The organism is Streptomyces sp. cmx-4-9 (assembly GCF_046548835.1).
Lineage (GTDB): Bacteria > Actinomycetota > Actinomycetes > Streptomycetales > Streptomycetaceae > Streptomyces.
Genome location: NZ_JAEBEE010000001.1, coordinates 727,479 through 840,810 on the forward strand (window position 1 = coordinate 727,479; position 113,332 = coordinate 840,810).

101 protein-coding genes, 1 tRNA gene and 1 pseudogene (2 of these 103 only partly in view) are annotated in these 113,332 nt (G+C 72.2%); 39 read left to right on the forward strand and 64 right to left on the reverse strand.

The window, feature by feature from the left end; all coding sequences use genetic code 11:
• Window positions 1-322, reverse strand: the start of a protein-coding gene (locus ACLJTM_RS03445; RefSeq protein WP_411101814.1) for a hypothetical protein. 353 nt of this gene lie to the left of the window's left edge; only the first 322 of its 675 coding nucleotides appear in the window; it begins with the start codon at window positions 320-322; the stop codon falls past the left edge of the window.
• Between the two features lie 159 nt (window positions 323-481).
• Window positions 482-1,978, reverse strand: coding sequence for an MFS transporter (locus ACLJTM_RS03450; RefSeq protein ID WP_411101815.1), 1,497 nt, complete (start codon window positions 1,976-1,978; stop codon window positions 482-484).
• A 167-nt stretch (window positions 1,979-2,145) separates the two neighbouring features.
• Here ACLJTM_RS03450 and ACLJTM_RS03455 point away from each other — a divergent pair, with 167 nt between their 5' ends.
• A complete protein-coding gene (locus ACLJTM_RS03455) occupies window positions 2,146-3,156 on the forward strand; it encodes an Lrp/AsnC family transcriptional regulator (protein ID WP_411101816.1) in 1,011 nt (336 codons plus the stop codon).
• A gap of 10 nt (window positions 3,157-3,166) precedes the next feature.
• On the opposite strand, the gene glgP is transcribed toward ACLJTM_RS03455, so the two are convergent.
• Window positions 3,167-5,809, reverse strand: coding sequence for an alpha-glucan family phosphorylase (gene glgP, locus ACLJTM_RS03460; RefSeq protein ID WP_411101817.1), 2,643 nt, complete (start codon window positions 5,807-5,809; stop codon window positions 3,167-3,169).
• A 706-nt stretch (window positions 5,810-6,515) separates the two neighbouring features.
• Here glgP and ACLJTM_RS03465 point away from each other — a divergent pair.
• From ACLJTM_RS03465 to glgB, 4 genes are all read left to right on the forward strand, one after another.
• Complete coding sequence (locus ACLJTM_RS03465; RefSeq protein WP_411101818.1) at window positions 6,516-8,510, forward strand: maltotransferase domain-containing protein; 1,995 nt, start codon at window positions 6,516-6,518, stop codon at window positions 8,508-8,510.
• On the forward strand, window positions 8,507-10,225 hold the full coding sequence (treS, locus tag ACLJTM_RS03470; RefSeq protein ID WP_411101819.1) for a maltose alpha-D-glucosyltransferase: 1,719 nt from the start codon (window positions 8,507-8,509) through the stop codon (window positions 10,223-10,225). The genes ACLJTM_RS03465 and treS overlap by 4 nt, the downstream gene beginning before the upstream one ends.
• A gap of 151 nt (window positions 10,226-10,376) precedes the next feature.
• Window positions 10,377-11,885 carry a maltokinase N-terminal cap-like domain-containing protein gene (locus tag ACLJTM_RS03475; protein ID WP_411101820.1) on the forward strand — a complete coding sequence of 503 codons (1,509 nt, stop codon included), beginning with the start codon at window positions 10,377-10,379 and terminating at the stop codon, window positions 11,883-11,885.
• Window positions 11,882-14,158, forward strand: a complete 2,277-nt coding sequence (gene glgB, locus ACLJTM_RS03480; RefSeq protein ID WP_411101821.1) for a 1,4-alpha-glucan branching enzyme — start codon at window positions 11,882-11,884, stop codon at window positions 14,156-14,158. The genes ACLJTM_RS03475 and glgB overlap by 4 nt, the downstream gene beginning before the upstream one ends.
• On the opposite strand, the gene ACLJTM_RS03485 is transcribed toward glgB, so the two are convergent.
• Both ACLJTM_RS03485 and ACLJTM_RS03490 read right to left on the reverse strand, forming a co-directional pair.
• Window positions 14,148-14,501, reverse strand: coding sequence for a thioredoxin family protein (locus tag ACLJTM_RS03485; protein ID WP_411101822.1), 354 nt, complete (start codon window positions 14,499-14,501; stop codon window positions 14,148-14,150). The two genes, glgB and ACLJTM_RS03485, sit on opposite strands and share 11 nt — an antisense overlap.
• Before the next feature lie 57 nt (window positions 14,502-14,558).
• Entirely contained in the window at window positions 14,559-14,987 is a 429-nt protein-coding gene (locus ACLJTM_RS03490; protein WP_411101823.1) for a MerR family transcriptional regulator, read from the reverse strand.
• A gap of 386 nt (window positions 14,988-15,373) precedes the next feature.
• On the opposite strand from ACLJTM_RS03490, the gene ACLJTM_RS03495 reads away from it, so the two are divergent.
• Window positions 15,374-15,997, forward strand: coding sequence for a helix-turn-helix domain-containing protein (locus ACLJTM_RS03495; protein WP_411102267.1), 624 nt, complete (start codon window positions 15,374-15,376; stop codon window positions 15,995-15,997).
• Window positions 15,998-16,166: 169 nt separating this feature from the next.
• Here the strand turns inward: ACLJTM_RS03495 and ACLJTM_RS03500 are convergent, their stop codons facing one another.
• Window positions 16,167-17,192, reverse strand: a complete 1,026-nt coding sequence (locus tag ACLJTM_RS03500) for an ATP-dependent 6-phosphofructokinase (RefSeq protein ID WP_411101824.1) — start codon at window positions 17,190-17,192, stop codon at window positions 16,167-16,169.
• 224 nt (window positions 17,193-17,416) lie between these two features.
• On the opposite strand from ACLJTM_RS03500, the gene pta reads away from it, so the two are divergent.
• From pta to pyk, 3 genes are all read left to right on the forward strand, one after another.
• Entirely contained in the window at window positions 17,417-19,510 is a 2,094-nt protein-coding gene (gene pta, locus ACLJTM_RS03505) for a phosphate acetyltransferase (RefSeq protein WP_411101825.1), read from the forward strand.
• Between the two features lie 46 nt (window positions 19,511-19,556).
• Window positions 19,557-20,780: an acetate kinase gene (locus ACLJTM_RS03510; protein ID WP_411101826.1), complete on the forward strand. Its 1,224-nt coding sequence runs from the start codon at window positions 19,557-19,559 to the stop codon at window positions 20,778-20,780.
• A 62-nt stretch (window positions 20,781-20,842) separates the two neighbouring features.
• Window positions 20,843-22,273 (forward strand): pyruvate kinase, encoded by a 1,431-nt coding sequence (gene pyk / locus ACLJTM_RS03515; RefSeq protein WP_411101827.1) that lies wholly within the window; start codon window positions 20,843-20,845, stop codon window positions 22,271-22,273.
• Between the two features lie 96 nt (window positions 22,274-22,369).
• On the opposite strand, the gene ACLJTM_RS03520 is transcribed toward pyk, so the two are convergent.
• From ACLJTM_RS03520 to ACLJTM_RS03535, 4 genes are all read right to left on the reverse strand, one after another.
• On the reverse strand, window positions 22,370-23,722 hold the full coding sequence (locus tag ACLJTM_RS03520; RefSeq protein WP_411101828.1) for a hypothetical protein: 1,353 nt from the start codon (window positions 23,720-23,722) through the stop codon (window positions 22,370-22,372).
• Complete coding sequence (locus ACLJTM_RS03525; RefSeq protein WP_411101829.1) at window positions 23,712-24,323, reverse strand: DUF6114 domain-containing protein; 612 nt, start codon at window positions 24,321-24,323, stop codon at window positions 23,712-23,714. Before ACLJTM_RS03525 ends, ACLJTM_RS03520 begins: the two co-directional genes overlap by 11 nt.
• A 107-nt stretch (window positions 24,324-24,430) precedes the next feature.
• Complete coding sequence (locus tag ACLJTM_RS03530; protein WP_411101830.1) at window positions 24,431-25,069, reverse strand: DUF6230 family protein; 639 nt, start codon at window positions 25,067-25,069, stop codon at window positions 24,431-24,433.
• A gap of 596 nt (window positions 25,070-25,665) precedes the next feature.
• Complete coding sequence (locus tag ACLJTM_RS03535) at window positions 25,666-26,661, reverse strand: tetratricopeptide repeat protein (protein ID WP_411101831.1); 996 nt, start codon at window positions 26,659-26,661, stop codon at window positions 25,666-25,668.
• 291 nt (window positions 26,662-26,952) lie between these two features.
• Here ACLJTM_RS03535 and ACLJTM_RS03540 point away from each other — a divergent pair, with 291 nt between their 5' ends.
• Window positions 26,953-27,603: a TetR/AcrR family transcriptional regulator gene (locus ACLJTM_RS03540; protein WP_411101832.1), complete on the forward strand. Its 651-nt coding sequence runs from the start codon at window positions 26,953-26,955 to the stop codon at window positions 27,601-27,603.
• A 131-nt stretch (window positions 27,604-27,734) separates the two neighbouring features.
• Here ACLJTM_RS03540 and ACLJTM_RS03545 read toward each other — a convergent pair whose 3' ends face one another.
• From ACLJTM_RS03545 to ACLJTM_RS03560, 4 genes are all read right to left on the reverse strand, one after another.
• On the reverse strand, window positions 27,735-29,435 hold the full coding sequence (locus ACLJTM_RS03545) for a methylmalonyl-CoA mutase (protein WP_411101833.1): 1,701 nt from the start codon (window positions 29,433-29,435) through the stop codon (window positions 27,735-27,737).
• Window positions 29,436-29,508: 73 nt separating this feature from the next.
• On the reverse strand, window positions 29,509-29,838 hold the full coding sequence (locus ACLJTM_RS03550) for a DUF3817 domain-containing protein (protein WP_411101834.1): 330 nt from the start codon (window positions 29,836-29,838) through the stop codon (window positions 29,509-29,511).
• Window positions 29,839-30,008: 170 nt separating this feature from the next.
• Window positions 30,009-30,518 carry a MarR family winged helix-turn-helix transcriptional regulator gene (locus ACLJTM_RS03555; protein ID WP_411101835.1) on the reverse strand — a complete coding sequence of 170 codons (510 nt, stop codon included), beginning with the start codon at window positions 30,516-30,518 and terminating at the stop codon, window positions 30,009-30,011.
• A gap of 21 nt (window positions 30,519-30,539) precedes the next feature.
• Window positions 30,540-31,796, reverse strand: a complete 1,257-nt coding sequence (locus ACLJTM_RS03560; protein WP_411101836.1) for an MFS transporter — start codon at window positions 31,794-31,796, stop codon at window positions 30,540-30,542.
• Window positions 31,797-31,923: 127 nt separating this feature from the next.
• Here ACLJTM_RS03560 and ACLJTM_RS03565 point away from each other — a divergent pair, with 127 nt between their 5' ends.
• Together ACLJTM_RS03565 and ACLJTM_RS03570 are read left to right on the forward strand one after the other, a co-directional pair.
• A complete protein-coding gene (locus tag ACLJTM_RS03565) occupies window positions 31,924-32,913 on the forward strand; it encodes a DUF5937 family protein (protein ID WP_411101837.1) in 990 nt (329 codons plus the stop codon).
• 185 nt (window positions 32,914-33,098) lie between these two features.
• On the forward strand, window positions 33,099-34,148 hold the full coding sequence (locus tag ACLJTM_RS03570; protein WP_411101838.1) for a glycoside hydrolase family 6 protein: 1,050 nt from the start codon (window positions 33,099-33,101) through the stop codon (window positions 34,146-34,148).
• Window positions 34,149-34,197: 49 nt separating this feature from the next.
• Here the strand turns inward: ACLJTM_RS03570 and ACLJTM_RS03575 are convergent, their stop codons facing one another.
• Window positions 34,198-34,494: an MTH1187 family thiamine-binding protein gene (locus ACLJTM_RS03575; RefSeq protein ID WP_411101839.1), complete on the reverse strand. Its 297-nt coding sequence runs from the start codon at window positions 34,492-34,494 to the stop codon at window positions 34,198-34,200.
• Entirely contained in the window at window positions 34,491-34,835 is a 345-nt protein-coding gene (locus ACLJTM_RS03580) for a DUF3817 domain-containing protein (RefSeq protein ID WP_411101840.1), read from the reverse strand. Before ACLJTM_RS03580 ends, ACLJTM_RS03575 begins: the two co-directional genes overlap by 4 nt.
• A gap of 152 nt (window positions 34,836-34,987) precedes the next feature.
• Between ACLJTM_RS03580 and ACLJTM_RS03585 the strand changes: the two genes are divergently transcribed.
• The 5 genes from ACLJTM_RS03585 to ACLJTM_RS03605 all read left to right on the forward strand — a co-directional run bounded on the left by ACLJTM_RS03585 (window position 34,988) and on the right by ACLJTM_RS03605 (window position 38,422).
• Entirely contained in the window at window positions 34,988-35,626 is a 639-nt protein-coding gene (locus ACLJTM_RS03585; protein ID WP_411101841.1) for an AIM24 family protein, read from the forward strand.
• A complete protein-coding gene (locus tag ACLJTM_RS03590) occupies window positions 35,626-36,276 on the forward strand; it encodes an AIM24 family protein (RefSeq protein ID WP_411101842.1) in 651 nt (216 codons plus the stop codon). Before ACLJTM_RS03585 ends, ACLJTM_RS03590 begins: the two co-directional genes overlap by 1 nt.
• Window positions 36,273-37,091: an AIM24 family protein gene (locus ACLJTM_RS03595; RefSeq protein ID WP_411101843.1), complete on the forward strand. Its 819-nt coding sequence runs from the start codon at window positions 36,273-36,275 to the stop codon at window positions 37,089-37,091. Before ACLJTM_RS03590 ends, ACLJTM_RS03595 begins: the two co-directional genes overlap by 4 nt.
• A gap of 69 nt (window positions 37,092-37,160) precedes the next feature.
• The gene (locus ACLJTM_RS03600) at window positions 37,161-37,664 is read left to right on the forward strand and encodes a MarR family winged helix-turn-helix transcriptional regulator (protein ID WP_411102268.1); all 504 of its coding nucleotides are present in this window, start codon (window positions 37,161-37,163) and stop codon (window positions 37,662-37,664) included.
• Between the two features lie 167 nt (window positions 37,665-37,831).
• Window positions 37,832-38,422 (forward strand): PepSY domain-containing protein, encoded by a 591-nt coding sequence (locus ACLJTM_RS03605; RefSeq protein WP_411101844.1) that lies wholly within the window; start codon window positions 37,832-37,834, stop codon window positions 38,420-38,422.
• Between the two features lie 43 nt (window positions 38,423-38,465).
• Here ACLJTM_RS03605 and meaB read toward each other — a convergent pair whose 3' ends face one another.
• Together meaB and ACLJTM_RS03615 are read right to left on the reverse strand one after the other, a co-directional pair.
• Window positions 38,466-39,425 carry a methylmalonyl Co-A mutase-associated GTPase MeaB gene (meaB, locus tag ACLJTM_RS03610; protein ID WP_411101845.1) on the reverse strand — a complete coding sequence of 320 codons (960 nt, stop codon included), beginning with the start codon at window positions 39,423-39,425 and terminating at the stop codon, window positions 38,466-38,468.
• A gap of 94 nt (window positions 39,426-39,519) precedes the next feature.
• On the reverse strand, window positions 39,520-40,719 hold the full coding sequence (locus ACLJTM_RS03615; protein WP_411101846.1) for an acetyl-CoA C-acetyltransferase: 1,200 nt from the start codon (window positions 40,717-40,719) through the stop codon (window positions 39,520-39,522).
• 137 nt (window positions 40,720-40,856) lie between these two features.
• On the opposite strand from ACLJTM_RS03615, the gene mce reads away from it, so the two are divergent.
• The 7 genes from mce (at window position 40,857) to ACLJTM_RS03650 (ending at window position 51,095) form a co-directional block, all read left to right on the forward strand.
• On the forward strand, window positions 40,857-41,285 hold the full coding sequence (mce, locus tag ACLJTM_RS03620; protein ID WP_411101847.1) for a methylmalonyl-CoA epimerase: 429 nt from the start codon (window positions 40,857-40,859) through the stop codon (window positions 41,283-41,285).
• Window positions 41,286-41,465: 180 nt separating this feature from the next.
• Window positions 41,466-45,935: a polarized growth protein Scy gene (gene scy, locus ACLJTM_RS03625; RefSeq protein ID WP_411101848.1), complete on the forward strand. Its 4,470-nt coding sequence runs from the start codon at window positions 41,466-41,468 to the stop codon at window positions 45,933-45,935.
• 194 nt (window positions 45,936-46,129) lie between these two features.
• Window positions 46,130-47,068: a cellulose-binding protein gene (locus ACLJTM_RS03630; protein ID WP_411101849.1), complete on the forward strand. Its 939-nt coding sequence runs from the start codon at window positions 46,130-46,132 to the stop codon at window positions 47,066-47,068.
• A gap of 137 nt (window positions 47,069-47,205) precedes the next feature.
• Window positions 47,206-48,207 (forward strand): ABC transporter ATP-binding protein, encoded by a 1,002-nt coding sequence (locus ACLJTM_RS03635; protein WP_411101850.1) that lies wholly within the window; start codon window positions 47,206-47,208, stop codon window positions 48,205-48,207.
• Window positions 48,208-48,209: 2 nt separating this feature from the next.
• Window positions 48,210-48,968, forward strand: a complete 759-nt coding sequence (locus ACLJTM_RS03640) for an ABC transporter permease (protein ID WP_411101851.1) — start codon at window positions 48,210-48,212, stop codon at window positions 48,966-48,968.
• A gap of 184 nt (window positions 48,969-49,152) precedes the next feature.
• On the forward strand, window positions 49,153-50,274 hold the full coding sequence (locus ACLJTM_RS03645; RefSeq protein WP_411101852.1) for an ABC transporter ATP-binding protein: 1,122 nt from the start codon (window positions 49,153-49,155) through the stop codon (window positions 50,272-50,274).
• Window positions 50,271-51,095 carry an ABC transporter permease gene (locus ACLJTM_RS03650; RefSeq protein WP_411101853.1) on the forward strand — a complete coding sequence of 275 codons (825 nt, stop codon included), beginning with the start codon at window positions 50,271-50,273 and terminating at the stop codon, window positions 51,093-51,095. The genes ACLJTM_RS03645 and ACLJTM_RS03650 overlap by 4 nt, the downstream gene beginning before the upstream one ends.
• A gap of 24 nt (window positions 51,096-51,119) precedes the next feature.
• On the opposite strand, the gene ACLJTM_RS03655 is transcribed toward ACLJTM_RS03650, so the two are convergent.
• On the reverse strand, window positions 51,120-51,470 hold the full coding sequence (locus tag ACLJTM_RS03655) for an ATP/GTP-binding protein (RefSeq protein ID WP_411101854.1): 351 nt from the start codon (window positions 51,468-51,470) through the stop codon (window positions 51,120-51,122).
• A 249-nt stretch (window positions 51,471-51,719) separates the two neighbouring features.
• Here ACLJTM_RS03655 and ACLJTM_RS03660 point away from each other — a divergent pair, with 249 nt between their 5' ends.
• The gene (locus ACLJTM_RS03660; RefSeq protein WP_411101855.1) at window positions 51,720-52,751 is read left to right on the forward strand and encodes an LLM class flavin-dependent oxidoreductase; all 1,032 of its coding nucleotides are present in this window, start codon (window positions 51,720-51,722) and stop codon (window positions 52,749-52,751) included.
• Between the two features lie 37 nt (window positions 52,752-52,788).
• Here the strand turns inward: ACLJTM_RS03660 and ACLJTM_RS03665 are convergent, their stop codons facing one another.
• Complete coding sequence (locus ACLJTM_RS03665; RefSeq protein WP_411101856.1) at window positions 52,789-53,181, reverse strand: SCO5389 family protein; 393 nt, start codon at window positions 53,179-53,181, stop codon at window positions 52,789-52,791.
• A 220-nt stretch (window positions 53,182-53,401) separates the two neighbouring features.
• Here ACLJTM_RS03665 and nucS point away from each other — a divergent pair, with 220 nt between their 5' ends.
• Window positions 53,402-54,073 carry an endonuclease NucS gene (gene nucS, locus ACLJTM_RS03670; protein ID WP_411101857.1) on the forward strand — a complete coding sequence of 224 codons (672 nt, stop codon included), beginning with the start codon at window positions 53,402-53,404 and terminating at the stop codon, window positions 54,071-54,073.
• 17 nt (window positions 54,074-54,090) lie between these two features.
• Here the strand turns inward: nucS and ACLJTM_RS03675 are convergent, their stop codons facing one another.
• From ACLJTM_RS03675 to ACLJTM_RS03685, 3 genes are all read right to left on the reverse strand, one after another.
• A complete protein-coding gene (locus ACLJTM_RS03675) occupies window positions 54,091-56,646 on the reverse strand; it encodes an ATP-binding protein (protein WP_411101858.1) in 2,556 nt (851 codons plus the stop codon).
• Window positions 56,647-56,827: 181 nt separating this feature from the next.
• Window positions 56,828-57,151, reverse strand: a complete 324-nt coding sequence (locus ACLJTM_RS03680; RefSeq protein ID WP_267717808.1) for an STAS domain-containing protein — start codon at window positions 57,149-57,151, stop codon at window positions 56,828-56,830.
• Between the two features lie 170 nt (window positions 57,152-57,321).
• The gene (locus ACLJTM_RS03685; RefSeq protein ID WP_411101859.1) at window positions 57,322-58,170 is read right to left on the reverse strand and encodes a 3-hydroxyacyl-CoA dehydrogenase family protein; all 849 of its coding nucleotides are present in this window, start codon (window positions 58,168-58,170) and stop codon (window positions 57,322-57,324) included.
• Window positions 58,171-58,381: 211 nt separating this feature from the next.
• On the opposite strand from ACLJTM_RS03685, the gene ACLJTM_RS03690 reads away from it, so the two are divergent.
• The gene (locus tag ACLJTM_RS03690; RefSeq protein ID WP_411101860.1) at window positions 58,382-58,954 is read left to right on the forward strand and encodes a cob(I)yrinic acid a,c-diamide adenosyltransferase; all 573 of its coding nucleotides are present in this window, start codon (window positions 58,382-58,384) and stop codon (window positions 58,952-58,954) included.
• Here the strand turns inward: ACLJTM_RS03690 and ACLJTM_RS03695 are convergent.
• Window positions 58,951-59,559 (reverse strand): hypothetical protein, encoded by a 609-nt coding sequence (locus ACLJTM_RS03695; RefSeq protein ID WP_411101861.1) that lies wholly within the window; start codon window positions 59,557-59,559, stop codon window positions 58,951-58,953. The genes ACLJTM_RS03690 and ACLJTM_RS03695 overlap by 4 nt on opposite strands.
• 166 nt (window positions 59,560-59,725) lie before the next feature.
• Between ACLJTM_RS03695 and ACLJTM_RS03700 the strand changes: the two genes are divergently transcribed.
• The 3 genes from ACLJTM_RS03700 (at window position 59,726) to ACLJTM_RS03710 (ending at window position 63,601) form a co-directional block, all read left to right on the forward strand.
• Entirely contained in the window at window positions 59,726-60,910 is a 1,185-nt protein-coding gene (locus ACLJTM_RS03700) for a sensor histidine kinase (RefSeq protein ID WP_411101862.1), read from the forward strand.
• Window positions 60,907-61,560, forward strand: a complete 654-nt coding sequence (locus ACLJTM_RS03705; RefSeq protein ID WP_411101863.1) for a response regulator — start codon at window positions 60,907-60,909, stop codon at window positions 61,558-61,560. The genes ACLJTM_RS03700 and ACLJTM_RS03705 overlap by 4 nt, the downstream gene beginning before the upstream one ends.
• 184 nt (window positions 61,561-61,744) lie before the next feature.
• A complete protein-coding gene (locus ACLJTM_RS03710) occupies window positions 61,745-63,601 on the forward strand; it encodes a glycosyl hydrolase family 18 protein (protein ID WP_411101864.1) in 1,857 nt (618 codons plus the stop codon).
• Between the two features lie 105 nt (window positions 63,602-63,706).
• Here ACLJTM_RS03710 and ACLJTM_RS03715 read toward each other — a convergent pair whose 3' ends face one another.
• The 25 genes from ACLJTM_RS03715 to ACLJTM_RS03835 form a co-directional block, all read right to left on the reverse strand.
• Window positions 63,707-64,153, reverse strand: coding sequence for a DUF2550 domain-containing protein (locus ACLJTM_RS03715; RefSeq protein WP_411101865.1), 447 nt, complete (start codon window positions 64,151-64,153; stop codon window positions 63,707-63,709).
• 161 nt (window positions 64,154-64,314) lie between these two features.
• Window positions 64,315-64,686: a F0F1 ATP synthase subunit epsilon gene (locus tag ACLJTM_RS03720; protein ID WP_030386948.1), complete on the reverse strand. Its 372-nt coding sequence runs from the start codon at window positions 64,684-64,686 to the stop codon at window positions 64,315-64,317.
• Between the two features lie 165 nt (window positions 64,687-64,851).
• Complete coding sequence (gene atpD / locus ACLJTM_RS03725) at window positions 64,852-66,294, reverse strand: F0F1 ATP synthase subunit beta (RefSeq protein ID WP_411101866.1); 1,443 nt, start codon at window positions 66,292-66,294, stop codon at window positions 64,852-64,854.
• Window positions 66,294-67,211 carry a F0F1 ATP synthase subunit gamma gene (locus tag ACLJTM_RS03730; protein ID WP_411101867.1) on the reverse strand — a complete coding sequence of 306 codons (918 nt, stop codon included), beginning with the start codon at window positions 67,209-67,211 and terminating at the stop codon, window positions 66,294-66,296. The genes atpD and ACLJTM_RS03730 overlap by 1 nt, the downstream gene beginning before the upstream one ends.
• 20 nt (window positions 67,212-67,231) lie before the next feature.
• Window positions 67,232-68,827, reverse strand: coding sequence for a F0F1 ATP synthase subunit alpha (gene atpA / locus ACLJTM_RS03735; RefSeq protein ID WP_411101868.1), 1,596 nt, complete (start codon window positions 68,825-68,827; stop codon window positions 67,232-67,234).
• A 131-nt stretch (window positions 68,828-68,958) separates the two neighbouring features.
• On the reverse strand, window positions 68,959-69,774 hold the full coding sequence (locus tag ACLJTM_RS03740; RefSeq protein ID WP_411101869.1) for a F0F1 ATP synthase subunit delta: 816 nt from the start codon (window positions 69,772-69,774) through the stop codon (window positions 68,959-68,961).
• Entirely contained in the window at window positions 69,771-70,313 is a 543-nt protein-coding gene (locus tag ACLJTM_RS03745) for a F0F1 ATP synthase subunit B (RefSeq protein WP_411101870.1), read from the reverse strand. Before ACLJTM_RS03745 ends, ACLJTM_RS03740 begins: the two co-directional genes overlap by 4 nt.
• A 42-nt stretch (window positions 70,314-70,355) precedes the next feature.
• Window positions 70,356-70,580, reverse strand: coding sequence for an ATP synthase F0 subunit C (gene atpE, locus ACLJTM_RS03750; protein ID WP_030545783.1), 225 nt, complete (start codon window positions 70,578-70,580; stop codon window positions 70,356-70,358).
• A gap of 77 nt (window positions 70,581-70,657) precedes the next feature.
• Window positions 70,658-71,467, reverse strand: coding sequence for a F0F1 ATP synthase subunit A (gene atpB / locus ACLJTM_RS03755; protein WP_411102269.1), 810 nt, complete (start codon window positions 71,465-71,467; stop codon window positions 70,658-70,660).
• Window positions 71,468-71,708: 241 nt separating this feature from the next.
• A complete protein-coding gene (locus ACLJTM_RS03760; protein WP_411101871.1) occupies window positions 71,709-72,146 on the reverse strand; it encodes a hypothetical protein in 438 nt (145 codons plus the stop codon).
• Window positions 72,147-72,420: 274 nt separating this feature from the next.
• On the reverse strand, window positions 72,421-73,767 hold the full coding sequence (locus tag ACLJTM_RS03765; RefSeq protein ID WP_411102270.1) for an MraY family glycosyltransferase: 1,347 nt from the start codon (window positions 73,765-73,767) through the stop codon (window positions 72,421-72,423).
• Between the two features lie 104 nt (window positions 73,768-73,871).
• Window positions 73,872-75,104: a serine hydroxymethyltransferase gene (glyA, locus tag ACLJTM_RS03770; RefSeq protein ID WP_411101872.1), complete on the reverse strand. Its 1,233-nt coding sequence runs from the start codon at window positions 75,102-75,104 to the stop codon at window positions 73,872-73,874.
• Window positions 75,105-75,239: 135 nt separating this feature from the next.
• Window positions 75,240-75,896, reverse strand: coding sequence for a protein-tyrosine-phosphatase (locus tag ACLJTM_RS03775; RefSeq protein ID WP_411101873.1), 657 nt, complete (start codon window positions 75,894-75,896; stop codon window positions 75,240-75,242).
• Complete coding sequence (locus ACLJTM_RS03780) at window positions 75,893-76,540, reverse strand: L-threonylcarbamoyladenylate synthase (protein ID WP_411101874.1); 648 nt, start codon at window positions 76,538-76,540, stop codon at window positions 75,893-75,895. The genes ACLJTM_RS03775 and ACLJTM_RS03780 overlap by 4 nt, the downstream gene beginning before the upstream one ends.
• Window positions 76,541-76,589: 49 nt before the next feature.
• The gene (gene prmC / locus ACLJTM_RS03785) at window positions 76,590-77,435 is read right to left on the reverse strand and encodes a peptide chain release factor N(5)-glutamine methyltransferase (protein ID WP_411101875.1); all 846 of its coding nucleotides are present in this window, start codon (window positions 77,433-77,435) and stop codon (window positions 76,590-76,592) included.
• 119 nt (window positions 77,436-77,554) lie between these two features.
• Window positions 77,555-78,634 carry a peptide chain release factor 1 gene (prfA, locus tag ACLJTM_RS03790; protein ID WP_411101876.1) on the reverse strand — a complete coding sequence of 360 codons (1,080 nt, stop codon included), beginning with the start codon at window positions 78,632-78,634 and terminating at the stop codon, window positions 77,555-77,557.
• 127 nt (window positions 78,635-78,761) lie between these two features.
• On the reverse strand, window positions 78,762-78,980 hold the full coding sequence (gene rpmE / locus ACLJTM_RS03795; protein WP_069921957.1) for a 50S ribosomal protein L31: 219 nt from the start codon (window positions 78,978-78,980) through the stop codon (window positions 78,762-78,764).
• 185 nt (window positions 78,981-79,165) lie between these two features.
• Window positions 79,166-80,263: an LCP family protein gene (locus tag ACLJTM_RS03800; protein ID WP_411101877.1), complete on the reverse strand. Its 1,098-nt coding sequence runs from the start codon at window positions 80,261-80,263 to the stop codon at window positions 79,166-79,168.
• A 360-nt stretch (window positions 80,264-80,623) separates the two neighbouring features.
• A complete protein-coding gene (rho, locus tag ACLJTM_RS03805; RefSeq protein WP_411101878.1) occupies window positions 80,624-82,762 on the reverse strand; it encodes a transcription termination factor Rho in 2,139 nt (712 codons plus the stop codon).
• 441 nt (window positions 82,763-83,203) lie between these two features.
• Window positions 83,204-84,130 carry a homoserine kinase gene (thrB, locus tag ACLJTM_RS03810; protein WP_411101879.1) on the reverse strand — a complete coding sequence of 309 codons (927 nt, stop codon included), beginning with the start codon at window positions 84,128-84,130 and terminating at the stop codon, window positions 83,204-83,206.
• Between the two features lie 282 nt (window positions 84,131-84,412).
• Window positions 84,413-85,483 (reverse strand): threonine synthase, encoded by a 1,071-nt coding sequence (gene thrC, locus ACLJTM_RS03815; RefSeq protein ID WP_411101880.1) that lies wholly within the window; start codon window positions 85,481-85,483, stop codon window positions 84,413-84,415.
• 6 nt (window positions 85,484-85,489) lie between these two features.
• Window positions 85,490-86,791 carry a homoserine dehydrogenase gene (locus ACLJTM_RS03820; protein ID WP_411102271.1) on the reverse strand — a complete coding sequence of 434 codons (1,302 nt, stop codon included), beginning with the start codon at window positions 86,789-86,791 and terminating at the stop codon, window positions 85,490-85,492.
• A 127-nt stretch (window positions 86,792-86,918) separates the two neighbouring features.
• A complete protein-coding gene (lysA, locus tag ACLJTM_RS03825) occupies window positions 86,919-88,310 on the reverse strand; it encodes a diaminopimelate decarboxylase (protein ID WP_411101881.1) in 1,392 nt (463 codons plus the stop codon).
• 25 nt (window positions 88,311-88,335) lie between these two features.
• Window positions 88,336-89,355 (reverse strand): ArgS-related anticodon-binding protein NrtL, encoded by a 1,020-nt coding sequence (gene nrtL, locus ACLJTM_RS03830; protein WP_411101882.1) that lies wholly within the window; start codon window positions 89,353-89,355, stop codon window positions 88,336-88,338.
• Between the two features lie 155 nt (window positions 89,356-89,510).
• Window positions 89,511-89,981: a response regulator gene (locus ACLJTM_RS03835; protein ID WP_411102272.1), complete on the reverse strand. Its 471-nt coding sequence runs from the start codon at window positions 89,979-89,981 to the stop codon at window positions 89,511-89,513.
• A 106-nt stretch (window positions 89,982-90,087) separates the two neighbouring features.
• Here ACLJTM_RS03835 and ACLJTM_RS03840 point away from each other — a divergent pair.
• Both ACLJTM_RS03840 and ACLJTM_RS03845 read left to right on the forward strand, forming a co-directional pair.
• A tRNA-Arg gene (locus ACLJTM_RS03840) sits at window positions 90,088-90,159 on the forward strand.
• Window positions 90,160-91,052: 893 nt separating this feature from the next.
• Window positions 91,053-91,613, forward strand: coding sequence for a calcium-binding protein (locus ACLJTM_RS03845; RefSeq protein WP_411101883.1), 561 nt, complete (start codon window positions 91,053-91,055; stop codon window positions 91,611-91,613).
• A 186-nt stretch (window positions 91,614-91,799) separates the two neighbouring features.
• On the opposite strand, the gene ACLJTM_RS03850 is transcribed toward ACLJTM_RS03845, so the two are convergent.
• The 6 genes and pseudogenes from ACLJTM_RS03850 to ACLJTM_RS03875 all read right to left on the reverse strand — a co-directional run bounded on the left by ACLJTM_RS03850 (window position 91,800) and on the right by ACLJTM_RS03875 (window position 96,757).
• On the reverse strand, window positions 91,800-92,015 hold the full coding sequence (locus ACLJTM_RS03850; protein ID WP_411101884.1) for a hypothetical protein: 216 nt from the start codon (window positions 92,013-92,015) through the stop codon (window positions 91,800-91,802).
• Window positions 92,016-92,056: 41 nt separating this feature from the next.
• Complete coding sequence (locus ACLJTM_RS03855; RefSeq protein ID WP_411101885.1) at window positions 92,057-92,251, reverse strand: hypothetical protein; 195 nt, start codon at window positions 92,249-92,251, stop codon at window positions 92,057-92,059.
• Window positions 92,252-92,676: 425 nt separating this feature from the next.
• A complete protein-coding gene (locus ACLJTM_RS03860) occupies window positions 92,677-92,964 on the reverse strand; it encodes a hypothetical protein (protein ID WP_411102298.1) in 288 nt (95 codons plus the stop codon).
• 12 nt (window positions 92,965-92,976) lie between these two features.
• A pseudogene (locus ACLJTM_RS03865) lies at window positions 92,977-93,633 on the reverse strand (helicase-associated domain-containing protein); the annotation flags it as partial.
• A gap of 1,543 nt (window positions 93,634-95,176) precedes the next feature.
• Complete coding sequence (locus ACLJTM_RS03870; RefSeq protein ID WP_411101886.1) at window positions 95,177-95,662, reverse strand: hypothetical protein; 486 nt, start codon at window positions 95,660-95,662, stop codon at window positions 95,177-95,179.
• Between the two features lie 399 nt (window positions 95,663-96,061).
• On the reverse strand, window positions 96,062-96,757 hold the full coding sequence (locus tag ACLJTM_RS03875) for a pentapeptide repeat-containing protein (RefSeq protein WP_411101887.1): 696 nt from the start codon (window positions 96,755-96,757) through the stop codon (window positions 96,062-96,064).
• A gap of 261 nt (window positions 96,758-97,018) precedes the next feature.
• Here ACLJTM_RS03875 and ACLJTM_RS03880 point away from each other — a divergent pair, with 261 nt between their 5' ends.
• Window positions 97,019-98,002, forward strand: coding sequence for an XdhC family protein (locus ACLJTM_RS03880; protein WP_411101888.1), 984 nt, complete (start codon window positions 97,019-97,021; stop codon window positions 98,000-98,002).
• 179 nt (window positions 98,003-98,181) lie between these two features.
• On the opposite strand, the gene ACLJTM_RS03885 is transcribed toward ACLJTM_RS03880, so the two are convergent.
• Window positions 98,182-98,505, reverse strand: coding sequence for a plasmid stabilization protein (locus ACLJTM_RS03885; RefSeq protein ID WP_411101889.1), 324 nt, complete (start codon window positions 98,503-98,505; stop codon window positions 98,182-98,184).
• 119 nt (window positions 98,506-98,624) lie between these two features.
• Between ACLJTM_RS03885 and ACLJTM_RS03890 the strand changes: the two genes are divergently transcribed.
• A complete protein-coding gene (locus ACLJTM_RS03890; protein WP_411101890.1) occupies window positions 98,625-99,017 on the forward strand; it encodes a DUF6479 family protein in 393 nt (130 codons plus the stop codon).
• Window positions 99,018-99,201: 184 nt separating this feature from the next.
• Here the strand turns inward: ACLJTM_RS03890 and ACLJTM_RS03895 are convergent, their stop codons facing one another.
• Together ACLJTM_RS03895 and ligD are read right to left on the reverse strand one after the other, a co-directional pair.
• Window positions 99,202-100,086: an ATP-dependent DNA ligase gene (locus ACLJTM_RS03895; RefSeq protein ID WP_411102273.1), complete on the reverse strand. Its 885-nt coding sequence runs from the start codon at window positions 100,084-100,086 to the stop codon at window positions 99,202-99,204.
• Window positions 100,086-100,982, reverse strand: coding sequence for a non-homologous end-joining DNA ligase (gene ligD / locus ACLJTM_RS03900; protein ID WP_411101891.1), 897 nt, complete (start codon window positions 100,980-100,982; stop codon window positions 100,086-100,088). Before ligD ends, ACLJTM_RS03895 begins: the two co-directional genes overlap by 1 nt.
• Window positions 100,983-101,013: 31 nt before the next feature.
• Between ligD and ACLJTM_RS03905 the strand changes: the two genes are divergently transcribed.
• A complete protein-coding gene (locus ACLJTM_RS03905) occupies window positions 101,014-102,183 on the forward strand; it encodes a Ku protein (RefSeq protein WP_411101892.1) in 1,170 nt (389 codons plus the stop codon).
• A 926-nt stretch (window positions 102,184-103,109) separates the two neighbouring features.
• On the opposite strand, the gene ACLJTM_RS03910 is transcribed toward ACLJTM_RS03905, so the two are convergent.
• Window positions 103,110-103,910 carry a nuclease-related domain-containing protein gene (locus tag ACLJTM_RS03910; protein WP_411101893.1) on the reverse strand — a complete coding sequence of 267 codons (801 nt, stop codon included), beginning with the start codon at window positions 103,908-103,910 and terminating at the stop codon, window positions 103,110-103,112.
• A gap of 188 nt (window positions 103,911-104,098) precedes the next feature.
• On the opposite strand from ACLJTM_RS03910, the gene ACLJTM_RS03915 reads away from it, so the two are divergent.
• The 3 genes from ACLJTM_RS03915 (at window position 104,099) to ACLJTM_RS03925 (ending at window position 107,090) form a co-directional block, all read left to right on the forward strand.
• Window positions 104,099-104,866, forward strand: coding sequence for a hypothetical protein (locus ACLJTM_RS03915; RefSeq protein ID WP_411101894.1), 768 nt, complete (start codon window positions 104,099-104,101; stop codon window positions 104,864-104,866).
• Between the two features lie 116 nt (window positions 104,867-104,982).
• Window positions 104,983-105,801, forward strand: coding sequence for a hypothetical protein (locus ACLJTM_RS03920; RefSeq protein WP_411101895.1), 819 nt, complete (start codon window positions 104,983-104,985; stop codon window positions 105,799-105,801).
• Window positions 105,798-107,090 carry an ATP-binding protein gene (locus ACLJTM_RS03925; RefSeq protein ID WP_411101896.1) on the forward strand — a complete coding sequence of 431 codons (1,293 nt, stop codon included), beginning with the start codon at window positions 105,798-105,800 and terminating at the stop codon, window positions 107,088-107,090. The genes ACLJTM_RS03920 and ACLJTM_RS03925 overlap by 4 nt, the downstream gene beginning before the upstream one ends.
• A gap of 170 nt (window positions 107,091-107,260) precedes the next feature.
• Here ACLJTM_RS03925 and ACLJTM_RS03930 read toward each other — a convergent pair whose 3' ends face one another.
• From ACLJTM_RS03930 to ACLJTM_RS03940, 3 genes are all read right to left on the reverse strand, one after another.
• Entirely contained in the window at window positions 107,261-107,530 is a 270-nt protein-coding gene (locus tag ACLJTM_RS03930) for a hypothetical protein (protein ID WP_411101897.1), read from the reverse strand.
• Window positions 107,531-107,540: 10 nt separating this feature from the next.
• On the reverse strand, window positions 107,541-108,254 hold the full coding sequence (locus ACLJTM_RS03935) for a TetR/AcrR family transcriptional regulator (RefSeq protein WP_411101898.1): 714 nt from the start codon (window positions 108,252-108,254) through the stop codon (window positions 107,541-107,543).
• A gap of 61 nt (window positions 108,255-108,315) precedes the next feature.
• Entirely contained in the window at window positions 108,316-109,245 is a 930-nt protein-coding gene (locus ACLJTM_RS03940) for an AurF N-oxygenase family protein (RefSeq protein ID WP_411101899.1), read from the reverse strand.
• A 176-nt stretch (window positions 109,246-109,421) separates the two neighbouring features.
• Here ACLJTM_RS03940 and ACLJTM_RS03945 point away from each other — a divergent pair, with 176 nt between their 5' ends.
• Complete coding sequence (locus ACLJTM_RS03945; RefSeq protein WP_411101900.1) at window positions 109,422-110,567, forward strand: ferritin-like domain-containing protein; 1,146 nt, start codon at window positions 109,422-109,424, stop codon at window positions 110,565-110,567.
• A gap of 136 nt (window positions 110,568-110,703) precedes the next feature.
• Here the strand turns inward: ACLJTM_RS03945 and ACLJTM_RS03950 are convergent, their stop codons facing one another.
• Together ACLJTM_RS03950 and ACLJTM_RS03955 are read right to left on the reverse strand one after the other, a co-directional pair.
• Entirely contained in the window at window positions 110,704-112,164 is a 1,461-nt protein-coding gene (locus ACLJTM_RS03950) for a penicillin-binding transpeptidase domain-containing protein (RefSeq protein ID WP_411101901.1), read from the reverse strand.
• A protein-coding gene (locus ACLJTM_RS03955) for an FtsW/RodA/SpoVE family cell cycle protein (RefSeq protein WP_411101902.1) crosses the window boundary here: on the reverse strand, window positions 112,161-113,332 show its 3' portion. The gene runs 193 nt beyond the window's last position; 1,172 of the gene's 1,365 nt are visible here — the last part of the coding sequence; its start codon lies beyond the right edge, outside the window; the stop codon is at window positions 112,161-112,163. Before ACLJTM_RS03955 ends, ACLJTM_RS03950 begins: the two co-directional genes overlap by 4 nt.

Below are 113,332 nucleotides of genomic sequence, written 5' to 3' on the forward strand. Positions count from 1 at the left end.
TCCGCGCCCGTTCACCCGGGCCCAGCACCCGCTGCGGCCGGCCGCTGCAGCCCGTGTTGCCGAAGAGGACGGCCACCGCCCGGGTCCCGTTGACCACCTCGACCGCGGGCTCGTGCCGGGAGGTGTGCGTGAGCAGGTAGCAGGTGTCGAGGCCCGCGGGCCGGATCTGCGCACGGCGCTCGTCCCCGTCGTCCTCGACGAACCGGTAGTGCAGGGTGCCGAGGCCGCGGCCGTCGTGGTCGTCGGCCAGTGACGGGGCGGCGGTCGGCAGGACGAGCGCGGCGGCGCCGACGAGCACGGCGGCGGTGGTGCGAAGACGCATGGGGAGTCCGTTCCTCGGGTTCCGCGGATGCCGGACCGGTGGCATCCGCGGGCAGCGTAGGAGCGGACGGCTGAGCAGAATCGATTCGGCGTGCTCGGTGCCTTCGCAGGTTCACCCCCCGGACGGTGCGCCTGGGCCCATCCGGCAGCGGGCACCGGGTCAGGCCGAGGCACCCTCGGGCGCCGCCGCGGCCGCCGCGCCCCGGCCTCCGGGACGGATCAGCACCACCAGCACCAGCGCGCCCAGGAGCCCCATCACCCCCGCGACCACGAACACCTCCCGCAGTCCGCTCGCAAAGGCCGCCTCCACCCAGCCCCGCGCGTCCGGGGACGCCGCCAGCAGCTCCCCGGCCCGGCCGGAGGCCAGCGCGCCGGCCGTGCCCGGGGGCCGGCCGGATCCGTCGAGCCCGTCCGCCAGCCCGGACTGGAAGACCGCGCCGAGCACCGCGATCCCCAGGGCCATCCCGAGCTGCCGCGCGGTATTGAGCGCGCCGCCCGCCATGCCCGCCCGGTCCGGGGCCACGGCCGCCATCGCGGCCGCCGCCAGCGGCGGGATGCAGACGCCCACGCCCACGCCGGTCACCACGAGCCCCGGGATCAGGGCCGGCCAGCCGTCGCCGGCGTCCAGCATCCACGCCTGGAGCAGGGCGCCCACCCCGATCAGCAGCAGTCCCCCGCCGATGGTCACGCGGGCCGGGGCCTCGTGCAGCAGCCGGCCCGCCAGGGCCGAGGCCACGAAGGAGGCCAGGCTCAGCGGGACCATCACCAGGCCCGCGTCCACCGGGCCCATCCCCTCGGCGGACTGCAGCCACAGGGACACGTACATGAGGTACGAGAACGCCGCCCCGGACAGCAGCAGGGCGCTGGCCATCACCGCCACGAAGGTCGGGCTGCGGAAGAGCGAGAGGTCCAGCATCGGGCGCGGGCTGCGCAGTTCGACGAGGACGAAGGCCGCGAAGGCGGCCGCGCCGAGGCCGAGCACGGCGAGGGCGACGGGCGAGGTCCAACCGTCCTCCCCGGCGCGGATCAGCCCGTAGGTGACGGCGGCGGCGCCCGCGGTGAAGGTGGCCGTGCCCGGCAGGTCCAGGCCGCGGGCCTGCGGGTCGCGGGACTCGCCGACGGCCCGGAGGGTGACGTACACGGCGAGGGCGCAGACGGGCAGGTTGATGAAGAAGATCCAGCGCCAGCCGAAGTGCTCCGTGAGCAGCCCGCCGATGATCGGCCCGGCCGCGGCGGCGGCGCCGTTGACGGCGCCCCAGACGCCGAAGGCGACCCCTCGGTCGCGGCCCTTGTAGGCGCTGCTGAGCAGGGCCATGGTGGTGGCGAACATGGCGGCGCCGCCGATCCCCTGGACCGCGCGGAAGGCGATCAGCGCGCCGGGGCCGCCCGCCAGCCCGCAGGCGAGCGAGGCGAGGGCGAAGAGGCCCAGCCCGGCGAGGTAGAGCCGCCGGCGGCCGATGCGGTCGGCGAGCGCGCCGGCTCCGAGCAGCAGGGCGGCGAGGGCGAGGGCGTACACGTCCATCACCCACTGGAGGCCGGCGAATCCGGTGTGCATGTCCGCGGCCATGTCGGGCAGGGCGACGGTCACGATCGTGACGTCGACCAGGAGCATGAAGGCCCCGAGGCACACCGCCGTCAGCGGTAGCCATTTGCGCATGGTTCTCTCCTCGGGGTCCGCGGGACGGGCGGGTATCGCGTGCCGTCCCGGAGGTACGAGCCGGGTTCCCGGCCGCCCCAAGGTCTCAGGGACGGGCCTCGATCCCGCACCCGGCGCCGGTGTTCCGGCCGATTCCCGCCATCGCGGCGCCTGGGATGATGGAAACCATGCACGCAGTGAAGCTCGACGCGCTCGACCAGGCCTTGATCCAGGCTTTGATGATCGACGGCCGGGCCTCCTTCAGCCGCCTCGCCGAGGTGCTGGGCGTCTCCGACCAGACGGTGGTGCGCCGCTACCGCCGGATGCGCACCTCCGGCCTGGTCCGGGTGATCGGGCTCCCCCAGGGCCGCCGCACCGGCCTGTTCGAGTCCTGGCTGCGGCTCCAGTGCGCACCCGACGCGGCGCTCACGGTCGCCGGGGCGCTGGCCCGCCGGCCGGACATCGCCTGGGTCACCCTCGGTTCCGGGGGGACCGACGTCCACTGCATGACCAAGGCCCGGACCCGCGGGGACCGCGACGCCCTGCTGCTCGACAAGCTCCCGCGCACCCGCCGGGTCACCGGGGTCAGCGCGCACACCATCCTGCGGATGTTCATGGGCGGTCCCGAGCCGTGGTTCGGACTCGGCGTGCTGCGCCCGGACCAGATCGCGGCCCTGACCCCCGCGCGGGCGTCGGCGGCGCCCGCCCCGGCGGGGCGCTACGAGCTGGACGGGGCGGAGCTCGCGCTGCTGTCCGTCCTGGGCCGGGACGGCCGGGCGGGCTTTCCGGAGCTGGCCCGCGCCTCGGGTCTGTCGGAGTCCACCGCCCGCCGCCGGCTGGAGCGGCTGCGGGAGCTCGGGGCCATGTACGTCGACGTGGAGACCGTGCCCTGGACCCTGGGGTACGAGGCCGAGGCCACGCTGCTGCTGACGGTGCAGCCGGCCCGGCTGGCCGAGGCGGGCGCAGCTCTCGGCAGCCACCCGGAGGTGCCGTTCGCGGCGGCGGTGACCGGGTCGGTGAACCTGCTGGCGGTGGTGGTGTGCCGGGACGCCGACGCCCTCTACACGTACGTGACGGAGCGGATCGGCGCGCTGCCCGGCATCCGGCAGATGGAGGTGGTGCCGACCCTGCGGCACGTGAAGCGGGCGGGGATGCTGGTGGAGGACGGGCGGCTGGTGGACCCGCCGCCCGTCCTGTGAGGCGTCCGGCTCAGCGCAGGACCACCCCGTCGTCGGGGCCCGCCCCGGTGGTCGCCGGGGCCACGACCAGCCCCAGTTCGGCCGGGCTCGCCAGCAGCGGGTGCGCGGGCAGGATGCGGACGGTGTAGCCGAACGGGCCCGTGCGGTCGAGGGCGAGCGGGCCCTCGTACACCCAGCGCCCCTCCAGGTCGGGCCCCGCGGCCGGCTTCAGCGGGAAGGCCCGAGCGTCCCGGATGACGTCCTGCGGGTCCACCCGGCCCGCGACGGCCTGCACCTCCACGTCCTCGGGCGCGAGCGCGTCCAGGGCGACCCGGACCCGCAGCGTGAGGGTGGCCCCCAGTTCGGCGGTGCCGTTGACGGGGGCGGCGGCCAGGGCCTCGACGTGTTCGACGCCGACCCGCGGCCAGGCCGCCCGGACCCGCCCCTTCCACCAAGCCAGGTCCCGGGCGGCCCCGGCGCTCAGCGCGCGGTGGGCGAGCGCGGCCGGCGCGTACAGCCGCTCCACGTACTCCCGCACCATGCGGCCCGCCAGGACCTTGGGCCCCAAGGAGGCCAGGGTGCGCCGGACCATCTCGATCCACCGCACCGGCAGCCCGGTGCCCCCGGTGCGGTCGTAGAACCGGGGGGCGACCCGGCTCTCGATCAGCTCGTAGAGGGCGTTCGCCTCCAGGTGGTCCCGGCGGTCCTCGTCGGCCCCGAGGCCGTCGGCGGTCGGGATGGCCCAGCCGAAGTCGGGCTCGAACCACTCGTCCCACCAGCCGTCCAGCACGGACAGGTTCAGGCAGCCGTTGAGGGCGGCCTTCATCCCGCTCGTCCCGCAGGCCTCCAGCGGCCGCAGCGGGTTGTTCAGCCACACGTCGCAGCCCGGGTAGAGCTTCTGCGCCATGGCCATGCCGTAGTCGGGCAGGAAGACGATCCGGTGGCGCACCCGCGGGTCGTCCGCGAACCGCACCAGCTCCTGGACCAGCCGCTTCCCGCCGTCGTCCGCGGGATGGGCCTTGCCCGCGACCACGATCTGCACCGGCCGTTCCGGGTCCAGCAGCAGCCTGCGCAGCCGTTCCGGGTCGCGCAGCATCAGCGTCAGCCGCTTGTACGAGGGCACGCGCCGGGCGAAGCCGATGGTCAGCACGTCGGGGTCCAGGACGGAGTCCACCCAGCCCAGTTCCGCCTCAGCGGCCCCGCGCTGGCGCCAGGAGGCCCGCAGCCGGTCCCGTACCTCCTGTACCAGCTGCTCGCGCAGGACCCGCCGCAGGTCCCAGACGTCCTGGTCGGGGATGTCGGCGACGGCGTCCCAGCGCTGGGAGCCGCCGACCGAGAGGGCGTCCTCGGTACGGCCGGCGCCGATCTGCCGGGCGCCCAGCCGGACGACCTCGGGCGCCACCCAGGTGGGGGCGTGCACCCCGTTGGTCACGGAGGTGATGGGCACGTCGGCGGCGTCGAACCCGGGCCAGAGCCCGGCGAACATCTCCCGGCTGACCGCGCCGTGCAGGGTCGACACCCCGTTGGCCCGCTGCGCCAGGCGCAGCCCCATGACCGCCATGTTGAACACCCCGGGGTCGCCGCCGGGGTAGGACTCGGCGCCGAGCTCCAGGATCCGGTCGACGGGTACGCCGGCCAGTTCCCCGCCGTCGCCGAAGTGGCGGGCGACCAGGGACCGCTCGAAACGGTCGATGCCGGCCGGGACGGGGGTGTGCGTGGTGAAGACGGTCCCGGCGCGGACCGCTTCGACGGCGGCGTCGAAGCCGAGGCCCTGCTCCCGTTCCAGTTCCCTTATGCGTTCGAGTCCGAGGAAGCCGGCGTGCCCCTCGTTGGTGTGGAAGACCTCGGGGTCGGGATGGCCGGTCAGGGCGCAGTAGAGGCGGACGGCGCGGACGCCGCCGATGCCGAGGAGCATCTCCTGGAGCAGCCGGTGGTCGCTGCCGCCGCCGTAGAGGCGGTCGGTCACCTCGCGGGCCGCGGTGTCGTTGTCCTCGACGTCGGAGTCCAGCAGCAGCAGGGGCACCCGGCCGACGCGTGCCTGCCAGACGTGCGCGTGCAGGGCCCGCCCGCCGGGCAGGGTCAGCGTGACCCGGGCGGGGCTGCCGTCCTCCTGGCGCACCAGGTCCAGGGGCAGCTCGTCGGGGTCGAGTACGGGGTAGTGCTCCTGCTGCCAGCCGTCGCGGGAGAGCGACTGGCGGAAGTAGCCGTGCCGGTACAGCAGTCCCACGCCGATCAGCGGGACGCCGAGGTCGCTGGCGGCCTTCAGGTGGTCCCCGGCGAGGATGCCGAGGCCGCCGGAGTACTGGGGCAGGGCGGCGGTGATGCCGAACTCGGGGGAGAAGTAGGCGATCCCGGCGGGAAGGCCGCTCCCGGCCCGGTGGCCCTGGTACCACCTCCCGCCGGTCACGTAGTCATCGAGGTCGGCGGCCGCGACGGCGAGCCGGCGCAGGAACCGGCGGTCGGCGGAGAGTTCGGCCAGCCGGGCGGCGGACACGGCACCGAGGAGCCGGACGGGGTCGCCGCCGGCGGCCTGCCAGCCCTCGGGGTCGACGGATTGGAAGAGGTCGCGGGTCTCCGCATGCCAGGACCAGCGCAGATTGCGCGCGAGGTCGTTGAGCGGCAGCAGGGTCTCCGGGAGGACGGGGCGCACGGTGAATCGACGGATAGCCTTCACACGTTCCACCTTCGCAGGGGATTGCGGATCGGAGCGGCCGCACCACGCTGTGCACCCGCGCATCACCCCCGGAAGGCTAGCGAGGTCGGCCCGCGCCGACCATGGCGCACCGCGCCGGGCGGGGGGCCGGGGCTCTCGCGGATGCGCCGCAGGTGCGCCCCGGATGCGCCGCGGATACCGCGCGGTGGCCGGATCCAGGGGGATTCCTGTCGAAATCCCGCCGGAACGCCGACGGAAATCCGTGCGGATCCTGCCGCGCAAACCCTGCCGAACCGCCCGGCGCGCGCCGCGCACAACCGGCCCGTGCTCCGGCGCACGGCGGGGCGGGTGCGTCCCATGGGGTTCCTGTGAGGGGTGGGCCGCTTTTCGTACCTCGGGTAGTCCCGGCCGACTTGACGGAGCCTCGGCCGATGTCGACCCGGGGCTTGGTATCCGCCGTCCCCCTACGTACGAGTAGTTAACCGAGGGCCCGGATTGGGCCGGGGAAGAGTGGGAAGGGCTCACCGAGTACGCGGTACACGCACGGCGCACCCGCCCACCCCCTTTCCCCGCCACCCGAGTGAACGCGGACAGGAGCGGCCATGCCCGCAGCCCAGCCGTCTTCCGAGCGGCTAGAAACAGAGCGAACAGAGCGTGCACGACCAGCCGGTTCCCCGGCTGCGCTGTTGTCACCGAGCCCTGCGAACTGCCCCCAGGTGATCCCATCATGATCGGTCGCATTCCCGTGCTGGACGTCCGCCCCGCCGTCGACTGCGGCGCCAGACCCGCCAAGGCGGTGGTCGACGAGGTCTTCGAGATCTCCGCCACCGTGTTCCGCGAGGGACACGACGCCGTGGCCGCCCACGTGGTCCTCCGAGATCCGAGCGGGCGGCTGAGGCCGCCCGTGCCCCTGCGCGAGCTCGCCCCCGGCACCGACCGGTGGGGGGCCCGGGTCTCCGCCGAGACCGAGGGGAGGTGGACGTACACCGTCGAGGCCTGGAGCGACCCGGTGGCCACCTGGCGGGCCCATGCGGCAATCAAGATCCCGGCCGGGATCGACACCGGGCTCGTGCTGCTGGAGGGCGCCGAGCTCTATGCGCGGGCCGCCGCCCGGATTCCCAAGCGCGACGGCCGCGAGGCCGTGCTGGCCGCCGCCGAGGCGATGCGGGACGAGGACGGCGAGGTCGCCGAGCGGTACGCGGCGGCGCTGGCCCCGGCCGTGGACGCGGCCCTCGCCAGGCGCCCGTACCGGGAGCTGGTCACCTCCGCCAAGCCGCTGCCGCTGCTGGTCGAGCGCAAGCGGGCCCTCTTCGGCTCCTGGTACGAGATGTTCCCGCGCTCGGAGGGCGCGCTGGTCGAGCCGGGCGAGGTGCCCGTCAGCGGGACCTTCCGGACGGCCGCCGAGCGGCTGCCCGCGGTGGCCGCGATGGGTTTCGACGTGGTGTACCTGCCGCCCGTCCACCCCATCGGCAGCACCTACCGCAAGGGCCCGAACAACACGCTCTCTGCCGGGAGTTGGGACCCGGGCGTGCCGTGGGCCATCGGTTCCACGGAGGGCGGGCACGACGCCGTCCACCCCGACCTGGGCACCATCGAGGACTTCGACGCCTTCGTCGGCCGCGCCCGCGAGCTGGGCATGGAGATCGCGCTCGACTTCGCCCTGCAGTGCTCCCCGGACCACCCCTGGGTGGAGAAGCACCCGGAGTGGTTCCGCCACCGCGCCGACGGGACGATCGCGTACGCCGAGAACCCGCCGAAGAAGTACCAGGACATCTACCCGATCCACTTCGACACCGACATGGCCGGCCTCGTCACGGAGACGGTGCGGATCCTGCGGTACTGGATGGAGCACGGCGTCCGGATCTTCCGGGTCGACAACCCGCACACCAAGCCGGTGGTCTTCTGGCAGAAGGTGATCGCGGAGATCAACAAGTCCGACCCCGACGTGATCTTCCTGGCGGAGGCCTTCACCCGCCCGGCGATGATGCGCGCCCTCGCGGCGGTCGGCTTCCAGCAGTCGTACACGTACTTCACCTGGCGCAACACCAAGGCCGAGCTCACCGAGTACCTCACCGAGCTGGCCGGGACACGGTCGGCCTCCGTGATGCGGCCGAACTTCTTCGTGAACACCCCGGACATCCTCCACGAGTACCTCCAGCACGGCGGGCGGCCCGCCTTCGAGGTGCGCGCCGTGCTCGCCGCCACCCTGTCCCCCTCCTGGGGGGTCTACGCGGGCTACGAGCTCTGCGAGAACACCCCGGTGCGCGAGGGCAGCGAGGAGTACCTGAACTCGGAGAAGTACGAGTTCCGGCCGCGGGACTGGTCCGCCGCAGACCGGGAGGGCCGCACCATCGCCCCGCTGATCACCTCCCTCAACCGGATGCGCCGGCGCAACCCGGCACTCCAGCAGCTGCGGGACATCCACTTCCATCCGACCGACAACGAACAGGTGATCGCCTATTCGAAGCACGCGGGAGCCAATTCCGTACTGGTGGTCGTCAACCTCGATCCGCACCACACCCAGGAGGCGACGGTCTCGTTGGACATGCCGGTACTCGGCCTCGACTGGCACGGGTCCCTCGCGGTGCGCGACGAGCTCACCGGCGAGACCTATCACTGGGGCAGGGCGAACTACGTGCGCCTAGAGCCGGGCCGCACGCCCGCGCACGTGCTGGCCGCTCTGCGACCGTCCCCGCCCACCGGAGGGTCACCCACCACATGATGATCAACGATCCCGTCCACGACACCTTCGAGGACACCCCCGCCAAGGACCGAGATCCCGACTGGTTCAAGCGGGCGGTCTTCTACGAGGTCCTCGTCCGCTCCTTCCACGACAGCAACGGCGACGGCGTCGGGGACCTGAAGGGGCTCACCGCCAAGCTGGACTACCTCCAGTGGCTCGGCGTCGACTGCCTCTGGCTGCCGCCCTTCTTCGCCTCACCCCTGCGCGACGGGGGATACGACGTCGCCGACTACACCTCCGTGCTCCCCGAGTTCGGCGACCTCGCCGACTTCGTGGAGTTCGTGGACGCCGCGCACCAGCGCGGCATGCGGGTCATCATCGACTTCGTCATGAACCACACGAGCGACCAGCACGAGTGGTTCCAGCAGTCGCGGAAAGACCCCGACGGCCCGTACGGCGACTACTACATGTGGGCCGACAACGACAAGCAGTACCAGGACGCCCGCATCATCTTCGTCGACACCGAGACCTCGAACTGGACGTACGACCCCGTCCGCAAGCAGTACTACTGGCACCGCTTCTTCTCGCACCAGCCGGACCTGAACTACGAGAACCCGGCCGTGGTCGAGGAGATCGTCTCCGCCCTGCGGTTCTGGCTGGACCTCGGCATCGACGGCTTCCGCCTCGACGCCGTGCCCTACCTGTACGCCGAGGAGGGCACCAACTGCGAGAACCTCCCCCGCACCCACCAGCTCCTCAAGCGGGTCCGGGCCGAGATCGACGCGCACTACCCGGACACGGTGCTGCTCGCCGAGGCCAACCAGTGGCCCGAGGACGTCGTCGACTACTTCGGCGACTTCACGAAGGGCGGGGACGAATGCCACATGGCCTTCCACTTCCCCGTCATGCCGCGCATCTTCATGGCCGTGCGAAGAGAGTCGCGCTACCCGGTCTCCGAGATCCTGGCCAAGACACCGGCGATCCCGGACCGCTGCCAGTGGGGCATCTTCCTGCGCAACCACGACGAGCTCACCCTCGAAATGGTCACGGACGAAGAGCGCGACTACATGTACGCCGAGTACGCCAAGGACCCGCGGATGCGGGCCAACATCGGCATCCGGCGGCGCCTGGCCCCGCTCCTGGACAACGACCGCAACCAGATGGAGCTCTTCACCGCCCTGCTGCTGTCGCTGCCCGGTTCGCCGGTGCTCTACTACGGCGACGAGATCGGCATGGGCGACAACATCTGGCTCGGCGACCGCGACGGTGTGCGCACGCCCATGCAGTGGACCCCGGACCGCAACGCCGGTTTCTCCTCCTGCGATCCGGGCAGGCTGAACCTGCCGGTCATCATGGACCCGGTCCACGGGTACCAGGTCACCAATGTCGAGGCAGCGATGGCATCGCCCTCCTCGTTGCTGCACTGGACCCGGCGACTGATCGAGATCCGCAAGGCCAACCCGGCCTTCGGACTCGGTTCGTACACCGAACTGCCCTCGTCCAACCCGGCGGTACTCGCCTTCCTTCGCGAGTTCGGGGACGACCTGGTGCTGTGCGTGCACAACTTCTCGCGCTTCGCGCAGCCCACCGAGCTGGATCTGAGGTCGTTCAACGGGCGGGTCCCGGTGGAACTCACGGGTGACGTGCGGTTCCCGCCGATCGGCGAATGGCCCTACCTGCTGACCCTGGCAGGTCACGGCTTCTACTGGTTCCGGCTGCGGACCGAAGTGCGGTCCGAGCTGCGCGCCGAGTAGGGCCGGGCAAGGGGCGGGCCACGCGAATGGGTCAATCGCCCGCCCCTGTACGGACCATCCTGACCCGACACACGCACACGCCGGAGAAGCAACCGACGCACATCCGGGACACTGCGCATTCTGTGACGGCCCGGGGAAAGGACGCGACGCCATGTCGGAGGCAGCATCCGCCCGGAGCCGGCTGGCGGCCGACCCGGCCGCCGGGATCGGCCCACTGGAACCCATGCTGCGGGCCTGGCTGCCCGCACAGCGCTGGTTCGCGGGCAAGGGCCGCAGCATCACCAGGCTCACGGCGGTCTCGGCCGCCGAACTGCTGCCACCGGGGTCCAGCCCCGGACTGCTCCACCTGCTCCTCGACGTCGACGGGGACTGCTACCAACTGCTGCTGGGCATCCGCCCGTCCCTGCCACCCGCCCTCGCACCGGCCCTGATCGGCCACGCCGAGGACGGCCCCCATGCGGGCCGGGCGGTGTACGAGGCCCTGGGCGACCCCCGGCTGGCCGCGATGCTGCTGGAGCGGCTGCGCTCCCCCGGCGCCCTCGGCCCGCTCCGCTTCGACCGGGACCCGCAGGCACCGGTGCCGGCCGGACTGGCCCCCCGGCCGCTGTCCGGGGAGCAGACGAACTCCTCGCTCATCTACGGAGATTCGTTCATCCTCAAGGTGTTCCGGCGGGTCGGCCCCGGGGTCAACCCGGACCTGGAGCTGCCCCGGGCCCTGGCCGCCGCCGGCTGCGCCCGCGTCCCGGCGCCGGTCGCCTGGTACGAGGCGGTGCTGCCCGGCAGCGAGCCGCTGACCCTCGGCGTGCTCCAGCCGTACCTGCGCGGTTCCGATGACGGCTGGCAGCTGGCCCTGCGCCGGCTGGGGGCCGGGGAGGCCTTCACCGCCGAGGCGCACGCGCTGGGCCGGGCCACCGCCGAGGTGCACAGCGCACTGGCCGGGGCGCTGCCCACGGTCGCCCTCGGCCCCGAGCAGACCGCCCGGCTGGCCGCCGGGATGACGGCGCGCATGGCCGCCACCGCACGCGAGGTGCCCGCACTGCGCCCCTACGAGGCGGGGCTGCGGGGCGCCTTCGACGCACTCGCCGCCTCCCGCGGGACCGGGGTGGCCGCCCAGCGGATCCACGGGGACCTCCATCTGGGGCAGACCCTGCGCACCCTCGACGGCTCCTGGTCGTTGATCGACTTCGAGGGCGAGCCGGCCCGGCCGCTGGCCGACCGGCGCCGTCCCGAACCGGCCGTCCGCGACATCGCCGGGATACTGCGCTCCTTCGACTACGCCGCCCGCTCGCACCGGCCGTTCGCCCCCGCCTGGGCGGACGACTGCCGGGCCGCCTTCTGCGAGGGCTACGCCCGCACCACCGGGCGGGACCCGCGGGAGGACCCCGTGCTGCTGCGCGCGTACGAGACGGACAAGGCGGTGTACGAGGCCCGGTACGAGTTCCGGCACCGCCCCGACTGGCTGCACGTGCCGATGGCCGCGATCCGGCGGCTCGCCGCCGGCGCGGACAGGGGCTTCGGCCGGGCCGCCCCCGGCCCGGGTCCCGTGGCCCGGCCCGCCGCCCCGGGCGCAGGGCCGGGACCGGTTTCCGGAGCCGGCGAAGGCTTCTCCACCCTGTCCCCCCACTCCCGCCCGCAGCCGCCTAGGAGGCCGCACACGTGAGCCCCGCCCGTCAGTCACCGTCCACCACCCCGCCGGCCGCGGCGGCCGGCCGGCCCAAGACGCCCGCACCGCGCGCCCGGAAGGCGCCCGCCCGTGGAGTCCGGCCCGCACCCGCCCTCGGCGGTGACGAACGGGCCCGGCTGCTGGAGGGCCGCCACCACGATCCGCACGCCGTCCTGGGCGCCCGCGCCCAGCGGGGCGGGGTGGCCTTCCGGGTGCTGCGGCCCTACGCGAAGACGGTCACCGTCGTCGCCAAGGGGCTGCGCGCCGAGCTCTTCGACGACGGGGACGGGTTGTTCTCCGGGCTGCTGCCGCTGACCGGGGTGCCGGACTACCGGTTGCTGGTCGCCTACGACGGCGACGAGATCGAGGTCCAGGACCCCTACCGCTTCCTGCCGGCCATCGGCGAACTGGACCTGCACCTGATCGGCGAAGGCCGCCACGAGCAGCTGTGGAAGGCGCTCGGAGCCGAGCCCATGGAGCACCAGGGGGTGGCCGGCACCCGGTTCACGGTGTGGGCGCCGAACGCCCAGGGGGTGCGGATCGCCGGGGACTTCTCGTACTGGGACTCCGTGGCCTACCCGATGCGCTCCCTGGGGGCGAGCGGGGTGTGGGAGCTGTTCCTGCCGGGGGTGGGCGCGGGCGCCCTGTACAAGTACGACATCACCCGGCCCGACGGCAGCCACACGCTGCGCGCCGACCCGATGGCCCGCTCTGCGGAGGTGCCGCCGGCGAACGCCTCGGTGGTCGCCGCCTCGCAGTACGTCTGGCAGGACGACGCGTGGATGGCGCAGCGCGGCGCCCGCCCGGCGCACCAGGCTCCGATGTCGGTGTACGAGCTGCACCTGGCCTCCTGGCGGCCCGGGCTCTCCTACCGCCAGCTGGCGGAGCAGCTCCCGGCCTACGTGAAGGAGCTGGGCTTCACGCACGTCGAGCTGATGCCGGTCGCGGAGCACCCCTTCGGCGGTTCGTGGGGCTACCAGGTCACCGGCTTCTACGCGCCGACCTCGCGGATGGGCACCCCGGACGAGTTCCGCGGCCTGGTGGACGCGCTGCACCGGGCGGGGATCGGCGTGATCGTCGACTGGGTGCCGGCGCACTTCCCGCGCGACGACTGGGCCCTGGCCGAGTTCGACGGGCGGCCGCTGTACGAGCACCAGGACCCGCAGCGGGCCGCGCACCCGGACTGGGGGACGCTGGAGTTCGACTACGGCCGCAAGGAGGTCCGCAACTTCCTCGTCGCCAACGCCGTGTACTGGTGCGAGGAGTTCCACGTGGACGGGCTGCGCGTGGACGCGGTGGCCTCGATGCTCTACCTGGACTACTCGCGCAAGGACGGCGAGTGGACGCCCAACGAGCACGGCGGCCGGGAGAACCTGGACGCGGTGGCCCTGCTCCAGGAGATGAACGCCACCGTGTACCGCCGCTGCCCGGGGGTGGTGACGATCGCGGAGGAGTCCACCGCCTGGAACGGGGTGACCCGGCCGACGGACGGCGGCGGGCTGGGCTTCGGACTGAAGTGGAACATGGGGTGGATGCACGACACCCTGCGCTACATGTCCAAGGAGTCGGTGCACCGCAAGTACCACCACCACGACATGACCTTCGGGATGGTCTACGCCTTCAGCGAGAACTACGTGCTGCCCATCTCCCACGACGAGGTGGTGCACGGCAAGGGCTCCCTGGTGTCGAGGATGCCCGGTGAGGACTGGTGGCAGCGGCGGGCCGCGCACCGGGCGTACCTCGGCTTCATGTGGGCCCACCCCGGCAAGCAACTGCTGTTCATGGGACAGGAGTTCGCGCAGGGCTCGGAGTGGTCGGAGGTGTACGGGCCGGACTGGTGGCTGCTGGACTCCTCCTATTCCGCGGCCGCCGACCACCGGGGCGTGCGCGACCTGGTGCGCGACCTGAACCGCGCGTACACGGCCGCGCCCGCCCTGTGGGAACGGGACAGCGTGCCCGAGGGCTTCGCCTGGGTGGAGGCGGACGCGGCGGAGGACAACGTCTTCGCCTTCCTGCGGTACGCGCAGGACGGGTCGCAGCTGCTGGCGGTGTCGAACTTCTCGCCGGTGGTCCGGCACGGCTACCGCATCGGGGTGCCCGAGGAGGTCCCGCAGTGGCGGGAGGTGCTCAACACCGACCTGGAGGCCTACGGCGGCAGCGGCATCCACCACACCCGGCCGCTGCGCCCGGAGCCGGTGCCCGCGCAGGGCCGGGCGGCGAGCCTGCGGCTGACCCTGCCGCCGCTGGCCACGGTCTGGTTCAGGCCGTAGCGGCCGCCGCCAGCTCCTCCGCCAGCTCCTGGAGGAGCCGGCGCTTGGCGCGGGCCCCGACCAGCTGCTTCACCGGTTCGCCGTCGCGGAAGACGAGCAGCGTCGGCATGGACAGCACCCCGTACCGCGTGACGGCGGCGGGGTTGCGGTCCGCGTCGATCTGCACGACCTTGAGCCGGCCGGCCTCCTCGGCGGCGACCGCGGACAGTACGGGGGCCAGCTGGCGGCAGGGGCCGCACCAGTCCGCGGTGAACTCCACGAGGACCGGCCGTCCCCGCTCCCCCAGCACCTCGGCCTCGAAGTCCGCGTCGGTCACCTGCGCCACGCCCTGTGCGTGCACCATGTCGTTTCCTCTCCTCGTGTGTCGCCCGCCGCGCGGGCACGGGAACGTACGGGCTGTTCAGCCCGTCATCTCGCAGCGCGGCGCCGTGGTGGTCCCGGCCGCCGTCGCGGCGGCCTCCGCTGCGGTCTCCGCTGCGGCCGCCTCCGCTCCGGCCAGCTGGTGCGCGACCTGCTCGCGCACGCCGGTCAGCTGGCCGATCAGGCCGTCCAACTCGGCGAGCTTGCGCCGGTACACGGCGAGCGAGGCCGGGCAGGAGTCCCCCGCCGGATGCCCGGCACGCAGGCAGTCCACGAACGGCCGGGTCTCCTCCAGGTCGAAGCCGAAGTCCTGGAGCATGCGGATCTGGCGCAGCAGGCGCAGGTCGTCCTCGTCGTAGGTCCGGTAGCCGTTGGCCGCCCGCCGCGCGGGCAGCAGGCCGCGCGATTCGTAGTAGCGGAGCGTCCGGGTACTGGTTCCGGCCCGCTCGGCCAGTTCGCCGATGCGCATGGCCCGACCGTAGTCCTTGACGCGGACGTCAAGGCAAGAGGTGGTGGCGGGGCCCCTCGCCACCCCCGTATGCGAGGGGCCCCGACATGGATCACGTACGGGGGTGGTGGTCGGTTCACGTGGTGTGAGGGGTGTCACGGTTCTTGCGCCGGGCGGCTGTGGCTGGAACCGTGTCCTGGGAATGGATCTTCCCTCCTTCCCGATTACCGGACAGTCGCCAAGAAAACCGACTAATGCCCCTAACTCCATAGGATGTTCCTACGAGTTATGGGCTTGTTTGTTCGGTCTGTAGGCGCCGCAGCCCAGCCACTTCTACGGTGTGGCGTGTGCACTCCAGCCCACCTTTCAATGCCCCCGCCGCGCGTCGTCTGCGCGCGGCCCTGGGCATGGCGCCCGGTCATGTCGCCTATGGCCTCCGCGCCCAGTACGGACTGCTCGTCACCCCGGAGACCGTGATGGCGTGGGAGCGCGGCGAGATCTCGCCCACGTCCGCCGAACTCACCGCTCTCGCGGGCGTCCTGTGGTGCTCACCCGGAGAACTGCTCGCCGAGCCGGTCACCCTGCGCGAGCACCGGATCTCCAAGGGGCTGGCCGCCGAGGAGCTGGCCCGGCGGGTCGGCCTGGAGGCGAACTCCTACCAGAAGATGGAGGACACCGGCCGCTGGAGGGGCAACGAACGGCAGTCCGCGGCGCTGGCGGCGCTGCTGGGACTGACGCTGGCCCAGTTCGTGACGGCGACCGGGAAGCAGGAGGAGCTGGCCGAGCTGCTGCGCAGTGCGGTCACCACGCGCTGGCAGGCGTACGTGAAGCCGGTGGGGAAACTGCTGCCCATCCCCAAGGGGCACCTGGAGCGGGTGCTGGAGCAGCTGCACGGCGAGTACCAGTCGCGGATGGTGGCGACCTTGAGCTGGGGCGGCGGCGAGGGCGAGGCCGGGCGGGGGGACTCCGGGCGGGACTTCCTCGCGCAGATCGTGGACCGCTTCTGGCGGCTGGCCGGCGGTGCGGCGTAGGGCACGTCCGGGCGGTCCTGCGTCGGCGCGGGCGGCCCCGGGCCCTCCTCGCCGGGGACGGAACCGGGGCCGTCCGGCCGCCGTATCGGGGCCGGAGGTCCCGCCGCCGCGGGCCCCACGTCCTGCGGTGCGGCCCGCCGAGGGCCCGGGCGGGCGGCGGCAGACCCGGTCAGAAGACCGATTCCGCCTCGTACATCCGGTCCTCGGGGACGGTCTTCAGCTCGGTGACCGCATGGGCCAGCGGGGCCATCACGATCTCCGTGCCGCGCAGGGCGGTCATGTTGCCGAATTCCCCGCGGTGCACCGCTTCCACGGCGTGCCAGCCGAAGCGGGTGGCCAGCACCCGGTCGTAGGCGGTGGGGGTGCCGCCGCGCTGGACGTGGCCGAGGATGACCGGGCGGGCCTCCTTGCCCAGGCGCCGCTCCAGTTCGACGGCGAGGCGGTTGCCGATGCCGGCGAAGCGCTCGTGGCCGTACTGGTCGATGGCGCCCTTCTCGTACGGCATGGAGCCCTCGGCCGGGTGCGCGCCCTCGGCGACGCAGACGACGGCGAACTTCTTGCCCCGGGCGAAGCGCTCCTCCACCATCTTGACCAGGGCGTCCACCTCGAAGGGCCGCTCCGGCAGGCAGATCCCGTGGGCGCCGCCGCCCATGCCCGACTCCAGGGCGATCCAGCCCGCGTGGCGTCCCATGACCTCCACGACCATGACGCGCTGGTGGGACTCGGCGGTGGTCTTGAGCCGGTCGATGGCCTCGGTGGCGACCATGACGGCCGTGTCGAAGCCGAAGGTGCGGTCGGTGGAGGAGATGTCGTTGTCGATGGTCTTCGGCACGCCGACCACCGGCATCCCCGCGTCCGACAGCATCCGGGCGGCGGTCAGGGTGCCCTCGCCGCCGATCGGGATGAGGGCGTCGATGCCGTAGCGCGTGGCCAGTTCCTGAGCATTCTCGGCGGCCTCGTGGAGGCGGGCGCGCTCCATGCGGGCCGACCCCAGGATGGTGCCGCCCCGGGCCAGGATGCCGCTGACCGCATTGATGTCCAGGGGCCGGTAGTGGCCGTCCAGCAGGCCCTTGAAGCCGTCCTCGAAGCCGATGACCTCGTCGCCGTGGCCGACCAGGGCGCGGTGTACGACCGAGCGGATGACAGCGTTCAGGCCCGGGCAGTCGCCGCCTGCGGTGAGAACTCCGATACGCATCGTGCTGTGTCTCCTGCCGTACAAAGGTGGGGCGTCATGAGGAAGCCTGTCCGATTGTTCCACGGGCCGAGGGGGGCCCGCGTCTTCTGGTACTCCTCCCGCCGGGCCCTTCGACCCTTCCTGCCAGGGCTTTTTCCTGGCGGGCGTCCTATCCATTGGCGAGGGTATTGTCAAGAGGTCAGGCCGCATAAATCGGATATTCGCAGCATGGACGGAGAGCACGCGTGACGCGCAGCGTGTACGTGACCGGTATCGAGCGGGGAGACGGGCGCCAGGTCGTCGAGCTGGGGATCATGGAGCTCCTCACCCGGCAGACGGGCCGGGTCGGCGTCTACCGCCCGTTGCTCCACGACGGACCCGACCGCCTCTTCGACCTCCTGAAGGCCCGGTACCGCATCGAGCAGGACGCCGGGACGGCCTACGGCATGGAGTACCACGAGGCCTCGGTCCTGCTGGCGGAGAAGGGCACCGACGAGCTGGTCTCCCGGCTGGTGGACCGCTACCACCGGGTGGCCCGCGACTACGAGGTCATGCTGGTCCTCGGCACCGACTACGCCGACACCAACCTGCCGGACGAGCTGGCGCTCAACGCCCGCCTCGCCAACGAGCTGGGCGCCGTCGTCGTCCCCGTCGTGGGCGGCACCAAGCACCCGGCCGACGCGGTGCGCGCCGAGACCCGCAACGCCTACCGGGCCTACGAGAGCCTGGGCTGCCACGTCGTGGCGATGGTGGTCAACCGGGTGGCCGCCGAGGACCGGGACTCCATCGCCGAGCGGCTGGCCGCCCGGCTGCCCGTCCCCTGCTACGTGCTGCCGGACGACAAGTCGCTGTCCGCGCCGACCGTCGCGCAGATCACCGCCGCCCTCGGCGGCGAGGTGCTCCTCGGCGACGAGGCCGGGCTGGCCCGTGACGCCCTGGACTTCGTCTTCGGCGGCGCGATGCTGCCGAACTTCCTGAACGCCCTCACCCCCGGCTGCCTGGTCGTGACCCCCGGCGACCGCTCCGACCTGGTCATCGGGGCCCTGGCCGCGCACACCTCCGGCACCCCGCCGATCGCCGGCGTGCTGCTGACCCTGAACGAGCGCCCGACCGGGGACATCCTGACGCTGGCCTCGAAGCTGGCGCCGGGCACCCCGGTGGTGTCGGTGGCGGGCAACAGCTTCCCGACCGCGGCCGAACTCTTCTCCCTGCAGAGCCGGTTGAACTCCGCGACACCCCGCAAGCTGGAGACCGCACTCGGCCTCTTCGAGCGGCACGTGGACACCGGCGAGCTGCGCGACCTGCTGTCGGTGGCCCGCTCGGAGCGGGTCACGCCGATGATGTTCGAGCACGAGCTGCTGGAGCGGGCCCGCTCCCAGCGGCGGCGCGTGGTCCTCCCCGAGGGCACCGAGGAGCGCGTGCTGCGCGCCGCGGACGTGGTGCTGCGCCGCGGCGTCTGCGACCTGACCCTCCTCGGCGAGGAGCAGGCCATCCTGAAGAAGGCCGCCGACCTGGGCATCGACATCTCGGGCGCGCAGCTCATCGACCCGGCGCTCTCCCCGCTCCGTACGCGGTTCGCCGAGTTCTACGCGCAGGCCCGCGCGCACAAGGGCATGACGGTGGAGCTGGCCGCCGACGTGGTCACCGACGTCAACTACTTCGGGACGCTGATGGTCCAGGAGGGCCTCGCCGACGGCATGGTGTCCGGCTCGGTGCACTCCACCGCCGCGACCATCCGCCCCGCCTTCGAGATCATCAAGACCAAGCCGGAGGCGTCGATCGTCTCCTCGGTGTTCTTCATGTGCCTGGCCGACAAGGTCCTCGTCTACGGGGACTGCGCGGTCAACCCGGACCCGGGCGCGGAGCAGCTCGCCGACATCGCCGTGCAGTCGGCGGCGACCGCTGCCGCCTTCGGCGTCGAGCCGCGGATCGCCATGCTCTCGTACTCCACCGGCACCTCGGGGTCGGGAGCGGACGTGGACAAGGTCCGCAAGGCCACCGAGCTGGTCCGCGAGCAGCGCCCCGACCTGCTGATCGAGGGCCCCATCCAGTACGACGCGGCCGTGGAGCCCTCGGTCGCCGCGACGAAGCTGCCCGATTCGGAGGTGGCCGGACGGGCCTCCGTACTGATCTTCCCGGACCTGAACACGGGCAACAACACGTACAAGGCCGTGCAGCGCTCGGCGGGCGCTGTCGCCGTCGGGCCGGTGCTCCAGGGGCTGCGCAAGCCGGTCAACGACCTGTCCCGGGGCGCCCTCGTCCAGGACATCGTCACCACCGTGGCGATCACCGCGATCCAGGCGCAGACCCCGGCCGAGGACCCCGCCCCCTCCGCATGACCGCCCGCACCCCCCTCCCTCCCCCACACGAGAAGGCACCGCATCCGTGACCGCTTCCCGCGTACTCGTCCTCAACTCCGGCTCCTCGTCGGTCAAGTACCAGCTCCTCGACATGGCCGACCGCTCGCGCCTGGCCGCGGGTCTGGTGGAGCGCATCGGGGAGGAGAACTCCCGGCTCGTGCACGAGCGGCTGGCGGACGGCGCGGACGCGGGCGCCCCCGACGCCCGCCGCGAGCGGCTCGGCCCGATCGCCGGGCACGAGGCCGCGCTGGCGGCCGTGGCGCAGGAGCTCGCCGCCGACGGGATGGGGCTGGACTCCCCCGAACTGGCCGCCGTGGGTCACCGGGTGGTGCACGGCGGGACCCGCTTCACCCGGCCGACCGTGGTGGACGACGAGGTGCTGGCGGAGATCCGCAGCCTGGTCCCGCTGGCCCCGCTGCACAATCCGGCGAACGTGACGGGCATCGAGGTGGCCCGCGGGCTGCGCGGGGACATCCCGCAGGTCGCCGTCTTCGACACCGCCTTCCACTCGACGATGCCGGAGTACGCGGCCCGGTACGCGATCGATGCCGCGACGGCCGACAAGTACGCCATCCGGCGGTACGGCTTCCACGGCACCTCCCACGCCTACGTCTCGCGGGCGACGGCGGCGCTGCTCGGCCGGCCGGTGGAGGACGTGAACGTGATTGTGCTGCACCTGGGCAACGGGGCCTCCGCCTCGGCAGTCCGGGGCGGCGTGTGCGTGGAGACCTCGATGGGCCTGACCCCGCTGGAGGGACTGGTCATGGGCACCCGGTCCGGGGACCTCGACCCGGCGGTCGTCTTCCACCTGGCGCGGGTCGGCGGTCTCTCGGTGGATGAGATCGATTCGCTCCTGAACAAGAAGAGCGGTCTGCTGGGCATGTGCGGGGACAACGACATGCGCGAGGTGCTGCGGCGGGCGGGCGAGGGCGACGAGGCCGCCGGTGTCGCGTTCGCCGCGTACGTACACCGTCTGAAGAAGTACATCGGGGCCTACTCGGCCGTGCTCGGGCGGGTGGACGCGGTGGCGTTCACGGCCGGGGTGGGCGAGAACGCGCACCAGGTCCGGGAAGCTGCCGTGGACGGGCTCGCCGAGCTGGGCCTGGCCCTGGACCTCCAGGCGAATGCCGAGCGCTCCCGCGAGCCGCGGCTGGTGTCGGCGGAGTACGCCCGGGTGGCGGTGGCGGTGGTCCCCACGGACGAGGAACTGGAGATCGCCACCCAGACTTACGCGCTCGTTACCCGGTAGTCACTTGGACTTTCCACCAGACGGAATATTCCGCTGCGAAACAAACCGATAGGATCCGCTCCATGCGCCGTTCCAAAATCGTCTGCACGCTGGGCCCCGCCGTCGACTCGTATGAGCAGCTGAAAGCGCTCATCGAGGCAGGCATGAACGTGGCCCGATTCAACTTCAGCCACGGATCCCAGGCAGAACACCAGGAGCGGTACGACCGCGTCCGGCAGGTCTCCCAGGACACCGGGCGCGCCGTCGGCGTCCTCGCCGACCTCCAAGGCCCGAAGATCCGTCTGGAGACCTTCGCCGAGGGTCCCGTCGAGCTGGTGCGCGGTGACGAGTTCACCATCACCACCGAGGACGTCCCCGGCGACAAGTCCATCTGCGGCACCACCTACAAGGGTCTGCCCGGCGACGTCTCCAAGGGCGACCAGGTCCTCATCAACGACGGCAACGTCGAGCTGCGGGTGACCGGGGTCGAGGGCCCGCGGGTCAAGACCATCGTCATCGAGGGCGGTGTCATCTCGGACCACAAGGGCATCAACCTGCCGGGTGCCGCCGTCAACGTCCCCGCCCTGTCGGAGAAGGACGTCGACGACCTCCGCTTCGCCCTGCGGATGGGCTGCGACATGGTCGCCCTGTCCTTCGTCCGCGACGCCAACGACGTCAAGGACGTCCACAAGGTCATGGACGAGGAGGGCCGCCGGGTCCCCGTCATCGCCAAGGTCGAGAAGCCGCAGGCGGTCGCCAACATGGAGGCCGTCGTCGACGCCTTCGACGCGGTCATGGTGGCCCGTGGCGACCTGGCCGTCGAGTACCCGCTCGAAAAGGTCCCGATGGTCCAGAAGCGGCTCATCGAGATGTGCCGCCGCAACGCCAAGCCCGTGATCGTCGCGACCCAGATGATGGAGTCGATGATCACCAACTCCCGTCCGACGCGCGCGGAGGCCTCCGACGTGGCCAACGCCATCCTGGACGGCGCGGACGCGGTCATGCTGTCCGCCGAGTCCTCGGTGGGCGCCTACCCGATCGAGACCGTCAAGACGATGTCGAAGATCGTCACGGCGGCCGAGGAAGAGCTCCTCTCCAAGGGCCTGCAGCCGCTGGTCCCCGGCAAGAAGCCGCGCACCCAGGGCGGTTCCGTGGCCCGCGCCGCCTGCGAGATCGCGGACTTCCTGGGCGGCAAGGCGCTGATCGCCTTCACCCAGTCCGGTGACACGGCCCGCCGGCTCTCGCGCTACCGCGCGACGCAGCCGATCCTGGCCTTCACCACCGACGTCAACACCCGCAACCAGCTCACGCTGAGCTGGGGCGTCGAGTCCTACATCGTCCCGCACGTGGACACCACCGACGCGATGGTCGACCTCGTCGACGGCGAGCTGCTGAAGCTCCAGCGCTACAACGACGGCGACACCATGGTCATCACCGCCGGCTCGCCCCCCGGCGTCCCGGGCACCACCAACATGGTCCGGGTCCACCACGTCGGCGGCGTCACCCGCGACTGAGCCCGCACCGCAGGACTCTGCCGCACAGAGGCCGAGGGCGGCACCCCGCAGTGATGCGGGGTGCCGCCCTCGGCGCTTGCGGCGGGCCGTACGGGACTACTCCGGCGGGCCGATGTAGTTCTTCAGGCCCGGGACGGTCAGGGTGCCGCCGAACTGGCCCGCCTGGACGACCTTGACGTCCGTGAAGAACGCGAAGGGGACGTTCAGGGGCGGCGGGCTGTTGGGGGTGAACTCGATGGGGATCAGTCCGAAGAGGTTGCCCTTGAGGCTCTCGGTGTACATCGTCACCGTGCCGCCGCGGATCTTGGACGTGGAGCCCGGACGGGACTTCAGGTGGGCGACGTTCCCCTCCTTGCCGACCGTCTGGTACAGGTCCTTGATGTCGAGCGAGTCCGCCGTGAACTTCAGGACCTTCTTGATCTTGCCGCTGCCCGTCTTCACCTCGACGATGCCGTGGTAGTCGAGGCCGTAGAGGGTCAGCAGGGAGCTGTCGAGGTACCAGGGCTCGTCCGGCAGGAGCGGGATGCCCTGCTCCAGTTCGGCGTCGGCCAGGGCCTTGGCGTCGTAGGTCGGGCACGGGAACGGCTGCTTGCCGTCCGGGTCCGCGGACTCCTCCGGCTTCGCCTCGTCCTCGGCGTCGGGGTCCTCCCCGTCCTTCGCCTTCGGGTCGTCCTCGGACTTCTGCTTGCCGTCCCCGGCCGCGCCGGGCTTCCCGCCCGTCTCGTCCTTGGGGGTCCGGGCGGTGTCCTTGACGTCCTTCGGCAGCTCCTCGACCTCGGCGCCGGCCTTCTTGGCCGCGTCGCGGATCGCGTCGGCGGCCGGGTCCGGGGTCTGCGCACCGCTCGCGGTGGGCGCAGGAGCCGGGCCCGCCGCCTCCTGGCCGCCGGTGAGCGTCTTGCCGATGCCGTCCACCAGCCCCTTGAGGGCGTCGCCGACACCCAGCGGGTCCAGCGGGTTCGGGGTCGTGGACGCGGCGGGCGTGGCGGTCGGCTCCGCCTTCTTGTCCTCCGGGGTCCCGGTCTTCGCCGCGCCGGTCCCGGACTCGGTCCCGGGCTTGGCCTCGGGCTTGGCCTCGGGCTTGGCCGCCGGCGGGGTCACGCCGGGCTTCGGCGTCCCGGACGCGGAGGGCGAGGGCGTCGCGCCGGGCGACGTGCTCGGCGCGGGCGTCTTCGAGGGCGTCGGCGAGGCCGACTCGGCCGGCTCGTCGGACCGCGTCACGCACGGCCCGGGCGCGAAGGGGATCTCCTTGTCGTCGGCCACGGCCAGCTTCGGCGCCATGCCCATCCCGACGAAAACCGCCGTCGGCATCGCAGCCAGCGCCATCGTCTTGCCGACGGGTATCTGGAGCTTGTTCAGCAGCGACTTCCTGGGAGCCGCATGCCGCGGCCCCTTGCTCTCACGGGACTCTGCGCCTGGGGGCGCCCCCCGCTGCGTCTCGTCACCCCGCACTGTTCCTCCCGCCATCGGCGTGGGCAGTCGTCTCGCTCGTGTATGCCGTTTCCGTGCCGCGGGGCCCGGGGATTCCCTGGGGGCCCGCCATCGCGTCGGCCTTGCCCAGGCTCACCGGCGGGTGGTCCGCGGGATCGGCCGGGGCGGGGTGGGCCGCCGCGGCAGCGTCCTGCAGGGGTGCTTCTTCGTCCGGCTGGCCGGGAGCCCACGAGAGGGCGAGGGCTCCGCCGACCATGGAGAAGAGGAAGCCCATGAAGAAGCCGCCGAGGTTGGACACCGGCAGCGACACCAGGGCCAGCAGGATGGCGGCCACGCCGGCGAAGACGCGGATGGCCTGCTGGAACCACAGGGCCAGGCCCAGCGTGATCAGCAGGACACCGATGATCAGTGCTCCCGCGCCGCCCGTGGTGGCCATGGCGAGAGTGACGTTGCCCAGCCGGAGGTCCGCGTAAGGGAAGTAGGCGATGGGGAAGCCGCCGAGGAGCGTGAACAGCCCGGCCCAGAAGGGACGGCGGCCGCGCCAGGCGCGAAAGCGGTAGTACACCACGGTGAGCCAGGCGTCGTCTTCGGCGCGCACGTGAACCGGGGCCTGGGGGTTCATGGACAACAGCTCCCTGAAAACGGTGGTACTGGAGAACTCGGTGGAGCCGGACGGGCGGGCGGCGGCTCACGCCGCCGGCCGCCCCTCCGGTCACCCGCCGGGACGGATTACTTCTCGTCCTGGTAGCACGGCTGGTCGCCGCCGAGCAGACGCAGCTTCAGGTCGGGCAGCTTGAAGGTGCCCGCCGTGGTGGCCCACGCCTTCTGGCGCACGTTCGACAGAACGGCCTTGTCGGCCCGCTGCGAGAACGCGTACGGGCTCGAGACCGTACCGGCCTGCGGCTTCGTCTTGTGGCCCGCGTCGCCGACCGCGACACCGATGTCCAGGTTCTTGAACTCGGCGTCGGTGTCGAGCTCGGCCACATCCAGGTAGATGTTGTCGGCTACGGCCGGCTTGCCCTTGTGACCCGTACGCAGCTGGAGCGTGATGTTGCCCAGCGGCGTCGGGGTGACCAGGGACTGGCACATGTTGGTGATTTCGGCGTGGCTGAACCCGGAGATGGTGACCGGGTGGTGCGCCGCGTTGCCCTTGAGGTCGTGCCCCTCGGCGATACCGCCGTACTGAATGAGGTTGTCACCGTCGAGCTTGTCGGCCGAGACCTTGAAGTCCTGGCCGGAGACGCTGAAGGACGCCGCGAGGGCACCCTGCGCCAGACCCACACCGACCGCGGCCGTGGCCGCGATGCTCGGCACCATGACGAGCGCGAAGCGCTTCCATCTGGTCCCGCCACGAACCTGAGAACTCATTTTGTTCCTCCTTCTCGGACGTACATCTCCGGTCCGGGCCGTGCCCGTCCTGGGATGGGAGAAGTGCTACGTCCTCGGGAAGGAGCGCAGGCGGCCGGGCCGCGGCTGGGCCACGTCCGATACACCGGCGATCACCCCCGAGCGACAACCACTGGGCCACGCGTTCGCGCAACCTGGGGGGACAGGCCCTGCCGGTGCGGCAAGGACCCCCCTGTCCCACGCCCCGTGCCACTGCCACGGGCCGACTCGGTGGGGACCCTCCACCGCGGCTCCGGATGAGCGGCTCTGCGGGAAGGACCGAGCGTCGCCGATCGTGGTCCATTCCCGGCCGGGGCACAAGGGGGTTCGTTACTGGCGGGTAACGGCCAGATAACCGGGGGTCTGCACGCCGCCACCGGGGTGCAACACAGGGTGTCACCGAAGGGCACGACAGAACGGGATATGAGCGAACACTCCGGACAGAACACGGGGTTCGGCTTACTACGAGTAACAGCGGCCGCTATTGCCAAGTTTTGGCAAAGTGCGGCCGCTGTTCGGCTACCTGTCAACAAATCCCCGGTGGACCACCGGTGACCGTCCGTCTTCTGCGGGGCTGCCTAGAACAGCACCCGGGCCAGCGCGGTACGCGCCGCCGTGACCCGCGGGTCGTCCGCGCCGATGACCTCGAACAGCTCCAGCAGCCGCAGCCGCACGGCGTCCCGGTCCTCACCGAACGTCACCCGTACGGTGTCCACCAGGCGCCCGAAAGCGTCCTCCACGTGGCCGCCGACCAGGTCCAGGTCGGCCGCGGCGATCTGCGCCGCCGGATCCCGCGGGTTCTCCGCGGCTGCGGTGCGCACCGCCTGCGGGTCCATGTCCTGCACGCGGGTGAGCAGCTCGGCCTGGGCCAGGCCCAGCTTGGCCTCGGTGTTGCCCGGGTCGTCGGCCAGCACGTTCTTGTACGCCTGGACCGCACCGCCCAGGTCGCCGGCGTCCAGCGCGACGACGGCCGCCTCCAGCAGCGCGTCGTGCGGACCGGCCGGGGCTTCGGCGGGGGCGGCCGGGGCGGCCCCCTCGGCGTGCGGGTCCACCTCGATGCCGATGATCCCGAAGCGCTCCTCGGCGACCTGCACCAGCTGGGCCAGGGTCTCGCGGATCTGCTGCTCGGGCACGGCGCCCTGGAACAGGGGCAGCACCTGTCCCGCGACCACGGCGAAGACCGCCGGGATGCCCTGGATGCCGAACTGCTGCATCAGCATCTGGTTGGCGTCGACGTCGACCTTGGCCAGGACCAGGCGGCCGTTCGCCTCGACGGTCAGCCGCTCCAGGAGCGGGCTGAGCTGCTTGCAGGGCTCGCACCACTCGGCCCAGAAGTCGAGGACCACCGGCACTTCGGCGGAGAGCTGGATGACATCGCGTTCGAACCCGGCTTCGTCGACGTCGAGGACGAGCGCGGAGGGCGCCACGCCGCCGGCGGACGCACCGTCGCCGGCCTGGTCGGCCTGGCGCGCCGATGCGGCGCGCGCCTGCTCGGCCTTGGCCTTGGCCTCACCGGCCGCCTTCACCGCGGCGAGGTCGACGACGCCGCTCATGGACATGTTTCTGGGCTGCATGCGTACATCCTCCCCCGTGTGCGCGCGTCGGCGAAAAAGATCGCGTGAATTGAGCGGAGCACCGCGCCGATCCCGCCGTTGTTGCGGGTCGGCGCGGGTACCGCGGTCATCGGACTGCTTCCCCACCTGGTCGGCGCCGGGTCCCCACCTGGCGCCTGTAGCTCTTCGCGTGGTTGTCGCTCTTACGCTACGAGCCGTAGCGTAACTCCTCGCGCCCCCCGGCGCCCCGTGATCTGAACCACAGCACCGAGTGCCCCGGCGGTTCCCCTACCGACCGGTATGGTCTCGGCCATGCGCAACCCCAGCCCCGGCACGAGTACCGGCACCGGCTCCGCGAGCGGCCGCACCGGACGGCCCCGCAGCGCCGCCGCGGACGCCGCCATCCTCGCCGCGACCCGGGACGCGCTGGTCGAGCTGGGCTGGTCGAAGCTGACGATGAGCGACGTCTCGGTGCGGGCGGGGGTCGCCAAGACCACCCTCTACCGCCGCTGGGCAGGCAAGAACGAGCTGGTCGTGGACGCGGTGGCGGAGCTCTTCGACGCCCTGGAGCTCCCGGACCGGGGCTCCCTCGAAGCCGACATCGAGTACGTGGTCCTGCAGTTCGCCGCGCTGCTGCGGCGCCCGGAGGCCCGTACGGCCCTGATGGCCGTGGTCGCCGAGTCCACCCGCGACGAGGCCCTGCGCGACCGTATCCGGTCGGCGATCGTGGACCGGCAGAAACGTCTCGTCGTCCTGGGCCGCGAACGGGCCCAGGCCCGCGGCGAGCTCCCGTACGAGGCGGACGAGGCCCTCGCCGGCCACACCACCGATCTGATCTTCGACGTGATCGCGGGGACCGTGGTGCACCGGGCCCTGGTGAGCTCCGAACCGGTGGACGAGCTGTGGGTCGCCGCCTTCACGGCCCTGCTGATGCACGGCCTCCGGGGCCCGGGCGCACCCTGACCGCGCAGGGGCCCGGCCGCCCGGCCAGGCGCCGGCGCCCCGCACGCAAGCGGGAGAGGCCGGTCGCGGCGCGCCGCGGGGGCGCCGCGACCGGCCTCGGGCCGGGGCGGGGGCTCGCAGGGAGCCGGGGCTCAGAAGCCCGGCGGCTCCGTGTAGGTGCCCCACTCCTCGCGCAGGACGTTGCAGATCTCGCCGAGCGTGGCCTCGGCCCGGACCGCGTCCAACATGGCCGGAATCATGTTGGAGCCGTCGCGCGCCGCCGCCAGCATGTCCGCCAGGGCGGCATCGACCTGCGCGTCGTCCCGGCGGTCCTTGCGGGCGGCGAGCTCGCGCACCTGGACCTTCTCCACCTCGTGGCTCACCCGGAGGATCTCCAGGTCCCCGGTGACCGAGCCGTGGTGGACGTTGACGCCGACGACCCGCTTGTCGCCCTTCTCCAGCGACCTCTGGTACTGGAAGGCCGACTCGGCGATCTCGCCGGTGAACCAGCCGTCCTCGATCCCGCGCAGGATGCCGGAGGTGATCGGCCCGATCGGGTGCTGCCCGTCCGGGTGGGCGCGCAGTCCGCGCTCCTTGATCTGGTCGAAGATCTTCTCCGCGTCCGCCTCGATGCGGTCGGTGAGCTGCTCCACGTACCAGGAGCCGCCCAGCGGGTCCGCCACGTTGGCGATGCCGGTCTCCTCCATGAGCACCTGCTGGGTGCGCAGGGCGATCTCGGCGGCCTGCTCGCTCGGCAGCGCGAGGGTCTCGTCCAGGGCGTTGGTGTGCAGCGAGTTCGTGCCGCCGAGGACGGCCGAGAGGGCCTCCACCGCGGTGCGCACGACGTTGTTGTATGGCTGCTGCGCGGTCAGCGAGACCCCGGCGGTCTGGGTGTGGAAGCGCAGCCACATCGACTTCTCGCTCTGAGCCCCGTACACCTCCTTCATCCAGCGCGCCCAGATCCGGCGGGCGGCGCGGAACTTGGCGATCTCCTCGAAGAAGTCGAGGTGGGCGTCGAAGAAGAAGGAGAGGCCGGGGGCGAAGACGTCCACGTCCATGCCGCGGGAGAGCCCGAGCTCCACGTACCCGAAGCCGTCGGCGAGGGTGTAGGCGAGCTCCTGCGCGGCCGTCGCCCCGGCCTCGCGGATGTGGTAGCCGGAGACGGACAGCGGCTTGTACGCCGGGATGCCCCGGGCGCAGTACTCCATGAGGTCGCCGATGAGGCGCAGGTGCGGCTCGGGCTCGAAGAGCCACTCCTTCTGGGCGATGTACTCCTTGAAGATGTCGGTCTGGAGGGTGCCGTTCAGGAGGGCGGGGTCCACGCCCTGCCGCTCGGCGGCCACCAGGTACATGCAGAAGGCCGGCACGGCCGGCCCGGAGATCGTCATGGAGGTCGTGACGTCGCCCAGCGGGATGTCCTTGAAGAGGACCTCCATGTCGGCGGCGGAGTCGATGGCGACCCCGCAGTGCCCGACCTCGCCGAGGGCGCGGGGGTCGTCGGAGTCCCGGCCCATGAGGGTCGGCATGTCGAAGGCGACCGAGAGCCCGCCGCCGCCGGCGGCGAGGATCATCTTGTAGCGCTCGTTGGTCTGCTCGGCGTTGCCGAAGCCGGCGAACTGCCGGATGGTCCAGGTCCGCCCCCGATAGCCGGTGGCGTGCAGACCGCGGGTGTACGGGTACTCCCCCGGCCACCCGATCCGCTCGAACCCCTCGTACGTGTCGCCGGGCCGCGGCCCGTACACCGGATCGACCGCATCGCCGGAGAGCGTGGTGAAGTCTGCCTCGCGCTTGCGGGCCTTGTCATAGCGGGCCTGCCAGCGACGGCGGCCTTCCTCGATGGCGTGAGCGTCCATGACTCGAATTTACTAGGACGTCCTAGTAAATGTCGATGGGCAACCCCGGGGAGTCGCCCCGGGGTGTGGGAGATCAGGCCTTCGCGGCGGCGAGGCCGCCGCTGACCAGCGGCTCGACCTCGGCGCGGACCTTGCGCTCGACGAAGAAGGCGGCGAGCGGGATCGTGCCGGAGAGCATGACCCAGAGCATCTTGCCGAAGGACCACTTCGCCTTGGAGCTGAGGTCGAAGGCGAACACCAGGTAGATCATGAAGAGCACGCCGTGGGCCTGGGAGACCACGAAGGTCAGGTCGGCGCCCTTGTCGAAGCCGTACTTGAAAACCATGCAGGTGCAGAGCACCAGCAGCATGACGGCAGTGGCAAAGGCCATCACCCGGTAGCGGGTCAGCACGCTCTTCTTCATGCCGACGAGCCTAACCGTCCGGTGTGCGCGATCCCGACGGGGGTGCTCCCGAACCGGCGTGACGGTGCTTACTCCCGCGGCCCTGCCGTCCCGGGGTCCCGGGGTCCTGCCTGCGGTCCTGCCGCCCCCGCGTCCCGCCCGTCCGCCCGTCCGCCCGTCCGCCCGTCCGCTCACTTCTCGTCGAAGTCGGCGGCCGCCACCCGCAGCGGGCGCAGCAGCGCGAAGATCTCGGCGCACTCCTCGGCGTCGTACGCCCCGAGCCCGAAGTCGACCTCCATCAGGTCCCGGGTGGCGGCCTCGACGACCTCGCGGCCCTTGTCGGTGATGGACGCCAGAGTGCCGCGGCCGTCGTTCGGGTTCGGCCGCTTGTCGACGAGCCCGGAGCGCACCAGCCGGTCCACCGTGTTCGTCACCGAGGTCGGGTGCACCATCAACCGCTCCCCGATCTTCGACATGGGCAGCTCGCCGGCCTTGGAGAAGGTGAGCAGCACCAGCGCCTCGTACCGGGCGAAGGTCAGACCGTACGGCTTGACCACCGCGTCGACCTCGCCGAGCAGGATCTGGTGCGCCCGCATGATCGAGGTGATGGCGGCCATCGAGGGCACCGGCCCCCAGCGCTGCTGCCACAGTTCGTCGGCGCGGGCGATGGGATCGAAGGGAAGGCTGAGCGGCTTGGGCACGCACCAGACCCTACCGGGCGGTCATTTGGCGGCCACCCCTGTCTCACCCCTCGGCCCGCCCGCCTCCCGCGCGGCGGCCCGGAGTTCGGCGAGGAGCAGCAGGACCACCGCGGTGCCGAGCAGTCCGGAGCCGGTGACGACCACGTGGACCGGCAGGAATTCGGCGGCCAGGCCGCCCAGGGCCATGCCCACGCCCTGGAGGGTCATCAGGCCCGTGCTGAGCAGGGTCATCGCGCGGCCCCGCAGGTCGGCGGGGACCGCATCCACCCACCACTGGTCGAGGCCCAGGGTGTGGGCCTGGGCCAGCCCGGCGAGCACGAGGGCCGCGAGCACCCCGGGCACCCCGGGGCGGACCGCGAACAGGACGAGCGGCAGCAGGGCCGCGGCGGCGAGGGGGGCCGTGATGCGCGAACGCGTTCGGGCGGTGAGTGCCGAGCCGGCCCACACCTCGCCGGCGATGGTGGCGGCGGGCAGCGCGCACATCAGCAGCCCGAGGGCGGCGGTGCCGGCGCCGAGTGCGTCGGCGTAGGGGGCGAGGAGCACCTCGGGCACGACGACGAAGACCGGGGGCAGCCAGAACAGCAGGGTCAGGGCGCGCAGCCGGCGGCCCGCGAGCACGGCGCGCAGCCCGGAGAGGGGGGAGGTGCGGGTGCCCGCGGCGCGGGCGGGGCGGGCCCGGGTGCCCAGGCGCAGCAGCAGTGCGGACCCCAGGAATCCGGCGGCGGTCAGCGCGACGGCTCCGCGGGGCGCGAGCACGGTGAGCAGCAGTCCGCCGAGCCCGAAGCCGACGAGCTGGGCGCTCTGGGCCACCATCCGCAGCAGGGAGCGGCCGAGGACGAAGGCCTCGCCGGTTCCGAGCACGTCGGCCAGGGAGGCGTTGCGCGTGCCCTGGAAGAGGGGGGCGACGAAGGCCACCGCGCAGCGCAGGACCAGCAGCAGCGCCACGGGGGTGCCCGGCCAGGCCATGGCGGCGGCGCAGGCCGCGCAGAGGAGGTCGCAGCCGACGAGCACCCGGCGGGCGGGGTACCGGTCGGCGATCCCGGCGAGCAGCGTGCCGCCGAGGGCGTAGGGGAGGAAGCCGAGGGCGAAGGTGAGCGCGCTCAGCAGCGGCGAGCCGGTGGCCCGGTAGACGAGGACGGTGAGGGCGATCTCGGCGACGACGACGCCGAGGACGGAGATCAGGTGCGCGGCGAAGACGGCCCGGAACTCCTTGATCCGGAAGACCGGGCGGTACCCGGCGGAGCGGGCGGGGGCTTCGGCCCCGGTGGCGTGCGGCATGGCTGCCACCTTGGCGGGGGGCCGGCCGGCGGCCCAGAGATTCGTCCCTGTACGAAACTTGGAGGGAGCGCATGCCGTGGAGCGCCGGGCACCCCGGGGCGCGGCGTGCGCGGCACGGAGGGCCGTGATGGGGTTCCACTTCCGCTTCGGGGCCGGCGACCTGCTGCGCTGCCGGTTCTCGCTCTCCCCGCGCTGGGAGACGCAGGAGGCGGTGCGGGCGCTGCTGCGCCCCTACCGCCAGGCGTACCACCTGCCCTGGCTCAGCCGGGTCCGGGAGGCGGCCGAGGGGCTGGACCTGCGGCCGCTGTGGCTGCTCATGCCGCTCGTCGGACACCATCCGGACTTCCTCAGCCCGCCGCCCGTGGGTCCGTCCGTCACCCTGGAGGAGGAGCTGGCCCGGGTGCGCGCCGCCGACCCCGAAGCGGCCCGCGAGGACCTGCGGCAGTCCCTGGTGTGCACCCCCGGCGCCCTGGAGAGCGACATCGGGCAGCGGATGCTGGCGGATCCGGCCCGGGCGGTGCGGGAGCTCGCGGACCTCACCGAGCAGGCCTGGCACGCCCTGGTCGCACCGCACTGGCCGCGGCTGCGGGGGCTGTTGGAGGCGGACATCCTCTTCCACTCGCGGCGGTTGGCGGCGGGCGGCCTGGAGGCCCTGTTCGACGGGCTCCACCCGGACCTGCACTGGGACGCGCCGGCGGCCACCCTGACCATCGAACGGCCGGGCCACCACGACCGCGACCTGGGCGGGCAGGGGCTGCTGCTGATGCCGAGCGCCTTCGTCTGGCCGGAGGTGGTGGGCGGTTACGACCCGCCCTGGCAGCCGACCCTGATCTATCCGGCCCGCGGTGTCGGAGCCCTGTGGACGGCTTCGGCGGGCCCCACCCCGCAGGCGCTGGCGCGGCTGCTGGGGCGGGTCCGGGCCGATGTGCTGTGCGCCCTGCACGAACCGGCCTCGACCACGGCCTTGGCGCACCGCCTGGGGCTGGCTCCGTCCACGGTCTCCGCGCACCTGGGGGTGCTGCGGGCGGCGGGCCTGCTCCTCTCGCGGCGGCACGGCCACCAGATCCTCTACGAACGGACCCCGCTGGCCCTCGCCCTCACCTCGGGCGGGCCCTGAGGCGGAGCGGGCGACCGCGGAGCCGGCGCGAGCGGGGAGGCGGCGCGGGCGGGGAGGGGGCGGCGGGCGGGAAGGAGACGGCGGGCGGGGAAGGGGCGGCGGGCGGTGTCGCGGAACGGGGCCGCATGTCCGTCATGTCACGATGTCCCGGTTCGCCGCCCGATCCTTCGTCCCGAGGAAGCCGGATGCCAGGACGCCGCCGCCCCGCCGCCCCCTCCCGCAGACCCCTCGCCGCCCTCACCCTCGTCCTGCTGCTCGCCCTCCTCGCCGGATGCGGCGGGGCGGGCGACGCCCTGCCGGAGTCCGCCTCCGCGCCCGCCCCGGCCGAGGGGCCGGCCGCTGCCGCGGTCGGGGCCGCCGGCTCCCCGTTCTGGGTCGACCCGCGCAGCGAGGCCGCCCGGCAGGTCGCCGCCTGGGAGGCGCAGGGACGCTACGACGACGCCCAGGTGCTTCGCCGGATCGCGGACCGGCCGCTGGCCCTGTGGGTGCCCGGCGACCCGGGCCCCGGGGTCCGCCGGGCCGCGGCCGCGGCCCGGGCGGCGGGAAAGGTCCTGGTGCTGGCCGCGCACAACCTCCCGCGCCGCGCCTGCGGGCGGCAGCCGGCCGGCGGCGCCCGGGACGCCCGGGCCTACCGCAGCTGGACCGCAGCCCTCGCCGCCGCCGTCGGCGACGCCCGGGCGCTGGTGGTCCTGGAACCCGGGGCGCTGGCCCAGGCCGTCGACGGCTGCACCGGCCCGGAGGGGCCCACCGGGCGGTACCGGCTGCTCGCCGAGGCCGTCGACCGGCTCAAGGAGAACCGCAACACCCGGGTCTACCTCGACGCGGGCGGCCCGGACCGGGTCGCGGACCCGCGCCGGCTCGCCGAACCCCTGCGCACGTCCGGCCTCGCCCGCGCCGACGGGTTCGCGCTCAACGTCTCCGGCTTCCGGCCGGATGCGGCGGTACGGGCGTACGGAGCCGCGCTCTCCGCGGCGGCCGACGGCGCGCACTTCGTCCTGGACACCGGCCGCAACGGCGAGGGTCCCCCGCCCGCCGGCGGTCCGCAGGCCTCCTGCAATCCGCCGGGCCGCGCCCTGGGCGCACCGCCGACCACCGACACGGGGGACCCGCTCGTGGACGCCTTCCTCTGGGTCGCGCGGCCCGGCCTCTCCGACGGCCCCTGCCGGGGCGGTCCGCAGGCCGGCCACTGGTGGCCCGAGTACGCCCTGGGCCTGGCCCGCCGCTCGCGGGAGTAGCCCCGGACGGTCGGCGGGCGGCCGGCGGGGCGGCGCCGGCCGGGGGCGGTCAGCCCTGGGCGAGGTGGCGTTCCACCGTCTCGACCTTCGAGGTGATCCCGTCGCTGACGCCCGGCCGGATGTCGGCCTTGAGGATGAAGGAGACCCGCGGCGCGCGCTCCTCCACGGCGGCCACCGCGCGCCGCACCACGTCCATGACCTGGTCCCAGTCGCCCTCGATGGTGGTGAACATGGCGTCGGTGCGGTGGGGCAGACCGGACGCGCGCACCACGCGGACCGCGTCGGCGACGTACTCGCCGACCTCTTCGCCGACCCCCAGCGGGGTCACCGAGAACGCGACGATCATGCCTCGGCCGCCTGCCGGGCACGGGCGGCGATGACGCTGTCGGCCTCGTCGCGCTTGAGGAGCTTGTCGCCATAGAGGCCGCCGAAGGGCACCAGCGCCAGCAGGAAGAACAGGGCGACCCTCTTGACCGGCCACTTCGCCCGGTTCCACACGTCCAGCAGGAAGAGGGAGTAGAGAACGAACAGAATCCCGTGCAGGACGCCGAGCGGCATCATCAGGTAGTCGATGTCCGTCGTCCGCTTCAGCAGCGAACCGAAGATCAGCAGGGCCGGGAAGGACAGCGCCTCCGGGACGGAGATGAGGCGCAGCCGGTGCAGGGCGGAGGCGGTCTTGATGTCCACGGAGAACCTTCGGGGATGGCGGTCGGGGTCCGTCCCAGTGTCTCAGCCGCTTTGCGGGATCTTGACCCGGCCCCGGCCCGCGGGGCGCAAGTGTGGCGCATATCGGCCACAAGCCTCTGTTCGGGCCCGTCCGCTGCCGATAACGTCATCCCGTGGCTCAGTTCCGACTCCAAGGCAGCAAGGTGCTCGCCGTCGACCTGACCGGGGACGCCGTCAAAGCAAAAAACGGCTCCATGGTCGCGTACGACGGCCAGGTGGCCTTCAAGAAGATGTCCGGCGGCGGTGAAGGCCTCCGGGGGATGGTGACCCGGCGGCTGACCGGTGAGCAAATGACCGTGATGGAGGTGCAGGGACACGGCACCTGCTTCTTCGCCGACCGCGCGAGCGAGATCAATCTGGTCAGCCTGCGCGGCGAGAAGCTGTACGTCGAATCCAGCAACCTGCTGTGCACGGACGCGGGTCTGCGCACCGGCACCACCTTCACCGGCCTGCGCGGCGGTGCGACGGGCAACGGCCTGTTCACCACGACCGTGGAGGGCTCCGGGCAGGCGGCGATCATGTCGGACGGCCCGGCGGTGGTGCTGCGCGTGAGCGCCCAGTACCCGCTCTCCGTCGACCCGGGGGCGTACATCGCGCACACCGGGAACCTCCAGCAGTCGTTCCAGTCGGGCGTGAACTTCCGCACGCTGATCGGCGAGGGGTCCGGCGAGGCCTTCCAGATCCGCTTCGAAGGCGAGGGCCTGGTGTACGTCCAGCCCAGCGAGCGCAACACGGTCGGGGGTGACATCTGATGCCGTTCCGCGAGGTCAACTCCAAGATGGTCGAGGCCCAGGTGGTCCCCGGCCAGAAGATGTACAGCCAGCGCGGCGCCATGCTCGCCTACCGCGGCGAGGTCTCCTTCACCCCGAGCCTGACCGGCGGTCAGGGCGGGGTGATGGGCATGATCGGGCGCCGGGTGGCGAACGAGCAGACCCCGCTGATGTCGGTCGAGGGCAGCGGCACGGTGATGTTCGGCCACGGCGGGCACCACATCCAGGTGATCAACCTCACGGGCGAGACCCTCTACGTGGAGGCCGACCGGCTGCTCGCCTTCGACGGCACCCTCCAGCAGGGCACGATGTTCATGGGCTCCCAGGGCGGGGTCATGGGCATGGTGCGCGGACAGGTGTCCGGGCAGGGCCTGTTCACCACCACCCTCAAGGGGCACGGCTCGGTGGCCGTGATGGCCCACGGCGGGGTCATCGAACTCCCCATCACCCCCCAGCGCCCGGTCCACGTGGACCCGCAGGCGTACGTCGCCCACCACGGCGACGTCCGCAACAAGCTCTCCACCGCGCTGGGCTGGCGCGACATGGTCGGGCGCGGTTCGGGTGAGGCGTTCCAGCTGGAGCTGTCCGGCCAGGGCGCGGTGTACGTACAGGCCTCGGAGGAGAAGCTGTGAACTTTGGCCCCGTACCGGGCGGACCCGGCGGCCCGACGGTCTTCGACCCGTACACCCTGCCCTCCGACGACAACGTGAACGCGTACACCTTCTGCGTGGAGCTCAAGGGGAGCCAGTGGTTCCTGCAGAAGGGCAAGATGATCTCGTACTACGGGAGCATCGAGTTCAACGGCATCGGCAACGGGCGCTTCGACCGCCTGCTGCGCACCAGCTTCCACTCGCCGCTGCACGCCGCGGACTGGGTGGTGGCCGAGGGGCAGGGCAAGATGCTGCTCGCCGACCGGGCCTTCGACGTGAACTCGTTCGACCTGGACCAGGGGAATCTGACGATCCGGTCGGGCAACCTGCTCGCCTACCAGCCGACCCTGGCCCTCAAGCAGTCGATCGTGCCGGGTTTCCTGACGCTGATCGGAACCGGGAAGTTCGTGGCGGCGTCCAACGGTCCGGTGGTGTTCATGGAGCCGCCGCTGCGGGTGGACCCGCAGGCGCTGGTGGGCTGGGCGGACTGCCCCTCGCCGTGCCACCACTACGACCACGGCTACATGTCCGGCGTGATGGGGGGCCTGCGCTCGCTCACCGGGCTGGGCGGCGCCTCGGGCGAGGAGCACCAGTTCGAGTTCGTCGGGGCGGGGACCGTGCTGCTGCAGTCCTCGGAGATGCTGATGGCGGAGCAGGCGGTCGGCGCGGTGGGCGCCGGCGCGGCCACCGGCAACGCGCAGGGCGTCCCGGGGGCCGCCCAGGGCCCGCTGGGACAGCTGGGCGTGCCGCGGATGCCGGGGCAGCTGGGGGACCTCCAGCGCCGCTTCGGGCTGTGAGCCCGCACACCGCACCGCGGTTTTTTGTACGTAATTCAACTTCTTAGGTAGAGTTCACTCATGGAGACCGTGGAGACCGAGACCGCCCCCCGGCCCGGGGACCCGTCCGAAGGGACGCCCTGGCTGACCGATGCCGAGCAGTGCGCCTGGCGCACCCACCTGGACGTCAGCCGGCTGTTGATGCACCAGCTGGAAAAGGACCTCCAGCCCTTCGGGCTCACCAACAACGACTACGAGATCCTGGTGAACCTCTCCGAGTCGGCCGAGCACCGGATGCGGATGAGCGATCTCGCGACCGCGACCCTGCAGTCCAAGAGCCGGCTGTCCCACCAGATCACGCGCATGGAGGCCGCGGGCCTGGTCCGCCGCGTGAACTGCGAGTCCGACCGGCGCGGCCTGTACGCCGTGCTGACCGACGAGGGCATGGAGACGATGCGCAAGGTGGCCCCGCACCACGTGGCGTCCGTCCGCAGCCACTTCATCGACCTGCTGCCCCCGGCGGCCCTGGCCGCCCTGCGCGAATCCCTCGGGCCCGTGGCCGAGCACCTGCGGGAGAACCGCGGCAAGGTCTGAGGCCGCCGGGCCGGCCCTTCCGGTTCGGCTCCGGTACGGCTCCGGGGGCGGGAGGCAGCAGCTCGGCGCGCCCCGCGCGGCGGTCGGCCGCAGAATGGGCAGGGTCCGCCCGCTGCCGGCCCCCGCCGTGCACTCCGTACGCGCGCCGGCCGGCCTGAGGAGGCCCCGTGAAGCGCACCCCGCTGATCTGTACGACCGCAGCCGCCGCCCTGGTCCTGGCAGGCCCGGCGGCGGCCGCTCCCGCCGCAGTCGCCGACACGGCGAGAACCGCCCCCGTGTCCGCCGCCGCCCGTGCGGACGTCGACGCCGACGCAGCGGCCTCCGCAGCCCTCAAGCACGTCCCGGGCACCGTGGAGTCCCTCGACAAGGACGGCGCCGTCTGGCACGTCAACGTGGTCGGCAAGGACGGCGTGACCAACTCCGAGCTGGAGGTCTCCACCACCGGCGCCGTCAGGCAGGCCCACCGGAACCGGGACGCCGACAGCGCCGGGAACGCCCCGCTGGTCGGCGCGAAGACCACTGCCGCCGCCGCGATGAGGGCCGCCCTCGCCGCCCACCCGGGCACGGTCGTGTCGGTCGACTGGGACGACGACGACAACGGGGCCGCCCCCCACTGGAACGTCGAGGTCAAGGCCAAGGACGGCAAGACCTCGCACTACGACGTGACCTCGACGGACGGCAAGGTCAGCGTCTCCTCGGACGACGGCGGCAACGACAACGACAGCGACGACGACGGCGACGGCGACGACGGGAACTGAGCCCGCCGGCTCCCTCCCGCCGCGGCGGGAGGGGGCCGGCCGCTCAGCCCTCCGTGAGGCTCTCCAGCAGCGCGTCGGCCGCCGCGTAGGGGTCCAGCTCGCCCACCGCGACCCGGGCGGCCAGCGCCTCCAGCCGGGCGTCACCGTGCAGGTCCGCCATCCGGGCCCGCAGCGCCGTCACCGCGATGGTCTCCACCTCGCGCGCCGCCCGGGCCGCCCGCCGCTGCGCCAGCACCCCGCGCTCCTCCATCCACGCACGGTGCTTCTCCAGCGCCTCCACCAGCTCGTCGATGCCCTGCGCCCGCGCGGCGACGGTCTTGACGATGGGCGGCCGCCAGTCGCCGGCGCCCCGGGACTCCCCCAGGCCCAGCATGTGGTTCAGCTCCCGGGCGGTGGCGTCCGCGCCGTCCCGGTCGGCCTTGTTCACCACGTACACGTCGCCGATCTCCAGGATGCCCGCCTTGGCAGCCTGGATCCCGTCGCCCATTCCGGGGGCCAGCAGCACCACCGAGGTGTCCGCCTGCGAGGCGATCTCCACCTCCGACTGCCCGACCCCGACCGTCTCGACCAGGATCACCTCGCAGCCGGCCGCGTCCAGCACCCGGATCGCCTGCGGGGCGGCCCAGGCCAATCCGCCCAGGTGCCCCCGGGTGGCCATGGAGCGGATGTACACGCCCGGGTCGGAGGCGTGGTCCGACATCCGCACCCGGTCCCCGAGGAGCGCACCGCCCGAGAAGGGCGAGGAGGGGTCGACCGCGAGCACGCCGACCCGCCGGCCCGCCGTGCGGTACGCCGACACCAGCGCCGAGGTCGACGTGGACTTGCCGACGCCCGGGGAGCCGGTGAGGCCCACCACGTACGCCCCGCCGGTCAGCGGGGCGAGCGCCGCCATGACCTCGCGCAGCTGCGGGGACGCCCCCTCGACCAGCGAGATCAGCCGGGCCACGGCCCGCGGCCGGCCTTCGCGGGCCTGCTCCACCAGCGTGGGGACGTCCACCGTCATACGTGCTGCGCTCCTCGGTTCCGGTTCTCGCTACGGGTACGGGTACGGGTACGGCGGCGGCCACGGGCGGCGGGCCCGCCGCCCGTGCCCGGTGCTAGTTGCGGACGTGCAGGATCAGCGCGTCGCCCTGACCGCCGCCGCCGCACAGCGCGGCCGCACCGGTGCCGCCGCCCCGGCGCTTCAGCTCCAGCGCCAGGTGCAGCACCACGCGGGCGCCGGACATGCCGATCGGGTGCCCCAGGGCAATGGCCCCGCCGTTGACGTTCACCTTTTCCGGGGTCACGCCGAGGTCCTTCATTGACTGCACGGCGACCGCGGCGAAGGCCTCGTTGATCTCGATGAGGTCCAGGTCGGAGACCTGGAGCCCCTCCTTCTTCAGGGCGTGCAGGATCGCGTTGGACGGCTGCGACTGCAGGGAGTTGTCCGGGCCCGCCACATTGCCGTGGGCGCCGATCTCGGCGATCCACTCCAGGCCCAGCTCCTCGGCCTTCGCCTTGCTCATCACGACCACGGCGGCCGCGCCGTCGCTGATCTGCGAGGACGTGCCGGCGGTGATGGTGCCGTCCTTCGCGAAGGCCGGACGCAGCCGTCCCAGGGACTCCGCCGTGGTCTCCGGGCGGATGCCCTCGTCCTGGGAGAAGACCACCGGGTCGCCCTTGCGCTGCGGGATCTCGACCGGGGTGATCTCGGCCACGAAGACGCCGTTCTTCTGCGCGGCCGCGGCCCGCTGGTGCGAGGCCGCGGCGAACTCGTCCTGCGGGGCGCGCTCGATGCCGAGGCGGGTGTTGTGCTTCTCCGTGGACTCGCCCATGGCGATGTTCTCGAAGGCGTCCGTGAGGCCGTCGTAGGCCATCGCGTCGAGCATCTCGACGGCGCCGTACTTGTAGCCCTCGCGTGACTTCGGCAGCAGGTGCGGGGCGTTGGTCATGGACTCCTGGCCGCCGGCGACGACGACGTCGAACTCCCCGGCGCGGATCAGCTGGTCGGCCAGCGCGATCGCGTCCAGGCCCGAGAGGCAGACCTTGTTGATGGTCAGCGCGGGCACGTTCATCGGGATCCCGGCCTTGACCGCGGCCTGGCGGGCGGGGATCTGGCCCGCACCGGCCTGGAGCACCTGGCCCATGATCACGTACTGCACCTGGTCGCCGGTGATCCCGGCCCGGTCCAGCGCGGACTTGATGGCGAAGCCGCCGAGGTCGGCACCCGAGAAGGACTTCAGCGAGCCGAGCAGCCGCCCCATGGGCGTGCGGGCCCCGGCGACGATCACTGACGTGGTGTTGTTCGATCCGGACATGAGGCACAGCCCCTTGAGGATGAGGAGTGAACGAGGGTTTACCTGAATGTACTGAGCAGTACCCGCGGCGTCATCGGGCTGTGGGTGTGATCGCTGGCACGTTGCGTGACCACCCTCCTCAGCGGTGCACTGGTCCCATGCTGACAAGAATCGACCACATCGGGATCGCCTGCTTCGACCTGGACAAGACCGTCGAGTTCTACCGTGCCACGTACGGCTTCGAGGTGTTCCACACCGAGGTCAACGAGGAGCAGGGCGTTCGCGAGGCCATGCTCAAGATCAACGAGACCTCCGACGGCGGGGCCTCCTACCTCCAGCTCCTGGAACCCACCCGCGAGGACTCCGCCGTGGGCAAGTGGCTGGCCAAGAACGGCGAAGGGGTGCACCACATCGCCTTCGGCACCGCGGACGTCCTCGGCGACTCCGAGGCCATCCGCGGCAAGGGGGTCCGCGTGCTCTACGACGAGCCCCGCACCGGCTCGATGGGCTCCTCCATCACCTTCCTCCACCCCAAGGACTGCCACGGGGTCCTCACCGAACTGGTCACCTCCAACCCCGAGCACTGATGTCCCGATTCCCCGGCCGGTAGAGTGGCCATGGCTCGGCCGGGGTTCGGTGCGGAGACGGGGTCGGGGCCTGTGACCCCTGCCCCGGTATCTGACACCATTCCCCGGGGGCGTCGTTCAGCGGGCGAGCGATGCTCATTGGGATTGAGCTTGCGACCAGGGGACGGATGGGACCGCGCTGTGCGGGGCTACGAAAGCCAGGAGAGCCATCAGGCCGAGGCCGACCATCTCTCGCGGTTCGAGGCCGAGATGGAGCGGCTGACGAAGGAGCGCGGGAAGGCCGTCCAGCACGCTGAGGACCTGGGGTACCAGGTCGAGGTGCTGCGCGCCAAGCTCCACGAGGTGCGCCGCTCCCTGGCGTCCCGGCCCGCCTACGACGGCGCGGACATGGGCTACCAGGCGGAGCAGCTGCTCCGCAACGCCCAGATCCAAGCCGACCAGATGCGTTCGGACGCCGAACGCGAGCTGCGCGACGCCCGGGCGCAGACCCAGCGCATCCTCCAGGAGCACGCCGAGCACCAGTCCCGGCTGCAGGCCGAGCTGCACACCGAGGCCGTCAACCGGCGCCAGCGCCTGGACCAGGAGCTCAACGAGCGCCGCCAGACCGTCGAGGCGCACGTCAACGAGAACGTGGCCTGGGCCGAGCAGCTGCGCGCCCGTACGGAGTCCCAGGCGCGCCGGCTCCTGGAGGAGTCCCGCGCCGAGGCCGAGCAGGCCCTGAACGCCGCCCGCACGGAAGCCGCCCGCCTGGCCGAGGAGGCCCGCCGCCGGCTGACCTCCGAGGCGGAGGCCTCCCGCGCCGAGGCGGAGTCCACCCTGCTGCGGGCCCGCAAGGAGGCCGAGCGGCTGCTGACCGCCGCCTCCGCGCAGGCCCAGGAGGCCGCCGAGCACGCGGAGCGGCTGCGCTCCAGCACCTCGGCCGAGGCCGAGCAGACCCGCCAGCAGACCCTCGACCTCGGCCGTGTGGCCGAGTCGCGGATCCAGGAGGCCGACTCCGCGCTGCGCGAGGCCCGCGCGGAGGCCGAGAAGCTGCTCGCGGACGCCAAGGAGAGCGCCTCCCGGCAGCTCGCCTCGGCGGAGTCCGTCAACGAGCAGCGCACCCGCACCGCCAAGGAGCAGGTGGCCCGGCTGGTCGGCGAGGCCACCAAGGAGTCCGAGGTCCTCAAGGCCGAGGCCGAGGCGCTGCTCGCGGACGCCCGGGGCGAGGTGGAGCGGCTGCGCGCCGAGGCCGCCGAGCAGGCCCGCGCCGCCGCCGCCGAGGACACCGCGGCGCAGCTGGCGAAGGCCGCCCGCACGGCCGAGGAGGTACTGGACAAGGCCTCCGAGGACGCCCGGGCCACCACCCGGGCGGCGTCCGAGGAGGCCGAGCGGATCCGCCGCGAGGCGGAGGCCGAGGCCGACCGGCTGCGCCTGCAGGCGGCGACGACCGCGGACGAGCTCAAGGGCGCCGCGAAGGACGACACCGAGGAGTACCGGGCCCGGACCGTCGAACTCCAGGAGGAGGCCCGGCGGCTGCGCGGCGAGGCCGAGCAGCTGCGCGCGGAGGCCGTCGCCGAGGGCGAGCGGATCCGCGGCGAGGCCCGCCGCGAGGCGGTCCAGCAGATCGAGGAGGCGGCCCGGACCGCCGAGGAGCTCCTCGGCAAGGCCAAGGCGGACGCGGACGAGCTGCGCGGCGGAGCGAGCGCCGAGAGCGAGCGGGTCCGCGCCGAGGCCGTGGAGCGGGCGACGACCCTGCGCCGGCAGGCCGAGGAGACCCTGGAGCGGACCCGCGCCGAGGCCGAGCGGCTGCGCGACGAGGCCGCCGAGCAGGCGGAGGCCGTACGGTCCGAGGCGGACGCGGAGGCCCGGCGGCGGCGCGAGGAGACCGAGCAGGCGCTGGCCGCCAAGCGGGCCGAGGCCGAAGAGGAACTCGTACGGCTGCACACGGACGCCGAGACCCGGCTGGGCACGGCCGAGCAGACCCTGCGCGACGCGCGGGCGGCGGCGGAGGGCATCCGCAAGGAGACCACCGAGGAGAACGACCGGCTGCGCGCCGAGGCCGCGGAGCGCATCCGCACCCTCCAGGCCCAGGCGGAGGCCGAGGCCGAGCAGCTGCGCACGGACGCGGCCGGGGACGCCGGCCGGACCCGCGCAGAGGCCGAGCAGGCGGCCGTACGGCTGCGCGGCGAGGCGGAGGCCGAGGCCGAGCGGCTGCGCACCGAGGCGCAGGAGACCGCGGACCGGCTGCGCGCCGAGGCGAAGACGGCGGCCGAGCGGGTCGCCGCGGAGGCCGCCGAAGCGCTGGCCGCCGCGCAGGAGGAGGCCGCCCGGCGCCGCCGGGAGGCCGAGGAGACCCTCGCGTCGGCGCGTACCGACGCGGACAGCGAGCGCGCCCAGGCCCGCGAGCAGAGCGAGGAACTGCTGGCGCAGGCCCGCAAGCGCTCCGAGGACGCCCAGGCCGAGGCGGTCTGGCTGACGGAGGAGGCCGAGCGCCGTGCCTCCGAGCTGGTGGCGGCGGCGGAGGCCACCGCCCAGCAGGTGCGGGACGCCGTGGCCGGGCTGCACGAGCAGGCCGAGGAAGAGGTCACCGGGCTGCGCAGCGCCGCCGAGCACGCGGCGCAGCGCACCCGCGCCGAGGCCGAGGAGGAGGCCGAGCGGGTCCGTGCCGACGCCCGTGCGGAGCGGGAGCGGGCCGCCGAGGACGCCCATCGGGTCCGGACCGAGGCGCGTGCGGAGACGGACGCGGCGAAGGCCCTGGCCGAGCGGACCGTCGGCGATGCCATCGCCGAGGCGGAGCAACTGCGCGGGGACACCGCCGAGTACGCCCAGCGCGTGCGTACCGAGGCCACGGACGCGCTGGCGGCCGCCGAGCGGGACGCGGCCCGTACCCGGGCGGATGCCCGGGACGACGCGAACCGGATCCGCGGCGAGGCGGCGGAGAGCCTGGAGGCCTCCCGCGCCGAGGGGCTGCAGCTCGTCGCCGAGGCGACGGCGGAGGCCGGGCGGCTCACCGAGGAGACCCTGGCGGCGAACGCGGCCACGGTCGGCGCGGCGACCGCGGAGGCCGAGCGGATCACCGCCGAGGCCGCTGCGGCGGCGGACGCGGCCCGCGCCGAGGCGGCGGGCACGCTGGACGAGGCCCGCGGCGAGGCGGGCCGGCTGCGCACGGAGGCGGCCGAGCAGGCCGACCGCCTGATCACCGGGGCGGCCGCGGAGGCCGAGAAGCTCACCGCGCAGGCGGCGGCGACGGCTGCGGCGGCCGAGCGGGACGCGGCGCGGATCCTGGTGGAGTCCCGTGCCGAGGGCGACCGGCTGGTCGAGGAGACCCGCGCGGCCAACGAGCTCACGGTCGGCGAGGCGGCGGCGGAGGCCGAACGGCTGCGGGCCGAGGCCGCGCAGGTCCTGGACGAAGCCCGCGCGGAAGGCGGCCGGATCATCGGCGAGGCCACCGCGGAGGCGGACCGCGTCACGGTCGCGGCGAACGAGACCCTGGCGGGCGCCGAACGGGAGTCCGCGCAGACCCTGGACGAGGCGCGCGCCGAGGCGGGCCGGCTGCGGAGCGAGGCCGCCGAGCAGGCGGACCGGCTCGTCGCCGGGGCCGCGGCCGAGGCGGAGAAGCTCACCGCGCAGACCCGCAAGGAGAACGAGCGCACGGTCGGCGAGGCTGCGAACGAGGCCGAGCGGCTGCGCAGGGAGGCGGCCGAGGCGCTGTCCTCGGCGCAGGAGCACGCCGCCCGGACCCGGTCGGAGGCCGAGCGGGTCAAGGCCGAGGCGGCCACCGAGGCGGAGCGGGTCCGTACCGAGGCGCGCGCCGAGGCGGAGCGGCTGCTGGACGAGGCCCGCGAGCAGGCCGACAAGCGCCGCAGCGAGGCCGCACAGCAGGTCGACCGGCTCATCACGGAGGCCTCGGCGGAAGCCGACAAGCTCACCGCCGACGCGCTGCAGCAGGCCCTGGCCGCCACCACGGCGGCCGAGGAGCAGGCCGACGCGATGGTGGACGCCGCCCGCAAGGAGGCTGCGCGGATCACCTCGGAGGCGACGGTCGAGGGCAACTCCACGGTGGAGAAGGCCCGTACGGACGCGGACGAGTTGCTCGTCGGTGCGCGCACGGACGCCGCTGCCATAAGGGAGCGGGCGGAGGAGTTGCGCAGCCGCGTCGAGGCGGAGGTCGAGGAGCTGCACGAGCGGGCCCGCCGGGAGTCGGCCGAGCAGATGAAGTCGGCCGGGGAGCGCGTGGACAAGCTGGTGCGCGCGGCGACCGAGCAGAGCGTCGAGGCCGAGGCGAAGGCCAAGGAGCTGGTGTCGGACGCGAGCAGCGAGGCGAGCAAGGTGCGCATCGCCGCGGTGCGCAAGGCGGAGGCGCTGCTCAAGGAGGCCGAGCAGAAGAAGGCCGAGCTGGCGCGGGAGGCCGAGTCGGCGCTCTCCGAGGCCCGTTCGGAGGCTGCGCGCATCGTCGAGGAGGGCCGCCGCGAACTGGAGGTCCTGGTCCGTCGCCGCGAGGACATTCAGGCCGAGATCTCCCGTGTCCAGGACGTTCTTGAGGCGTTGGAATCATTCGAGGCGCCCACGGGCGGGGCGAAGCCCGCGATCGGCGGCCAGGGCGCGGGGGGCGTGAAGGCCGGCGCGACAGCGGGTTCCACTCGATCGGGTGGCAAGACGTCAGAGGGCTAGTAGGCGCACCTGGATGTGTGCTCCTGATGGAGGTTCAGGCGAACGAGTGCCCTGCATTCTGTCGCCTTGCCACTCAAAAGAGGTGTCATTGTCCAGATCAAACGCGGAATGACTCGATGACACGCCGCCCGGGCGCCTAGGATTCCCTCAACACCTCACGTAGCACCTCATCGGTCTCATTCGACAGGAACCCCATGAGCGACACTTCCTCCCCCTTCGGCTTCGAGCTCGTGCGGCGTGGTTACGACCGTGGTCAGGTGGACGACCGCATTACCAAGCTGGTCTCCGACCGCGACAGCGCCCTTGGACGTATCAACTCTCTGGAAAAGCGGATCGAGGAGTTGCACCTCGAGACGCAGAACGCCCAGGCCCAGGTGAACGACGCCGAGCCGTCGTACGCCGGCCTCGGTGCCCGGGTCGAGAAGATCCTGCGCCTGGCCGAGGAGGAGGCGAAGGACCTGCGCGAGGAGGCCCGTCGCGCGGCCGAACAGCACCGTGAGCTCGCCGAGTCGGCGGCCCAGCAGGTGCGCAACGACGCCGAGTCGTTCGCGTCCGACCGCAAGTCGAAGGCGGAGGACGAGGGCGTCCGGATCGTCGAGAAGGCCAAGGGCGACGCGTCCACGCTGCGCGCCGAGGCGCAGAAGGACGCGGCCTCCAAGCGCGAGGAGGCCGACGCCCTCTTCGAGGAGACCCGCGCCAAGGCCGCCCAGGCCGCCGCGGACTTCGAGACCAACCTGGCCAAGCGCCGCGAGCAGTCCGAGCGCGACCTGGCCTCGCGTCAGGCCAAGGCGGAGAAGCGCCTCGCGGAGATCGAGCACCGGGCGGAGCAGCTGCGCCTGGAGGCCGAGAAGCTGCGCACGGACGCGGAGCGCCGGGCGCGCCAGACGGTGGAGACCGCGCAGCGCCAGGCCGAGGACATCGTGGCCGACGCCAACGCCAAGGCCGACCGCATCCGCAGCGAGTCGGAGCGCGAGCTGGCGGCGCTCACCAACCGCCGCGACTCCATCAACGCGCAGCTGACCAACGTCCGCGAGATGCTGGCGACGCTCACGGGCGCGGCCGTCGCCGCCGCCAACCCGATCGTCGACGACGAGCCGGTCACCCGCGGTGTCCCGGCCCAGCAGAGCCGCTAGTACCGCCGCCGGCGCAGCCGGACGGAGCCTGCGCCCGCGGGACGGCGGGACGCGGCAACCGCGGCGATGACCGCCCGAGGGCCGTACGTCACCTGTTTGAGGTGGCGTACGGCCCTTCGGCGCTCTAGCGTGTCCGCATGATCGAGCTTGAGGGCCTTACCAAACGATTCGGCGCGAAGACCGCCGTGGACAACCTCAGCTTCCAGGTCAAACCGGGGGTGGTCACCGGCTTCCTCGGTCCCAACGGGGCCGGCAAGTCGACGACCATGCGCATGATGCTCGACCTCGACAATCCGACCAGCGGTACGGTCCGGATCGACGGCAAGCACTACCGGGACCTGCCGGAGCCTTTGAAGTACATCGGCGCGCTGCTGGACGCCAAAGCCATGCACGGCGGGCGCAGCGCCTACAACAACCTTCTCTGCCTTGCCCAGTCGAACCGCATCCCGGAGAGCCGGGTCGCGGAGGTGCTGGACCTCGTCGGCCTGACGGCCGTGGCGAAGAAGAAGTCGAAAGGATTTTCGCTCGGCATGGGGCAGCGGCTGGGAATCGCCTCTGCGCTGCTCGGCGACCCGGAGATCCTGATGTTCGACGAACCGGTCAATGGTCTGGATCCCGAAGGGATTCTCTGGATCAGGAATCTTATGAAGGGGCTGGCGTCCGAAGGTCGGACGATCTTCGTTTCCTCCCACTTGATGAGCGAAATGGCCCTGACCGCAGACCATTTGGTGGTGATCGGCCAAGGTCGCCTGCTGGCCGACCTGTCCATGGCTGATTTCATCCACCAGAACTCGCGCAGTTACGTGCGACTGCGCTCCCCGCAGCAGGAACGGCTCAAGGACGTCCTGCACGCGGAGGGAATCGGCGCCATCAGCGTCCCGGCCACCGGCGCGCTGGAGATCGACGGCGTGACCTCCGAGAAGCTCGGCGAACTGGCCGCCCAGCACCAGATCGTCCTGCACGAACTCAGCCCGCAACGGGCGTCACTGGAAGAAGCGTTCATGCGCATGACGGCGGACTCCGTCGAGTACCACGCCCACGCACCGGGCGCCCCGGCGGGCCCGGCGGCTCCCGGCGGACCGGCCGCCGCCCCCGCGTGGGGCGCCGGGTACGAGGCGACGCGCAAGGGCGGGGAGTGACCATGTCCTACCCCGCCGTCCTCAAGTCCGAGTGGACCAAGATCCGTACGGTCGCCTCCACGAGCTGGACGCTCGCCATCGTCTTCCTCGTCACCGTCGGATTCGCCGCGCTGATCTCCTCCACCTACGACACGCAGAGCACGGAGGAGGTCTTCGACGCGGCCGCGCTCAGCTTCAGCGGGATGCAGTTCGGGCAGCTGGCCATGATCGTCTTCGGTGTGATGGTCGTCAGCTCCGAGTACAGCACCAGCATGATCCGCACCTCGCTGGCCGCGGTGCCGCACCGCACCCGCTTCCTGCTCGGCAAGATGACCGTGGCCACCGGGCTGGCCCTGGGCGTCGGACTGCTGACCAGCTTCGCGTCCTTCTTCCTCACCCAGGCCCTGCTGGGTGACGCCGGCGTCGGCCTCGGCGGGACGAACGTCCTGCGGGCCGTCGTGGGCGCCGGCGTGTACATGGCGCTCATCGCCCTGTTCTGCATGGGCGTGGCGGCCATGCTGCGCAGCTCCGTCGCCTCGATCAGCCTGCTGATCCCGTTCTTCCTGCTGGTCTCGAACCTCCTCGCGGGCTTCGAGGCGACCCGCACGGTCGGGCAGTACCTGCCGAGCAACGCCGGTTCGCAGATCATGCTGGTCGTGCCCACCGCCTTCGGGAACCACGAGACGCCCTACGGCCCCTGGGGCGGTCTCGGCATCATGGTGCTGTGGGTCGCCGCCGCGGTGATCGGCGGCCTGCTGGTCCTGAGGAAGGGCGACGCCTGACGACGGCTCCCTTCCGGTCCGTCCCAGGACGGACCGGAAGGGACGTCCTGCGTACTACGGGTGATCCCCGGGTCGGTCTCAGGGGCAGCTCAGGGATCGGCCCGGGAGGGAACCGGACAGGACTCGATATCCTCTTAACCCTTACGCGGGCGAGAGTCGTCCCGGCCTGGCAAGGGGCAGCAAGATGATCGAGGCAGTCGGACTGACCAAGCGCTTCGGCGCGAAGACCGCCGTCGACCAGTTGTCCTTCCAGGTCAGGCCGGGTCACGTCACCGGATTCCTGGGGCCCAACGGCTCGGGGAAGTCCACCACCATGCGCATGATCGTCGGCCTGGACCGGCCCACCGCAGGCCGCGTCACGATCAACGGCGTCCCCTTCCGGGAGCTGCCGAACGCCCAGCGCCACGTCGGGGCCCTGCTGGACGCCAAGGCCGTCCACGGGGGCCGCCGGGCCCGTACCCACCTGCTGTCCGTCGCCCAGCTCTCCGGGATCCCCGAGCGCCGGGTGGACGAGGTCCTGGCCGTCGTCGGCCTCCAGGACGTCGCCCGCAGCCGCGCCAAGGGCTTCTCGCTCGGCATGGGCCAGCGGCTCGGCATCGCGACCGCACTGCTCGGCGATCCGCGGGTGCTCCTGTTCGACGAGCCGGTCAACGGGCTCGATCCCGAGGGCATCCTCTGGGTCCGCAACCTCATGCGGCAGCTGGCCGCCGAGGGCCGGACCGTCTTCGTCTCCTCGCACCTCATGAGCGAGATGGCACTGACCGCCGACCATCTGATCGTGATCGGCCGGGGGCGGCTGCTGGCCGACATGGGCACCCAGGAGTTCATCACCCACAACTCGGCCGGATTCGCACGGGTGCGCGCGGCCGACACCGGCCCCGTTGGCCGGGACGCACTGGGTACCGCGCTGACCGCGGCGGGCGGCCGGGTCCTCCAGGAGCCCGACGGTGCACTGCGCGTGACCGGACTGGAGCTGCCCCGCATCAGCGACCTGGCCCACGAGGCGGGCGTACGGCTGTGGGAGCTGTCTCCGCACCGGGCCTCGCTGGAGGAGGCGTACATGCGGCTGACGCAGTCCTCCGTCGAGTACACCTCCACCGAGGACCCGCGGGCCGAGCTGTGGGAACCCGAGCCGCCGACCGTCCCGGCCTGGGAGGACGAGGAGGCGGCCGCGGCCCCCGCGGTCCCGCACAGCGGCTTCTACGCTCCCCCGCCGCCCGGGGCCGGCGGCCGGCCCTTCCTGATGCCCGGCGATCCCGGCGCGCTCGCCGCAGCCCGCCGGCCCGACCCCGAGGACACCCGATGACCGTCCGCACGACGCCCGCGCCCGCGCCGACGCCGATGCCCATGGCGCGCCCCCACCTGGGGCACGCGCTCGCCTCGGAGTGGACGAAGATGACCTCCGTGCGCTCCACGGTGTGGACGCTCGGCTCCCTCGTGGTGGTCGTGGTCGGCATCGGCCTGGTCGTCATCAGCCAGACCGCCGACGGGTCCTTCCGGGCGATCGCGTACCCGGCGCCCGCCCTCTTCGGCCTGCTCGTGGGGCAGCTCGCCGTGATCGTGCTCGGAGTCCTGACGATCACCTCCGAGCACGCCACCGGCCTGGTGCGGACCACGTTCACCGCCGCCCCGGAGCGCCACCGGGTGCTCACCGCGAAGTACCTCGTCTTCAGCGTCACGGCGTTCCTCGTGACCGCGGGCTCCGTCGGCCTCGTCGGCGCGGTCGCCGCGATCGTGCACGGCGGTCCGGACGCGGGATCGCACACGGCGGCCGAGTGGCTGGGCGCGCTGGGCGGCTGCCTCTACGTCACCCTGCTGGGGGTGCTGGCCCTGGCCCTCGGCGCGCTGGTGCGGCACTCGGCCGGGGCGATCGCCCTGATGCTGGGCCTGGTGACGCTCCCGCCGGTGATCGGCGCGATGCTGCTGTCCTGGCGGGCGAGCACGGACCTCGGCAACCTGATCGTCTCGTACAACGCCCCCGTGGCGATGATGCAGCTCTTCGGCCTGCAGGGCGGCGCCGAGGTCGGGGTGCCGCCCTCGGACTTCTCCCACCTGGTCATGATCGTGGTGGTCACGGGGATCGCGGTGGCCGCCTCGTACGCGGTGGTGGCCCGCCGGGACGTCTGACCCGTCCTGCCGTACGCCGGCGGCTCAGTACCTGGGCGCGTTCCGGGACCGCTGCACCCGCGAGGTGCGGCGGTCCTTCGCGTTCCAGCAGGCCTTGTGCCAGTGCCGCCGGTCGTCCACGCCGCCGTACTCGGGCCAGGCCACCAGGTGCGGGGTCCCCGAGGGGATCTCCTGGTCGCAACCGGGGCAGCGGTAGCGCTTGCCCGCGGCGTGGGCGCCCGCGACGTGCCGCACCGTCCACTCCTCGCCCTGGTACTCCTCGGTGCGCTCCAGCCCGTACCGGTCCATGCCGCCTCCCGGTCCCGCACCCGCGCCGGGGTCGGAACGGTCGGCTGGATTCCCGCCGCCCCTGGGGCGGTTGTGGCGCGGTGGCACGTATACCTCACGGATGGGCGGACGGCAGTGACTTTCTCCCAGACTACGCGCAGCGAGCCCGGGTAGCCGCAGGGTGTCCGTCAGGAGCGGGCGGAGCCGTGGGACTGGCCCGACAATCCCAATAACTTTCGTGTCAGGCCGTGCCTTTGGCACGTGTCAGACGTTGTTGCCAGTAAGACGTTAGTCGTAATGGATCACCAGCCGGTCCACCTGGGGGAGGCCGCGCCAGCCGCAAGGAGGCTCAAGGCGATGCGCGTAGGAGCGTTTGTTCTGGCGGCCCAGTTCCCGGGCCAGGGACAGGGAGAAGCACTGCACCGGGCGGTCCGCACCGCCGAGGTGGCCGAGGAGGCCGGGCTCGATGCGGTCTGGCTCGCCGAGCACCACTTCGTCCCGTACGGGGTCTGCCCCTCGGCGGTGACCCTGGCGGCCCTGCTGCTGGGCCGGACCCGGCGGCTGCGGGTGGGCACGGCGGTGAGCGTGCTGCCGAACGTCCATCCGGTGGCCCTCGGGGAGCAGGCGGCCCTGCTGCACCTGACCTCGGGGGGCCGGTTCAGCCTGGGGGTGGGGCGCGGCGGGCCCTGGGTCGACCTGGAGGTGTTCGGCGGCGGGGCGCAGGCGTACGAGAACGGCTTCCCCGAGGCCCTCGACCTGCTGCGGCGCTGGTTGACCGAGGCCCGGGTGGGGGCCGGCGGCGAGCGGTACGGGTTCCGCGAGGTGGCCGTCGTACCGCGGCCCTCGGAGGCGCTCGACGGGGACGGGACGGGCCCGGAGGTGATCGTGGCCTGCACCTCGCCGGGCTCGGTGCGGCTGGCGGCGGAGCGGGGGCTGCCGATGCTGCTGGGCATGCACTGCGGCGACGAGGACAAGGCGGCGATGGTCGGGCTGTGGCGGCGTACGGCGCGGGAGGCCGGCCACCCGCCGGAGCTGGTACGCGGCGCGGGACACGTCTCCGCCGGGGTGTGCCAGATCGCGGACCGCAGCGCGGACGCCCGCGAGGTGCTGCTCAAGTCGATGCCGGGCTGGCTGAAGCAGGGCCTGGACGCGCACGTGACGGTGGACGGCCGCGCGCGGGCGATGCGCGATCCGGTCGCCTACACGGAGCTGCTGTGCGACCTGCATCCGGTGGGCACACCGAAGCGGGCGGCGGACCGGCTGGCGGCCACCTCCGAACGCACCGGCATCACCCGGTTCGCCCTCCTGTCGGAGGGGTCCGGCGATCTCGCCGCGACGGAGGAGAACGTCCGGCGCCTCGGCGCCGAAGTCCTGCCCCGCCTCGGCTGAGAAGGGCTGCCGCCCCCCGTCGCGGAGCGGCAGCGCACTAGCAGTCGCGCAGTTCGGGCGACTGGTTGAGCAGCTGTCCGCGGATCGACGTGAACTTGGCCAGCCGGTCGTCCACCGAGGAATCCAGCGGGAAGACCGCTATCCGGTGGCAGTTCTGGAAGGCCAGGCGTACTCCGAAGTGCCGCTGGAGCGCTCCTCGTATCGCGTCACTGGCGAGCGCGCGCAGCAGCTGCCCGCGCGCCTGCTCGTCCGGCGGCGGCGTCTGGTTGTCGGCGAACTCTCCGCCGTCCACCTTCAGCTGGGCCACCAGCGAGCTGACCATCTCCCAGGCGTAGGGCAGGGAGGTCCGGACGCAGTCGACGAAGGCGGCTTCGTCGACCTCGCCTCGCTCGGCCTGTTCGAGTAGGGCCGGTGAGACGTCGAGCGACATGGGTTCTCCTCTCGCGACCCCGGCCGATCGGGTGGCCGGAGTCTTACGGGCAGGGAAGGAGGCCGCGACGCAGCGTGCACGTTCGGCAACCTCCCGCTCACCACGGTAGGCGCCCCTCGGGTGACGCACCAGGAGAATGCGCATACAACGCGCCATCCTCGAACGGGGCTTTCAGGGGCGAATCGCGGAGAGCCCCGTCGGTCGAGTAGCGTTGCCGACCATGCGTCTCGTCATTGCCCGCTGCTCCGTCGACTACGCGGGCCGGCTCACCGCCCATCTGCCCTCGGCACCCCGTCTGATCCTCGTGAAGGCCGACGGCAGTGTCTCGATCCACGCGGACGACCGGGCGTACAAACCGCTCAACTGGATGTCGCCTCCGTGCACCCTCAAGGAGGGGACCGGGGACGAGGCCGGGGTGTGGACGGTCGTCAACAAGGCGGGCGAGAAGCTCATCATCACCATGGAGGAAGTCCTCCACGACTCCTCCCACGAGCTGGGCATCGACCCGGGGCTCATCAAGGACGGCGTCGAGGCGCACCTGCAGGAGCTCTTGGCGGACCGGATCGACACCCTGGGCGAGGGGTACACGCTGATCCGGCGCGAATACATGACGGCCATCGGGCCGGTGGACATCCTGTGCCGGGACGCCTCCGGGGCCACGGTGGCGGTGGAGATCAAGCGGCGCGGCGAGATCGACGGTGTGGAGCAGCTGACCCGCTACCTGGAGCTGCTCAACCGCGATCCGCACCTGGCCCCGGTCCGCGGCGTCTTCGCGGCGCAGGAGATCAAACCGCAGGCGAAGGTGCTGGCCACCGACCGCGGGATGGACTGCGTGGTGCTCGACTACAACGCGATGCGCGGCATCGAGGACGACAAACTGCGCCTGTTCTGACCGGGCCCCGTTCTGCACTAGGTGGCGGAGGCCGAGACCGGGTTCGTGTTGGTGGCGGGCACGGTGGGCGTGACCTCGGGGGTCTCGCTGGGCACGGGCGGCGGCTCGGACTGGCTCGGGGCCGGCGAGGTCTCCGTGGGCTTCGGTGAACTCGTCTGCGGTGTCGGGGACTTCGACGGCGTCGAGGGCGGGCGCTGCGACGGGGTGCGTCCCGGTGTCCGGCCGGGGGTCGGGGCGGCCGTGGGCTCCGGCGGGCCGGCTTGCGTCGGGGTCTCCGGGGCGGCGGGCGGCTCCGGTGCAGGATCGTTCCCGCTGGGGCTCGGCCCCTTCTGCGGGATCAGCGGGTTGGAGGTGGTGGACCGGGAGGGGGCCGGTGCGGGCGCCTCCGGGGAGTCCGCGGAGCCTCCCATCGCCAGGCTGACCGCCGTGCCCAGCGCCACCACGGTCAGCACTCCGGCCACGGCGAGCAGCGCGGGGCGGCGCCGGTCGGACCGCCTGGCCGGGGCGGCGGCGGGGGCGGGCGCGGGCGTCTGCTTCGGCGCCGCCGGGAAGGCGTCCGCGAAGGCCTGCGACAGGGTTGTCGGCGTCTGCGGCCGACGCACCCCGGGCGACGCGGGCTCCACCGGTGTGACGGGAACCGCCGAGGCCGTGGGAGCCACGGGAGCGACGGGCGTCACGGGAGCCACCCGGGTCACCGCCGCCGCTGCGGCGGCGGCCTGCGGTCCGGTGGAGCCGGCCGGGGGCAGCTTCGCCGTCGTGTCGGCGGGTCCGGCCGCCGCCGCGGGCTCCCCCGCGGCGAGGGGCGTCGGCCCGGTCGCGGCGGCCGGGGCCGCGGGCAGCGCGGGCAGCGCGGGCAGGACGGACGACGCGAGCGGCGCGGGGGACACGGGCGGCGCGGGGGACGTGGGCGGCGCCTCCAGGCGCAGGGGCGGGGACGCGGCGCCTGCCGCGGCGCTCTCCTGGTCCGTGACCAGGGCCAGCGCCCTGCGGCCGGCGACCGTGCCGCGTTTGTCGGCGAGGGCCCCGCGCAGCCCGATGGAGGCCTCCAGCTCGGCCCGGGCCCGGTCCAGCCGGCCCTCGCACAGGGCGAGCACGCCGAGTTCGTGGTGGAAGTAGGCCTGTTCCGCGACCTCGCCCGCCTTGCGGGCGGCCTCGGAGCCGGCCCGGAGCACCCGCTCCCAGGCGTCCCAGCGCAGCGAGGCCGCGAACGCCGGGGCGGCCGTGCGGGCCAGCAGGACCGCCGCCACCACGTCAGCGCCGGCCAGCGCGGCGAGCACCGCGTCCGTCTCCGCCGCGACCCGTTCCGGGGTCACCGAGGTGTGCCCGGTCCACCAGGCGTAGTGCCGGGCGGCCGTACGGGCCTCCTCCGGCGCGCTGTCCCCGTACCCGGCCTCCTCCAGCTGACGGGCGACCCCGGCGGCCAGCCGGTAGCGGGACCCGACCGGGGTCAGCAGTCCGCAGCCCAGCAGTTCGGCCACGGCCGTGTCGGCGTGGGTGTCCCCCACCAGGGCGGGCAGGTGGGCGTGGTGCGGCATCTCGCCGCCCAGCGCGCACGCGATCCGCAGGGCTGCGCGGGCGGACTCGCTGACCCGCGAGGCCAGCAGTGCGGCGGGGGCCGCGCCTTCGGCGAGGGTCGGCAGCGGCACCTCGGCCGCCTCGCGCGGCCGCTCCTCGAAGACCCCGGGCTCGTCCTCGTCGTCGTCCTCGGCGGCGGCGTTGATCTCGTCGCGCCGGCGCAGCAGCGCGGCGGCCTGGACGAAGCGCAGCGGCAGCCCCTCGGAGGCGAACCGCAGGTCGGCCGCCCAGGCGGTCTCCGCATCGGTCAGCGGCCGGCCGAGGCCCGACTCCAGCAGTTCCACGCAGTCGGCCTTGCCGAGCCCGCCGAGGAAGACCTCCTCCAGGTGGGCGTCGTCCGAGGGGCCGCGGGTGTCGGGGGCGGCGGCCAGCAGGTAGGCGCACTCGGGGGTGGCGCGCAGCAGTTCGTCGAGGGCGGTGCCGCCGAACTCCAGGTCGTCCAGGAGGACCACGGCGCCTATGTCGCGGACCCGGGCGAGCAGCCCGATCCGGTCCGGCCGCACCTCCGCGGACTCGTACACGGTCGCGTACAGGGCGTACAGCAGCTCCTGCGGGTGCTGGCAGCCACGCCCGGAGAGCCGGACGACGCCGTCGGGCGCGAGGCCCTCGCAGTGGGCGGCGACGGTGTCGAGCAGGGCGGTGCGGCCCGATCCGGAGGGGCCGGTGAGCCGGACCGAGCGGCCGCGGCCGAGCAGCCGGACGAGCCGGTCCCGCTCCTCGGTGCGCTCCAGCAGGGGCGTGGCGGGCACGGGCGGGCCCGGCAGGACGGGCGGCCGGGCGGCCTCGTCCCGGGCGCGGCGGGCGGCGGCGCCGCGCTTGGCGGGGCGGCCGGTGTCCGTGCCGGGGCGGCGCGGTTCGATCTCGCTGCCGTCGACCGGGTTGACGGTGAGGACGAACTCCCCGGCGGTCAGGGTGACGATCCGCGCGGGCGCTGCGGCCGTGCCGGACGGGCCGGCGGGCTGCTCCTGCGGATCGGCCTGCTTCTCTGTTCGGTCCATGACCAAGTCCCCCGATCGCGGGCCGTGCGCCTCGCCGTCGTACCGCCCGGCCTTCGCACGCCGCTCTCGTACTGGTCCGGTTTTCCGCCCGAACCCTAGACCGTGGCCGCGTCCGCCGGTACCGCAGGGGTGCCATCACCACCGGACCGTTACGTTTCCGCAGGAAAACGGAGCGCGGTCTTCACACCCGGGGCAGGGACTCCGCCTCCAGGCCGCCCTCGATCGCGAGGATGCGGTGCAGGCGGGTGGCGACGAGCAGCCGCTGCATCTGCGGCGGTACTCCGCGCAGGACCAGGCGCCGCCCGGTCCGGCCCGCCCGGCGGTGCGCGCCCATGATCACGCCGAGTCCGGTCGCGTCCCAGGAGTCGAGCCCGGTGAGGTCGAGCACGAGGTCGCCGTGACCGTCGTCGAGGGCGGAGTGCAGGACCGTACGGGCGTCCGCCGCGCTGCGCACGTCGAGGCGGCCCCCGACTGCGAGTTCGGCGTGGTCGCCCCTGATGTGCATGTGTACTCCCGGCGGTACTGCGTACGTATGGTCCGACTGGTCCCTGGTCGGCAACTCTCACTGCAACTGACTGCCGCGAGGGCGGCGAAGTTGCCGACCGTGAGCGAACCGATACCTAAATCACCCGGAGGGGTGAAGGCATTCGAACAAGGGTGCTCGGCGTCCCGGTCTCAGTGCGTGTAGAAGCCCTGGCCGCTCTTGCGGCCGATGTCCCCGGCGTCCACCATCCGCCGCATCAGCTCCGGCGGTGCGAACTTCTCGTCCTGCGACTCGGTGTAGATGTTGCTGGTGGCGTGCAGCAGGATGTCCACGCCGGTGAGGTCAGCGGTGGCCAGCGGGCCCATGGCGTGCCCGAAGCCCAGTTTGCACGCGATGTCGATGTCCTCGGCGGAGGCGACGCCCGACTCGTAGAGCTTGGCGGCCTCGACGACCAGGGCGGAGATCAGACGGGTCGTCACGAAGCCCGCCACGTCGCGGTTGACGACGATGCAGGTCTTGCCCACGGACTCGGCGAAGGCGCGGGTGGTGGCGAGGGTCTCGTCGCTCGTCTTGTAGCCGCGCACGAGTTCGCACAGCTGCATCATCGGGACGGGCGAGAAGAAGTGGGCGCCCACGACCCGCTCCGGGCGCTCCGTCACGGCCGCGATCTTGGTGATCGGGATGGCGGAGGTGTTGGAGGCGAGGACGGCGTCGTCCCGGACGAGCTTGTCGAGCGCCCGGAAGATCTCGTGCTTGACCTCCAGCTTCTCGAAGACGGCCTCGACCACGATGTCGGCATCGGCGACGGCGTCCAGGTCGGTGCTGGTGGCGATGCGGGCCAGTGCGGCCTCGGCGTCCTCGGCCGTCAGCCTGCCCTTGGAGACGAACCGGTCGTAGGAGGCCTTGATCCCGTCCGTGCCGCGGGTCAGCGCAGCGTCGGTGACATCGCGCAGGACAACGTCCCAACCTGCCTGGGCGGAGACCTGAGCGATCCCTGAACCCATCAGTCCGGCACCGATGACGGCGAGCTTCCCAGCCACTGCACACCCCTCGTTCTCAAAAGAAAGACCCCGGCCTCGCGGCCTCTCCGGCGGAGACTAGCGCCCGGGCGGTGCGGTGTGACCCCGAAGTAACACGCGTCACGTCTCAGATGACGGACATCACACCGGGACGGCCCAGCAGCCCTGCGGGGCGCCCCAGTTCACCGGAGCGGCCCGGGTTTTCCGGCGGTCGCCCGTCTACGCTGGCCGCATGGTGAACCTCACGCGCATCTACACCCGTACCGGCGACCAGGGCACGACCGCCCTCGGGGACATGAGCCGTACGGCCAAGACCGACCTGCGGATCTCCGCGTACGCGGACGCCAACGAGGCCAATGCGGCCATCGGGACGGCGATCGCGCTCGGGGGTCTGCCGCAAGAGGTCGTGAAGGTGCTGGTCCGCGTGCAGAACGACCTGTTCGACGTGGGCGCGGACCTGTGCACCCCGGTGGTCGAGGAGCCGCAGTACCCGCCGCTGCGCGTGGAGCAGTTCTACATCGACAAGCTGGAGGCCGACTGCGACCTCTTCCTGGAGCAGGTGGAGAAGCTGCGCAGCTTCATCCTGCCCGGGGGCGCCCCCGGCGCCGCCCTGCTGCACCAGGCCTGCACGGTGGTCCGGCGCGCCGAGCGCTCGACGTGGGCGGCGCTGGAGGTGCACGGCGAGGTGATGAACCCGCTGACCGCCACCTACCTCAACCGCCTCTCCGACCTCCTGTTCATCCTGGCCCGGGTCGCCAACAAGGAGGTCGGGGACGTGCTGTGGGTGCCGGGCGGCGAACGCTAGGAAGCCCCCGCCCCGGTTCCGGTTCCGGACCCGGACCGGGCCTTGGCCGCCGCGTCCGTACCGGGCCCGGTGCCGGGCGGCGCCGTGCGCGGCCACAGCGTGTACGACGCCGCGATGAGCGCATGGATCCCGAGCACCCGCAGGGCGCCGGCCTGCCACGCCCGGAGCGAGGCGGTGTCGGCGGCGCCGCCGACGTACAGGATCGCGCCCTGCAGCAGCAGGGCCGCGACGGCGACGGCCACCAGGGTGCGCAGCCACAGCTTCCACTCGTGGACCGCGCGGGCCCGCCCGTGCCCGGCGCCGGGCGGCTTCGGACCCCCGGCGAAGCGGTGGGCGGCGTGCGCGTCGAGCCATGCCACGGTGTAGTGGCCGTAGCCCGCGGTGTAGCCGATGTAGAGAGCGGCCAGGCCGTGCTTCCAGCTCGGCTCGCCGCCGTTCTTCAGGTCCAGGGTGGTGGCCGCCAGCAGGACCAGCTCCAGCAGCGGCTCGCACAAGAGGACCGCGGCTCCCAGCCTCGGCATCCTCGCGAGGTAGCGCAGGGCCAGCCCGCCGGCCAGCAGCACCCAGAAGCCGGCTTCACAGGCGATGATCAAGGCGACGAGCACGGCGCTCTCCGTTCCGTCCGGGGCGAAGGGGGACGTTCCCAGCCTCCCGTCCGGTGCGCTGTGCCGCGTCGTCGCCGCTGAGGAAAGACGGCTGCACCCTTCGGTGTAGTCGGCCTCGGCCCCGGGGGCGAGGCCCGTCACCGCGAGACCCTGTTTGGATGGATCCGTGACTGCCGAGAACCTGCGCCCCCACCGCGACGACGTCCTCCTCGCCGTCGGGAGCGTCCTCGCGGGCCTGCTGCTGTGGTCGCTCGGCGTGCACAGCAACAACAGCCGGCACCTGCTGCCCGCGTGGGCCGCGCTCGTGCCCCTCGTGGTGCTGGGGGCGATGGAGCTGCTGCGGCGTACCGCGCCCCGGACCACCCTGGCCGTCGGCACGCTCGGGCTGATCGCCGACCAGTTCACCGTCGGCAACCTCGGCACCGTGCTGATCTTCACGGACCTGATGTACGCGGCCGTGGTCTACGGGCCGCCGCCGATGGCCAGGCGGTTGCCGGTCTCCACCGGCCTGGTCACCGTGGCCGTCACCATCGCCTCCCTGGCCTGGCTGCGCACCCCGCAGGCCCTGCTGATCGGCGTGCTCACCGGCATCGTCAGCTTCGCCCCGGCACTGACCGGCGCCACCTTGCGCAACCACCGCGAGGCGGCGGTGGCGGCCCGGCTGCGCGCCGAGCAGACCGCGCTGCTGGCCGAGATGGACCGCAGCCAGGCCGTCGCGGCCGAACGGGCCCGGATGGCCCGGGAACTGCACGACATGGTGGCCAACCACCTGTCCGCCATCGCCATCCACTCCACGGCGGCGCTCTCCATCGACCGCGCCGACACCAGCCGCGACGCCCTCGGGGTCATCCGCGAGAACAGCGTGCAGGGGCTGGCCGAGATGCGCCGGCTGATCGGGCTGCTGCGCGATGCCGGAGCCGGGCAGGACGCTGTGGCCGTGCCCTCGCTGGACGGCCTGGACGCCCTGCTGGAACAGGCCCGCACCAACGGGTCGGGGAGCGGGCTGGACTTCGTCCTGCACGACGGGCGGCCACCCGGGGAGCGGGTGCCGGCTCCGGTGGAGCTGGCGGCGTACCGGATCGTCCAGGAATCCCTGACCAACGCGCTCAAGCACGCGGGTCCCGGCACGGTGCGGGTCCGGGTGGGTCGCGCCGACGGCGCCGTGACGGTGGCGGTGGACTCCCCGTACGGGGACCGGCCGGGCCCGCGGGCGCCGGGTTCGGGGGCCGGGCTGATCGGGATGCGGGAGCGTACGGAACTGCTGGGCGGGGCGTTTACGGCGGGCCACTGCGGCGGGGTGTGGCAGGTGCGGGCGACGCTGCCCGCCGACGAGAGGGCGGTGGAGGCATGACCATCCGGGTGGTGGTGGCGGAGGACCAGGGAGCGGTGCGCGCGGGCCTGGTGCTGATCCTGCGCAGTGCGGGCGACATCGAGGTGGTGGGCGAGGCCGCGGACGGGGAGGAGGCAGTGCGCCTGGCCCGGGAGCTGCGGCCGGACCTGGTCCTGATGGACGTGCAGATGCCGCGGCTGGACGGGGTCTCGGCGACCCGGCAGGTGGTCGCGGAGGGGCTGGCCGACGTCCTGGTGCTGACCACCTTCGACCTCGACGAGTACGTCTTCGGGGCCCTGCGGGCCCGGGCGGCCGGCTTCCTGCTGAAGGACGCGGAGGCGGCGGAGCTGATCGGGGCGGTGCGGACGGTGGCGCGCGGGGAGGGGCTGATCGCTCCCGCGGTGACCCGGCGGCTGATCGCCGAGTTCGCCGCGCCGCGGGTGCGGCGGCCGCAGGCCCAGCCCGGGGCGGCGGCCGCGGTGGAGTCGCTGACGCGGCGGGAGCGGGAGGTCTTCGGGTGTCTGGGCGAGGGGTTGTCGAATGCGGAGATCGCCGTGCGTCTGGAGATGGCGGAGGCGACGGTGAAGACGCACGTGAGCAGGCTGCTGGGGAAGCTCGACCTGCGCAGCCGGGTCCAAGCGGCCGTGCTGGCGCAGGAGTTGGGGATCTAGAGGTCCACTCGCGGCATCCCCCGTATATGGTCTGGACCTCTTGACGCTTGGTCCAGACCTTTCTACGCTCACCGCAACACTGTGGTGAGCGTGCCATGACAAAGCGTGCTCACGGGCGGCGCAGGTCCCACCCCCATGTCGAACGTCGTCCCCACGACCTCGACGGACCTACGGAGGAGCACCCTTGAGCACAGCATCCCCACCCCGTACCAGGCGTACCCGGTTCTTCACGCGGGTCGCGGCCGTGCTGGCCGCCCTCGCCGTGCCCGTCACCGGACTCGTCGCGCTGGCCGGTCCCGCGCAGGCGGCGACCTCCGCGACCGCGACGTACACCAAGGTCTCCGACTGGGGCTCCGGCTTCGAGGGCAAGTGGGTGGTGAAGAACACCGGCACCACCGCCCTCACCAACTGGACCGTCGAGTGGGACTACCCGGCGGGCACCGCCGTCACCTCGGCCTGGGACGCCACCGTCACCGGCTCCGGAACCCACTGGACGGCCAAGAGCCTCGGCTGGAACGGCTCCCTCTCCCCCGGCGCCACCGCCAGCTTCGGCTTCAACGGCTCCGGATCCGGCGCCCCGGCCGGCTGCAAGGTCAACGGCGGCCCCTGCGACGGCACCACCCAGCCGGGCGACAACCCGCCCTCCGCGCCCGGCACCCCCACCGCGGCCAACGTGACCGAGACCTCGCTGACCCTGACCTGGGCCGCGGCCACCGACGACAAGGGCGTCAAGAACTACGACGTCCACCGCGGCGGCGCCAAGATCGCCACCGTCACGGGCACCAGCTACGCGGACAGCGGCCTGACCAAGGGCACCGCGTACACCTACACGGTCACCGCCCGCGACACCGCCGACCAGAGCGGCCCCGCCTCCGGCTCCCTCTCGGTGACCACCCCGGGCGGCGGGGGCGGCAACCCCGACCCGGGCGCCAAGGTCAAGCTCGGCTACTTCACCAACTGGGGCGTCTACGGACGCAACTACCACGTGAAGAACCTGGTCACCTCCGGCTCCGCCGCGAAGATCACCCACATCAACTACGCCTTCGGCAACGTCCAGGGCGGCAAGTGCACCATCGGTGACGCCTACGCCGACTACGACAAGGCCTACACCGCCGACCAGAGCGTCGACGGCAAGGCCGACACCTGGGACCAGCCGCTGCGCGGCAACTTCAACCAGCTGCGCAAGCTCAAGGCCCAGTACCCGAACATCAAGATCCTGTGGTCCTTCGGCGGCTGGACCTGGTCCGGCGGCTTCGGCCAGGCCGCGGCCAACCCGGCGGCCTTCGCCCAGTCCTGCCTCGACCTGGTCGAGGACCCCCGCTGGGCCGACGTCTTCGACGGCATCGACCTCGACTGGGAGTACCCGAACGCCTGCGGCCTGACCTGCGACACCAGCGGGTCCGCCTCCCTGAAGAACCTGATGCAGGCCGTGCGCACCAAGTTCGGTGCGAACAACCTGGTCACCGCGGCGATCTCCGCCGACGGCTCCAACGGCGGCAAGCTCGACGCGGCCGACTACGCCGGAGCGGCCCAGTACGTCGACTTCTACAACGTGATGACCTACGACTTCTTCGGCGCCTGGGCGGCGCAGGGCCCCACGGCCCCGCACTCCCCGCTCACCTCGTACAGCGGCCTCCCGACGCAGGGCTTCACCTCCGAGGCGGCGATCACCAAGCTCAAGGGCAAGGGCATCGCCGGCGCCAAGCTGAACCTCGGCATCGGCTTCTACGGCCGCGGCTGGACCGGCGTCACCCAGGCCGCCCCCGGCGGCACCGCCACCGGCCCCGCGCCGGGCACCTACGAGCAGGGCATCGAGGACTACAAGGTGCTCAAGACCAGCTGCCCGGTCACCGGCACCATCGCCGGCACGGCCTACGCCAAGTGCGGCAGCAACTGGTGGAGCTACGACACCCCGGCCACCATCGCCGGGAAGATGACCTGGGCCAAGCAGCAGGGCCTCAAGGGAGCCTTCTTCTGGGAGTTCAGCGGGGACACCGGCAACGGTGAACTCGCGAACGCGATCCACACCGGGCTGCAGTGACCCCCACTGACCGCACCCACCGCACCCGGTGACAGACGAAGCCGGGGAGACGGGTCCGCCCCCGTCTCCCCGGCTTCTCCACGTGCCCGATCCTGCGCAGGGCGGTCAGGCCACGTTCACCCGCTGGCCGGGAGGCGCCGCCTCCAGCCAGGCCAGGAAACCGGTCAGGGCGTCCTCGCTCATCGCCAGCTCCAGGCGGGTGCCCTGGTGCAGGCAGCCGAGCACGATGGCGTCGGAGAGCAGGGCCAGCTCCTCCTCGCCCTCCGGGGCGCGGCGCGAGACCACCTCGATGGAGGACCGCTCCAGCAGCCGGCGGGGACGCGGGGCATAGCTGAAGACGCGGAACCATTCGACCCGGTCACCGCTGTAGCGGGCCACCCCGTACACCCAGCCCTTGCCCGAGACGTCGGGCTTCTCCGACACGCCCCAGCGCAGGCTGCAGTCGAAGGTGCCACCGGACCGCTGGATGAGCCTGCGGCGCAGTCCGAACACAAACAGCCCGATCACCACCAGGGCTACGACCAGGCCGCTCACAAGCAGAGCGAGGAGCATCTTCACCGACCTCCTCGCTCATCGAATGCCTCACGAAAAACGGACCTGCATCGCCTCAGCCGCGACCCGGTCTGGAAGCCTCCAGAACGGACCGCGGCTGAGGTCCACTGTGCCCCGGAGGTCGCCCTCCGGGGCCCAGCAGGTGAAACTCCGACGGGCGGTCAGCCCGTTACGGCGCGCAGTCGGACATCCGCGCGACGCTCGGCGGCCGCATCGGCCTCCGACTTCGCGCGCTCCAGTGCCCGCTCCGCCCGCTGGACATCGATCTCGTCCGCGAGCTCGGCGATCTCGGCCAGCAGGGACAGCTTGTTGTCCGCGAACGAGATGAAACCGCCGTGCACCGCGGCGACGACCGTGTTGCCCTCGCTGGTGCGGATGGTCACAGGGCCCGATTCCAGCACACCGAGAAGCGGCTGGTGACCGGGCATGACGCCGATGTCGCCGGACGTGGTGCGGGCGACAACAAGGGTGGCCTCGCCGGACCAGACATTGCGGTCCGCCGCGACCAGCTCGACGTGCAGCTCAGCAGCCAAGGTGGCTCCTCGGGTCACCACCCGGCGGGTCAGCCGGGTGTTGGGTCAAATTCTAATGGGCGTGGGGAGAGGGGCGGGACGCACCCGCCCCTCTCCGTCTGCAGACATGCTCAGCACGCGCTGGTGGCCTGCGAACCGGATGCGCTCCTCGCGGAGCGCGCCGGATCAGGAGACGCCCAGCTCCTTGGCGTTCGCCTTCAGGTCCTCGATGCCACCGCACAGGAAGAACGCCTGCTCGGGGAAGTGGTCGTAGTCACCGTCGCAGATGGCGTTGAACGCGGTGATCGACTCTTCCAGCGGGACGTCCGAACCGTCGACGCCGGTGAACTGCTTGGCGACGTGCGTGTTCTGCGACAGGAAGCGCTCGACGCGACGGGCACGGTGGACAACGAGCTTGTCCTCCTCGCCCAGCTCGTCGATGCCGAGGATCGCGATGATGTCCTGGAGGTCCTTGTACTTCTGGAGGATCCCCTTGACGCGCATCGCCGTGGCGTAGTGGTCCGCCGCGATGTACCGCGGGTCGAGGATGCGGGACGTCGAGTCCAGCGGGTCCACGGCCGGGTAGATGCCCTTCTCGGAGATCGGACGGGAGAGCACCGTCGTCGCGTCGAGGTGGGCGAAGGTGGTCGCCGGCGCCGGGTCGGTCAGGTCGTCCGCGGGGACGTAGATCGCCTGCATCGAGGTGATCGAGTGACCACGGGTCGAGGTGATGCGCTCCTGGAGGAGACCCATCTCGTCGGCCAGGTTCGGCTGGTAGCCCACCGCGGAGGGCATGCGGCCGAGCAGGGTCGACACCTCGGAACCCGCCTGGGTGTACCGGAAGATGTTGTCGATGAAGAAGAGCACGTCCTGCTTCTGCACATCGCGGAAGTACTCCGCCATGGTCAGACCGGCGAGCGCGACGCGCAGACGGGTGCCCGGGGGCTCGTCCATCTGGCCGAAGACGAGGGCCGTCTTGTCGATGACGCCCGAGTCGGCCATCTCCTCGATGAGGTCGTTGCCCTCACGGGTACGCTCACCGACACCCGCGAACACCGACACACCGTCGTGGTTGTTGGCGACGCGGTAGATCATTTCCTGGATCAGAACGGTCTTGCCGACACCGGCACCACCGAACAGACCGATCTTTCCACCCTTGACGTACGGGGTGAGGAGGTCGATGACCTTGACGCCGGTCTCGAACATCTCGGTCTTCGACTCGAGCTCGTCGAAGCGGGGCGCCTTGCGGTGGATCGGCCAGCGCTCGGTGACCTCGGCGTTCGCCTCGGGGTAGTTGAGCACCTCGCCCAGGGTGTTGAACACCTTGCCCTTGGTGAAGTCACCGACGGGGACGGTGATGCCCTCGCCCGTGTCGGTCACCGCGGCCCGGCGGACCAGGCCGTCGGTGGGCTGCATCGAGATGGTGCGGACGAGGCCGTCACCCAGGTGCTGCGCGACCTCGAGGGTCAGCGTCTTCAGCTTGCCGTCCTCGGCCGGGTCGGCGACCTGGACCTTGAGGGCGTTGTAGATCTCGGGCATGGCGTCGACGGGGAACTCCACGTCGACGACCGGGCCGATGACCCGGGCGACGCGGCCCGTGGCGGCGGCCGTCTCAACAGTGGTCGTCATTACTTGTCACTCCCCGCGGTCGCGTCAGCCATGGCGCTGGCGCCACCGACGATCTCGCTGATTTCCTGGGTGATTTCGGCCTGGCGGGCCGCGTTGGCAAGCCGGGAGAGGCTCTTGATGAGGTCTCCGGCGTTGTCGGTGGCCGACTTCATCGCACGGCGGCGGGCGGCGTGCTCGGAAGCGGCCGACTGCAGCAGTGCGTTGTAGATGCGGCTCTCGACGTAGCGCGGCAGGAGGGCGTCGAGGACGTCCTCCGCCGACGGCTCGAAGTCGAACAGCGGAAGGATCTCGCCCTTCGTACCGCTCTCCTCCACAGCCTTGTCGAGGCTCAGAGGCAGCATCCGGCCGTCCACCGCGTTCTGCGTCATCATCGACACGAATTCCGTGTAGACGATGTGCAGCTCGTCGACGCCGCCCTCGGCCGTCTCCGTCTGGATGGCCTCGATCAGCGGTCCGGCGACACGCTTGGCGTCCGCGTAGGCGGGGCTGTCGGTGAAGCCGGTCCACGAGTCCGCGACCTTGCGCTCGCGGAACCCGTAGTAGGCCAGACCCTTGCGGCCGACGATGTACGTGTCGACCTCCTTGCCCTCGCCGCGCAGCCGCTCGGTGAGCCGCTCCGCCTGCTTGATGGCGTTCGAGGAGTAGCCGCCGGCCAGACCGCGGTCGCTCGTGATGAGCAGGACCGCGGCACGCACCGGCGCCTCGACCTCGGTGGTCAGGGCGTGCTTGGTGTTCGAGCCGGTCGCCACCGCGGTCACCGCACGGGTGAGCTCGGTCGCGTACGGCATCGATGCCGCCACCTTGCGCTGCGCCTTGACGATGCGCGAGGCGGCGATCATCTCCATCGCCTTGGTGATCTTCTTGGTCGCCGTGACGGCACGGATGCGACGCTTGTAGACCCGGAGCTGCGCTCCCATGAGTCAGGTCCCTTCCGTCGTCACTTGGAGACGTTGACGGCCGGCGCGTCCTCGCCCAGGAGCTTGCCGTCCGAGGTCTCGAACTGCTGCTTGAATCCGGCGATGGCGTCCGCGATGGAGGACAGGGTGTCGTCCGACATCTTGCCGCCGTCCGCGATGGAGGTGAGGAGGTCCTTGCGCTCGCGGCGCAGGTGCTCCAGCAGCTCCGACTCGAAGCGGCGGATGTCGTTGACCGGGACGTCGTCCATCTTGCCGGTGGTGCCGGCCCAGACGGAGACGACCTGCTCCTCGACGGGCATCGGCTGGTACTGGCCCTGCTTGAGCAGCTCGACCAGACGCTTGCCGCGCTCCAGCGAGGCCTTCGAGGCAGCGTCCAGGTCGGAACCGAAGGCGGCGAACGCCTCCAGCTCGCGGTACTGGGCGAGGTCCAGGCGCAGACGGCCGGACACCTGCTTCATGGCCTTGTGCTGGGCCGAGCCACCGACGCGGGAGACCGAGATGCCGACGTTCAGCGCCGGGCGCTGGCCCGCGTTGAACAGGTCGGACTCCAGGAAGCACTGGCCGTCGGTGATGGAGATGACGTTGGTCGGGATGAACGCCGACACGTCGTTCGCCTTGGTCTCGACGATCGGCAGACCGGTCATCGAACCGGCACCCATGTCGTCGGACAGCTTCGCGCAGCGCTCCAGCAGACGGGAGTGCAGGTAGAAGACGTCGCCCGGGTAGGCCTCGCGGCCCGGCGGACGGCGCAGCAGCAGCGACACGGCGCGGTAGGCGTCGGCCTGCTTCGACAGGTCGTCGAAGATGATCAGGACGTGCTTGCCGGCGTACATCCAGTGCTGGCCGATGGCCGAACCGGTGTACGGGGCGAGGTACTTGAAGCCGGCCGGGTCGGACGCCGGGGCGGCGACGATCGTCGTGTACTCGAGCGCACCGGCGTCTTCCAGGGCGCCGCGAACGGACGCGATGGTCGAGCCCTTCTGGCCGATGGCGACGTAGATGCAGCGGACCTGCTTGTTCACGTCGCCCGAGCGCCAGTTGTCGCGCTGGTTGATGATCGTGTCAACGGCCAGCGCGGTCTTGCCGGTCTGGCGGTCGCCGATGATCAGCTGACGCTGACCGCGGCCGACGGGCACCATGGCGTCGATGGCCTTGTAGCCGGTCTGCATGGGCTCGTGAACCGACTTGCGGATCATGACGCCCGGGGCCTGCAGCTCGAGGGCGCGACGGCCTTCGGTCGCGATCTCGCCGAGACCGTCGATCGGGTTGCCGAGCGGGTCGACGACGCGGCCGAGGTAGCCCTCGCCGACGCCGACGGAGAGCACCTCACCGGTGCGCTGCACCGGCTGGCCCTCCTCGATGCCGTTGAACTCGCCGAGGACGACCGCGCCGATCTCGCGCTCGTCGAGGTTCAGGGCGAGACCGAGGGTCCCGTCCTCGAACTTCAGCAGCTCGTTCGCCATGGCGGAGGGCAGGCCCTCCACCTTCGCGATGCCGTCGCCGGCAACGCTGACCGTTCCGACCTCCTCGCGCGAGGCCGCGTCCGGCTGGTACGACTGGACAAAGTTCTCCAGTGCGTCCCGGATCTCCTCCGGCCGGATCGTGAGCTCCGCCATCTGGGTTCCCTGCTCTCCTTGTTGGGCCTGAAGCTTCTTAGGGGTCTGGGGGCGACCCCCAGGAATCTTCTGCAAGTTCTGCACGGCCCAACCGGGCCGCTAGGAATGCGTTGTTCTATTGGTGGGGCTGGTCAGCCGGCCATGCGGCGGGACGCCTCGGCGAGGCGGTCCGCGATGGTGCCGTCGATGACCTCGTCGCCGACCCGCACCGAGATCCCGCCGAGGACCTCGGGGTCCACGTCCAGGTTCAGGTGCATCTGGCGGCCGTACAGCGTGGCCAGCACCGCGCCGAGACGCTGCTTCTGCAGGTCGCTGAGCGGAATCGCACTGGTCACGGTGGCGACCATGCGGTCACGGCGCTCGGCGGCGAGCTTGGAAAGGGACTCCAGTCCCGCTTCCAGGCTACGTCCACGCGGCAGTGTGACAAGACGGATCACCAGACGCTCGGTGACCGGGTTCACCTTGCCGCCGAGCAGGCTGCGCAGCAGCTCGCTCTTGGCGGCGGTGGTGGCCGCACGGTCGGTGAGCGCGGCGCGCAGCTCGGTGTTCGAGGAGACGATCCGGCCGAAGCGGAAGATCTCGTCCTCGACGTCGTCGAGACCGCCGGCCTGCTGGGCCGCCGTGAGGTCGGCGGTGGCCGCCAGCTCCTCCAGCGAGTCCACCAGGTCACGGGACTGCGACCAGCGGGACCGGACCATGCCGGACACCAGGTCGGAGGTCTCCCCGCCGACCTGGCCGCCGAGCAGCCGTCCGGCCAGCTCGGCCTTGGCCTCGCCGGACTGCGCCGGGTCCGTGATGACCCGACGCAGCGAGACCTCACGGTCGAGCAGCGCGGTGACGGCAGCCAGCTCACCGGCGAGCTTCGCCGCGTCGACGGACGTGTTGTCCGTCAGCGCGTCGAGACGCTCACGCGCGGAGGCCAGTGCCTCGCGGCTCGCTCCGTTCATCGGGCCGCCTCGGCCTTCTCCTCGAGCTCGCTGAGGAAACGGTCGATCGTGCGGCTCTGTCGGGCGGCGTCCTCAAGGGACTCGCCGACGAGCTTTCCGGCCAGGTCGGTGGCGAGCTTGCCCACGTCCTGACGCAGCGCCTGAGAGGCGGCCTTGCGGTCGGCCTCGATCTGGGCGTGGCCGGCAGCGATGATCTCCTCACGCTGCCGCTGGCCCTCTGCGCGGAGTTCTTCCTTCAGCGCAGTGCCCTGCTCCAGCGCTTCCTGGCGCAGGCGCGCGGCCTCGTGCCGGGCTTCGGCGAGCTGGGCCTTGTACTGCTCCAGGACGCTCTGGGCCTCGGTCTGAGCAGCTTCTGCCTTTTCGATACCGCCCTCGATCGCCGCGTGGCGCTCGTCCAGAACCTTGTTGATGTTCGGGAGGAGCTTCTTCGCGAGGAAACCGAAGACGATGACGAAGGCGATCAGACCGATGACGAGCTCGGGGATCGGCGGGACGAGGGGGTTACCCGGCTCCTCGGCCGCGAGAACCAGGAGGTTCACATCAGTGCCTTTCGTCGATTCGGACTAGTCGTGGAGTTCGTCTTAGTAGACGAACGGCATGACCAGGCCGATGAGGGCGAGCGCCTCACAGAAGGCGAAGCCGAGGATCTGGTTGGCGCGGATCAGACCGGCAGCCTCGGGCTGACGGGCAAGAGCCTGGGTGCCGTTACCGAAGATGATGCCGACGCCGACGCCCGGGCCGATCGCCGCGAGACCGTAACCGACGGAGCTGAGGGAACCTTCGACGGCAGCAAGGGTCTGGGACATGCCAGTTCTTCCTTCTCTTTCATGGACCGGTGGGGGTTGGCCACCGGACGATTCGGGGGGTTGCGGAGCGGACTCGCTCAGTGGTGCTCGGCGAGCGCGCCCTGCAGGAAGCTGCAGGCCAGGAGTACGAAGACGTACGCCTGAACAGCCTGGATGAACAGCTCGAACGCGGTCATCACGATCACCATGACGAACGAGACGCCCGCGTACGCGATGCCGATCCCGTTCAGGAGGTACCAGCTGGCGATGGTGAACAGCAGCAGCAGGGTGTGACCCGCGAACATGTTCGCGAACAGTCGGACCGCGTGGGTGAAGGGGCGGACGATGACGTTCGAGAAGAACTCGATGACCATGACCATCGGCAGGATCGCACCGAGGGACTTGTCGTAGCCCGTGAGGTTCTTGAAGCCGCCCACGAGTCCGTGGCGCTTGAAGGTCACCGACATCCACATGACGTAGATGATCGCGGCGAGGCCGGCCGGGTACGCGATGACGGCGGTCACCGGGAACTGGGCGAGCGGCACGATCGACCACAGGTTCATGATCCAGACGAAGAAGAACGTCGCGACCATGAAGGGGACGTACTTCTCGCCTTCCTTCTTGCCGAGCGTCTCGTAGACGATGCCGCGGCGTACGAAGTCGTAGCCCGCCTCCGCGACCATCTGCAGCTTGCCCGGGACGACCTTCGGCTTCCGGAACGCAGCCCAGAAGAAGCCGACGATGACGACCGAGCCCAACAGGGCCAGCAGCATCGTCTTGTTGAAGTACAGGCTGCTGTCCGCGTCACCGAAGATCGGCTTGAACAGGAACGAGTACAGGGTCGGGCCCGGGAAGCCGCAGCCAGTGCCGTCTTCGAAATGACAGTTGATATCGAAGGCGAGCGTCATGTCAGCAGCACTCACCGCAGGGCTCCTTCAGCGTGGCGCATAGGTACGGCAACCTCGTTGTGTCGGCGCGGCGTGCAGCCGCGGTTCGGCACTGGACTGGTGTAACGGATGGTGGGGCGGCAGTCAGGCATCGAGCCTCGCGATGGGACAGGCGTCAGCTCAGATGCCCGCGCCCGCAGTGCCGCAGTTGGCACCGGACGATAGCAGGATCTCGAACGCCCACTTATCCCGGCCCTACCCTTCACGACTTCGGCCCCGGATTGTCGGGCTTGTCGCCCTTCACCGAGTCCGGTTCGACGTACAGGATCTTGGCCTTCATATGAGCACGCGTCTGTGCGCCGATCCACACCAGGGTGGTGGCGACGAGCGTGATCGCGAAGGCCTTGGGGTGGAACAGGGTGGTGTTCTTGAACGCGGCGAGAAAGACGAAGAGCAGCAGGATCTGGGCCGCGTAGAGCATGAGCCCCATGGCCTGGAAGAGATGCGGAAGTGATTTCGCCGTGCGCTGGAGAACCACGAATCCGATGCCCATGAACACCATCACGACCAGCGTCGCGACGACGGCTCCGACAGCACCCTTGCCTCCGACGACCAACGCGCTGATCACTGCGGCGAGAGCGCCGGCGACAGCCGTGGGTACGGCGGCTTGCAGGAGGAATCGGACGTCATCTGACCGCATGGCGGTTTGCTCCGCGTGGTGGTGGGGGCAAGGGACTCGTACGGGACGAGCGTAAGCCCGGTCCGAGTTCGAACCTCGGGCCAATGGACCGTCGCACTACGGTCCTTCGGCTCTGTCGCCGGGTTTAGTGAACGGTATCACAAACTATTTGATGAGAGCTTTACCTGGATGGTGTGCTGACTGTCACACATGAGAGGGACCCTGCGCGTGTGTGCGCGACAGTTCACCGATTTGTCTGGTAAAGGGATTCCGTGTCCGACATGCCCCTCGCGTGTCAGCGAGCGGATCCGGCCTTACGCCGGTCGGGGAAGCGCGAACGGGGGCCCACGGCGGTCGCCCCGTTGACGCCGGAGACTCCGGCCACGATCGGCCGGGCGGGCGCCGGCTCGGTGCCCGGTGCCTCCAGGACGGCCGCCTCGGCCGCCGCCTCCGCGGCCCGCCCCGCGTGCCGGTAGCGCGGCGGCACCAGCCCTTCCGCCCAGCGCGGGGCGCGGGGGGTGAAGCGCGGCAGGAGCAGCAGGACCAGCCCCAGCGCGCTGAGCGCGGCGATCGCGAGCACGATCCACATCGAGGCGGAGTGCACCGAGTACGCCACGGCGCCGAAGGCGATCAGTCCCGACCAGAAGTACATGATCAGGACGGCCCGGCTGTGCGAGTGCCCGAGCTCCAGGAGCCGGTGGTGTAGGTGTCCGCGGTCGGCAGCGAAGGGCGACTGGCCCTTCCAGGTACGCCGCACGATGGCCAGGACCAGGTCGGCCATGGGGATGGCGATGATCGTCAGCGGCAGCAGCAGCGGGATGAAGACCGGCAGCATCGCGTGGGTGGCGTTGCGCTCACCGCCCGCGAACAGCGCCATCGCGTCCGGGTCCACCTGCCCCGTGATGGAGATGGCGGAGGCGGCCAGCACGAGCCCGATCAGCATGGAGCCGGAGTCGCCCATGAAGATGCGCGCCGGATGCATGTTGTGCGGCAGGAAGCCCAGGCACATGCCCATGAGGATCGCGGCGAAGAGCGTCGCGGGGGCGGCCTGCTCGATGCCGTAGCCGAACCAGAGGCGGTACCCGTAGAGGAAGAACGCCGCGGCGGCGATGCACACCATGCCGGCGGCCAGGCCGTCGAGCCCGTCCACGAAGTTCACCGCGTTGATGGTGATCACGACCAGGGCCACGGTGAGCAGGTTGCCCTGCCACTGGGTGAGGGCCACCGTGCCGATGCCCGGGACCGGGATCCACAGGATGGTCAGGCCCTGGATCACCATCACGCCGGCGGCGATCATCTGGGCCCCGAGCTTGATCAGGGCGTCGATCTCGAACTTGTCGTCCAGGACGCCGATCAGCCAGATCAGGGCGGCGCCGGAGAGCAGCGCCCGCGGTTCGTTCGACAGCTCGAAGACGCCGTTGAGGTTCTTCAGGTGGTCGGCGACGAGCAGGCCCGCGCACAGACCGCCGAACATCGCGATGCCGCCGAGGCGGGGGGTGGGTTCGCGGTGCACGTCGCGGGCACGGATCTCCGGCATCGCCCCGGCCGCGATTGCGAACTTCCGCACGGGCCCGGTGAGCAGGTAGGTCACCGCGACCGTGACGCAAAGCGTCAGCAGATATTCACGCACGGGCTGCCCCAGATGTATCGCCGGCCATCTCAGCCCCACACATTAGCTGCGATGTCCCCTCCACCGAGGACGCCGGGTGGCCGGATCCCGGTTGCACTACGACCTACTTGTCCCGATTACACCTCGTACGGGGGAAATTCGCTGACCAGCCCGTTGACCTCGGCCCGGGTTTTCGCCGCTTCACCCTGCAGCGCCGCGGCGAACAGGGCGCCGAGGGTCCGCATCTGCGCCTCCCCCATGCCCTGCGTGGTCACGGCCGCGGTGCCGAGCCGTACCCCGCGCTGCTCCCCGTACGGCAGGGCGCAGGTGTCGAGGACGATGCCTGCGGCGGCCAGCCGGCCGCGCGCGGTCGGGCCGTCCAGGCCCAGCGGCGCCGGATCGGCGGTGATCAGATGGGTGTCGGTGCCCCCGGTGGTGACCACCAGCCCGTGCTCCTCCAGCGCCCGCGCCAGGACGCGGGCGTTGGCGACGACGCGGTGGGCGTAGGTGGTGAAGGCCGGGGCGGCGGCCTCGCCGAAGGCCACGGCCTTCGCGGCGATGGTGTGCATCTGCGCGCCGCCCTGGGTGAAGGGGAACACCGCCCGGTCGATCCGCTCGGCGTACTCCGCCCCGCACAGCACCATCCCGCCGCGCGGCCCGCGCAGCACCTTGTGCGTGGTCGCGCAGACGACGTCGGCGTACGGGACGGGGCTGGGCGCCGCTCCGCCGGCGACGAGGCCGATGGGGTGGGCGGCGTCGGCGATCAGGTAGGCCCCGACCTCGTCGGCGATCTCCCGGAACGCCGAGTACTCGGGGTGGCGGGGGGAGGAGATGGAACCGCAGACGATCGCCTTGGGGCGGTGGGCGTGCGCGAGCTCCTGCACCTGCCCGTAGTCGATCAGCCCGGTCTCCGCGTCCACCCCGTAGCCGATGAAGTCGAACCACCGGCCGGAGAAGTTCGCGGGCGAGCCGTGGGTGAGGTGGCCGCCGTGCGCCAGCCCCATCGCGAGCACCGTGTCCCCGGGGCGCAGCAGCGCGGCGTAGGCGGCCAGGACGGCGGAGGACCCCGAGTGCGCCTGCACATTGGCGTGCTCGGCCCCGAACAGGGCCATGGCCCGTTCCACCGCGAGCTGCTCGGCCAGGTCGGCGTACTCGCAGCCGCCGTGGTGGCGGGCGCCCGGGTACCCCTCGGCGTACTTGTTGGCGAGCGGCGAGGCGAGGGCGGCGAGCACGGCGGGCGAGGTGAAGTTCTCGGCGGCGCTCAGTTGGAGGGTGCCGGCCTGCCGCTGCCGCTCCCCTTCGAGGATGTCGGCCAGCTGCGGGTCCTGGCGCCGCAGGAGGTCCGCCGGCTGCTCGGTGGTGACGGTCATGGCACGACTCCCCGCGCGGTGGGTGTACCGGGTAGCCCCACCATATTCCCGCGCTCCGGCTCGCGCCGCCCGGGCTGCGGCATCCGCGCGGCCTGTGCACCGGGCCGCCCGCTCGGGCCCTCGCCGCGCCCGCCTTCAGCGCGCGGCGGTGACGCCCGTCAGGGCCGTGACCACGGGGTCCAGCGCCTGGTTGATCTCGTCGCCGATGGAACGGAAGAAGGTGATCGGCGCCCCGTACGGGTCGTACACCTCGTCGGCGTCCGGCGAGGGCGCCAGCAGCCAGCCGCGGAGCGCGGCGGCGGCCCGCACCAGGGCGCGGGCCCGCTGCGCCATCCCGTCGTCGAGCGGGGGCAGCGTCGCGGGGTCTATGGCGCGCACCAGCCGGGTGAACTCCTTCAGGGTGAAGGTCCGCAGCCCCGCCGAGTGGCCCATCGAGATGACCTGCGCCCGGTGGTCGCGGGTCGCGGTCAGCACCAGGTCGGCCCGGATGACGTGCTCGTCCAGCAGCTCGCGGCCGGTGAAGCCGCTCGCGTCGGCCCCGAAGTCCGCCAGCACCGCAGCCGCGTTCGCCTCCATCGGGGCGCCCTCGTGGCCCCAGGTGCCGGCGCTCTCCACGATGAGGTCGCCGGTGGCGAGGCCGCCGAGGCGGTGCGAGAGGGCGTGCCGCGTCAGCCGCTCGGTGATGGGCGAGCGGCACACGTTGCCGGTGCTGACGTGGAGTATGCGGAAGGGGTCTCCCCCGGACGCCGCCGGGAGGTGGTCCCTTGCTATGCCACGCCCCTCAGGGCTCACGGGGCGACCTCGAGGTCGGGTACGACCTCCCGCAGCTGGTCCGCCGTGAGGGCGCCCTCGCGCAGCAGGACCGGCACCTTCCCGGTGACGTCCACGATCGACGAGGGCTGAATGCCGGGGGTCGGCCCGCCGTCCAGGTACACGGACACGGAGTCGCCGAGCATCTCGCGCGCCGCGTCGCAGTCCTCGGGCGCCGGGTGGCCGGTCAGGTTGGCCGAGGACACGGCCATCGGGCCGACCTCGGTGAGCAGCTCGATCGCGACGGGGTGCAGGGGCATGCGCACGGCCACGGTGCCGTGGGTGTCCCCGAGGTCCCACGCCAGCGACGGCTGGTGCCGGGCGACCAGTGTCAGCGCGCCCGGCCAGAAGGCGTCCACGAGCTCCCAGGCCTGCTCGGAGAAGTCCGTGACGAGGCCGTGCAGGGTGTTCGGGGAGCCGATGAGCACCGGGGTGGGCATACCGCGGCCGCGCCCCTTGGCGGCCAGCAGGTCGCTCACCGCCTCCGGGCTGAAGGCGTCCGCGCCGATCCCGTAGAGGGTGTCGGTGGGCAGCACGACGAGCTCGCCGCGGCGCACGGCGGATGCGGCTTCACGCAGGCCCGTCTTGCGGTCCGTCGCGTCGTTGCAGTCGTATCGCCGGGCCATCAGCGGGCCTCCTCAAGCAGCAGGGGGGTGACGGGAAGGGGCGCGCCGGTCACGGCAGTGCCTTGCGGGCGGTCGCGAAACGCGGCCGGTTGTTGAGGTCCGGGTGGTCGGCGGCGTCGGCCCAGCCCCGCTCCTCGGCGAAGATCCACGGCACCTGGCCGCCCTGGGTGTCGGCGTGTTCGATGACGACGATCCCGCCGGGCCGCAGCAGGCGGTGCGCGGTGCGTTCGATGCCCCGGATGGTGTCGAGGCCGTCCTCGCCGGAGAAGAGCGCCATCTCCGGGTCGTGGTCGCGGGCCTCGGGGGCTACGTACTCCCACTCGGTCAGCGGGATGTACGGCGGGTTCGAGATCACCAGGTCGACCTGGCCGTCGAGCTCCGGCAGCGCGCTCAGCGCGTCGCCCTGGTGGACGCCGACCCGGGAGCCCTCGGCGTTCTTGCGGGTCCACCGCAGGGCGTCCTCGGACAGCTCCACCGCGTGCACGCGCGAGCGCGGCACCTCCTGCGCCATGGCCAGCGCGATGGCGCCGGAGCCGGTGCACAGGTCCACGATGAGCGGTTCGACCACGTCCATCGCCCGGACGGCCTGTATGGCCCAGTCCACGACCGACTCGGTCTCGGGCCGGGGCACGAACACCCCGGGGCCGACCTGGAGCTCCAGGTACCGGAAGAAGGCGCGGCCGGTGATGTGCTGGAGCGGCTCGCGGGCCTCGCGGCGGGCGATCGCCTCCCAGTAGCGGGCGTCGAAGTCCGCGTCCTTGACGTGGTGCAGTTCCCCGCGCTTGACGCCGTGCACGTAGGCGGCGAGCTCCTCCGCGTCGAAGCGCGGTGAGGGCACGCCGGCGGCGGCCAGCCGCTGGGTGGCCTGGGCCACCTCGGCAAGCAGCAAGTTCACGCTGGTCCTCCGGGCTGCTGTCGTACGGGGGGTGGTGCGGGTGCGGTGCGGGTGTACGGGTGTGACCGGTGCCTCGCGGCCGTGCTGCAGGGCCCCGGTGCGGGGCCCTGCGGGCCGGTCTACTGCGCGGCGGCGAGCTTGGCCGCGGAGTCGGCGTCGACGCAGGCCTGGATCACCGAGTCGAGGTCGCCGTCGAGCACCTGGTCCAAGTTGTACGCCTTGAAGCCGGTGCGGTGGTCCGAGATCCGGTTTTCCGGGAAGTTGTACGTGCGGATCTTCTCGGAGCGGTCCACGGAGCGCACCTGGCTGCGGCGCACGTCGGAGGCTTCCTGCTCGGCGGCCTCCTGGGCCGCGGCCAGCAGCCGCGAGCGCAGGATGCGCATGGCCTGCTCCTTGTTCTGGAGCTGGCTCTTCTCGTTCTGGCAGGAGGCGACCACACCGGTCGGCAGGTGCGTGATGCGCACGGCCGAGTCGGTGGTGTTGACGGACTGGCCGCCGGGGCCCGAGGAGCGGTACACGTCGATGCGGAGGTCGTTCATGTTGATCTCGACCTCGACCTCCTCGGCCTCCGGGGTGACGAGCACGCCGGCGGCGGAGGTGTGGATGCGGCCCTGGGACTCGGTGGCCGGAACCCGCTGGACGCGGTGCACGCCGCCCTCGTACTTCAGGCGGGCCCACACGCCCTGGCCGGGCTCGGTGGCGCCGTTGCCGCCCTTGGTGCGGACGGAGACCTGGACGTCCTTGTAGCCGCCGAGCTCGGACTCGGTGGCGTCGATGATCTCGGTCTTCCAGCCCACGCGCTCGGCGTAGCGCAGGTACATGCGCAGCAGGTCGCCGGCGAACAGCGCCGACTCGTCGCCGCCCGCTCCGGCCTTGACCTCCAGGAGCACGTCCTTGTCGTCGCTGGGGTCGCGCGGGACGAGCAGCAGGCGGAGCTTCTCGGTGAGCCCCTCGCGGTGCAGCGTCAGCTCCTTGGCCTCGGCTGCGAAGTCCGGGTCGTCGGCCGCGAACTCCTTGGCCGTCTCGATGTCCTCGGCAGCCTGCTTCCAGGCGCGGAAGGTGGCCACGATCGGGGTCAGCTCTGCGTAGCGCTTGTTCAGCTTGCGCGCATTGGCCTGATCCGAGTGGACCGAAGGGTCGGCGAGCCTCTTCTCAAGATCGGCGTGCTCGCCGATCAGTTCCTCGACCGCCTCGAACATCGGGGGCTCCTGTAATAAAAAAGTACGGAAGGACTGCACGGGTGCCGTGCCGGGACGACGACAAAGGCGCCGGTCCGGCCGCCCCCGAGTGGACAGGGGGCGGCCGGAGACCGGCGCCTGGGTCGCGCTACTTCTTGGCCGCACCCTTGCCGAAGCGAGCCTCGAAGCGGGCCACGCGGCCACCGGTGTCGAGGATCTTCTGCTTGCCCGTGTAGAACGGGTGGCACTCGGAGCAGACCTCGGCACGGATGGCACCGTTGGTCAGCGTGGAGCGGGTGGTGAACGACGCGCCACAGGTGCAGCTGACCTGGGTCTCGACGTACTCGGGGTGGATCTCGCTCTTCAAGGTGTCTCCTAGATTCGGGAGGGCGCCGGGTCGCAGGAGCCGAATTGCGCACTGCGTGAACCGGGGCCGACAGACCAGTCTGCCAGGACCGGGCTGCCTGTCAAAATTCTGAGGACGCCTCCCTCAACGGGAGGGGGCCGGCATCTATTCCGGCCCCCCTGCGATCCGGTGCGGACCGCCGGGCGCTACTGGACGATGCCGCCGGCCGTGCCCTTGTCGCCCATGGAGTTCTCGGTGGCCTCGGGCGGGATCGGCCGGTCCGCCAGCAGGGCGTCCCAGACCAGTGCGGACTCCTTGGTGAGGGGCGCCACACGGTCGGTGTCGCGCGGGTCCGGGCTCACCGGCAGCGTGATCATCTGCATGTCCTGGGCGTCGATGCCCTGCAGGCCCTGGGCGAAGCCCATCAGCGACTTCACGTCGCCCAGGGTCTTGTCGGTGGTGAGCGCTTTGGTCGCGGAGTCGGCGAGGTCCAGCAGTCGCTTGGGGTTGTCGAACAGGCCGATGCTCTTTACCTGCTTGATCAGCGCCTTGATGAAGGCCTGCTGGAGCTGTATTCGGCCCAGGTCGCTGCCGTCGCCCACGCTCTTGCGGGTCCGGACGAGGCCGAGGGCCTGCTCCCCGTTGAGCTTGTTGGGGCCGGCCGCGAGTTCGAGGTGGCTGGCGCCGTCCTTGATCGGCTTGTTCACGGTCACCTCGACGCCGCCGAGGTTGTCGATGATCTTCTTGAAGCCCGTGAAGTCGACCTCGATGTAGTGGTCCATGCGGATCCCCGACATCTTCTCGACGGTCTTGACCGCGCAGGCGGCCCCGCCGACCGTGTAGGCCTCGTTGAACTGCTTGCGCGTCCCGCCGGGGTCGGTCTTCCCGTTGCCCGTGGTGCAGGAGGGACGGGCGGTCATGGTGTCGCGGGGTATCGATATGACGCTGGCCTTCTGGTGGCCCTCGTACAGGTGGACGATCATCGCGGTGTCGGAGCGGGCGGAGCCGCCGTCGTCGCGGCCGTACTCGCCGTTGGCGCCGCCGCGGGAGTCCGAGCCGAGGACCAGGATGTCCATCGACCCGTTGTCCACGTTCTCCGGCCGGTCGGTGCCCAGGGCCGCATCGATGTCGACGGTCTTCAGGTTGCCGTTGAGTGTGAAGTAGAAGTAGCCGAGGCCCGCACCGCCCAGCAGGACCACGCCGGCAGCGCTCCATGCGGCGATGACGAGGGCTCTGCGGCGCTTGGCCGGCTTCCGTCGCCGGCCTGCGGCCCGGCGGCCGCCGCCCGTCCTGTCCTGGCTCATGCTCTCCTCAGTCCTGGGGGGTCCGGCCCGCGGTCGCCGCGGGCCGTCTGCTGCGCACCCTGTGGTCCTCTGACACAGACGGCCGAACGCCCCCCAGGGTTCCACGGCAGCCCTTGTGCCCCGTCCGGCGCGTTCGCACCGGCCCGCGTCGGCGCTCCCGGACGGCCCGGCGCCCACCTGCGGCTTTGCCGGGGGCGTACCGGCGCGGGGGCGCAGGTCCCGCGGGGTGTGTGTGGCGAAGCTCCCGCCGGGCCGGGCCGGGCCGCGGTCCGGTCCCGCGGGCACGCGCCGCGGCCGGTACGAGCACAGCCGCCCCCGCCGCGGGTGCGGCGGGGGCGGCTGTGTGCAGGCTGCGGGAGGTCAGTCGTCGTTCTTGCCCGACGGCGTCGTCTTCGCGATCTGCATCAGGAACTCGGCGTTCGACTTCGTCTGCTTCATCTTGTCGAGCAGCAGCTCGATCGCCTGCTGCGAGTCGAGCGCGTGCAGCACCCGGCGCAGCTTCCAGACGATGGCGAGCTCCTCCGCGTTGAGGAGGATCTCCTCCTTGCGGGTGCCCGACGGGTCGACGTCGACGGCGGGGAAGATCCGCTTGTCGGCGAGCTTCCGGTCGAGCTTGAGCTCCATGTTGCCGGTGCCCTTGAACTCCTCGAAGATCACCTCGTCCATCCGCGAGCCGGTGTCGACCAGCGCGGTGGCCAGGATGGTCAGCGAGCCGCCGTCCTCGATGTTGCGCGCGGCACCGAAGAAGCGCTTCGGCGGGTACAGCGCGGTCGAGTCGACACCACCGGACAGGATGCGGCCGGAGGCGGGGGCCGCGAGGTTGTACGCACGGCCCAGGCGGGTGATGGAGTCCAGCAGGACGACCACGTCGTGACCCAGCTCGACGAGGCGCTTGGCGCGCTCGATGGCCAGCTCGGCGACGGTGGTGTGGTCCTCGGCCGGGCGGTCGAAGGTCGAGGAGATGACCTCGCCCTTCACCGACCGCTGCATGTCGGTGACCTCTTCCGGACGCTCGTCGACCAGGACGACCATCAGGTGGCACTCGGGGTTGTTCGTGGTGATCGCATTGGCGATCGCCTGCATGACCATGGTCTTGCCGGTCTTCGGCGGGGCCACGATCAGGCCGCGCTGGCCCTTGCCGATCGGCGACACGAGGTCGATGATGCGGGTGGTCAGCACGCCCGGGTCGGTCTCCAGACGGAGCCTGTCCTGCGGGTAGAGCGGGGTCAGCTTCTGGAACTCCGGCCGCCCGCGGCCCGATTCGGGCGCCATCCCGTTCACCGAGTCCAGCCGCACGAGGGCGTTGAACTTCTCGCGGCGCTCGCCGTCCTTGGGCTGGCGCACGGCACCGGTGGTGTGGTCGCCCTTGCGCAGGCCCGCCTTGCGGACCTGGGCGAGGGAGACGTACACGTCGTTGGGGCCGGGCAGGTAGCCCGAGGTCCGGATGAACGCGTAGTTGTCGAGGATGTCGAGGATGCCCGCGACGGGGATCAGCACGTCGTCGTCGGCGACCTGCGGCTCGTTCGGAGCGAACTCGTCACGGCCGCGGCGGCCCCGGCGGTCGCGGTAGCGGCCGCGGCGGCCACGGCGGCCGCCCTCGTCGTCGAAGTCGTCCTGGGGGCCGTTGTCCTGACGGTCCTGACGCCCCTGCTGGCCCTGCTGCTGACGGTCCTGGCGGCCGCCCTGCTGCTGGCGGTCCTGGCGGTCGGCGCGGTCCTGGCGGCTGCCGCCCTGACCACCCTGCGCGCCCTGGCCCTGCTGGGCCTGCCCGCCCTGACCCTGGCCGCCCTGGCCCTGGTCGTCGGCCTTGGCACCGCGGTCGCGGCGGTCGCGCTGGCGCTCGCCGCGCTCGGCACGGTCACCGCGGTCACGGCGGTCGCGACGGCCGCGGCCCTCGCCGTCCTGGCCCTGCGCCTGTCCGGAGACGGCGGCCTTGTCGGCGGACGCCGGGGCGGCTGCCTCGGCCTCGGCCTTGACCGTCTCGGTCTTCTGCTCCACCTGGACGGCGGCGGGGGCCGAGGCCTCCGGGCTGCCGGAGGGAGCGGTGGCACGGCGGCGGCGGCGCTCGCCCGCCGGGGCCTCCTCGGCCTCGCCGGTGCGGGCGGGGTTCCCCGCCGGCTGGCCCGGGATCTCGATCTGGGCCTGGGTGGCCTGCTCGGCGGGCGCCGGGGCGGCGGCCTCACCCGTACGGGCCTTGCTGGTGGCGCGGCGCTTCGGCTTGGCCTCGGCGGCGTCGGCGGCCGGGGCCGCGGCGGCGGCCTTGGCGGCGCTGCCGCCCTGCGCCTCCTTGATGACCTCGATCAGCTGGCTCTTGCGCATCCGCGCGGTGCCCCTGATACCGAGGCCCGACGCGACCTGCTGCAGCTCGGCGAGGACCATGCCGTCCAGGCCGGTGCCGGAGCGGCGTCGCCGTCCCGGGGCAGCCGCGGCGCCCGCGGCAGGAGCACTGGCGTCGACGTTGGTGTCGGCAGCGCCCATCAGATCGGTGGTGTCGCTCACGAAGGGTCCTTCCCTGGAGCGGACGTCGGCCTGTCTGGCTCGGCGACCGGTTGTGCTGTCCGACGGCGATCCGTGACCTGGTGAGTCGTGGACCGCAGCCGGGGCGGTGGTCCGCCGATAGAGATACGGCGGAGAGAAACGTGCATGAGTGGTTCCGGCGAGAAGCCCCCGAGCTGGAAGCGTGGGAATGTCACGCCGAATCCGGAGCGTGCTCGAAACTGCTGGAAGTGATCAAAGCAGTCGGGGAGGCTCCCGGAAGAAAGGTGGTCCCGAAGGGGGACACTGAGCACCGAGCCATGGCGGCTTCGGATGCGCACTTGAGATTAACACTACCGGATCCAACAGACATTCCCCCTCTCAATCACCGGCTGTCGCGCCCTGCCCGCGCGGGCGGCCTGCCCTGGCCGCCCGCCCGGGACCGGCCGGGCCCCGTCCGACGGCTCAGCCGCCCTGGGTGCCCAGCGGGAGTACGCTCGCGCCCGCGGCGTCGAGGGCCAGCCGGGTTGCGGCCCACCCCTCCCCCGCGAGCTGCGCGACCTTGTCGGCCGCGCCGTTGTCGACCAGCGCAAGGACCGTCGGGCCCGCGCCGGAGATGACCGCGGGGATGCCGTCCGCCCGCAGCCGGCCCACCAGTGCCACGCTCTCGGGCATCGCCGGGGTCCGGTAGTCCTGGTGGAGCCGGTCCTCGGTGGCCGCCAGGAGGTACTCGGGGCGCCTGGTCAGGGCTTCCACGAGCAGGGCGGCCCGGCCCGCGTTGACCGCCGCGTCCACGTGCGGGACCGTACGCGGCAGCAGGCCGCGCGCGGTCTCCGTCAGGACGGGCTTGGAGGGGACGAAGACCACCGGAACGACGGAGTCGGCGGGCTCCATCCGGATCGCCTTCGCACTGCCCCCGTCCATCCAGGCCAGGGTGAAGCCGCCGAGCAGACAGGCGGCGACGTTGTCGGGGTGACCCTCGATCTCGGTGGCGAGTTCGAGCAGCGCCGCGTCGTCGAGCCTGGCCTCGCCGCCTATGGTCACGGCGCGGGCGGCCACGATGCCCGCGCAGATGGCGGCGGAGGAGGAGCCGAGGCCGCGGCCGTGCGGGATGCGGTTCGCACAGACGACCTCAAGGCCCCGGGGCTGCCCGCCCAGCAGGTCGAAGGCGGTGCGCATCGACCGTACGAGGAGGTGGCTCTCGTCCCGCGGGAGGCTGTCGGCGCCTTCACCCGCGAGGTCGATGTCCAGGCCGGAATCGGCCACGCGGACCACGACGTCGTCGTAGAGCCCCAGGGCGAGTCCGAGGGTGTCGAAACCCGGGCCGAGGTTGGCACTACTGGCGGGGACGCGCACCCGTACGGCGGCGGCGCGGAACGCTGGACCGGCCATCGTCCGATGACACTCCTTGTGACTGTGCGAGGACTTCGCTCTTCGCTGGCTCGCTGTGAATGTACTGGAGAACGCACGACACCCGAAGGCCCCCGGGGCAGCACCGCGGCATATGCGCGGTGGCGGATGTCAGGACAGCGTATCGAAGGAAGGTTCCCCCGCGACATAGGGCGCACACGAGGCGCACGATGCGTGTCGCGGGCATCCGCCGCACTTTTGTCGTCGTACGGGGTGAGTTGCCGGGTTCCGGACCGCTCCGGAACCCGGCTCTCGGGCGGTGCGTCAGACCAGGCCGAGGCGGACCGCGGCGGCCTCGGCGTCCACCGGCACGGTGACCGGCTGCGGAGCACCGGCGACCGCCCAGTCGGGGTCCTTCAGACCGTTGCCGGTGACGGTGCACACGATCGTCTGGCCGGGGTCGACCAGACCGAGCTCGGCGGCCTTGAGCAGGCCCGCCACCGAGGCGGCCGAGGCCGGCTCGACGAAGACGCCCTCCTGCGCGGCCAACAGCCGGTAGGCGGCCAGGATCTGTCGGTCCGTCACCTCGTCGATGAAACCGCCCGACTCCTCGCGTGCGGCGAGCGCGAACTCCCAGGACGCCGGGTTGCCGATCCGGATCGCGGTGGCGATGGTCTGCGGCTCCTTGACGACCTCGCCGCGCACGATGGGCGCGGACCCGGAGGCCTGGAAACCCCACACGCGGGGCGTACGGGAGGCCAAGCCGTCGGCCTTGTACTCCTTGAAGCCCTTCCAGTACGCGGTGATGTTGCCGGCGTTGCCGACGGGCAGCACGTGGATGTCGGGGGCGTCGCCGAGCGCGTCGACGATCTCGAACGCGGCCGTCTTCTGACCCTCGATGCGCACCGGGTTCACGGAATTGACCAGCGCCACCGGGTAGTTGTCGGACAGCGCGCGGGCCAGGTCCAGGCAGTCGTCGAAGTTGCCGTCCACCTGGAGGATCTTGGCCCCGTGCACGAGGGCCTGGCCCATCTTGCCCAGCGCGATCTTCCCGCGGGGCACGAGCACCGCGCAGACCATCCCGGCGCGCACCGCGTACGCGGCCGCCGAGGCCGAGGTGTTGCCGGTGGAGGCGCAGATGACCGCCTTGGCGCCCTCCTCCTTGGCCCGGGTGATCGCCATGGTCATGCCGCGGTCCTTGAAGGACCCGGTGGGGTTCGCGCCCTCGACCTTCAGGTGCACCTCGCAACCGGTGCGCTCGGAGAGCACCTGCGCGGGGACGAGGGGAGTACCGCCCTCGCGGAGCGTGACCACAGGAGTCGCGGCCGTGACCGGCAGGCGGTCCCGGTACTCCTCGATGATGCCGCGCCACTGGTGGGTGCGATTGCTGCTCATGGGCCCTTACTCCCCTTCAACACGCATGATGCTGGCGACACCGCGCACGGTGTCCAGCTTCCGCAGCGCCTCGACGGTCCCGGAAAGGGCGGCGTCGGGTGCGCGGTGGGTGACGACCACGAGGGAGGCCTCGTTGCCGACCCCGTCCGGACGTCCTTGCTGTCGTACGGTATCGATGGACACGCCGTGCTCGGCGAACGTGGTCGCCACCTGGGCGAGCACGCCCGGCTTGTCCGCCACGTCCAGGCTGATGTGGTAGCGGGTGACGACCTCGCCCATGGCGCTGACCGGCAGCTGGGTGTACGCCGACTCGCCCGGCCCCGTCGCCTCGGCGAGCTTGTTGCGGCACACGGCCACCAGGTCGCCGAGGACCGCCGAAGCAGTCGGCGAGCCGCCCGCCCCCGGCCCGTAGAACATCAGCCGCCCGGCCGCCTCGGCCTCGACGAAGACCGCGTTGTACGCCTCGCGGACGGAGGCCAGCGGATGCGTCAGCGGGATCATCGCCGGATGCACGCGCGCGGTGACGGACGCGCCGTCCGCGGCGCGCTCCAGGATCGCCAGGAGCTTGATGGTGCAGCCCATCCGCTTGGCGGAGGCGAAGTCGGCGGAGCTGACCTCGGTCATGCCCTCGCGGTAGACGTCGTCCAGGCGGACCCGGGTGTGGAAGGCGATGCCGGCCAGGATCGCGGCCTTGGCGGCCGCGTCGTAGCCCTCGACGTCGGCGGTGGGGTCCGCCTCGGCGTACCCGAGGGCGGTGGCCTCGTCGAGCGCCTCCTGGTACCCGGCGCCGGTGGAGTCCATCTTGTCGAGGATGAAGTTCGTGGTGCCGTTGACGATGCCGATCACCCGGTTGATCTTGTCCCCGGCGAGGGACTCGCGCATCGGGCGGACCAGCGGGATGGCGCCGGCGACGGCCGCCTCGTAGTAGAGGTCCAGCCCGTGCTGCTCGGCGGCGGCGTGCAGAGCCGCGCCGTCCTGGGCGAGCAGCGCCTTGTTCGCCGAGACCACCGACGCACCGTTCTCGAAGGCGGTGGTGATCAGCGTACGGGCGGGCTCGATGCCCCCGATGACCTCGATGACCACGTCGATGTCGCCCCGTTTGAGGAGGGCGGTCGCATCGGTGGTGATGAGCGCCGGGTCGATGCCCTCGCGCACCTTGGAGGGGCGGCGCACGGCGACGCCCGCGAGCTCGACGGGCGCGCCGATCCGGGCCGTCAGATCGTCGGCGTGCGTCGTCATGATGCGAGCCACCTCTGAGCCGACCACTCCACAGCCCAGCAGCGCCACCTTCAGCGGACGCGTACGCATCATTCGACCTACGCCTTTCGATCTTCCATCAGTACCCGGCGCGCGGTTTGCCCGCCGGGTGTGAACCAGTCTCACTCAATGGACAGCAGTTTCCATCCCCGGTCCATTGAGTGAGACACCTATTTCATCATCCGAGGTCCAGGCGCAGGAGATCTTCCTCCGTCTCGCGGCGCACGATCACCCGAGCCTCACCGTCGCGCACCGCCACCACCGGCGGGCGCAGCGCGTGGTTGTAGTTGCTCGCCATGGAGCGGCAGTACGCGCCGGTCGCCGGGACCGCCAGCAGGTCGCCCGGGGCCAGGTCGGCGGGCAGGAACGCGTCCTTGACCACGATGTCCCCGCTCTCGCAGTGCTTGCCGACGACCCGCACCAGCACCGGTTCGGCGTCGGAGCGGCGCGAGACCAGGGAGATGGAGTACTCGGCGTCGTAGAGGGCCGTGCGGATGTTGTCGGACATGCCGCCGTCGACGCTGACGTACGTCCGCAGCCCCTCCAGCGGCTTGATGGTGCCGACCTCGTACAGGGTGAAGGCGGTCGGGCCGACGATGGCCCGGCCCGGCTCCACGGAGATCCGCGGGGCCCGCAGCCGCGCCGCCTCGCACTCCCGGCCCACGATCTCGGTCAGCGCCTTGGCGATCTCGTGCGGTTCGCGCGGGTCGTCGTCGGAGGTGTAGGCGATGCCGAGGCCGCCGCCGAGGTCGATCTCGGGCAGCTCGACCCCGTGCTCGTCCCGTACGGCCGCCAGCAGCTGCACCACGCGCCTGGCGGACACCTCGAAACCGGCCATGTCGAAGATCTGCGAGCCGATGTGGGAGTGGATGCCGAGCAGCTCCAGGGAGTCGTGCCCCAGTACGCGGCGCACCGCCTCGGCGGCGGAGCCGTCGGCCACGGCGATGCCGAACTTCTGGTCCTCGTGGGCGGTGGCGATGAACTCGTGGGTGTGCGCCTCCACACCGACCGTCACCCGGATCTGCACGGGCTGGCGCACCCCGAGCCCACGGGCGACGTGCGCGACGCGGGCGATCTCCTGGAAGGAGTCGAGGACGATGCGCCCGACCCCCGCCTCCACGGCGCGGGTGATCTCCGCGACGGACTTGTTGTTGCCGTGGTAGGCGATCCGCCCGGCGGGCATGTCGGCGGCGAGGGCGGTGGTCAGCTCACCGGCCGAGCACACGTCGAGGTTCAGTCCCTCCTCCCGCAGCCACTTCACGACGGCCTTGGAGAGGAAGGCCTTCCCGGCGTAGAACACGTCGGCGTCCTTGCCGAAGGCGTGGGCCCAGGCACGGCAGCGGGCCCGGAAGTCCTCTTCGTCGAGGATGTAGGCGGGGGTGCCGAACTCCTCGGCGAGCGCGGTCACTTCCCTGCCGCCGACGGAGACGACACCGTCGTCCCCGCGGCGCACGGTCCGGGCCCAGACCTTCTCGTCGAGGGCGTTCAGGTCGGCGGCCGGCGGGGAATAGTGCCCCTCGGGCAGGACGTCGGCGTGACGGGGCCCGGCGGGGTGCGCAGAACGGCTCATCGGTTTCTTTGTCTCTCTTCGCAGGTCACAGGCGTTCGGGTGCGTCTATGCCGAGGAGGGCCAGGCCGCCGGCCAGCACCGTCCCGGCGGCTTCGGCAAGAGCCAGCCGGGCGCGGTGGGCGGCCGAGGGTTTCTCGTCCCCGCGGGGCAGCACGGGGACCCGGTACACGAAGTCGAGCAGGGCGTCGGCCAGCTCGACGAGGTACCGGACGAGCCGCTCGGGGGCCTGGTGGTGGGCGGCGGCTTCGAGGACGAGGGGGTACTCCGACAGCACCCGCAGCAGGGCGGGTGCGTCGACCTCCCCGACCGCGGGCGAGAACCCGAGGTCGGCGGCGTTGCGCAGGAGGGCCCGGCTGCGGGCGTGGGCGTACCGCACGCGGAAGAACTCGTTCTCCTCACCCTGGACCAGGAGGACCGGGGAGAAGACGGGGGTCTCGCGGGGTGCGACGGCGAGCATGGCCCAGCGGGCCGCGTCGGGCCCGTAGCGCGCCGACACGTCGCCGTCACGCCGGGCGACGGGGGCGGGGGCCGGGGTGGGGTCGGGGGTGGGGGCCGCGGTCGGGGCCGGGGCGGGGGCCGCGGTGGGAGGGAGCCCCTGGCTGCCCCGGATCCGCAGCACGGCCTCACGTACGACCTGCTCCCGGGAGGCGCTGGGCGCGGCGGGAGTGGGGGGGAGGGGGGTGTGGGCAGGGGTGGCGGGGGTGGGCCGGGCTGCATGGAGGGCGGCGGCGCGGACGGCCTCGGCAACGGACGGCGGGACCAGCACGAAGTTCAGGAACCCCGCGCCGGTGATCTCCACCTGCCGGATCCCGGGCTCGGCACCGAGCCGCCGGGCGAGGAGCCGTGCGACCTCGGCGGGACGGAGCCCGGCACGCTTGGCCACCTGGAAGGCGACGGGGGTGGCGTACTCCCCCACCCCGCCGGGCCGCGTCCGCTCGACGACGGCCCGCCCCCCGGGCAACGCCGCCCCGCCCGGCAGCTCCCCGTCCTCGACGGCACGGCACACGGCGCGCACGAGCGTACGGGAGAGGTCGGCGGGGGTCACGTGACCAGCCTAGGGGAGAAGCCCCCAGGCCATGCGAAGGGTTTCGCCATGTGAAACCGGGGACTGGGGGCTGGGGCTGAACGCCGAGGTGCCGGGGGCCGAGCGGCTGGAAGCTGAGGAGCTGGGGGCTGGGGGGACCAGGCCGCTGGGGGGGCTCAGCCCGTGCCGCGTCCGGCAGCCGTGCCCTCCCGCTCCTGCCGGTCCTTGCGCGCGGCGAGCCTCCGCACGACCTGCACCAGCTCGGCGGGCTCGAAGGGCTTGGCGACGAACGCGTCCACACCGGCCACGATCCCCGACTCGACCTCGTGGTGCGTACAGGCACTCACGATCGCCACCGGCACGTGCCGGGTCCGCGGATCGGCCCGCAGCTGCGCAGCGGTGGCGAACCCGTCGAGCCGCGGCATGACCACATCAAGGGTGATCACGTCAGGACGCACCTGCTCCACCACGTCCAGGCATTCGGCACCATCGTTCGCGGTCACGACCTCGAAGCCCTCCAGCTCGAGGTTGACCTTGATCAGCTGCCGGATGACCTTGTTGTCGTCGACAACAAGCACCCGGCCCGAGACGCCTGGCACAACTCGAGAGTAGGTCGAGCCGAGCCCCCGCGTCCGGGTTTTCGCCACTTCCACCCCGCCCGGGCGACGCGGCCCTCCATCCCCCTCAAACCGGTTCCTGATCACCCCGGGGAAGCTGGTAGTGTTCAACCCGTCGCAGCAACACCAGCGACACGCCCCCGTAGCTCAGGGGATAGAGCAACGGCCTCCGGAGCCGTGTGCGCAGGTTCGAATCCTGCCGGGGGCACTCCAGTCGGAACAACGCGATCAAGTCGCTGACCAGCTGAAGTGCCAAGCATGAAGGCCCGAACTCAGTCCCACTGAGTCCGGGCCTTTGTCGTTGTTACGCACTGGTCCCGTCCGGGGAGCGTGTGGACCCATGGCCGGCACTCCGACACCTTCAACGATCACAGCACCTGCAGGACGGACGTCCGCTGGCGTTCCACGCTCGGCCCCGGTACTGCCGGCCTGGGCCGTTGACATCCGCGCCGGGGGATCGTGGTCTGGGCTCCCGCAAGCCTCTGCGGATCGGCGCACGTCGGCGGATGCGGTGCACCGCAAGACGGCGGGGCACCTTCACACCGGCCAGGCGTATGCGGGTGCTCCGACGCGCGCCAAAGCGTACGGCTCCGCAGGCGACTACGGGACAGCCCCGGGATACGACCGTAATGAGGCCGCCGAAGAGTGTCGCCCACGTGATCCTAGGTATGCCGTAGGTGTATTGATCACGAGCGTTGTTGACACTCGGCAGGTCTTGCGACAAGAGGGGAGCGCTGAGGCGCGCGCCATCTGGCCAGAATGACCAATCGGCTGGGCACGTTCGGGGGTTAAGTCCCTTGTAATAGGCGTACTTGATGCTGCGGCAACTCTCCCTCGAACACCTCGGCGCACCGGCTCCGTCGTGCCTCTCCCGGGCCCCGCGATTCAAGGGGCTGCCGCATCACCGACATCCACTGAACCGACTTGGAGCCCTGACTTCAGGAGCACCGGTATGCAGTGCCGTCTGCACGGTGGGATGCTGAGGGTATGCCCTTGCGCCCGGCAATAACTCGCGACGGTGCGTTCTGTTTATAGGAGTAACTCCGCTCACATCGGTGGTGTGTCTCGATGGGCCGACTCTTCCACTGCACCCGAACCTTCATGGCAGCGCTGGCCATAGCAGCGCCCACCGGGCTCACATACCAAGCCGAGGCAGTGAGCCATCGCGCTCCGACAGGAACTTACGTCGATTGGGACAACAACTTTTACTTGCAGGTCAAGGCAGCCCCGGGAAAGAACAACGTCATCATCATCCACGGGATAGTCGACGAGAATGGTCTCGGCACCGTGCACGTCTTCGATGACGGCGATGCAGTGACGGGTCCGCTCGGCGATAGGGACATCAACATCCCGGCGGATGCCAACGTCTTCAGAGTTAACGTGGAAGCCGGAGACGGGGACGACCGAGTTTACAACTTCACCAGCCTCAGACCCACACTGCACGGTGGTCCTGGCAATGACTATCTCTACAGCGGCAGCTCCGCTGACAAGATGTGGGGCGACGCCGGAGACGACCAGCTCGACAGCCGAAGCCATAGTGATGTGCTATTTGGCGGAAGCGGAAATGACATCATTGACGGCGGCGACGGCAGCGATGTCGCGGACGGTGAAGCTGGAAATGACACCTGCATCAATGTCGAGGCAACAGTCTCGTGTGACTGACAGTCGCCTGCACCGAAGTGCCAAGCGTGAAGGCTCGGATTGCACTGTTGCTACGCGCTGGACCCTGTGAGGGGCGCACCTCCGGTGGAGGCATCGCTGATCACCCGTCGGGCGCGCTCGTAGAACCGCTCGCGCGTCCCGACCAGCCTTGCGGCTTCCGGGCGGGTGGTCAAATTCGACAAGGCTTCAGCGGTGCCGGCTGCCCGGTCTCCGTAAGCCACAAAAGGCAGCGTTGGCCCGCTGCCGGAGCTCCAGGTCCGGTATTGCCTGGATGACGGGCAGGGCGTCGTCGTGGTGCCGGCGGACGGCGGCGGAGCACTCGTCGTACAGGAGCGTGGCGGCCATCGTGTCCGCGGCTCCCGTGGCCCCACCGATCTTCGCCCGGAAGTCCTGGAGCATCATCGAGATTGTTGTAGAGGTGCGATCACCCCATCGCGAATGCGCTACTCGTGCGACAGCTTGGCTTGGTGCTCGCGCTTGGCCGCCTCCTGAGTATCGGCGTGCTCTTGCCTCCTCCTCTCAGGCCGTCCAGTGAAGTAGTGGGTGATCCAGGCGGCAGCGGCCGAGCTGATGAGCACAGCTCCGGCGGAGATGGCAGCCGTGACCCACTGACTGTCCTGCACCACCGTCGTGGTCACGGACCCCGTCGTGGTCGTCGTCTGTCGGCCGACGCACCCGGATATGACCAACAGGATCCCCAACAGCCCTCATCGGCTCGTCACTTGTCGCACGAGCGTAGATTGGTGTGCGCCATTCCTCGTGGTCACAGGGGTTCTGCCCATCCCATGGCTTTCGCGATCTTCGCGCTGTTCAGCTCCTCGTGGCCGCTGATGCAGCCTTCGTATCGCGGATAAATGACCTCCGGTGAGTTGCCAGCGCGGTGAAGTAGTGCCCCAGCCGGTCTCGCCCCAGCTGCAGTGGAGCCGTCACCCAGGCATCCGCTCAGGCGACACCCACAGCTCCCGTGCCGTGGCTGGCATCCAAGCATGGGCTCCGAACGCTCACTTGGCGACGACCCTGTCAACACCTCGGGCGACGAGCTCAACAGGCGCACCTACGCCGATCACGCGGTGCGGGTGAGGGTGGCGGCCAATGCGCGGGCGCTCTCGGGGGCGCCGCGACCCGGTTCACCGTAGGCGGCGTGAGCGTGGTCCAGGGTGGGCAGGAGGCTCGGGGCTCGGTCGGTGGGAGCGCGCTCTAGGAGCGTGGTGCCCGTTTCGGCTTCCTGGGTGGGGGCGTAGCCGGCCGTGCGGAGGGCTGACAGTGTCTCCTCCGGCGGGGCCGTGGAGATCAGGACCGTGGGGGCGATCCGGCGAAGGCGGAGTTTGGCCAGGCCGCGGGACTGGGCCACCTCGGCGATCAGGGCGGTGTCGTCGGAGCGGATGCAGCAGGCGGAGCGGACGACCTTGAGTTGTCCGTGGGTGCGGGCGGTGTCCTTGATCGTGTAGGCCAGTGGTTGGGGGAGGGGGGTGTCGCGCTCACTTGCCGCCGTGAGGCGGTCGAGGAGTTCGTCCGCGCTCCACCCGGTGTCCAGGGCCCGGCGGATGGAGGCTGCCGTGATGCGCCAGACCACCGCGTGCCCCTCGGACTCGATGTCGCCGACGGCGGAGAGCAGGTCGGCGAGGGCGGGCGCGGGCGCCCCGTGACCGTGGCGGTCTGGTCGCTCTGGAAGCGGGCCTTGTCGCTGGGGCCGGGCAGCGCTGCGTACAGCTCCTCGCGGAGGGTGGTCACCGCCTGCGCCAGGGTGGGGCGGAGGGCGAGGTCTTCGCCCAGGCCCTCCGAACCGCGGGCGGACGGGTCGGCGCCCGCTCCGGGCACTGCCGGATAGTGGTGGGCGGCTCCCGCCTCCAGCAGCCGGCACAGGGACCGCCCGACGGGGGTGAGCGCGCCGTGGGCCACCACGCCGAGCAGGGCCGCCTCGGTCAGGGTGGCCGCCATGCGGTCGAGGACTCCGTCCAGGCCGGTCAGCTCCCCAGTGGCGTCTGCGGCCAGGTGAGCGCGCAGGGCGGGCTGGAACCATGCGGCCGAGGAGAGGAGTTCGGTGTATCCGCGCGCGTTCGAGGGCAGCCCGTGTCCGTCGGGGAGGATGGCAAGCGCTCGTAGGACCCCGGTGCGGAGGGTCACGGCGTCCTCGTCCTGCGGGCTGATGAGCGCGACCGGGGTCTCGTCGGGGTCCGGCCAGTGGCTGAGTACTGCCGGGACCACGGCCCAGGCGGCCAGCAACGGCAGCAGCTTGCCCGCTGCGGGGGCGGCGGCCCAGGCGTCGTAGCGGTCACTCGGCAACAGCCGGGCGGAGGGCTTGGGGGCCTTGGGGTTCCGGCGGCCGCGGGAAGCGGGGGCCGGTTCGTCGTCCTGAGGCGCGGCCAGGCCGGCGCTCACCGCGAGGTCCAGCCACAGCCGGGTGTCTGCCTCATCGGCCCCGGCCGCCTTGGCCAGCCTCCGGGTGTCCCGTACGGCGATCCCGCCCGCCTTGCGGATCGCGACCGGCTGGGCGGCCAGCGCCCGCAGTACCAGTTCGGCCCGCCAGGCGGCCGCCGCGGCGGCCGTGCCACCCTCGCCCTCCCAGCCGGACGGCAGCGGCGCGGTGGCGGTGAACGGCTCTGGTTCCAGCCGGGGGCTGGGCGCCGCGCCCGCATCGCGGAGCGCACGGGCGACCTCGTACGGAAGTTCCACCAGGTCGAGGCCGGAGGGGATCAGCAGTCCGCGTCCGGCCAGCCAGTCGGTGCCCTCGTCGCCGCTGCCGCCCTCTCGGAAGACGTACTTGGCGTCCGGGCCCGCGTACTGCGACCCGTACCGGCCGACGAAGCAGTGGGTCCGCAGCAGCGGCGGGCCGGACACCAGGTGGTCCAGCAGCTCCAGCGCCCGGACCGGGGCGTCCGCCACCAGTGCCCGCACCCGGGCGGGATCGGCGAGCAGAGCGGTGATCATCTCCTGGGCCTGGTCGCGGGTACGGGCCGCCCCCTCGCCGAAGAGGTTTGCGGCGATCCGCTTGACCTCGGGGGCGTTGTAGGCGGTGGTCAGCAACCGGTCGGCCGTACGACCGTAACCGTCGAACCCGGCGGCGCGGACGTGCAGCAGTGGTGGGAGCGCCAGTCGGCCCTTGGGCGCGGGGAGCAACAGCGCGCGCTCCCGCAGTCGGGTGAGTGTGTGTTCCGCCCGCTGCCGCTTCTCCCCCGGCTCGAACCAGGACAGTACGTCCCGTTCAGGCACCAATCGGTCCGCGGGTTCCACCGAGGGAACGGGCTTCCGCTGTTGCCAGGGATATCGGGGCCCGTCCTCGGCCTCGCCACCGGCTGCGGGGCCGTGCCGCTCCAGAGCAAGGGCGGCGATGGAAGCAAGCAATTCCAGTTCTCCGGCGGTGCCCGCCATCAGGCCCCGGACCACCGACTCGTCAGTGAGCAGGTGTTCGGCGAGCTCACGAAGGGTGGTGATCTTTCGGTACCCGGCGGCGAGCGGCAGATCGCGCTCTTCCAGCAACGCGGCCAGCCGCTGAGGATCCAGGGTTCCCAGCCATTTCACAAGGGCGGTACGCGCATCCACCCGGTCAGGCTAGCGCCGTCCGGTCACCCCGCGGGGGTGAACCCGGCCGCGTCACCACCCTCCCGGTTTCCCTGACCACTGCCAGGCGCGAACAAGGTCCTCCGGACCCCGATGCGCCGCAAGAGGCAGATCGTCCTCAACACCACAGCGGGACACCGCCACCAGCGCCGTGTCCGGCTCGGCACCGGGCACGGCGGGCATGTCCCGCACCAGGGCGTCGTACTCGCGCCGGCCGGACGGCTGCGGCTCCACTTCTCGCGCAGAAAGTCTCGGCATCCCATCCCCGGCCGCCAGGACTGAATGATCTCCGGGAACCCACCGGTGATGAGCAGCGCGTCCACCGCTTCCACCGCGTCAAGGCCGGTCATGGCCTGCACATCGGCCTGATGCAGCGGATGTACGGTCATCTTGGCCGCCCGGCCAGAGAAGGGGCGGCCACAGGACTGCAGCGCGTCCATCACCGACATGTCACTGCCGACCAGGATCAGCAGGACGGGCTTGGCGGACAAGTGCCGGTCCCAGACCGTCTGCAGCGCCCCCTCGGACCCCCGTCCTGTTCCACCAGCCACGGCACCTCGTCGATCACCGCAATGCTCGGGGCGTCGTCCGGAGCCGCGACTGCGAGGGAACGCAGCGCCTGGTTCCAGTCGGTGGTCTGCAGCCCGGCCACCAGCTCGGCCCCAGGAAGAGGGGAATGCGCCAGCGTCGCGGGGAAGTCCGGCTGCTCGGCCATGGCGTTGCGTCCCCGGGTCGCCTGGAAGACCACGTACGGCAGCCCGGAACGGTCGCAGAATTGCTGGACCGGACGAGACTTGCCCACCGAAACTTGCCCACCCGGCGTCGGCCCGTCACGACCACCCCCTGACCACGCGTGGCCTCCGTACCGCACCCCCCCCCCGGCTGCCGAGTCAACTGGTCCAGTGAGGGCAGGGGCCCTTCGTGCCGTGGTGTTTCACGGGGTTTCCCTGGTCGTCGAACCAGGTCATCGGTTTGACCTGGGCCTTGAGTTCTCTGCGCTGCTCGAAGAGCCGGGGTGGACAGCACGTCTTCTTGTTCACCTGGGTGTCGCGCAGGGCCACGATGTCCCGCATCTCCGCGCGGCCCAGATTGGCACTGAGGAGGAGGGCTCCGGACAGGTCGGCCTTGCGGAAACTGGCCGTCTCCAGGTTGGCTCCGGTGAAGTCGGCGCCCCGCAGGTCGGCGCCGTCGAAGTCCGCTCCCAGGAGTTCTGCGTCGCGGAAGCTGATCTCCCGCAGGTCGAGGCCGCTGAAGTCGGCGCCTTTCATTCTCTTGCCCGTGAAGTGCATGCCGGCCAGAGACCGGTTCCCGGGGGTGAACCCGGGGATGCTTTCGGCGATCTCCACGTTGGCTCGCCATACAGCGCGTTCCTGTGCGGCGACGAAGCCCTTCTCCAGGAACAGCACGCTCAGCCCGACCGCGAAGCCGGTGATCAGGCCGCCGCCGATGCCGGAGAGGACTTCCACGCGTGCGGTCGTGCCTTCAGGACCCTTCTTGGCCATGTGCCATCCGTAGGCCGCGAGCCCGATGCCCACGACGATCAGAGCCAGTACCGCTGCGACGCGTTCGAGGCCGACACCACCCATGACGCTCCCTCATGATCCGTGCGCGGACGGTCTATGCATCACCGCCCGCGACCCACCTGCAACGGGCCGATCGGATGACCGTCCAGTCGGCGGAGGCCCCGGCGTGGGGGTCCGGTGGTCTGTACGAGGGGGTGGGGGTGGGTCTGTGGGATCGGGGGATGGGTGGGGGCGGGGGGCGTGCGTAGGGTGGGGAATGAGGCTGCATGGTGCTATTGACCTGGTGCTTTGCGGAGTGGGCTCTTTCGGGATGGGGCGGCACGGATGCGTGAGCTGGTGGAGACGGCACAGCAGTGGGTGGCCGAGGGGCGGGCCGGGTTCCTGGCCCGGCCCGTCACCGAGCAGGGGTTCGGGCCGCGGGATCCGGCCGGGGCCGTCCTCGTCGATGCGCGGGGGGAGTGTGTCGGCGCCCTGTACCGGGGGGTGTTCGACGCCGAGCTCGTCGCCGAGGCGGGGGCCATGGCCGAGGGGGACACGGCGCGGGTGTGCGAGGTGTCCGTGCGGGGCGCCGAGGCCGTCGCGGCGCGGCTGACCTGTGGCGGGCAGGCGGAGATCCTGCTGCAGCCGCTGTCGGCGATCCCGGCCGAGTGGTGGGAGCTGCTCGGCGACGGGGCCGGGGTGGCGCTGGTGACCCGGTTGAACGAGGCGGCGGACCAGGCGCGCAGCGAGGCCGTACGGGCGACGGACGCGCCGCGGGACGATGCGGGGCGGCGGGCCGGGGAGCTGCTGGGGACGCGCCGGCCCGGGCGGGACGCGCTGTACGGGCAGTCGGGGCTGGTGCTGGTGGAGGCGTACCCATCGGCTCCGTACGTGGTCATCGGCGGTGCCGGAGAGCTCGCCGAGATCATCGAGCGGCAGGCGGCCCTGCTGGGGTGGGGTGCGCAGATCGTGGAGTCCGCGGCCCAGGCCCGCGAGGTGCTCGAAGGCCACCGGGACGCCGCCTGCCTGGTGCTGCTCAGCCACGAGCCCGACTTCGACGTGCCGACGCTGCGGGCGGCGCTGGCGCTCGGCATCCCGTACGTGGGGGCGCTCGGCTCGCGGCGGACGACGGCGCGACGACGGGAGGGCCTGGTCGCCGCGGGGGTGGGCGAGGCGCAGCTGGCCCGGGTGCACGGGCCGATCGGGCTGGACCTCGGCGCCCGGACGCCGGCCGAGACGGCGCTGGCCATCTGCGCCGAGATCGTGGGGGTGCTCAGCGGCCGGGACAGCCGGGCGCTGCGCGACTCCGACGGCCCCCTGCGCGGCTGAGCGCACTGTCGCAGGTCACTGGTCGCCGGTCACTGGTCGCCGGTCGTCCATCCCGGCTCGTCGCCCGGTTTTGCTCGCTGTTCGGCTCTGCTCGTTGCCCGGCTCTGCTCGTCGTCCGGTTCCGTCGGAGCATCGCCCTGCCCCGCGGGGAACGGGTGGGCGCGGTGCGGCCGCTCGGCTCAGTCGCCCAGCGCCTTCTTCAGTTGCGCCTTGTTCATGTCCGAGCGGCCGGGGACGTTGCGGCGGCGGGCCTCCGCGTAGAGCTGGTTATACGTGGGGCCCTGGGCGCCCGAGTGGGAGTGCAGGCCGCCGCGGCGGGAGGAGGACATGTCCTCCAGGGACTCCTTGCTCGCCGTCCGGGACTCGCCGGCGCGGGCGCGTTCCTTGTTGACCGTCCGCGCGGCAATCTCCTCGGCCCGTTTCTCCGGCACGCCGCGCTGCTCGGCGCTCTCCTTGATGTGCTCGTACTGGCGTTCTCGTTTGGGGGAAGATCCGCGGGGCATTTCGGGGCCTCCTTCGGCGTACGGGGCGTGTTGCGCTGCCCCGGACGTGTACCCCGGCTGCCGCAAGGTATCCGGTCCACGGTGGCGCATATCGGACCAATGTGCGGGAAAATGGGCGTATGGACATGTTCCTCAGCGTGGACTCGACCCTCACCGACATCGCGTGGTTCCTGATCGTCGGCATCATCGTGGCGGGCTTCCTCCTCGGCGCCTTCTGGCTGGGCAAGAAGATCCGCGCTCAGGAACCCGCGCCGCCCAGTGCCGAGAGCCAGCCGCACCTGCCGGACGGCGGGGCCGTCTTCGAGGTGCGCGAGGAACGCGACCACGTGGAGTTCCCCAAGGACGGCCTCAGGCCGCACGAGATGCAGGGGTACGGGAACTTCGGCTCCACCACCTCCAGCCACCCGGAGGAGTCCCGGGCCGAGCGGGAGTCCGGGTACAGCCACCCCGACGGCCCGCCGCCGCACCCGCAGCCGGGCTCCCCTCCGGGCACGGGCCGCGGCAACGCCTGATCCTGATCCGGGCTGCCGCAACGCCGGCAACGGGCCTCGGCAACGTCGGCAACGGGCCGCGGCCCACGCCTGGTCCGAGCTGCGGCAACGCCGGTAACGCGCTGCGGCAACGCGGCGCCGCCTGCCCGCCGATCCGACCGGACCTCCGACCCCGGCCCCTTCGCCCGTCGGAGGTCCTCCCCGCTCAGACGTCCTCGCGCAGCCGCAGCACCTCCGGCGGCGGGTGCCGCGCCGAGGCGTGCCGGACCTCGGCTGTCAGCGGCGGGTCCAGCGGCCGGTACGGGACCTCGCCGAGCCCGATCGCCGTGACGGTGGCCTCGGCGGGGGCCGTGGCCGCACGGGCCGCCACCGCCGCGGCCACCTGCGTACGCAGCGCCACGGACAGCGGGCTCGACACCACGGGTGTCTCCTCCCCCACCGGCAGCACCAGCACCAGGGCCAGCGGTCGCCGCGGGGTCCCGGTGTAGCCGACGACGGCCGCGTCGCGCACGTCCGTGTGGCGCAGCTTCTGCCAGCCGCGGCGACCGGCCGGGTAGGCCTGGTCCAGTCGTTTGACGACGAGGCCTTCGATGCCGCTGGCGGGCAGGGTCTCGTACCAGGTCGCGGCCAGTTCCGGGTCGGTGGTCATCGGCACCGGCTGGAGCGGCGGCCCGAGCGGGAGCAGCAGGTCGACCAGGCAGGCCCGCCGGCGTTCGTACGTCCGGGCGCGCAGGTCGAGCCCGGCCAGTTCCAGTACGTCAAAGGCGGCGTAGGAGGCGGGCAGGCTCTGGGCCAGTACGGCGGCCCGTGCGGGCGTGGCGGCGGCCCGGCGCTGTACGAGGGCGAAGTCGGTGCGGCCCGCGTGCCAGACGACGACCTCACCGTCGAGGACCGTGCCGGCGGGCAGCTGCCGGGCGGCTGCGGCCAGGTCGGGGAAGGCGCTGGTGACGATGCGCCCGGAGCGGGCCTGGAGCACCACGTCCTGCTCTGAGCGGACCACCACGAGGCGGTGCCCGTCGAACTTGGGCTCGTAGGCGAGGCCCACCCCGCGCGGCAGGGTGCGTACGGGGGCGGCCAGCGCGACCTGGATCACCGCCCCTCCCGCGGCAGGCTCCCGGCGCGGCCGGGGTCGGTCAGGGGGGCGAAGAGGTCGCCGTCGCGTTCCAGCCGGGGCGCGATGTCGTCGGCGAGGAAGACCAGGTCGGCCGGGCTCCGGCAGGCCTCGACCTCGTCCCAGGACACCGGGGCGGAGACGGTCGGGCGGGCCCGTGCGCGCAGGGTGTAGGGCGCGGCGGTGGTCTTGGCGGCGGCGTTCTGGCTGTGGTCGACGAAGACCTTGCCGGGCCGCAGGGCCTTGGCCATGCGGTGCACGACCAGGTCGGGGAGCTCGCGCTCGGCTTCCTGCGCGAGGCGCTTCGCGTACGCGGACACCTGCGCAGACGCGGTGGGTTCCAGGGCCACGGCCAGGTGGAGGCCTTTGGACCCGGAGGTCTTGGCGTACGCCTCCAGCCCGTCGGCGGCGAGGCGCTCGCGCAGCCACAGCGCGGCGGCGCAGCATTCGACGACGGAGGCGGGCGGGCCCGGGTCGAGGTCCAGGACCAGGCGGTCGGCGATGGCGGGGCGGCCGGCCGTCCACTGGGGGGTGTGGAGCTCCACGACCAGGTTGGCGGCCCACATGAGGGTGGGCAGGTCGGCGACCACCACCTGTTCGGCGGAGAGGTCCTCGGAGCGGGGCACGGGGGTGGTCTTCACCCAGTCGGGCGTGCCGGGCGGCGGGTTCTTGGTGAAGAAGAGCTGGCCGTCGGGGCCGTCGGGATAGCGCAGGAACGAGACCGGGCGGTCGTGGACGTGGGCGAGGAGGGGGCGCGCGACGGTGGCGTAGTAGTGCAGCACCTCGCCCTTGGTGAAGCCGGTCTCCGGGTACAGGACCTTGTCGAGATTGCTGAGCGTGATGCGACGGCCCTCCACCAATGTGATCGGCGTCATACGATGAGACTGCCACGAATCAGGAGGAACCGTGCGATCCATTTGGAACGGGGCGATCTCCTTCGGCCTGGTCAGCATTCCGATCAAGCTCGTGAACGCCACCGAGAGCCATGCGATCTCCTTCCGGCAGATCCACGTCGCCGACGGCGGCCGGATCCGCTACCGCAAGGTGTGCGAGCTGGACGGGGAGGAGCTGTCGAGCGCGGAGATCGGCAAGGGGTACGAGCAGCCCGACGGGTCGATCGTCCCGATCACGGACGCGGACCTGGCGCAGCTGCCGCTGGCGACGGCCCGGACGATCGAGATCATGTCCTTCGTGCCGGCCGACGAGATCGATCCGCTGCAGATGGACGCGGCGTACTACCTGGCGGCGAACGGGGCGACGGCGGCGAAGCCGTACACCCTGCTCCGGGAGGCGCTGAAGCGGAGCCGGAAGGTGGCGATCGCCAAGTACGCGCTGCGCGGACGGGAACGGCTGGGCATGCTGCGCGTCGTCGACGACGTGATCGCGATGCACGGGCTGTTGTGGCCGGACGAGATCCGGGCGCCGGAGGGGGTGGCCCCGGAGGCGGACGTCTCCGTGCGGGAGGCCGAACTCGACCTCGCGGACGCGCTGATGGCGACGCTGGGCGAGGTGGAGATGGCCTCGCTGCACGATGACTACCGCGACGCGGTGGAGGCGATGATCGCGGCGAAGGCGGGCGGGGCATTCGAACCGGAGGAGGCGGCGGTGGCGCCGGCCGGGGGCCAGGTGATCGACCTGATGGCCGCGCTGGAGAACAGCGTCCGCGCGGCGAAGGCCTCGCGGGGCGAGGCGGGCGGCCGGGAGGAGGCCGCGGCGGGGGCCGATGCCGATGCCGCGGCCGCGGCCGGCGGCGGGGCCGGGGCCGAGGTGACGCCGATCCGCCGGAAGGCGGGCGGGACGGCGGGGCGTACGAGTGCGGCGGCGGCGCCGAAGGCGGTGGGCGGGAAGAAGTCGACGGCGACGACGGCGAAGAAGCCCGCGGCAGCCGCGACGAGGAAGACGGCCGTGAAGACGGCGGGTACGGCGAAGACCGCCAAGCCGACCAAGACGGCCAAGACCGCCGCCAAGCCGCCTGCGGACAAGGCTTCTTCGGGCAGGTCCGGCACGGCGGCAGCCAAGAAGGCGGCGGCAGCAGCGAAAAAGCCCGCACCGACCCGCAAACGCACCTCGGCCTGACGGACGCCCACGGTACGGGGGCGCGCCGCGGTACGAGGGCGCGCCGCGGTACGGGGGCGCGGGACGGCGGGACGGCGGGACGGGGGCGCGGGACGGCGGGACGGCGGGACGGGGGCGCGGGACGGCGGGACGGCGGGACGGAGTCGGCGTAGCGGTGGACCGGTGTCGTTGGCCGGGCGCATGGGAGGCGGGTCGGCCCGGGTGGGGGCAGAGCGCGGGTCGCCGGGGCGCGGCGCCCGGGTCCGGGGTCGGGTGCGGGGCGCGGGGCTGAGGTGTCGGGGGGCGGGAGCGGAGCGCAGGTCGCCCGAGTCCGAGGTCTGGCGCGGGCCGCCGGGCGCGGCGCCCGGATCCGGGGTCGGGTGCGGGTCGCGGGGGGTGAGGTGCCGGGGCGGCGCCGCGGCGCGCAGGTCGCCCAAGTCCGAGGTCTGGGCGCGGGTCGCCGGGGCGCGGCGCCCGGATCCGGGGTCGGGTGCGGGGCCTGGTGCGGGTTGCGGGGGTGAGGTGCCGGGGCGCCGGCGCGGAGCGCAGGTCGCCGAAGTCCGAGGACTGGCGCGGGTCGCCGGGGCGCGGTGCCCGGGTCCGGGGCCTGGTGCGGGTTGCCGGGGAGCGGCGCCCCGGCGGTCCGAGGTCCGGCGCGGGGCGCGGCGCCCGGGCCCGGGGTCTGGCGCGGGGCGCGGCGCCCGGGCCCGGGGTCTGGCGCGGGGCGCGGCGCCCGGGTCCGGGGTCCGGCGCGGGGTGCGGCGCCCGGGTCCGGGGTCGGGTGGGGGGTGCGGGGGTGAGGGGGCGGGTGTGGGGTGGAGGGCGGGTTTGGGGAGCGGGATGGGGGCGGTGCGGCGTAGGCGCCGGAGTGGGCGGCGGCTGCGAGGAGTACGGGCGTTGACGATGGCACGCTCTGCGGCTTCGGCGTGCGAACGCCCGCGATGGTCTCAGCCCGGCAGCCAGGTGCGGGCGTCGCGGGCGCGGTGGTAGAGCGATTCCACCGTCGGGGGGTCCAGGGCGGGTTCGGCCGAGGTGAGGTCCGGGGCTGCTGTCAGGGGGTGCAGGATGCGGAGGTCGCGCACGGTCGGGGCCACCTCCAGGCGGGCGGTGTCGACCAGCGCCAGGGCGGGGGTGACCCGGGTGGCCAGGGCGAGGCCGGCGCGGGCTGCGGCGCGGCGGGCCCAGCGGGGGTCCGGGCGGGGTGCGGCGCGGCCCACGGCGAGGAGCAGGTCCCCGACGGACGCGCGCTGGTGGCGGCCGGGGACGGTGCGGACGCAGAGGACCCCGGCCGGTCCGAGGAGCAGGTGGTCGATGCGGCCCAGCCCGGGCAGGGGCACGCAGTGCAGGACCCGCCAACCGTGCGCTTCCAGGGCGTCGAGGGCGTCACCCATCCGCTGCTGCGCTGCGAGGTCCTGGCGGATGCGGTGGCGGGCGCGGGCACCGGCCGAGCCGTGCTCCAACTCCCCCAGCAGGGCTTCACCGGGCCGGTTGGGGGCCAGGTCCGCGTCCGGGGGCAGGGCGAGCCGGCGCAGGTCGGCGGCGGTGGGGACCGGGGGTGGCCCGACCGAGACCGCCCCGGTCAGGAAAGGTTGCAACACCCGGAGCACGGCCTCGCGGTGGTCCTCCGCCAGTACGCTGATCCGGTTCGTCTGCCGGTCGTACCAGCCGACCGCGCGGCCGTCGGGCAGGTTGACGTACAGCCGGCCGCGGCCGGGCCGGCCGCTCGGCAGCACCTTGAGTCCCCGCATCGTCCTCACCCCCGCCGTCCATGGGAGCAGTCGCGGCGCGGCCCGGCAATCCCCCGGTGGTGTAACGACTCTGACGGGACCCTGCGGCCCCGCTGTTACAAGAACGGGGCTCCGCCGCAACGGCCCGGCCCTAGGTTGGTGCCACCTGGACGATCCGCCAGGCACCGACCGCACCGGAGGATTCCCCCGTGAGCACCGTCAGCCGCCGCACTCTCGTTCGCGCCTGCGCCGTGACCGCATGCGCCGGAAGCCTGCTGGCGCTGCCCACCGCCGTGGCCCTCGCCGAGGGGATCCCGGCCGCCGCGGCCGCCCACTCCGCGGCCCCCCGGCAGAGCCCGGTCAAGAGCCTCGCGCTGGCGGACGGCGTGTCCACGGCCAAAATCTACCGGCTGGCCGGGGGCGGTTTCCGGGCCGACATCCTCACCTCCGACGGCCGCACCGCCACCACCTTGACCAGCCGTGGCGGCGCGACCGCCGTCACGGCCGTCACCGCCGCCGGGTCCGAGGGCGAGCTGCACGCCTCGCTGGACCCGGAGGGCCGGCTGACGTCCTGGGTGGGTGACGCTCCCGCGCGGGGCGGCGACCACACCGTCGCGGCCGACGGCCACAAGACCGGGACCCGCACCGGGCAGGTCGTGGCCGCCTCCGTGCCGCGTACCGGCCCCGCTTCCGCGCAGGAAGCCCGGGACGCCCAGGACGCGCAGGACGCCCAGGACGCGCAAGGAGCCCGGGACGCCCGGGCCGGCCACGGCGCCCCGGGGGCATCCGGGGCGGACGGCAAGAGCGGCGACGGCCGCTCGGTGGCCGCCGGGCGGGGCGACGTCCTGCGGCTGGACACGCTGGCGGACGGGCCGGGCGAGGGCGTCCTGCTGCTCGCCGCGGGCGGCGGCATCGCGGCAGTCGGCGCCGCCGGCCTCGGCTTCGCCATGCTGCGCCGCGGGCGCACCGGCGGCTGAGCCCTTCCTGCCGGACGGCAACCCGCACGCCCAAACGGGATGTATCTCCGCATAAGGTTGACGGGATCGAGTGTCGTGCGAGTGTCGTGACCGCGGAGAGAAGGGCGCAGCGGACTGTGAGGACCATCCCCTTCCGTACGGCTGCCCCCGTCTTGTCGGTGTCGGTGCTGGCCGCGCTGCTGCTGTCGGGCTGCGGGCAGGCGGGCGGCCTGGTGGGCGCCGGTCCGACCGCGACGGCGAGCGGGCCGGTGCACCTGTGGCCCACCCGGCAGCCCGCGACCGTGCCCCCCGCCGACCCGGGCGGCGCCCCGCCGGAGTACGTCAAGGGGATCCCGCCGGTCCACCACCAGGACGTGCACGAGGTGGAGCCGCTGGCGCTGGTCCAGGCCGAGGTGCGGACCCACCCGGACGCGTACTCGGGCACCGACGGGATGCCCGGGGAGACCGCCGCCGCGATCCTCGCCTGCGGGAAGGAGGGCCAGGACCCGGCGAAGTGCCCGGTGCTGACCCCGTACTACCGGGACCTCACCGGCAACGGCCGGGAGGAGCTGATCGTCGGCGTCGAGCTGCCGGACCGGATGATGTCGGTGCGGGTGTACACCGCGGATCCCGACGGCCGGCTGAACCGGATCATGGCGACCACGCAGACCGTGGTGGCGGTGGAGCTGGCCGGTCAGGACGTGATCCTGCGCGCCCCGAGCGGCAACAACGGCTACGAGCTGATCACCGCCTGGTCCTGGGACGGGAAGCAGCGCACCATGCTGCCGACGCGCGAGCAGATCGTACGGGTGCCCGCCGGGTCGCGTCCCACGCCGGGTACGTCCGAAGCGCCGGGCACGTCCGATGCGCCGGGCACGTCCGAAGCGCCGGGCACGCCCGGTACATCAGGCGCCTCGGGTACGCCTGGTACGCCTGGTACGCCGGGTGCGTCGTGAAGGCGCGGCTGCCGGCCTGGACCGCCACGCTCACCTGGAAGTCTGCGTGCTTCATCGTGGTGATGTGCTGCTCCCTCGCGGCGGTGCTGGGCGTGCTCGTGCACGTGGAGGTGACCCGGCAGACCGTGGCCACCGCCCGCGAGAAGGCCCTCGGCAAACTGCACGAGACCGTCCTGGCGTACGAGGCCGGCGAGGCCCTGCCGCCCGGTTCCGGGCTGGACCCGGGGGAGCTGCCGCCGGGCCTGCGGGCCCTGGCCGTCAGCGGGCACCGCGGGACGGTCGTCGCCGACTACCGGGGCCGCCCGGCGATGTGGGCCGCCGCGCCCGCGGACGGGCGGGCCCTGGCCGCGGTCATCGACTACGGCCAGAGCGCGCGGACGATCAGCGGGCTGGACAACGCGATCATCGGTTCTTCCGTGCTGGCCCTCGGCGGGACGCTGCTGATCGGGGCGTTCGCCGTGACCCGGGTGACGCGGCGGCTCCTGCAGACGGCGACGGTGGCCCGGCGGATCACCCAGGGCGACCTCGACGCGCGGGTCGGGGATCCCCGTACGAAGGATGCGGCGCGGCGCCAGGACGAGGTGGCGACCGTGGCCGGGGCACTGGACACCATGGCCGGGTCCCTCCAGGCGAAGCTGCTGAGCGAGCAGCGGTTCACCGCGGACGTGGCGCACGAGCTGCGGACCCCGCTGACCGGTTTGCAGGCGGCCTCGGAGCTGCTGCCCGAGGGGCGGCCCACCCAGCTGGTGCGGGAGCGGGTGCGCACGATGCGGCAGCTGACGGAGGACCTGCTGGAGATCTCCCGGCTGGATGCGCGCAGCGAGCAGGTGGAGACGGACCTGCACCAGCTGGGGCGGCTGGCGGGCCGGGTGGTGCGGGCCTCCGGGACGGAGACCGGGGTGGTGGTGGTCCGGGACGCGCACGTGGAGACGGACCGGCGGCGGCTGGAGCGGGTCCTGGGGAACCTGGTGGCCAATGCGCACAAGCACGGGCGGGCGCCGGTGGTCCTGACCGTGGACGGGCCGGTGGTCAGCGTCCGGGACCACGGGGACGGGTTCCCGGAGTACCTGCTGGCGCACGGCCCGCAGCGGTTCCGTACGGAGCCGGGTGCCGGGGCGAAGGGGCACGGGCTGGGGCTGACCATCGCGGCCGGTCAGGCGGCCGTGATCGGCGCGCGGCTGGAGTTCCGCCGGGCGCCGGGCGGCGGGGCCCTGGCGGTGCTGACCCTGCCGGACCCGGGCCCCGGACCCGGACCCTGCCCGGGACCCGGACCCGGACCGGCGGCCTGATCCCGCCGCCCGAAACCGCCACCCGAACCCGCCGCCCGAACCGCCACCCGAACCGCCGCCCGAACCCGCCGCTCGAACCGCCACCCGAAACCGCCACCCAAACCCGCCGCTCGAACCGCCACCCGAACCCGCCGCCCGAAACCGGCGTCGGATTCCCTGGCCCCGTCCGGCTACGGGCGCGGGGTCTTCGTCCAGGGCCAGCGCGGCTTCGGCTTGACGCCCGTCGGGCTGTGGACGTACTTCCAGCCCTTCTGCAGGTGCAGGCGCCGGGAGTAGCCGGACGGGACGCGCTCGTACAGCAGCACCGTCGGGGGGCTGCCGTCGGGCGAGGGGACCGGGATCTCGTACCACTTCGGGGGGTGGCCGGTCGGGCCGAGGAGGATCGGGAGGACCCGGCCGTCCATCGGGCCGCCCTCGAAGGCGGTGGGTTGGCTTCTCACCCCACCAGTGTCACAGGAGGTGCGCAGCCTGGGAGACCACCGGCATGACCCGGCGGGCCAGGATCCCCACCGGCCCCTCCGACGACTCCAGGGCCAGGGCCTCGCGGGCGGCGGCGGCCGTCTCCGCGTCGGTGGCGGCCGTGGCGGTCAAGGTCGCGACGAACTGGTCCACGAGCCAGTCGCGGAGCTCGTCCATGCCCGGCTGCTTGCCCTCGTCGATCCAGATGAGGGAAGCGGCCTCGACCGCGGTGATCCACGTCCGGACCATCATCCGCAGCCGGGGGCCGGGGGCGGGCCGGCCGAGGTGGACGAGGATCTGCTGCGCCGCGGCCCGCCGGATGCCGTCGACCGTCGCCGTCGTGCGGGAGGTCTCCACGACGCTGCCGCCCTGGAGGAGGGCGGCGAAGCCCGCGTCGTGCTCGTCGACGAAGGCCAGGTAGCGGTCCAGGGCCCGGCCCAGGCGCTGGGTGAGGGGGCCCTGCTGCGGTTCCGCGAAGCAGAGTTCGAGGACGTCGGCCGCCGAGCGCAGGGCGGCCTCGTACAACTGCTGCTTGCCGCCGGGGAAGTAGCGGTAGACGAGCGGCCGCGAGACCCCGGCGGCCTCGGCGACCTCGTCGAGCGAGACCTCCTCGGGCGCCCGGTGCGCGAACAGCGAGAGGGCCGCGTCCAGGAGCTGGGCCCGCCGCTCCTCGACGCTCAGCCTGCGGTACGCCGGTACGGTCATGTCCGCAGACTAGACGACCCCGCGGGTCCTGTCCGGGTCCGCGGCGGCCGCCCGGAGGGGCCTACGCCAGCAGTCCCGAGCTCTTCCACAGCCTGCGGCCGACGCCGCGCATCACCCCGATGTCGTCGAGGAAGTCGGTGAGCCGCTTGGCGCCGGCCTGCATGACCTCGCGGCGGTGGCCGCTCGCCTTGACCTGCGCGACCGCTTCGCGGCGGTCCAGGCCGATGTTCTCGTAGACCTGCGGGTTGACGAAGGCGAGCGAGAAGACGCGGGCGGCTTCGCCGCAGCTGATCCGGGTGAGCTCCTGCTCCCATCGCGGGGCGGTGAGCATCTGGCGGCGCAGCTCCTCGCGGGCGTAGCGCACGTGCCGGGCCTCTTCGATGACGTGGATGCGGGTCACTCCGCGGACCAGCGGCTGGATGCGCTCGTCCGGGAAGGTCAGGCGCTGCATCCAGTCGAGGATCTCCTCGCCGAGGAGGGTGCAGGCGAAGGAACCGGGGGTGGTGGAGACCGTTTTGAGGACGCGCGCCAGGTTGTGGTTGGTGCGCGAGACCGGGTAGGCGGGGGCGCCACCGGTCTGGATCATGCGGGCGAACATCATCGAGTGGCGGCACTCGTCGGCTATCTCGGTGAGGGCGTAGCGCACGTGGTTGCTGGTCAGGGATTTGTCGTAGATGTGCCGGACCAGCAGCTGCATGAGGATGATCTCGAACCAGATGCCGAGCGAGGCGAGCGAGGCGGCCTCGTGGCGGGAGAGTTCGATGCGCTGCTCCTCCCCCAGCTTCTTCCACAGCGGGGTGTCGTAGAGGGAGAGCAGCTCGGGCGGCCAGTAGAACTTGCCGTCGATCGGCGGGGCGTCCCAGTCGAGTTCCTTGTCGGGATCGAAGGAGTGCTTGGCGGAGGACTCGAGCAGCCGTTCGGCGATCTGCTCGCGGTCCTTGAGCAGGCCGAGGGCGTCCCTCAGCGCGGTTCGATCGGTCACGGTCGTCATGGCTTCGGACACCTCGTGAGTCAGTTACCGGCGGTCACCTCTTATAAGACTGCTTGTCAGCAAGGTCGTCAATCCCCCGCGCACGACTTGTTGACCGACCGTCTACCAACGTGTGACGCTGCCAACCATCCAGTCCTGTACGGCAGTACGGCAGTACGTGAGACGAGGAGGCGTCAGTGTCGACGCACGAGCTCTACACCAACAGCCCGGCCGAGAGCACCTGGCAGGTACCCGCCTCCGGATCGGCCCGCTTCAGCTGGGAGTACGACGGCGGTCGCGAACGCCTCCTCGCCCTCTACCAGAAGGGCAAGGACAAGCAGTGGGACGGCGCCAAGCGCATCGACTGGGACATCGAGGTGGACCCGTACGACCCGCTCGGCACCCCCGACGAGGCACTGACCCTGTACGGGACGCGGCACTGGCCCAAGCTCACCGCGAAGGACCGGGGCGAACTGCGCCGGCACTACGCCTCCTGGCAGTTCAGCCAGTTCCTGCACGGTGAACAGGGCGCCATGGTGTGCGCGGCCCGCATCGTCGAGTCGGTGCCCGACCTGGACGCGAAGTTCTACTCCGCCACCCAGACCATGGACGAGGCCCGGCACGCCGAGGTCTTCGGCCGCTTCCTCCACGAGAAGGTCGGGATGCTCTACCCGGTCAACGACAGCCTCCAGGGCCTCCTCGGGGACACCCTGCGCGACTCCCGCTGGGACATGCCCTACCTCGGCATGCAGGTGCTGATCGAGGGCCTGGCCCTGGCCGCCTTCGGCATGATCCGCGACACGACCGACAAGCCGCTGCCCCGGCAGATCCTCGCCTACGTGATGCAGGACGAGGCACGGCACGTGGCCTTCGGACGGATGGCGCTGCGCGACTACTACCGGCAGCTGACCGACGCCGAACTGCGCGAACGCGAGGAGTTCGTGATCGAGGGCTGCCACCTCATGCGGGACCGGCTGCGCGGGGTGGAGGTGCTGGAGAACTTCGGCATCCCCCGCAAGGAGGCCGAGGAGTTCAGCGAGCAGTCGGAATTCCTGCACCTGTTCCGCACCCTCCTCTTCAGCCGCATCGTGCCCTGCGTCAAGGACATCGGGCTGTGGGGCGAACGGCTCCAGAAGGCCTACCTGGACATGGGGGTCTTCGAGATGGGCGACTCCAACCTCGACCTGCTGATGACCCGGGACGAGGAGATCGCCGAGGCCCTCGACCGCGCACGGTTCGCCGCCGAGGAGGAGGAACGGGTGGCCGAGGTCGACGCCGCGATCCGCGAAGGAGCCGCGGACGGCCCCGCTGGCGGCGCCCCTCCCGCCGACGACCCCCGGTAGCCGCTCCCGCACCGCGGTCGCCGCCCTACCGGCCACCACCGGCGGGCCGGCCCTGCTGCCGCTACCGCTGCCGCTGCCCTGCCGGCCGCCACCGGCGGGCCGTTCCGGCGACCCCGCACCGCGGTCGCCGCCCCCTTCAGCGCTCCGCCAGTGCCGCCTCCATCACCGCACGCGCGATCGGCGCCGCCGCGCCGTTGCCGCTGATGTCGCCCCGCACCGCCGAGGCGTCCTCCACCACCACCGCGACCGCCACCGCGGGCACCGCCGCCCCCTTCGCCCGCGCCCAGGAGATGAACCAGGCGTACGGAGTGCCCGCATTGCCCACCCCGTGCTGGGCGGTACCCGTCTTGCCGCCCACCACCGCCCCGGGGATCGCGGCATTGCGGCCCGTCCCGTCCTCGACCACCTTCACCATCAGCTCCTGCAGCCGCAGCGCCGTACCCGGGTCCATGGCCCGGCCCAGGGTGCGCTGGTCGGCGCGGCGCACCGGGTCCCCGTCGTCCTGCGTGGTGCGCTCCACCAGGTAGGGCGTCTTCACCTCGCCGCCGTCGGCCACCGCCGCCGCCACCATCGCCATCTGCAGCGGCGTCGCCTTCGTGTTGAACTGCCCGATCGCCGAGAGGGCGAGCTGGTCGCGGCTCATGTCCGTGTCGAAGTTCGACCGCGACACCCACGAGGGCACCCGCAGCCCCCCGTCGTTGAACCCGAACCGCTGCGCCGCCTCCACCATCCCCCGCAGCCCGACCTGCACACCGATCTTCGCCATCACCGTGTTGCAGGACCACTGCACCGCCTCCGCCATCGAGGCGTCCTCACACCCCGTGGCCGCGTTCGGCAGCAGTGTGCTGGTGCCCGGCAGCGGATACGGATCGGGGGTCTGCGTCGGGGCGTCCACATCGGTGACCACCCCCGCGTCCAGGGCCGCCGCAGCCGTCACGATCTTGAAGGTGGACCCCGGCGGGTACGTCTCGCGCAGCGCCCGGTTCAGCATCGGCTTCGCCGGGTCGGCGTTCAGCCGCGCCCACGCCCCCTTGGGGCCCGCGCCCGTACCCGAGAGCACCGAGGGATCGTAGGAGGGGCTGCTGACCAGCGCGAGGATCCTGCCGGTCGCCGGCTCGACCGCGGCCACCGCCCCGCGCTTGCCCGCGAGCCCCCGGTACGCGGCCTCCTGGAGTGCGGCCCGGACGGTGGTGGCGACGTTCCCGCCGCCGGGACGGCCGCGCGCCAGCTCGTACCAGAGCGGGAAGGCGGAGAGCCCCGGGTCCGTGCCCGACAGGACCGCGTCCTCGGCGCGTTCGACGAAGCTCGTCCCGTACGTCTGCGAGGCGAAGCCGGTGACCGGCGCGTAGAGCGGCCCGTTCCGGTACGTCCGCTCGTACCGCAGCAGCTGACCGCTGTCGCGGGAGCCGGTGACGGGGCGGCCGTCGACCAGGATGTCCCCGCGCGGCTCCGCGTACCGCTCGATCGCGGGCCGCTTGTTGGACGGGTTGGCCCCGTAGGCGGCGGACTCCCAGACCTGCACCCGGGCGATGTTCACCAACAGGGCGACGAGCAGCAGCGCGCAGAAGTACGCGCACCAGCGGATGTAGCGGATCACGCGGCGGCCTCCTGCGGCTCGGGCCTGCGGGCGCTGTCACTCAGCCGTACCAGCAGCGCGACGATGATCCAGTTGGTGACGACGGAAGAGCCGCCCTGCGCCAGGAAGGGCATCGCCATGCCGGTCAGCGGGATCAGGCCGGTCACGCCCCCGGCGATGACGAAGACCTGGAGCGCGACGATCGAGGCGAGGCCGGTGGCGAGCAGCCGGCCGAAGGGGTCGCGCAGCGCGAGCCCGGCCCGGAAACCGCGGGCCACGAGGAGCCCGTAGAGCAGCAGGATCGCGGTCAGGCCGACCAGCCCGAGCTCCTCGCCCGCGGTGGCCAGGACGAAGTCCGACTTGGCGGCGAAACCGATCAGGAAGGACTGCCCGTGGCCCAGGCCCGCGCCGAGGAGGCCGCCGGCGCCGAACGCGAAGAGGGACTGGGCGAGCTGGCCGGGGCCTTCGCCGCGGTCGATGGAGGCGAAAGGATTCAGCCAGTCGTCCACCCGGCTGTGCACGTGCGGCTCGAAGGTCCCCACGGCGTACGCGCCCAGCGCGGCCAGCACCAGGCCGATCGCGATCCAGCCGATCCTCCCGGTGGCCGTGAACAGCATGATCACGAAGAGCCCGAAGAACAGCAGCGAGGTGCCGAGGTCCCGTTCCAGGACGAGCACCCCGACACTGAGCAGCCAGATCGCCAGGATCGGCCCGAGCACGCGCCCGGGCAGCAGCCGCAGCTTCCAGAACAGCCGCCGGCCGGTCAGCGCCAGGGCGGTGCGGTTCGCAGCCAGGTACGAGGCGAAGAACACCGCCAGCAGGATCTTGGCGAACTCACCCGGCTGGAACGACAGTCCGGCGAACCGGATCCAGATGTGGGCGCCGTTGACCGCCGGGAAGAACACCGGGACGAGCATGAGGACCAGGGCGGCGGCCACCGACAGGTAGGCGTACCGCTGCAGCGCCCGGTGGTCGCGCAGCAGCACGACGACCAGCACGAACAGCGCCACCCCCAGCACGGACCAGCGGAGTTGGTCCCCGGCGGTGAGGTGGCCGGGGGTGGTCACGTCCAGGCGCTGGATGAGGACGAGCCCGAGGCCATTGAGCAGCACGGCGATCGGCAGCACCACCGGATCGGCGTACGGAGCCCTGAAGCGGACGGCGAGGTGCGCGAGCAGCGCGGCGGCGG

Coding starts and splice junctions, on each gene's coding strand:
- ACLJTM_RS03450 (WP_411101815.1), bottom strand. CDS start 1,978: ATGCGCAAATGGCTACCGCTGACGGCGGTGTGCCTCGGGGCCTTCATG.
- ACLJTM_RS03455 (WP_411101816.1), top strand. CDS start 2,146: ATGCACGCAGTGAAGCTCGACGCGCTCGACCAGGCCTTGATCCAGGCT.
- ACLJTM_RS03465 (WP_411101818.1), top strand. CDS start 6,516: ATGATCGGTCGCATTCCCGTGCTGGACGTCCGCCCCGCCGTCGACTGC.
- treS (WP_411101819.1), top strand. CDS start 8,507: ATGATGATCAACGATCCCGTCCACGACACCTTCGAGGACACCCCCGCC.
- ACLJTM_RS03475 (WP_411101820.1), top strand. CDS start 10,377: ATGTCGGAGGCAGCATCCGCCCGGAGCCGGCTGGCGGCCGACCCGGCC.
- ACLJTM_RS03485 (WP_411101822.1), bottom strand. CDS start 14,501: ATGGTGCACGCACAGGGCGTGGCGCAGGTGACCGACGCGGACTTCGAG.
- ACLJTM_RS03490 (WP_411101823.1), bottom strand. CDS start 14,987: ATGCGCATCGGCGAACTGGCCGAGCGGGCCGGAACCAGTACCCGGACG.
- ACLJTM_RS03495 (WP_411102267.1), top strand. CDS start 15,374: ATGGCGCCCGGTCATGTCGCCTATGGCCTCCGCGCCCAGTACGGACTG.
- ACLJTM_RS03500 (WP_411101824.1), bottom strand. CDS start 17,192: ATGCGTATCGGAGTTCTCACCGCAGGCGGCGACTGCCCGGGCCTGAAC.
- pyk (WP_411101827.1), top strand. CDS start 20,843: ATGCGCCGTTCCAAAATCGTCTGCACGCTGGGCCCCGCCGTCGACTCG.
- ACLJTM_RS03525 (WP_411101829.1), bottom strand. CDS start 24,323: ATGAACCCCCAGGCCCCGGTTCACGTGCGCGCCGAAGACGACGCCTGG.
- ACLJTM_RS03530 (WP_411101830.1), bottom strand. CDS start 25,069: ATGAGTTCTCAGGTTCGTGGCGGGACCAGATGGAAGCGCTTCGCGCTC.
- ACLJTM_RS03535 (WP_411101831.1), bottom strand. CDS start 26,661: ATGCAGCCCAGAAACATGTCCATGAGCGGCGTCGTCGACCTCGCCGCG.
- ACLJTM_RS03540 (WP_411101832.1), top strand. CDS start 26,953: ATGCGCAACCCCAGCCCCGGCACGAGTACCGGCACCGGCTCCGCGAGC.
- ACLJTM_RS03545 (WP_411101833.1), bottom strand. CDS start 29,435: ATGGACGCTCACGCCATCGAGGAAGGCCGCCGTCGCTGGCAGGCCCGC.
- ACLJTM_RS03550 (WP_411101834.1), bottom strand. CDS start 29,838: ATGAAGAAGAGCGTGCTGACCCGCTACCGGGTGATGGCCTTTGCCACT.
- ACLJTM_RS03560 (WP_411101836.1), bottom strand. CDS start 31,796: ATGCCGCACGCCACCGGGGCCGAAGCCCCCGCCCGCTCCGCCGGGTAC.
- ACLJTM_RS03565 (WP_411101837.1), top strand. CDS start 31,924: ATGGGGTTCCACTTCCGCTTCGGGGCCGGCGACCTGCTGCGCTGCCGG.
- ACLJTM_RS03570 (WP_411101838.1), top strand. CDS start 33,099: ATGCCAGGACGCCGCCGCCCCGCCGCCCCCTCCCGCAGACCCCTCGCC.
- ACLJTM_RS03575 (WP_411101839.1), bottom strand. CDS start 34,494: ATGATCGTCGCGTTCTCGGTGACCCCGCTGGGGGTCGGCGAAGAGGTC.
- ACLJTM_RS03590 (WP_411101842.1), top strand. CDS start 35,626: ATGCCGTTCCGCGAGGTCAACTCCAAGATGGTCGAGGCCCAGGTGGTC.
- meaB (WP_411101845.1), bottom strand. CDS start 39,425: ATGACGGTGGACGTCCCCACGCTGGTGGAGCAGGCCCGCGAAGGCCGG.
- ACLJTM_RS03615 (WP_411101846.1), bottom strand. CDS start 40,719: ATGTCCGGATCGAACAACACCACGTCAGTGATCGTCGCCGGGGCCCGC.
- mce (WP_411101847.1), top strand. CDS start 40,857: ATGCTGACAAGAATCGACCACATCGGGATCGCCTGCTTCGACCTGGAC.
- ACLJTM_RS03630 (WP_411101849.1), top strand. CDS start 46,130: ATGAGCGACACTTCCTCCCCCTTCGGCTTCGAGCTCGTGCGGCGTGGT.
- ACLJTM_RS03635 (WP_411101850.1), top strand. CDS start 47,206: ATGATCGAGCTTGAGGGCCTTACCAAACGATTCGGCGCGAAGACCGCC.
- ACLJTM_RS03640 (WP_411101851.1), top strand. CDS start 48,210: ATGTCCTACCCCGCCGTCCTCAAGTCCGAGTGGACCAAGATCCGTACG.
- ACLJTM_RS03645 (WP_411101852.1), top strand. CDS start 49,153: ATGATCGAGGCAGTCGGACTGACCAAGCGCTTCGGCGCGAAGACCGCC.
- ACLJTM_RS03650 (WP_411101853.1), top strand. CDS start 50,271: ATGACCGTCCGCACGACGCCCGCGCCCGCGCCGACGCCGATGCCCATG.
- ACLJTM_RS03660 (WP_411101855.1), top strand. CDS start 51,720: ATGCGCGTAGGAGCGTTTGTTCTGGCGGCCCAGTTCCCGGGCCAGGGA.
- ACLJTM_RS03665 (WP_411101856.1), bottom strand. CDS start 53,181: ATGTCGCTCGACGTCTCACCGGCCCTACTCGAACAGGCCGAGCGAGGC.
- nucS (WP_411101857.1), top strand. CDS start 53,402: ATGCGTCTCGTCATTGCCCGCTGCTCCGTCGACTACGCGGGCCGGCTC.
- ACLJTM_RS03675 (WP_411101858.1), bottom strand. CDS start 56,646: ATGGACCGAACAGAGAAGCAGGCCGATCCGCAGGAGCAGCCCGCCGGC.
- ACLJTM_RS03680 (WP_267717808.1), bottom strand. CDS start 57,151: ATGCACATCAGGGGCGACCACGCCGAACTCGCAGTCGGGGGCCGCCTC.
- ACLJTM_RS03690 (WP_411101860.1), top strand. CDS start 58,382: ATGGTGAACCTCACGCGCATCTACACCCGTACCGGCGACCAGGGCACG.
- ACLJTM_RS03705 (WP_411101863.1), top strand. CDS start 60,907: ATGACCATCCGGGTGGTGGTGGCGGAGGACCAGGGAGCGGTGCGCGCG.
- ACLJTM_RS03715 (WP_411101865.1), bottom strand. CDS start 64,153: ATGCTCCTCGCTCTGCTTGTGAGCGGCCTGGTCGTAGCCCTGGTGGTG.
- atpD (WP_411101866.1), bottom strand. CDS start 66,294: ATGACGACCACTGTTGAGACGGCCGCCGCCACGGGCCGCGTCGCCCGG.
- ACLJTM_RS03730 (WP_411101867.1), bottom strand. CDS start 67,211: ATGGGAGCGCAGCTCCGGGTCTACAAGCGTCGCATCCGTGCCGTCACG.
- atpA (WP_411101868.1), bottom strand. CDS start 68,827: ATGGCGGAGCTCACGATCCGGCCGGAGGAGATCCGGGACGCACTGGAG.
- ACLJTM_RS03740 (WP_411101869.1), bottom strand. CDS start 69,774: ATGAACGGAGCGAGCCGCGAGGCACTGGCCTCCGCGCGTGAGCGTCTC.
- atpE (WP_030545783.1), bottom strand. CDS start 70,580: ATGTCCCAGACCCTTGCTGCCGTCGAAGGTTCCCTCAGCTCCGTCGGT.
- atpB (WP_411102269.1), bottom strand. CDS start 71,467: ATGACGCTCGCCTTCGATATCAACTGTCATTTCGAAGACGGCACTGGC.
- ACLJTM_RS03760 (WP_411101871.1), bottom strand. CDS start 72,146: ATGCGGTCAGATGACGTCCGATTCCTCCTGCAAGCCGCCGTACCCACG.
- glyA (WP_411101872.1), bottom strand. CDS start 75,104: ATGACCGTCACCACCGAGCAGCCGGCGGACCTCCTGCGGCGCCAGGAC.
- ACLJTM_RS03780 (WP_411101874.1), bottom strand. CDS start 76,540: ATGGCCCGGCGATACGACTGCAACGACGCGACGGACCGCAAGACGGGC.
- prfA (WP_411101876.1), bottom strand. CDS start 78,634: ATGTTCGAGGCGGTCGAGGAACTGATCGGCGAGCACGCCGATCTTGAG.
- ACLJTM_RS03800 (WP_411101877.1), bottom strand. CDS start 80,263: ATGAGCCAGGACAGGACGGGCGGCGGCCGCCGGGCCGCAGGCCGGCGA.
- thrB (WP_411101879.1), bottom strand. CDS start 84,130: ATGGCCGGTCCAGCGTTCCGCGCCGCCGCCGTACGGGTGCGCGTCCCC.
- thrC (WP_411101880.1), bottom strand. CDS start 85,483: ATGAGCAGCAATCGCACCCACCAGTGGCGCGGCATCATCGAGGAGTAC.
- ACLJTM_RS03820 (WP_411102271.1), bottom strand. CDS start 86,791: ATGCGTACGCGTCCGCTGAAGGTGGCGCTGCTGGGCTGTGGAGTGGTC.
- lysA (WP_411101881.1), bottom strand. CDS start 88,310: ATGAGCCGTTCTGCGCACCCCGCCGGGCCCCGTCACGCCGACGTCCTG.
- ACLJTM_RS03845 (WP_411101883.1), top strand. CDS start 91,053: ATGGCAGCGCTGGCCATAGCAGCGCCCACCGGGCTCACATACCAAGCC.
- ACLJTM_RS03850 (WP_411101884.1), bottom strand. CDS start 92,015: ATGATGCTCCAGGACTTCCGGGCGAAGATCGGTGGGGCCACGGGAGCC.
- ACLJTM_RS03875 (WP_411101887.1), bottom strand. CDS start 96,757: ATGGGTGGTGTCGGCCTCGAACGCGTCGCAGCGGTACTGGCTCTGATC.
- ACLJTM_RS03880 (WP_411101888.1), top strand. CDS start 97,019: ATGCGTGAGCTGGTGGAGACGGCACAGCAGTGGGTGGCCGAGGGGCGG.
- ACLJTM_RS03885 (WP_411101889.1), bottom strand. CDS start 98,505: ATGCCCCGCGGATCTTCCCCCAAACGAGAACGCCAGTACGAGCACATC.
- ACLJTM_RS03890 (WP_411101890.1), top strand. CDS start 98,625: ATGGACATGTTCCTCAGCGTGGACTCGACCCTCACCGACATCGCGTGG.
- ligD (WP_411101891.1), bottom strand. CDS start 100,982: ATGACGCCGATCACATTGGTGGAGGGCCGTCGCATCACGCTCAGCAAT.
- ACLJTM_RS03910 (WP_411101893.1), bottom strand. CDS start 103,910: ATGCGGGGACTCAAGGTGCTGCCGAGCGGCCGGCCCGGCCGCGGCCGG.
- ACLJTM_RS03935 (WP_411101898.1), bottom strand. CDS start 108,254: ATGACCGTACCGGCGTACCGCAGGCTGAGCGTCGAGGAGCGGCGGGCC.
- ACLJTM_RS03940 (WP_411101899.1), bottom strand. CDS start 109,245: ATGACGACCGTGACCGATCGAACCGCGCTGAGGGACGCCCTCGGCCTG.